Origin of the sequence: Microbacterium sp. CFH 31415, from assembly GCF_022538185.1 — a bacterium.
Taxonomy (GTDB): domain Bacteria; phylum Actinomycetota; class Actinomycetes; order Actinomycetales; family Microbacteriaceae; genus Microbacterium.
In genome coordinates this window covers 457,876-572,689 of record NZ_JAKYXC010000002.1, presented here as the reverse complement: position 1 = coordinate 572,689, position 114,814 = coordinate 457,876, and the positions used below count along the sequence as shown (strand labels likewise).

The following is a 114,814-nucleotide window of genomic DNA, read 5'->3' as shown; positions in this document are numbered from 1 at the left end:
AGCGTCGAGGCGCCGGGCTTGGCGACGACCTCCGACAGCGCCTTCGCCGAGTTGCGGCACAGCTCGACGAAGTTGCTGTGCGTGAGCACGCATCCCTTGGGGCGTCCGGTCGAGCCGGAGGTGTAGATCAGAGTGGCGATGTCGGCGCCGTTGGCGAGGTGACGGCGGCGCTGGATCTCGTCGTCGGTGACGTCCTTGCCGGCGGCGACGAGCTTGTCGAGGTCGCCACGCGCCATCTCCCACGTGGAACGGACGAGCGGGAGCTCGGAGCGCACCTCGTCGAGACGTGCGGCGTGGTCGGGCGACTCGCTGATGCACGCGATGGCACCGGAGTCGGTGAGGATCCACGAGATCTGCGACGGTGAGCTCGTCTCGTACACCGGGACCATGACCGCGCCGGCATAGAACAGCGCGAAGTCGACGAGCGTCCAGTCGTAGGTGGTGCGCGCGATGAAGGCAACCTTGTCGCCCGGCTCGATGCCGGCGGCGACGAACCCCTTCGCCAGGGCGATCACCTGCTTCTCGAAATCGGCGGCGCTGATGTCGCGCCAGCCCTCGCCCTCCGGTACGGCGAACAGGGCGAGCTGCGGGGTCGCCTTGACCCTGTCGGCGAGCAGATCGGTGACGTTCGCCTGTGGGTCGGCGGGGACGATCGCGGGGACTTCGAACTGGACCACGGCAGCTCCTTCGGTACCGGAAACAACAATCTCGGGTGGATCTCATCAGAGTCTAATCGGCTCGAGGCCGCGTACCAGCAGGGGTGTGGACGCTGACTCGCCGATAGACTGCAACGCGCCGTCGCGCCTGCGCCGGCCGGAGAGGGAATGCGGTGCTCAAGGTCGGGATCGACATCGGCGGGACGAAGATCGCGGGAGGCGTCGTCGACCAGGACGGCCGCATCCTCGAGAAGGTCCGCGTGGACACCCCCGCAGACACCCGCGCCCTCGCGGATGCCGTCATCGACATGGCCCGTCATTTCGGCGCCGGGCACGAGGTGGCGGCGGTCGGCGTCGCAGCCGCGGGCTTCATCGACCGCGACCGGGCGACGGTGATCCACGCGCCGAACATCGCGTGGCGCAACGAGCCGCTCAAGGCGACGTTGGAGGCCGGGATCGACGTGCCCATCGCGATCGAGAATGACGCCAATGCCGCCGGCTGGGCCGAGTTCCGCTTCGGTGCGGGCCGTGACGTCGACAACATGGTCATGCTCACGATGGGCACCGGGGTCGGCGGCGCGATCGTCCTCGACGGCGAGCTCTTCCGCGGCGGCCACGGCATCGCCGCCGAGCTCGGCCACACCCGCTTCACTCGCGATGGTCTGCCGTGCGGCTGCGGTCAGAACGGATGCCTCGAGCAGTACGCCTCCGGCCGCGCATTGCAGCGCGAGGCCAACGCGATCGCCGATGCCGGCGGGATCGGCGCGGCGCTGGCTGAGCTGCGCGCAGAGACCGGCACCATCAGCGGTCCCGCCGTCTCGCGACTCGTGCTGGCCGGCGACCCGGGGGCGACGGAGGCGCTGCGGCGCGTCGCGACCGCGCTCGGCGAGGCGTGCGGAGGGTTCCAGGCCGTGCTCGACCCCGAACTCTTCGTGATCGGCGGGGGAGTGGCCCAGCTCGGCGAGGACCTCCTCGCGCCCGTGCGGCTGGCATATGAGACGTCGCTGCCCGGGTACGGCGACCGCCCGGTCGCCGAGTTCGCGATCGCTCAGCTCGTCAATGACGCGGGTCTCATCGGAGCGGCTGATCTGGCGGGCCGGGAGGTCTAGCGATGTTCTACTGGCTGATGAAGTACGTCGTGGTCGGACCGCTCGTCAAGGCGATCTTCCGCCCGTGGATCGTCGGCCGGCGCAACGTCCCCGCCGAGGGCGGCGCGATCCTCGCCAGCAACCACCTGTCGTTCGTCGACTCGGTCATCCTCCCGCTCATGATCGACCGCCGCGTCGCGTTCCTCGCGAAGAGCGACTACTTCACGGGCAAGGGCCTCAAGGGCTGGGCGACCCGGATGTTCTTCAAGGGCACCGGCCAGCTGCCCATCGACCGCTCCGGCGGCAAGGCGTCCGAGGCATCCCTCAACACGGGCCTCCAGGTGCTGGGCGGCGGAGAGCTGCTGGGCATCTACCCGGAGGGCACACGCAGCCCCGACGGCAAGCTCTACCGGGGGCGCACCGGCATCGCCCGCATGGCGCTCGAGGCCCACGTGCCCGTGGTGCCAGTGGTGATGGTCGACACCGACACGATGATGCCGATCGGCCAGCGACTGCCCAATGTCGTGCGCGTCGGAGTCGTCATCGGCGAGCCGCTCGACTTCTCGCGCTTCGCCGGCATGGAGGGCGACCGCTACATCCTGCGGTCGATCACCGACGAGATCATGGTCGCGCTGCAGCGGCTCGGCGAGCAGCAGTACGACGACGTCTACGCGTCGACGGTGAAGGACCGCCTCACCTCCGCGCGCTGAGCGCTCGTCACACGGCGGCGGGCCCCCGTCCGCCGCGGATAGACTCGAGGGATGCTCCAGCAGCTCGACAGCCTCGACCACTGGCGGAACCTGCCCATCAAGCAGCAGCCGCTGTGGCCCGATGCCGATGCCGTCGCCGCGGTATCGGCGGAACTGGCAACCCTGCCGCCGCTCGTGTTCGCCGGCGAGGTCGACAACCTGCGCGAGAAGCTCGGCCGCGCCGCATCGGGGCAGGCGTTCCTGCTCCAGGGCGGCGACTGCGCCGAGACGTTCGCGGGTGCGACGGCGGAGCAGATCCGCAACCGCATCAAGACCGTCCTGCAGATGGCGGTCGTGCTCACGTACGGCGCGTCGATGCCGATCGTGAAGATGGGGCGCATGGCGGGCCAGTTCGCCAAGCCGCGCTCGAGCGACACCGAGACCCGCGGCGACGTGACACTGCCCGCCTACCGCGGAGACATCGTCAACGGCTACGACTTCACCGAGGGCTCGCGTCAGGCTGACCCGCAGCGGCTGCTGAAGGGGTACCACACGGCCGCGTCGACCATCAATCTGATCCGCGCGTTCACACAGGGTGGCTTCGCCGACCTGCGCGAGGTGCACTCCTGGAACAAGGGGTTCGCGCAGAACCCCGCCAACCAGCAGTACGAGCGCCTCGCCACCGAGATCGACCGCGCGATCAAGTTCATGGAGGCCGCCGGCGCCGACTTCGACGAGCTCAAGCGCGTCGAGTTCTACACCGGTCACGAGGGTCTGCTCATGGACTACGAGCGTCCGATGACCCGCATCGACTCGCGCACGAGCCTGCCTTACAACACGTCGGCGCACTTCCTGTGGATCGGCGAGCGCACGCGCGACCTCGATGGCGCGCACGTCGACTACTTCTCGAAGATCCGCAACCCCATCGGCGTGAAGCTCGGCCCGGCGACCTCGCCCGAGACGGCGTTGGCGCTCATCGACAAGCTCGACCCGAACCGCGAGCCGGGGCGCCTCACGTTCATCACACGCATGGGCGCGGGCAAGATCCGCGACGCGCTGCCGCCGCTGCTCGAGGCCGTGCGCGACTCGGGTGCGACCCCGCTGTGGGTCACCGACCCGATGCACGGCAACGGGATCACGACGCCGACCGGCTACAAAACCCGACGCTTCGACGACGTCGTCGACGAGGTGCGCGGCTTCTTCGAGGCTCACCGTGCCGTCGGCACGTTCCCCGGCGGCATCCACGTCGAGCTCACCGGCGACGACGTCACGGAGTGCCTGGGTGGCTCCGAGCACATCGACGAGGCCACCCTCGCGACCCGCTACGAGTCGCTGTGCGATCCGCGACTGAACCACATGCAGAGCCTGGAGCTGGCCTTCCTCGTCGCCGAGGAGCTCGAGAAGCGCTGACGGATGCCGCGGCCCGCGGCAACCCGCTCTGATCGGCGGCTCAGCCGCTGACGGTGATCTCGATGTAGACGCGCGTGCCCTTCGTGAGCATCGATCCCGCGGCGGGATCCGACAGGGTGACCTCGGTGATCTCATCGGGGAACGGCGTCCACAGTGGCGAGTAGTCGACCTGGAATCCGGCGGACTCGAGCTCCTGGATCGCCTGATCGCGGGTCTTGCCCGCGACATCCGGCACCGGGAACAGCGGCGGGCCGGTAGACACGATCAGCGTCATTTCGTCGCCAGGGCGCCACGCGCCTCCGCCCTCGCGCTCACTCACGCCGATCACGAGTCCGGCGGCGATCTCCTCGTCGGGTCGCTCGTCCACGCCTTCGGCGACGACGAGTCCTGCGCCGGTGAGCGCACTGCGCGCATCGCCGACGGACAGTCCGCGCACGGCGGGGAGCTTTCCGAGCGAGATCGAGAGCGTGGCGGTGTCGCCCTCGTGAACCGTGCAGCCTTCGCCGCAGGCGACGGCGTCGCCCCCTGCGCGGGGGTGGATGCGCACGCCGATGACGGTGTCGGGTGCAGCGTCGTTGAACAGCCCGGTCTCGCCGTCGACCGCGATGCGGTGGGAGTCGAGGATGCCGGTCACTTCGATCTTGTCCTTGCCGACCAGAGACTCGACCTGCGCCTCGGCCGGGCCGAGCGAGATCAGCACCGTGACCTCGGATTCCTTCTCGACGCGCGTGCCCCATCGGGGATCGGTGCCGATGGCGAGGCCGGCCTCGACGTCGAGACTCGTCTGGCCCTGCTCGACCGCGACCAGCGAGTCCTCGGCGAGGCGCGACTGCGCGTCGGCGAAGGTCAGACCGGACACATCGGCGACGGCGACCATCGAGCCGGGTCCGGAGCCGAACCACCAGCCGAGCCCGCCGGCGAGTGCGGCCAGCAGGATCACCAGGACGATGAGCCAGCCGCCCTTCGCGCGGCGGCGGCGCGCGGCCGCGCGGAGCGCCGTGGCGTTGTCGACCTCCTCGACGGCGGCCGTCGGCCCAGTACCGGGCGAGGGGAGCACGGCGGTCAGGTCGCCGGACGGCGCGCCGTCCTCACGCATCATGCCGAGGGGCATGGTGCGGGTCACGTTCGGCGTGATCCCGAGCTCGCGCTCGATCTCGCGCAGGCGGTCGAGCATCTCTCGGGCGTCGGACGGCCGGTCATCGGGCGTCTTCTCGGTGGCCCACAGCACGAGCTCGTCGAGGGGCTCGGGCACGCCGGGGTTCTTCACGCTCGGGCGGGGCACGGAGTCGGTGGCGTGCTGGAAGGCGATCTGCATGGGCTGCTCGCCCTTGTACGGCTGCTCACCGGTGAGCATCTCGTAGAGCATGATGCCGAGCGCGTAGATGTCGCTGCGCGCGTCGGCGGTGCCGCGGGTGACCAGCTCGGGCGCGAGGTAGGCGATGGTGCCGAGCAGCTGGGCGCCGGTGGCTGTGTTGGCGGTCGTCGCGCGCGCGAGCCCGAAGTCGCCGATCTTGATGCGCCCGTCCTCGGCGAGGAGCACGTTCTCGGGCTTGACGTCGCGGTGCACGATGCCCGCGCGGTGGGCGGCGGCGAGCCCCGACAGGATGGCGTCGAGGATCGACACCGCCTGGGGGACGGTCAGCCGGCGCTGCTCCCGCAGGAGCTCGCGCAGCGTGATGCCCGGAAGGTACTCCATGACGAGGTACGCCATGTCGCCGTCCTGGCCCTGGTCGAAGACGTTGACCACGTGCGGATCAGCGAGTCGCGCGGCCGCGCGGGCCTCCTGGATGAACCGGCTCTGGAACACGGTGTCGTCGCTCAGGTGACCGTGCATCACCTTCAGCGCGACCCGGCGCTCGAGGCGCAGGTCGGTGGCGACATAGACCGTGGCCATTCCGCCACGGGCGATGCGAGCGCGGACGCGGTACCGGGCGTCGACCAGACGCCCGATCAGCGGGTCCGTCTGCTGGCTCGTGCTCACGGGGAAAGTCTACGGACGCAGACCTGCGAGCCCGCGGAACGCCTCACCCCTGCGGGGGTTCGTTCTCGGCCTAGCCGAGCGCCGCGAGCCAGGCGTACGCAGGCTTCTCCCATCGAGCGTAACGATCGGGATACGCAGAGATCTGCACGGCCTGCGCAGCCTGCGCGAACGTCATGTTCCGCCATCCCGGGATGTCGAGCAGGCCGCGGGTGCGCGAGCCGTTCGGATCGGATGGGCCGCCGTAGAAGGCCTTGATCGACCGCACGCGGTCGCGGATCTGCGCCGCCGTGCCCCAGCCGGTGCTGGGGCGCTGCTGGAAGAGGCCGAGCGAGTCGCGATCGCCCCAGTCCAGGTTGCGGATCCAGGACTCCTGCATCGCCGTGCCGAGGGCGATGGCGATGCCCCGGTCGGGGACGCCGAGCTCACGGCCGATACGGATGATGAGCCGCGCGTTCTCCTGCTGCGCGGCGTCGAGACCGGTGGCTGCCGCCTTCGCCGGGATAGTGAGCTTCTGGCCGGGATAGATGATCGACGACATGCCGAGCTGGTTGGCGGTGAGCACGGAGCCGACAGAGACGCCGTGGCGCGCGGCGATCGCGCTGATGGTCTCGCCCGCCGCGACGACATGACTGCGGGCGGACGACGGGGCGGGTGCCGCGGCAGCCTTCGGAGGTGCCGCTTTCACGGGCGCCGTCGCCGCCGCTCGGACCATGCCGGGGACCGTGAGCTTCTGGCCGGGATAGATGATCGACGACCAGCCCAGCTTGTTGGCAGACAGCATCGCCGCGGTCGAGACCCCGTGCCGCTGTGCGATGGCGCTGATGGTGTCGCCCGGCTTGACCGTGTAGGTGCCGGATGCCGCGGCCTTCGCCTTCTTGGCAGGCGCCGGCTTCGCGGGTGCCGGCTTCGCGCCGGCCGACAGTATGAGGACCTGCCCGGGATAGATCGTCGACTTCCAGGTCAGGCCGTTGAGCGCGAGCACGTCGACGGTGCGCAGGCCGAAGCGCGCGGCGATCGCGCTGACTGTGTCGCCGCGCTTCACCGTGTAGGTCCTGGGGGTCGCGGCCATGACTCGTGTGTCGGCCCGGGCGATGGTCGCAGCCTGCCCCGCTGCGGCGGCCGGCAGCGCGCGGAGGGGCAGAGGGCGCGGCATCCGCTCTTCTGTCGCTCTCTCCTGCGCATGGGCGGGGACGCCTGACAGGACAAGGGCGATCGAGCCGAGGATCGCTGCGGGAACGCCCGCGGAGAGGACCTTCGGCGCGTGGGCACGGTGGGTGCGGGTATCAGGTCGCAAGAGATTTCCCCCCTCTTCGGACTTCCAGAACCGTGTCACGGATGTAAACCAGTGTCAACGGAAGGGAAATGAGAGTTGCATGTGACTGGTGTGACGCACGCGTGGTCGCGCGGGACGTGCGAAGGGCGCCGGAGGAGTGCGATAGTTGCTGGGTGACCGCTGACGACGCCCCGCGCATCGAGACCGAATGGCTCACCCTGCCCGAACTGGTGGAGGTGCTGGGCGAACCGCTCGGCCGCATCCGCCGCTTCCTCGACGAGTCCCAGCTGGTCGGCTCACGACGCGATGGGGCGCTCAAGGTGCCCGCCGTGTTCATCGTCGACGGACACCCGCTCGCGTCGCTGCGTGGCACGGCGATCGTGCTGCACGACGCCGGATTCTCCGACGACGAGGTCATCGACTGGCTCCTCACGCCGGAGGAGTCGATCGGGGTGCCGCCCATCGAGGCGCTGCGGGCCGGACGCAAGGCGGAAGTCCGCCGCGTCGCCCAGACGATGGCCTGACACTCCGCGTCAGGTGACGCGGACTGTCGCGGCCCGTGCGAGGTCGCGCAGCTCGCCCACGGCGGCATTGCCCAGCCGTGCCCCCGAGAGGGAGCGCTCCGCCTCGCGCGCATACGCGGCGATCAGGCTCTCGACGCGTTCGAGCGCGCCCGATTCGACGATGGTGCGCTGCAGTGACGCGATCTGCGCCGCGTCCAGGGCCCGGTCGCCGACGAGCTCGTCGACGATGCGCCGGGCCGGCGGGGCGAGCGACTCGCGTGCGTACGCGATGAGCACTGTGCGCTTCCCCTCGCGGAGATCGTCGCCCGACGGCTTGCCGGTCTCGCGCTCGTCGCCGAACACGCCCAGCACGTCGTCCCGCAGCTGGAACGCCATGCCGAGCGGATGCCCGAACGCGGCGAGAGCGGCGACCTGCGCGGCATCCGCTCCGGCCAGCGCCGCGCCGATCACGAGCGGCTGCTGGATGCTGTAGCGCGCAGACTTGAGCGACGCCACCCGCAGCGCGCGGTCGGCGTGACGGTCGTCGTCCTCGGTGACGAAGGCGGATTCCTCGGCTATGTCGAGGAACTGCCCGATCGTGACCTCGCGGCGCATCGTGGCGTATTCCGCTCGCGCGGCCGACGCCCGTGCCACGAGGGAGATGGCGAGTCCCTCTTCGAAGAGGTCGTCGCTCCAGGCCACGAGCAGATCGCCGAGGAGCACGGCTGCCGAGCGACCGAAGGCCGCGGCATCTCCCGCCCAGCGGGCGTCGCGGTGCGACGCCTCGAGGGCGCGGTGCGCGGCGGGGCGGCCCCGGCGGGTGTCTGAGTTGTCGATCACGTCGTCGTGCACGAGGGCTGCGGCGTGGAACACCTCGAGCGCGGCGGCGGCGGTGACGACCTCGGCGGGCAGAGTGGGGGCGGGGCGCGATGCCTCCTCCACCGCCCTCCACCCGGCGACGCAGAAGCGGCCGCGCAGGCGCTTGCCGCCCTCGACGGTCGCAGCGGCCGCCTCCACGAAGGATGCCGCCTCGGCGCCGAGGTCGGCCGCGTGGAGCCGTTGAGCCGTGACGAAGATGTCCAGACGCTGGGAAATGGCTTCGACAGGATCTGGAGAGGCTGACACGGGCCTAGCCTAGTGATCTACGGCACGCGTAGAATCGGTGCAAGCGAGCTAAAGAGGGGGATGCATGCCACTCTCCGAACAGGAGCAGCGTCTGCTCGACGAGATGGAACGCCATCTGATGCGCAACGACGCAGACGTCGTCAGCGCGCCCAGTGACGGACGCAGCCTCAGCTACCGCAACATCGTCTACGGGACGATCCTCGTGCTCCTCGGCCTCGGCGGACTCATCGTCGGCGTCTCGCAGCAGCTCATCGTGGTCGGGGTGATCGGGTTCGTGGTCATGCTGGCGGGGGTCCTGCTCGCTGTGACTCCCACGCGCGGCGCAGGCCGCGTGCGTGTCCAGCCCGAGAAGCCGGCGACCGCCCGCCAGGGGTCGTCCTTCATGGATCGCATGAACAACCGCTGGGACAGGCGTCAAGAGGGGCGCTGACCCGCCCCGCCCGCTGACGACGGGAGACGAGCACCGACCTTCGGGTCGGTGCTTTTTCTTTGCCCGGAAACCGCGTCATCGCGCGCCGAATGGCGGCGCGGTGGAGTGTCGCGCGATGAACCAGTGACAAAGTGGAGGGAAGTGGAGTAAAGTGGCGTACACCCAGGGGGGCCGGGATGAAGGGGGAGTGATGAGCCGATGCTGTTGGGCACGCACTCTCCCAAGCTCGATGACAAAGGACGCGTCATCCTTCCCGCGAAGTTCCGCGACGACCTCGGTGGAGGCGTCGTGGTGACTCGCGGACAGGACCGCTGCCTGTATGTCTTCAGCACGCAGGAGTTCGAGCGGGTGCACGAGCGCATCCGCGAGGCGCCGCTCGCCAACAAGCAGGCGCGGGACTTCCTGCGCATGTTCCTCTCCGGCGCGAGCGCCGAGAAGCCCGACAGCCAGAACCGCATCACGATCCCCCCTCCGCTGCGCGCCTATGCAGGCCTGGAGCGCGACCTCGTCGTCACCGGCGTGGGCGCCCATGCCGAGATCTGGAACGCCGACGCGTGGAACGCCTACGCCGACGCGAACGAAGAGAGCTATGCCGAGCTGGAGCAGGAGGTGATTCCGGGCCTCTTCTGAGAGCCCTCGGTCCTGACTCCCAGCTGCTCGTGCCCTGACATCACTTCCCCGGTGGCAGGTCGGAGCGGATGGGGATCAGGACCGAGGGGCATGGCCCGCACGATATGAACCTCCGTGACATCCACACCCCGGTCCTTCTCGAGCGCTGCGCCGAGCTGCTCGCCCCCGCGCTCCAGCGCGACGGCGCCGTGTTCGTCGATGCGACGCTCGGCATGGGCGGCCACTCCGAGGCCTTCCTCGAGCGTTTTCCGGGCATCCGTCTCGTCGGCCTCGACCGCGACACCGACGCTCTGCGCATCGCCGGCGAGCGCCTGGCGCGCTTCGGCGACCGCGTCACGCTCGTGCACACGGTCTACGACGGCATCGCCGACGCCGTCGCTTCATCGGGCTACGCCGCGGCAGACGGCATCCTGTTCGACCTCGGCGTCTCGTCGCTGCAGCTCGACGTCGCAGACCGCGGCTTCGCCTACTCGCAGGACGCCCCTCTCGACATGCGCATGGACCAGTCCGCCGGCACGACGGCTGCCGACATCCTCGCGACCTACGGCGAGGGCGACCTGCGACGCATCTTCGAGCGCTACGGCGAAGAGAAGCTCGCCGGTCGCTACGCCCGCGCGATCATCGCCGCGCGCGCCGAAGCGCCGATCGAGCGCTCCGGTCGTCTGGTGGAGATCCTCGTCGCAGCCACGCCGTACGCGGCTCAGCGGACCGGCCACCCGGCCAAGCGGGTGTTCCAGGCCCTGCGCATCGAGGTGAACCGCGAGCTGTCGGTGCTCGAGCGCGCGATCCCGGCGGCCCTGAGCACGCTGCCGGTGGGCGGCCGCATCGTCGTGCTGTCGTACCAGTCGCTCGAGGACCGCCTGGTCAAGCGAGCTCTGGCCGAGGCCTCGGCCTCCACCGCGCCCTCGGGGCTGCCGGTCGAACTGCCCGAGCACGCACCCAAATTCAAGCTCCTCGTCAAGGGTGCCGAACTGGCATCAGACGAAGAACGCGCGGTCAACCCGCGTGCCACCCCCGTGCGCCTGCGCGCGGCCGAGCGGGTGCGGGAGGACGTATGAGCACCGCCACCGCACTGGCCACCGTCGCCGCGACCGCGCCGGCGATCACCCCCGAACGCGGCGGGCGGCCCGATCGCCGGCTGCGCGTCGTCGAGGCACCGGCGCGCCGCCGTCGTCCGAAGCTGCTCTACGGCGTCGTCGCGGTGCTCGGCGCCTTCCTCATCGCCGGTGCGCAGATGGTGCTGTCGATCATGACGACCCAGAGCTCCTACGAGCTGTCCACGCTCACGCAGCAGCAGCGCGACCTGACCTACGAGAAGCAGATCCTCTACGACGACGTCGCGGGTCTCAGCTCGCCGCAGTACCTCGCGGCCAACGCGGCCGCGCTGGGCATGGTGATCGACGAGTCGCCCAGCTACCTCCGGCTCAGCGACGGTGCGCTCCTGGGGGCGGGAGAGATCTCACTCGGATCCTCGTCGGTCGACGCGATCGGCCGTGGTGCGGTGCCGAACGCCCTCATCACCGACACGCCGCTCGTGACGGAGCCGGACGCGACGATCGGCGGAAAGCCGGTGGTTCCGGTCGACGCCGGCACGGGAGCCGGCGACGGCGGAGTCGGCAACACTCCGCCTCCCGTCACCGACGGACTCCCCACGCCGAGCACACACTGATTCCATGACGACACGCAGCACCCGCAGCCCGCGCCGCCGGACCGTCGTCGCACTGGCCGTCGTCCTCGCGGTCCTCGCCGGCTTCATGGTGCGACTCGTCGACATCCAGGTCGTCAACGCCGACGAGCACGTCGCCGACTCGCTGGAGATCGCGCTGCGCGGCTCGCAGACGCTCTACGGCACGCGCGGGCAGATCGTCGACGAGACCGGGCAGACGCTGGCGGGCAGCATCCTGGAGTACGACTGCCAGCTCGACCCGCTGCTCATCACGCAGATCGACGCGCAGGTGCTCGACGAGAAGTCGGACTCCCGGCTCTGGGCCGAGGTGTCGGACGATGTCGCCGAGATCCTCGAGACGACTCCCGACGCCGTGCGCGAGATCGTCGGCGCCGCCCTCGCCGCCGACCCGGGGAGCCGGTACGCCGAGCTGGAGCGCGGGGTGTCGACCGAGCAGTTCCGAGCACTCGCGGACCTGGGCACGCCCTACATCGTGTGCCTCCAGCACCCGGCGCGCGCCTACCCCGACGGAGCGGTCGCGGGCAACCTCGTGGGCTTCGTCGGCACCGACGGCGACGCGCTCGAAGGGCTCGAGAAGTCGTACGACGACTGCCTCACGGCCACCAACGGAAAGCGCGCCTATCAGAAGGGCAAGGACGGCGTCATCATCCCGGGCACGAAGGTGCAGCAGGATGCCGTCGACGGCGGCACGCTCGAGCTGACCATCCACCGCGATCTGCAGTGGTACCTGCAGCAGCTGATCGGCGAGCAGGTGCAGGACATGCGGGCCGAGCGCGGGGCCATCCTCGTCGTCGAGACGTCGACCGGGAAGATCCGCGCCGCGGCCGAGTACCCCACCGCCGACCCCAACGAGCCCGGCGCCGTCGAGGGAGTCCGAGGCAGCAAGATCTTCGAGGGCACGTTCGAGCCCGGCTCGACGTTCAAGGCGCTGACCGCAGCGACAGTCATCGACGCCGGTGGGCAGACGCCGGCCTCGACCGTCGTGGCGTCGAGCCTCGAGAACTTCCCCGGTGGGGCGCGTGTGCGCGACGCGTTCCAGCATCCGGCGTACACGTACACGCTGGCGGGTGTGCTGATCGACTCGTCGAACGCCGGCATCTCGAAGTTCAGCGAGCGGGTGCCGTCCTCGACGCGCTACGAGTACTTCAAGAAGTTCGGCATCGGGTCTGGATCGGCCGTGCAGTTCAGCGGCGAGGAGTCCGGCGACATCCACCCGGTCGAAGAGTGGGGCGCGCAGACGACCTACAACACGTCGTTCGGCCAGGGCCTCACCACGACGATGCCGGAGCTCGCCGGCGCCTACGGCGCGATCGCCAACGGCGGGCTGCGCATGCCGCTGTCGCTGATCGAGTCCTGCACCACGGCGGACGGCACGGTGGTCGAGCCCGAGCTTCCCGAGCCGACCCGCGTGGTCAGCGAGTCGACCTCCGCGCAGGTGCGCGCGATGCTCGAGAACGTGTTCCTGCAGGCACCGTACGCCAAGGCGGTCGAGATCCCCGGCTACCGCATCGGAGGCAAGACCGGAACCGGTGAGAAGTCGGACGGCAAGGGCGGCTACAAGGCGGGCGTCTACTACACGACGATGGTGGGATTCGCGCCCGCCGACGACCCCGAGTACGTCGTCGTCGTCACGCTCGACGAGCCCAAAAAGGTAACATCGTCTGCGGCCAACGCGACCGCGTTCCAGAAGGCGATGACCCAGGTTCTCAAGACCTATCGCGTCATGCCCTCGACGACGGCGCCGAAGCTTTTGCCCAAGTTCGGGTGACGCTTCCGATCCGGCCGGAGACCACATGATCCCCCTCACCATCGCCCAGCTCGCCCGTGCCGTCCGGGGTCAGGCCGTCCTCGCGGACGGGGACTCGTTCGAGACCGTCGTGTCGGGCACCGTCGACACCGACTCCCGCCTGATCGCCCGCGGAGACATCTTCGTCGCCAAACCGGGGGAGGAGACCGACGGGCATCTGTTCGTCGGCGCCGCGGCCGAGGCGGGCGCATCCGTCGCCATCGTGGAGCACCCCGTCGAAGGGGCGACCCTGACGCAGATCGTGGTGCCCTCCGCGGTGGACGCGCTGGCCGACCTGGCCCGGACGGTCGTCGCGCAGGTCCGCGACCGCGGCGCGCTGCGGGCCGTGGGGATCACCGGCTCGAACGGGAAGACGACCACCAAGAACCTCCTCGCCCGCATCCTGGAGGGCGAGGGTGAGACGGTGTCGCCCAAGGCGTCGTTCAACAACGAGGTCGGCGCTCCGCTGACGATGCTGCGCGTGACCGGAGACACGAAGTACCTCGTGAGCGAGTTCGGCGCGAGCGCTCCCGGCGAGATCGCCCGGCTCGCCGGTCTCGTCGAGCCCGACATCGGCATCGTGCTCATGGTCGGCATGGCACACGCAGGCGGATTCGGGGGCATCGAGGCGACCTTCCTGGCGAAGTCCGAGCTCGTGCGCTCCATCCGCCCCGGCGGGCTGGCGGTGCTCAACGCCGACGACGCCCGTGTGGCCGCGATGGCGAAGATCGCCGCCGAGCGCGGCGTCGACGTGCTCTGGTTCGGCCGCGGGCCCGACGCGCAGGTGCGCGCGGACGACGTGGTGGTGACGGCATCCGGAACCTCGTTCCAGGTCACCGCCGGCGGCGTGACCGCGCCCCTGAAGCTGCGTGTGCTCGGTGAGCATCACGTGATGAACGCGCTGGCTGCCATCGCCGCAGCGACGGCGCTGGGCGTCTCGCTGGAGGACTGCGTCACCCGGCTCGAGACCGTCGAGATCGCGGAGCGCTGGCGCATGCAGCCGCTCGGGTCCGACCGCGTGCGCATCATCAACGACGCCTACAACGCCAGCCCCGACTCGATGGCCGCCGCACTGCGGACGCTCGCGCAGATCACCGGCCCCGGCGAGCGCACCGTGGCCGTGCTCGGCGCCATGAGCGAACTCGGCGAGCACGCCGAGGAGGAGCACGACCGCGTCGGCCTGCTCGCGGTGCGCCTGGGGATCAAACGGATCGTCGTGGTCGGCCAGGACGCCCGTCGCATGTACCTCGAAGCCGTCGCGCAGGGATCGTGGGACGCCGAGGCCGTCTTCTTCGAGACCGCCGACGAGGCGTTCGAGTACCTGAAGGGCGAGCTGCGCGACGGCGACCGGGTTCTGGTGAAGTCGTCGAACTCGGCGGGTCTGCGGTTCCTCGGCGATCGTCTGGGAGAATCGTTCTCGTGAGATCACTCCTGACTGCAGCCGCGATCTCGCTGGCATTCACGCTGTTCCTCACCCCGGTCTTCCTGCGGCTCTTCCGCAAGTGGGGCTGGGGACAGGTGATCCGCACGCCGGAAGACATCCGCAACCCCAATCACAAGGCCAAGCGCGGCACACCCACGATGGGCGGAACGATCTTCATCGTCGGCACGATCGTCGGCTACCTCGTCGGCGGGATGGTCGGCAACAACCCGCCCACCGTCTCGGGCCTGCTCGTCATCTGGATGATGGTGGGCCTGGGCGCGGTCGGCTTCATCGACGACTACATGAAGGTGCGACAGCAGCGCTTCATGGGACTCAGCGGCTGGCGCAAGGTCGTCGGCCAGGTGATCGTCACGGTGCCGTTCGGCGTCGTCGCGCTGATGTTCCCGAACGGGTTCGACGAGACCCCGGCATCGCCGTACGTCTCGATCTTCCGCGATGTCCCCGTCCTCGGGTTCATGACCTTCGGGCTCATCGCCGGATGGATTCTGTACCTCGCATGGATCACCTTCATCGGCGTCGCCTTCTCGAACAGCGTCAACGTCACCGACGGGCTCGACGGCATGGCCGCCGGCGCCGGCATCTTCGTCACCGGCGCGTACAGCCTCATCGCGTTCTGGCAGTTCAACCAGGCGTGCTGGGGTGGCGACGGCCTCTCGGAGGCGGCCAAGGCCGCGTGCTACCCGACCCGCGACCCGTTCGACCTCGCGATCATCTCCGCGGCGTTCGTCGGCGCCCTCGTCGGCTTCCTCTGGTGGAACGCGCCGAAGGCGAAGGTCTTCATGGGCGACGTCGGCTCGATGGCGATCGGCGGTGTGATCGCGGCGATGGCGATCCTCACCCGCACCGAGCTGCTCGCCGTGCTCGTCGCCGGAGTCTTCATCATCGGCCCCGGCTCGGTGATCCTGCAGCGCCTGTACTTCAAGGTCACGCGCGGCAAGCGACTCTTCCTCATGAGCCCGTTCCACCACCACCTCGAGCTGCGGGGATGGTCCGAGGTCACCATCGTGGTGCGCATGTGGATCATCGCCGGTCTGCTCGCCGTGTCGGGCGTCGGCTTCTTCTACGTCGAATGGCTTTCGCGCACATGACTCCACAGCGTCTCGACACGCTCACCAGCTGGTACGCAGACTGGAAGGGGCTGCGGGTCGCCGTGCTCGGCCTCTCGGTGACCGGCTTCTCCGTCGCCGACACCCTCGCCGAGCTGGGCGCAGAGGTGCTCGTCGTGAGCGAGAAGGCCGACGAGGAGTACGCGAGGCTGGTGCCGGTGATCGGCGCCCGGCTCTGGACCGGCGCGCTCGACGCCGTGCCGCAGGAGCTCGCGGACTTCGCGCCCGAGGTCGTCGTCGCCTCGCCCGGCTTCGCGCCGGGGCATCCGCTCATCTCGTGGGCCCGCGACGCGGGCGTCGCGCTGTGGGGCGACATCGAGCTCGCATGGCGCGTGCGCGACAAGGTCACGCGGCCGGACGGCACGCCCGCCGAGTGGGTGCTGGTCACCGGCACGAACGGCAAGACCACCACCGCGCGGCTGACCGCGTCGATGCTCGTCGCCGGCGGACTGCGCGCCGCGCCGGTGGGCAACATCGGCACCCCGGTGCTCGACGCGGTGCGCGATCCGAACGGCTTCGACGCCCTCGTCGTCGAGCTGTCGAGCCACCAGCTCTGGTACCTCGGCCTGCAGGACGGGCCTGCACCGCTCTCGCCGTACGCCGCCGTGTGCCTCAACCTCGCTAACGACCACCTCGAGTGGCACGGCTCGTTCGAGGCGTACCGCGACGCGAAGGCGCACGTGTACGACAACACGCGGGTCGCATGTGTGTACAACAAAGCGGATGCCGCGACCCGCGCCATGGTCGAAGACGCCGAGGTGGTCGAGGGCGCACGCGCCATCGGCTTCGACCTCGGCGTGCCCGGGCCGAGCGACCTCGGCGTCGTCGACGGGATCCTCGTCGACCGCGCGTTCCTCGAGGACCGCCGCACCAGCGCGCTGGAGCTCACGACGGTGTCCGAGCTCGCCGAGCTCGGCCTCGCCGCGCCGCACGTCGCGGCGAACATCCTCGCCGCAGCGGCTCTCGCCCGCTCGCTCGACGTGGCCCCTGCCGACATCCGCGACGCCCTGCGCGGCTTCCGCCTCGATCCCCACCGGATCGAGGTCGTCGCACAGCACGCCGGCGTGACATGGGTCGACGACTCGAAGGCGACCAACCCGCACGCGGCGGCATCGTCGCTGACGGCCTACCCGGGGGCCGTGTGGATCGTGGGCGGTCTGCTGAAGGGCGTCGACATCGCGGCACTGGTCTCGGAGCGGGGCGCGACCGCCAAGGCCGCGATCGTGATCGGCACGGATCGCACGGCCATCGTCGCCGCGTTCGAGCGACACGCCCCCGCGGTGCCCGTCTGGGAGGTGGACGACGCAGAGACTGAAGAGGTCATGACGCGGGTCGTCGAACTGGCGGCCGGGATCGCGCGTGACGGGGACGTCGTTCTGCTCGCCCCCGCCGCGGCATCCTTCGACCAGTTCGCGTCCTACGCGGACCGAGGCCGCCGCTTCGCGGCGGCGGTGAGGGAACGGATCGGAACGGGGGCCGGCGATGAGCACGACGCAGTCGCGGACCCGTCAGACCCCGACGACGCCGCCTGACGCCTCGTTCCGCGGCGGCGGCCTCGCCGCGCGGGTGTCGCTGGGGCGCGTGTTCGCCCCGGTGCCCAGCGAGTTCCTGCTGATCTCGTCGACTGCGCTGCTGCTGACGTTCTTCGGGCTGGTGATGATCCTGTCGGCCACGTCCGCCGTGGCGACCGCCGCCGGGCTGCCTCCGTATGAAGCCGTGCTCAAGCAGGCGATCTTCGCCATGATCGGCGTGCCGCTGATGTTCATCGCGAGCCGCGTGCCGGTGTCGTTCTGGAAGCGCATCGCCTGGCCCGCGCTGATCGTCGCGACGGCGTTCCAGCTGCTGGTGTTCACGCCGCTGGGCGTCGACAACGACGGCAATCGCAACTGGATCAACATCGCCGGCATGCAGGCCCAGCCGTCGGAGTTCCTCAAGCTCGCACTCGCGCTGTGGCTGGGATTCATCCTCTTCCGCAAGCAGACGCTGCTGAGCAAGTGGCAGCACGTCTTCATTCCGATCGTGCCGGTGTCGGTCGCGGTGTTCGCGACGGTGCTCGCCGGTCACGACCTGGGCACCGTGATCGTGCTCGTGCTGATCCTGCTCGGCGCGCTCTTCTTCTCGAACGTGAAGCTGCGACTCTTCGTGATCCCGCTCATCCTCGCGATCGTGGGCATGGCGGTGTTCGCCGTGACGAGCCCCAACCGCATGCGGCGCATCATGAGCTTCCTCGACCAGAACTGCATCGCGGACTACCTCGACTCGTGTTACCAGCCGCTCCACGGAATCTGGGGGCTCGCGAACGGCGGCGTCTTCGGCCTGGGTCTCGGCAACTCGCGCGAGAAGTACGACTGGCTGCCCGCCGCCGCGAACGACTACATCTTCGCGATCGTCGGCGAAGAGGTCGGCCTCATCGGCTGCGCCGTCGTGCTCGCCCTCTTCGCGCTCTACGCCGTCGGCGCGTTCCACGTGATCCGCAAGACCGATGACCCCTTCGTGCGCATCGTCGCGGGCGCCATCACCGTGTGGATCGTCGGCCAGGCGCTCATCAACATCGGCGTCGTGCTCCGCGTCTTCCCGGTGCTCGGCGTGCCGCTCCCGTTCATGTCACAGGGCGGCACGTCGCTCGTCTCGGTGCTCGTCGCGTCGGGCGTGCTGCTGTCGTTCGCCCGCACCCTGCCCGCGGCGGTGGCCAAGCGCCAAGCCGCGATCGAGGCGGCACGCGCCTCACGGGCCGCCCGCGCAGCCCGCTGACGCTGCGGCCGCCACGCACCGACGGCCGTCGGGGCACGAGCGTATCCACGCCCGACCGGGCGGCTTCGGGCGCCCGACCGGGCGGCTTCGGGCGCCCGACCGGGCGACTAGGCTCGTCGGGTGACGACGTATCTGCTCGCCGGCGGCGGCACCGCCGGACACGTCAATCCTCTTCTCGCCGTGGCCGATGCGCTGCGGGCGCAGGATCCCGGCGCCGAGGTGCTCGTGCTCGGCACCCGCGAAGGCCTCGAGGCCCGGCTCGTGCCCGAGCGCGGCTACGAGCTGCTCTTCGTCGACAAGGTGCCCTTCCCGCGTCGTCCCGACTCGGCGGCCGCCGCCTTCCCGGTGCGGTTCCCGCGGGCGGTGAACCAGGTGCGCTCGCACATCGTCACGCGCGGCGTCGACGTGGTCGTCGGCTTCGGCGGCTACGCGTCGGCGCCCGCCTACGTCGCCGCCCGCCGCGCGCGCGTGCCGTTCGTCGTGCACGAGGCGAATGCGCGGCCGGGTCTCGCCAACGTGCTCGGCGCGCGCACCGCGGCCGCCGTCGGCGTCGCCTTCGACGGCACGCCTCTCAAGCGCTCCCGCGTGGTCGGGATGCCGCTGCGTCGCGAGATCGTCGAGCTCGACCGCGCCGCCCGCAGGGCCGAGGCGGCGGCGTACTTCGGGCTCGACGCCGACCGCCCCGTCCTGCTGGTCTTCGGCGGTTCGCTCGGCGCTCAGCGCCTCAACGAGGCGTTCGGCGAGGGCCACGGCGCCGCCTGGCGCGATGTGCTCGCCTCAGGCTGGCAGCTGCTGCACGTGACGGGGGAGCGGTCGACGCTCACCGACCCGGGCGAGCCCGGCTACGCCGTGCGCCGCTATGTCGACCGGATGGACCTCGCGTTCGCCCTCGCCGACCTCATCGTGTCGCGCGCCGGCGCCGCGACGGTGAGTGAGATCAGCGCGCTCGGGATCCCCGCCGTCTACGTTCCGTACGCCGTCGGCAACGGCGAGCAGGCGCTCAACGCCTCGTCCGCCGTCCGCGCCGGCGCGGCCATCCTCATCGCGGACGCCGACTTCACGGGCGACCGGGTGCGCAGCGACATCGTGCCGCTGCTGGCGGACGAGAGCAGTCGCGCAGCCATGGCGGCGGCCGCGGCATCCGTCGGCACTCGAAGCGGCACCGAGAACGTGATCGCGCTCATCGACATGGCCCTCGGGCGCTGACCGGGGTCAGACGCCCTCCGGACGACCGCCGCGCAGCGCTGCGGCGACGAGAGCGAGCGCTTCGTCGTGGTCGATGCGCAGACTGCGGATCTGCTCGGCGAACATCGTCGCCGCCTGCTGTGCGGCCTGGTGCGCGGGATCGCCGCTGAACGACACGAACGTTCCGTTGCGTCCGCGGGTCTCGATCACACCGGATGCCTCGAGCTCGCGGTACGCACGCGCGACGGTCCCGGCTGCCAGGCCGAGGTCTTCGGCGAGTCGTCGCACCGTGGGCAGGCGCTGCCCCGCCGCGAGCTCGCCGGACGAGATCGCGTCGACCAATCCGCCGCGCAGCTGCTCGAACGGCGGCACGGGCGACGCGGAGTCGATGGTGATCATGCGGGACCTCCTGCAGGTGGTGCTCGTGTGGCCCACGGTAGCGCGGCCATGGCACGAGACGATCGTCGGGGGAAGGCTCCGCGCATGCTCGATCGCGAAGGGCGACGGGCGCGCCGGGGCCACGGCATCCCGACCCCAACTTAGGATTGACGGGTCATGATCAGACCTGACCTCACCCTGCCCATCCCCGAGAACATCGAGGCCGCCCACTTCATCGGCATCGGCGGCTCCGGCATGTCGGGCCTTGCCCGCATGTTCCTCGCGCGCGGCATCCGCGTCTCGGGCTCGGACCGGGCGGACAGCGCGGGCCTCCGGGAACTGGCGGCGCTGGGCGCCACGGTGCACGTGGGGCATGACGCCGCGAACCTGGGCGACGACGTCGACACCGTCGTGCACACCGGGGCCATCTGGCCGGAGAACCCCGAGTTCGTGCTGGCCAAGAAGCGCGGGCTGCACGTCATCCACCGGTCGCAGGCGCTCTACTGGCTTATCGGCGGCCGCCGGCTCGTCTCGGTCGCGGGTGCCCATGGCAAGACGACGTCGACGGGCATGATCGTCACCGCGCTGCGGACGCTCGGCACCGATCCCACGTTCGTCAACGGCGGCGTCATCGCCCAGCTCGGGGTGTCGAGCGGCAGCGGCACCGATGACCTCTTCGTCATCGAGGCCGACGAGTCCGACGGCACGTTCCTCCTCTACGACACGTCGGTCGCGCTCATCACCAACGTCGACCCCGACCACCTCGACCACTGGGGCTCCGCCGACGCGTTCTACGACGCCTTCGCCCGTTTCGGCAACGAGGCCCGCGAGGCCGTCGTCATCTCGTCCGACGATGCGGGTGCGCGCCTCGTCACCGAGAGGCTCACGCACGAGCGCGTGGTGACCTTCGGCGAGGCATCCGACGCCGCGGTCCGCGTGGCCGACATCCGCACGGAGGGGCCGGTGTCGTTCACCATCAGCCACGACGGCGTCACGGCCGAGGGCCGGCTCCCCGTACCCGGTGCGCACAATGCGATCAACGCCACCGGCGCCGTCGCGGTGCTCCTGAGCCTCGGCTTCGAGCTCGAGCCCGCCGTCCGCGCGGTCGAGGAGTTCGCCGGCACGGTGCGCCGCTTCGAGCTGCACGGCACGAAGCGCGGCGTCAGCGTGTACGACGACTACGCCCATCACCCGACCGAGGTCGCCGCGGCGCTGGCGGCCGCGCGCACGGTCGTCGGGGAGGGCCGGATCATCGCGATCCAGCAGCCGCATACGTACTCGCGCACGCAGGAGATGTACCGCGAGTTCGCGGAGGTGCTCGAGACGCACGCCGACCACACCGTGATGCTCGACGTCTACGGCGCCCGCGAGGATCCGGTGCCCGGTGTGACCGGCGAGCTCGTCAGCGGCGCCTTCGCCGACCCTGCTCACGTGCACTACGTGCCGGACTGGCAGGAAGCGGCCGACTACGCCGCGTCGGTCGCCCGTGACGGCGACTACGTCATCACCCTGGGCTGCGGCAACGTCAACCTCATCATCCCGCAGGTGCTCGACGCCCTCGAGCGCTCCCCGTCTCTCGACAACCCGGGGGAGTAGCACCGGATGCGCCGGCCCTCGCCGCTCCCGCCGCCCGTCAGCGGCGAGACACGGCGTGCCGCCCCTGCGGGCGACACGGCGTCAGCCGTCGAGGACACCGAACGAGCGGTCGAGGAAGGCGGCGACGCGGCGGTCATCCCGATCGACCCTGCTGAAGCGAGCGGCGGCGCCGGCCGCGTCGCCCCCGTCCCGCTCCCGCCCTCGGCGGGCGACACGAACGGTTCGGACGCCTCCTTCGCCGACGACGCGGTGGGGATCCGTGAGGTGTGGCGTGCCGCGCGCGCCCGTCGCAAGGCCCTGCGTGCCGAGGTTCGGCGATTCACGGCCCGGCAGCGACGACGACGTGCGGTCTGGATCGGCGTGACGGCTTCCCTCCTCATCCTCGCCCTTGCGACGATCGGCGCGGCCTACAGTCCGCTGTTCGCCGTCGAGACCATCACCGTCGAGGGCGTGCAGCAGCTCGACGAAGCCGACGTGCGGGCTGCGCTCGGCGACCAGCTCGGCACGCCTCTGCCGCTCGTCGATGAGAGCGAGGTGAAGGCGGCGCTCGTCACCTTCCCGCTCGTGCAGTCGTACACGCTCGAGGCGAGGCCGCCGCACGAGCTCGTCGTGCGCATCGTTGAGCGTCTGCCGATCGGCCTGATCAAGTCTCCTGCCGGCTACACGCTGGTCGATGCTGCGGGTGTCGCGCTGTCCACCACGCAGACCCCGATGACCGGCGTGCCGCTCCTCGACATCCGCGGCGGCGTCTCGTCCGATGCGTTCACCGCGGCCGGGCGGATCATGCACGCGCTGCCTGAGGAGATCCGCTCGCAGGTCACGGGCGTCACGGCCTCGACCCCCGACGACGTGAGCCTGCGTCTCGGGGGCACGAGGACGACCGTGGTGTGGGGGAGCGCCGACGACTCTCCGATGAAGGCGCTGACCCTCGGCAAGGCGATGGTGTCGCGTCCGCCCGCCGGCGTGAGCGTCTACGACGTGTCGTCCCCCACGGCGATCGTCATCCGCTGACCTTCACGACACCGTTATCGGACGGGATGTCGCGACACGCCCACCCCGGTCCCGGCCGGGTGGCGGCATCCGCTTACCTTCAATTCAGGAATTGCATACCGGGCAATTCTTTATACCTCTACTAGAGGTTGAAGGTTTCGACAGGTCCAGGGCTACGGAGGCCGGCATGAGCCAGAACCAGAACTACCTCGCCGTCATCAAGGTGGTCGGGGTCGGCGGAGGCGGCGTCAACGCCGTCAACCGCATGATCGAGCTCGGCCTGCGCGGCGTCGAGTTCATCGCCATCAACACCGACGCCCAGGCGCTGCTGATGAGCGACGCAGACGTCAAGCTCGACGTCGGCCGCGAGCTCACCCGCGGCCTCGGCGCCGGCGCCGACCCCGAGGTCGGGCGACGTGCGGCAGAGGATCACGCCGAAGAGATCGAAGAGGCGCTGCGCGGCGCCGACATGGTCTTCGTGACCGCGGGCGAAGGTGGTGGCACGGGCACGGGCGGCGCGCCGGTCGTGGCCAAGATCGCCAAGTCGATCGGCGCCCTCACCATCGGTGTCGTCACCAAGCCGTTCTCGTTCGAAGGACGCCGGCGCCAGCAGCAGGCCGAGACCGGTGTCGGCAAGCTGAAGGAAGAGGTCGACACCCTCATCGTCGTGCCCAACGACCGCCTCCTCGAGATCAGCGACCGCGGCATCTCGATGATCGAGGCGTTCGCGACCGCCGACCAGGTGCTCCTCGCCGGTGTGCAGGGCATCACCGATCTCATCACCACGCCGGGCCTGATCAACCTCGACTTCGCCGACGTGAAGTCGGTCATGCAGGGAGCGGGCTCGGCCCTCATGGGCATCGGCTCGGCGAGGGGGGCGGACCGCGCGATCAAGGCGGCCGAGCTCGCCGTCGAATCGCCGCTGCTCGAGGCCTCGATCGAGGGCGCGCACGGCGTGCTGCTGTCGATCCAGGGCGGTTCGAACCTCGGCATCTTCGAGATCAACGACGCCGCGCAGCTGGTGAAGGAAGCGGCGCACCCCGAGGCGAACATCATCTTCGGAACGGTGATCGACGACACCCTCGGCGATGAGGTGCGCGTCACGGTCATCGCCGCAGGCTTCGACGGCGGCGAGCCGCAGCAGCGGATCGAGCCGATCACCGCTTCGCGGATCGTGACGACGCCCGCCGTGCCGGCGCTGCCCGCAGACGAAGCGGCCGCGCAGGAGCGCGAGGCCGAGCCGGTGTCTGTCGGCGCCGCCCTTCCCGAGTCGTCGTTCGACTCGGCGTTCGGCGACGACGACCTCGACATCCCCGACTTCCTCAAGTAATCCGTCGACGAGCTCAGAGACCGACACACCGTGCCAGACACCCCTGAGCTCGCTGGTCGTCTCGCAGACGTCGACGAGCGGATAGCGGATGCCGCGCGCGCGGCCGGGCGAGACCCGGCCGCGCTCACGCGCATCGTCGTGACGAAGTTCCACCCCGTCTCGCTCGTGCGCGAGCTGTACGCGCTCGGCGTGCGCGACGTGGGGGAGAACCGTCAGCAGGAGTTCTCGGCAAAGGTCGCCGAGGCCGGCGACCTGACCGACCTGCACTGGCACTTCATCGGGCAGGCGCAGACCAAGAAGGCGCGGGCGATCCGGGCCGCGGCATCTGCTGTCCACTCCGTCGATCGCGCGAAGCTCGCCGACGCCCTGCATGCGGCCGCCGGGCCGGACACGCCGGTGCTCGACGTGCTCCTTCAGGTCAACCTGACCGACGACCCCGGCCGCGGCGGCGTGGCTCCGGTCGACCTCGAGCGTCTCGCCACCCACACCGCCGCGCTGCCCAGCCTGCGCGTGCGGGGCATCATGGCGGTCGCACCGCTCGATGTCGCGCCGGAGGCCGCCTTCGTGCAGCTGCCGGGCCTCGCCGACACCGTCCGGGCCGTCGTGTCGGACGCCGACTGGATCTCCGCCGGCATGACGGCGGACTTCGCCGAAGCGATCGCCGCAGGCGCGACACACCTGCGGATCGGCTCGGCAATCACGGGCCCACGGCCCCTGCACGGTTAACCTCGGAACAGATGAGCACTACGGAGGATGCGATGTCGAACCCGCTCAAGAAGACCATGGTGTACCTGGGCCTCGCCGACGAGGAAGAGGTCTACGACGAGCCCGCGCCGCAGCCGCGCAGCCGCAAGCCCGAAGCGGTCGTCGAGAAGGCCGCCCCGGTCACCCCGCTGCACCGCCCCGCCGTCGTGCGTCAGCCGGCGCCGACCGCGATCAGCGAGATCCTCACGGTGCACCCCAAGCAGTATCGCGACGCCCAGGTGATCGCCGAGAACTTCCGAGACGGGATCCCGGTCATCATCAACCTGTCGCAGATGAGCGACGCCGACGCGCGCCGCCTGATCGACTTCGCGAGTGGGCTCTCGCTCGGCCTCTACGGCCGCATCGAGCGTGTGACCAGCAAGGTCTTCCTGCTCTCGCCCGAGAACGTCGCGGTGTCCGGTGACGGAGCGGTCGCACAGGCCGATCCGGAGTCCGTTCCCTTCGCACAGCCGTAGTCTGGATCCGTGGCCGTCGTCCAACTCATCGCCTCGATCCTGAATCTGGCACTGCTCCTCTACGTCTTCCTGTTGCTCGCCCGGCTGATCATCGACTGGATCCCGTTCTTCAACCGTGAATGGCGCCCGAAGGGCGCGGGACTGGTCGCCGCCGAGATCGTCTACACCGTCACCGATCCGCCCATCAAGCTGTTCCGCAGGTTCATCCCTCCGCTGCGGGTCGGCGCGATCGCGATCGATTTCGGATTCGCCCTGACGATGCTCCTGTGCTTCATCGTGCTGAGCGTCACGCGCGCCATCGCGAGCTGACGAATCGACTGCGGGAACGCCGTCGTACTTCGACACTCTCGGGGACCCGCGGCTATGCTTGCCTGATACGACCGGCCGCCGGCGGGTCGGCCCCGACATCGGCCAGCGACCTGAGCGCTCGAAAGAGGAATCACCATGGCATTGACCCCCGATGACGTCGTCACCAAGCAGTTCCAGCACGTCCGCTTCAAGGAGGGGTTCGACCCCGATGAGGTCGACGACTTCCTCGACGAGATCGTCGTCGAGTGGCGCAAGGCGCTCGCCGAGAACGAGGAGCTGAAGGCCAAGCTGGCTGCCTACGAGTCGGGTGCCGCTCCCGCTCCCGCCCGCGCCGCCGAGCCGGTTCCCGCTCCGGCGCCCGCGCCCGCCGCCCCTGCTGCCGCCGAGACGGCGCCGAGCGGTGCCGCCAGCGCCGGCATCATCGAGCTCGCTCAGCGCCTCCACGACGAGCACGTCGCCGAGGGCCGCGCACAGCGCGACCAGCTCATCGCCGACGCCAAGGCCCAGGCCGCTCAGATCGTCTCCGAGGCCGAGTCGCGCGGCCGCGACGAGGTCGCCAAGCTCGACCGTGAGCGCGCTCAGCTCGAGTCGCGCATCTCGGAGCTGCGCAACTTCGAGCGCGACTACCGTGCGCAGCTGCGCAGCTACATCGAGGGCCAGCTGCGCGACCTCGAGACCACGTCCACGTCTTCGGGCTCGACGCCGGTCTCGGCCATCGGCCTCTAGGCCTGCCCTTTGGCAGACCGGCCCCCCCTTCGCAAGGCGGCGGCCGGCGCCATCATCGCGCTCCTCGCGGTGGTGGTGCTGGCCGCCGATCAGTTCACCAAGCAGCTCGCCCTCGAGAACCTGCCGTACGAGCAGCCGGTTCCCGTCATCGGCGACTTCCTGATCTTCTATCTCGTCCGCAACCCCGGCGCCGCGTTCTCGCTCGGCGAGGGCGTCACCTGGATCTTCACCATCGCGCTGGCCGCCGTCGCCGTGGCGATCGTGTGGCTCGCCGCCACCCGCGTGAGGTCGCGGCTATGGGCGGTCGCGCTCGGATTGCTCCTGGGCGGCGTGCTCGGCAACCTGGCCGACCGCATGTTCCGCGAGCCGGGCTTCCCGGTCGGCCACGTGATCGACTTCATCAACACCCCGTGGATGATGCCGGCCATCTACAACATCGCCGACATCTTCATCGTCTCGATGATGATCGGCGTCGCGCTCCTGGTGCTCGTCGGCCTGCACCTCGACGGCACGCGCGAGGCGCGCAGAGCGGCCGCGACCGACGGCGGGAGCGGTGCCGGTGCGAGCGCGGGCGGCGCAGGCGGCGACGGAGAACCGGATGCCGCGGCATCCGATTCCGCGAAGGACTGACGTGGAGTCGCGCACTCTTCCCGTCCCCGACGGCCTCGATGGCACCCGGGTCGACGCGGCCCTCGCCAAGATGCTGGGGTTCTCGCGCACGTTCGCGGCCGACGTCGCCGACGCCGGCGGCGTCACGATGGACGGACGCACTCTCGCGAAGTCCGACAAGCTGCGGGGCGGCGCGTGGCTCGACATCTCGTGGACGCCCAAGGAGGAGCCGCGCATCGTCCCCGTCGAGGTGCCGGACCTCGGCATCGTGTACGACGACGACGACATCGTCGTGGTCGACAAGCCCTCCGGCGTCGCGGCGCACCCCTCGCTCGGCTGGGAAGGACCCACGGTGCTCGGCGCCCTGGCCGCGGGCGGCTACCGCATCGCGACCACCGGCGCCGCCGAGCGCCAGGGTGTGGTGCATCGCCTCGACGTCGGCACGAGCGGTCTGATGGTCGTCGCGAAGACCGAGCACGCGTACACCGTGCTCAAGCGCGCGTTCAAGGAGCGCGAGGTGGACAAGATCTACCATGCCGTCGTGCAGGGGCACCCCGATCCGCTCGCCGGCACGATCGACGCACCCATCGGCCGTCACCCCCACCATTCGTGGAAGTTCGCGGTGACCCCCGACGGCAAGGACTCGGTCACGCACTACGAGACGCTCGAGGCCTTCCCCCGGGCATCCCTCCTCGAGATCCACCTCGAGACCGGTCGCACGCACCAGATCCGCGTGCACATGGCCGCGCACCGGCACCCGTGCGTCGGCGATCCGCTGTACGGAAGCGACCCCACGCTCGCCGCGCGCCTCGGGCTGACGCGGCAGTGGCTGCACGCGCACAAGCTGTCGTTCGCGCACCCGTCGTCGGGTGAGTGGGTCACGTTGGAATCGCCCTACCCTCCCGATCTCGCCCACGCGCTCGAGGTGCTCCGCGGCGACTGAGCCGCACGTCTGATGCGGGTGTCGGATGCCGGTGCCAGGCTGAGACCGTGACGTCATCGATCAGGGTCCTTCCCGCCACGAAGTTCGCCGATCTGCGCACGATGGTCGGTCCGAAGCGGCCCGACGCCGACGTCTGCTGGTGCTTGAGCTACCGCGTGCCCAGCAAGGAGAACGTCTCGCTGCACCACGAGGCCCGCGGTGAGCGGGTGCGCGAGCTCATGAAGGAGGGTCCGCCGGGCGTGCTGGCCTACGACGGCGACGAGGTCGTCGGCTGGGCCGCGGTCCATCCGCGCGCAGACACCGCGTTCGCGACGAACCGCAAGATCCCGCACGTCGACGACCTCGACGTGTGGAGCGTGTGGTGTCTCCGCGTGCGGCCGGGGCATCGCGGCCTCGGCATCTCGCATGCGCTCCTGGCGGGTGCCGTCGCCTTCGCCGAAGACAATGGAGCGCCCGCGATCGAGGGCTATCCCGTCGACAACCGCGGCCAGAAGGTCGACCTCACGATGGCCTACGTCGGCACCAAGAAGCTGTTCTTGAAGGCCGGCTTCCGGAAGGCGGCAGACACCGACTCGGTCATCAACGGCTTCCCTCGTGTGCTCATGCGGCTCGACCTCCGCTGACGCGGTCCTCTGTACTCCGAGTCACTTCGGCCGCTGTCGGCCTGCCGCCCGACCAGCCCTTCTCGTCCCGTAAGACCACCGCCGTGACCCCCGCGAAAGGGAGCGGAGCGGTGCCGATCCGGTCACCCCATGTGAACCGGATGCGGCGAATCGGACAATACCTAGTGTGACCACCGACGCCGACATCATCCGGCTCTCCCTCGAGCGCCCGGCGGAGTTCGCCGAGATCTTCGTGCGACACGCGAAGCCGGTCGGTGCGTTCGCGGCACGACGTGTCGGGGTCGCCGCGGCTCAGGACGTTCTCAGCGAGACCTTCCTCATCGCCTTCCGCCGGCGGGACTCCTTTGACACGGCGTGGGCGTCGGCGCGTCCGTGGCTGCTCGGCATCGCGTCGCGTGTGGCGGGCAAGCATCGCCGAGACGAGGCAGCCCAGTGGCGGGCCTTCGCAGCCGAGTCGAGCAGCCGTGCGCTGTCGTCGGACGATGCGGTCGAAGCAGCAGGAGAGCGATTGGATGCCGCGGCCTCCACCCGCTCGCTGGCCCCGCTGATCGCGGGCCTGGCGCGGCGCGACCGCGACACGCTCCTGCTCTACGCCTGGGGAGACCTCAGCTACGAGCAGATCGGCCAGGCGCTGGGGGTGCCGACGGGGACGGTGCGCTCTCGACTCAACCGGGTGCGGAGGAAGCTGAGCGCCGGTACCGAAGCACCCGAGACCGCAGCAGACAGGAACGGAGGTGGGATCGATGGACGTGTGGGATCTCGTGCGTGACCTCGGCGACGACGCCGAGCTCGACGACGACGCGCTCCGTGCCGCGGAGCGGACGCTCCGGTACGCGATCGACGGAGAGACGGCCCGCAAGCGACGGCTCCGCTGGGCGCTCGGCGGCGGGATCGGCGCCGCCGTGCTGACGGGTGCCGCCGCGACGGCCGTCGCCCTCTCCATGACGAACTCGACAGCGCCAGTCGTGCAGCCGGACCCGGACGCCGGTGTGGTGGAGACGCCCGTCGTCACCGTCGAGCCCGCTCCCGATCCCACGCCCACACCGGCCGCGCCGACCGCGCCGACCGCGCAGGAGGTGCTCGAGGGCGCAGCCGCGCTGGCGGTGGAATCGGCGGGGTCGGTGATGGCCGAAGGCCGCTACCTGCGCATCGAGCACACGATCGCGCAGCTCGTGCTGTACGCGCCGGATGCGCCGGCGAGTCCGTACAACGCGAACCGGGAGTCTGCGACAGCCGCGTGGGTCTCGACGGGCACGTGGGTGCAGTACATCCCGTCCGAGCGGTCGGGCGAGTGGGTGCGCGTGTTCGAGCCGGAGCACGAGATCGCGGCCCGGTTCGGCGCGGCCACCGACCAGCTGATCGCCGAATGGGATCAGAAGAGCGGGGTGGACGAGCAGATCGTGCAGCGGGTGCAGGGCGGGATCGTCGAGTCCTATGAAGGGGAGCCGACCCTGGGGTCGGACGCCTATTACGCCCAGATGCCGCAGGACCCCGCAGCACTCCTGGAGTGGAACCGGCAGAGGGTGGGCGCGTCCGAGGGAACAGCTGTCGACGCCGCCGTCGTCATCGTGCTGATCCAGGACCTCGAGCTGAACGCCGCGCCCCCGGCGCTGCGTGCGGCGATGTTCCGCGCCCTCGCTCTCGTGCCGGGCGCGGAGATCGTCGCCGCCGACCAGGCGACGTCGACCATCGCGTACACCTACCCCGGCGACCGTCGCGAGATGCTGACGATCGACACGGCCACGGGACTCGTGACGTCGCGCTCGACCACCCTCGGGGCCGGGGTCGGCGTGGTTCCCGGCTCCGTGCCCGACTTCACCTACCGGACGACGATCAGCGTGGTGGACGAGGCGCCCTGACCCCCTCGAGCCGGGCTCAGGCTTCACCTTCGACTCGAGGGTGAAGCGACCTAGCCCGGTCGATCGGCCCCATCCCGGCGCGCGGCACCGAGGTGTCTGTGGGGCTGGTTAGGCTCGATCCGTGGCATCCGACTCCTTCGTTCATCTGCATGTCCACAGCGAGTACTCCATGCTCGACGGCGCCGCGCGCATCGGCCCGATGGTGCAGGAGGCTTCCCGCCTCGAGATGCCCGCCATCGCGGTCACAGACCACGGCAACACGTTCGCGGCGTACGAGTTCTACAAGACCGCGAAAGATGCCGGGATCAAGCCGATCATCGGCATCGAGGCCTACGTCACGCCAGGCACGCACCGCTCCGACAAGGCCCGCGTACGGTGGGGCACCCCAGAGCAGAACGACGACGACGTGTCGGGCTCGGGCGCGTACACCCACATGACGCTGCTCTCCGAGACCACCGAGGGCATGCACAACCTGTTCCGCCTGTCGTCTCTGGCGAGCATCGAGGGCTACTACTTCAAACCTCGCATGGATCGCGATCTGCTGCAGAAGTACGGCAAGGGCCTGATCGCGACGACCGGCTGCCCGTCGGGCGAGGTCCAGACACGCCTGCGCCTGGGCCAATACGACGCGGCACGCGCGGCGGCGGCCGAGTTCCAGGACCTGTTCGGCAAAGAGAACTACTTCGCCGAGATCATGGACCACGGACTCTCGATCGAGCGGCGTGTGATGACCGATCTGCTGAAGATCGCGAAAGACCTCGACATCCCGCTCGTCGCGACGAACGACCTCCACTACACGCACCAGCACGATGCGTCGAGCCATGCTGCTCTTCTGTGCGTGCAGTCGGGCTCGACGCTCGACGACCCGAAGCGCTTCAAGTTCGACGGCGACGGCTACTACGTCAAGACCCCGGCCGAGATGCGCCAGGTGTTCCGCGACCACCCCGAAGCCTGCGACAACACGCTGCTGATCGCCGAGCGCTGCAACGTCGAGTTCAACACCAGCGCCAACTACATGCCCCGGTTCCCCGTGCCCCCGGGTGAGACCGAAGAGTCATGGTTCGTCAAGGAGGTCGAGAACGGACTCCGCGACCGGTACCCGGGTGGTATCCCGGACGAGGTGCGCTCGCAGGCCGAGTACGAGACCAGCGTCATCGTTCAGATGGGCTTCCCGGGCTACTTCCTGGTCGTCGCCGACTTCATCAACTGGGCCAAGCGCAACGGCATCCGCGTCGGTCCCGGCCGTGGCTCCGGTGCGGGCTCCATGGCCGCGTACGCCATGAAGATCACCGACCTCGATCCGCTGCAGCACGGCCTGATCTTCGAGCGGTTCCTCAACCCCGACCGCGTCTCGATGCCCGACTTCGACGTCGACTTCGACGACCGTCGTCGTGGCGAGGTCATCCAGTACGTCACCGAGAAGTACGGCGACGAGCGCGTAGCGCAGATCGTGACCTACGGCACGATCAAGGCGAAGCAGGCGCTGAAAGACGCCGGGCGCGTGCTGGGCTTCCCGTTCAGCATGGGGGAGAAGCTCACTAAGGCGATGCCGCCCGCCGTCATGGGCAAAGACATGCCGCTCGAGGGCATGTTCGACAAGAGCCACCCGCGCTTCAAAGAGGCCTCCGAGTTCCGCGCGCTGATCGAGACCGATGCCGAGGCCAAGACGGTCTTCGACACCGCCGTCGGGCTCGAGAACCTGAAGCGCCAGTGGGGCGTCCACGCCGCCGGCGTCATCATGTCGTCCGAGCCACTGATCGACATCATCCCGATCATGAAGCGCGAGCAGGACGGCCAGATCGTCACGCAGTTCGACTATCCCGCGTGCGAGTCGCTCGGCCTGATCAAGATGGACTTCCTGGGGCTGCGCAACCTCACGATCATCAACGACGCGCTCGACAACATCGAGGCCAACCGCGGCCACCCGCTCGTGCTCGAAGACCTCACCCTCGATGACACCGAGTCGTACGAGCTGCTCTCGCGCGGCGACACCCTGGGCGTCTTCCAGCTCGACGGCGGGCCGATGCGATCGCTCCTGCGGCTCATGAAGCCCGACAACTTCGAGGACATCTCGGCCGTCATCGCGCTGTACCGCCCAGGCCCCATGGGTGCGAACTCGCACATCAACTACGCCCTGCGAAAGAACGGCCAGCAGGAGATCACGCCGATCCACGAGGAGTTCCGCGAGTCCCTGGCCGACATCCTCGACACCAGCTACGGCCTGATCATCTACCAGGAGCAGGTCATGGCGATCGCGCAGCGCGTTGCCGGCTTCAGCCTCGGTCAGGCCGACATCCTGCGCCGCGCGATGGGCAAGAAGAAGAAGTCCGAGCTCGACAAGCAGTTCGAGGGCTTCCAGGCGGGCATGCACGCGAACGGGTACTCCGACGAGGCGGTCCAGAAACTGTGGGAGATCCTCCTCCCGTTCTCGGACTACGCCTTCAACAAAGCGCACTCGGCCGCGTACGGACTCGTGTCGTACTGGACGGCGTACCTCAAGGCCCACTATCCGGCCGAGTACATGGCCGCGCTGCTCACGAGCGTCGGCGACTCGAAGGACAAGATGGCGGTGTACCTCAACGAGTGCCGCCGCATGGGCATCAAGGTGCTGCCGCCCGATGTCGGGCAGTCGATCCGCTACTTCGCGGCCGTCGGCGAAGACATCCGCTTCGGCCTGGGCGCCGTCCGCAACGTCGGCGCCAACGTGGTCGACGGCATCGTCGCGGCGCGTGCCGACGACGGGTACGCGAGCTTCCACGACTTCCTGACGAAGGTGCCGATCCACGTCGCGAACAAGCGGACGGTCGAGTCGCTCATCAAGGCGGGCGCCTTCGATTCGCTCGGCTCGACCCGCCGGGCGCTCATGGAGATCCACGAGGACGCCACCGAGGCCGCGGTCGAGACCAAGCGCAAGGCGGCGACCGGCGCGATCGGATTCGACTTCGACAGCCTCTACGACGAGGCCGAGGAGGTCGTCCCGGCCAAGGTGCCCGAGCGGCCCGAGTGGACGAAGAAGGACAAGCTCGCGTTCGAGCGCGAGATGCTCGGTCTCTATGTCTCGGACCACCCCCTGGCCGGACTCGAGATCCCGCTCGCCAAGCACGCGTCGACCAGCATCCACGACCTGCTCTCGTCCGAAGACGTCAACGACGGCGACCAGGTGACCATCGCGGGGCTGGTGACGAGCGTGCAGCACCGCGTGGCCAAGGCCAGCGGCAACCCGTACGGCATGATCACCGTCGAAGACTTCAACGGCGAGGTCACCGTGATGTTCATGGGCAAGACCTACACCGAGTTCAGCTCGATGCTGGTGGCCGACTCGATCCTGGTGGTGCGCGGTCGCGTGTCGCGGCGCGACGACGGACTCAACCTGCACGCGCAGTCGGCATTCGCACCCGATCTGGGGGCGATGGATGCCTCGGGGCCGCTCGTGCTCCTGCTGCCCGAGCGCCGTGCGAGCGAGGCGACGATCGGCGAACTCGCCCGGATGCTCGAGCGTCACCAGGGCGAGACCGAGGTGACGATCAAGCTGCACAGCGGGTCGGCGGCCAAGGTGTTCGAGATCCCGCACCAGGTGCGGCTCACCGCCGATCTCTACGGCGAGCTCAAGGGTCTGCTCGGCCCGCAGTGCCTCGGCTGAGCGGCATCCCATCTCATTTCCGTCTCATGAGGCGTGAGTAGCATGAAAACGACGTATGCCGCCGTGCGCGGCCGGAAGGGAACATCGTGACCGACGATCAGCGTGCTGAGGAATTCGACGTCGCCGCAGGGCAGAACCACCAAGAAGAACCGCCTCAGTACGGGGTCGGGCCGTTCTCGATCCGTGAGGTCGCCCTCGTCGGGGTGTGGCTGGTCGCGTTCGTCGTCTCGTTCTTCTCGATCGACGAAGGACGCTTCAACTCGGTGTGGACCGCGAGCATCCTCTGGATCCTCTCCATCGGCGTGCCGACCGTCGCCGTGTTCCTCATCGTCCTCCGTCGGCTCTCGCCGACCGGTATCCGCCGGGTGGGCTCGCTGGGCATCGACCAGTTCGCATCGGTGGCGTTCTCGGTGGCGGCGATCGTCTGGCTGCAGCTCGTGTGGGAGACGGTCGCGTTCGGGATCGACAGCGGGCGCTGGGTGCGCACGTGGGTGATCTGGGTCGAGCTCGCCCTCATGCTCATCGGCGTCGTGCTCACGGTGTTCGCGCCGCTTCTGCCGACGCTCGGCCAGGACTTCCGCGGTCGCGCCGAGGTGCCGGCACACCCCAACGCCCGGCCGATCCGCCCCGTCTCGCCCCGCCCCGCCGCGCCGCGCGCGGAGGAGCCCGCGGGCGCCGATTTCGCCGAGTACGCGCCGCCGGCGACCGAGGCCACCGCGGCGTACGACACCACGACCGCGTACGACACCGGCTCCGCCTACGGGACCCAGCGCGCCGAGGCCGCTCCGGCGGCCGAGGCGGCATCGGGCACCGAGGCCGCACCTCTTCCCGAAACCACGTCGTCCGCCGAGGCCCGCGCCGAGCAGGAGCCTGCCGCCGCCACGACGGCGTTCGAGCCTGCGCACACCCGCGACACCTACGAGGCTGTCGAGACGCCGAGCAGCACCGCCGAGCCGGCGGCCGAATCGTCTCAGCGTCACCAGGCCTTCTGGGCGCTTGTCCCCGAGGAGCGCGACGTCGTCGACGAGATCGGCATCCCGGTGTTCCGCATCGGTCCGACCGCGTGGGCGCTCGTGATCGAGGACCGCGTCGACGTGTTCGTGGTGCGCCACGAGGACGGCCGGATCGGCTACCTGCACGACGTCTCGGGCGTCACGCGCGGCTGATCTCGATACACGTCCGCGCTTCGCGGGGTCGCACTCGATCCGGCGGACGGCGACGAGGGACGCGATACCGTAGAAGGATGCTCCGGACGATCGATCTGCGGGGACGCACGCTGTCTCCGGCCGAACTCCTCGCCACCGTGCCGCGGGCGACCGCTGCGCGCGAAGAGGCGCTCTCAACGGCGGCGCGCATCGTCGCCGACGTCGCCTCGCACGGCGAGACGGCACTGCGCGATCAGGCGGAGAAGTTCGACGGCGTGACGGGCCACGACATCCGGGTTCCGGCGGCGCACCTCGACGATGCGCTCGCGTCTCTCGATCCCGCCGTGCGCGACGCGCTCGAGCAGGCCATCGAGCGCGTGCGCGAGGCGTCCGCCGCACAGGTGCCGGCACCGGTCACCACGCAGCTCGCGCCGGGCGCGCGGGTCATGCAGCGGTGGCAGCCGGTGCGGCGCGTGGGGCTGTACGTTCCGGGCGGCAAGGCTGTCTACCCGTCGAGCGTCGTGATGAACGTCGTTCCGGCGCAGGTCGCGGGTGTGTCCGAGATCGCGGTCGCCTCTCCGCCGCAGCGCGACCAGGGCGGTCGCGTGCACCCCGTGATCCTCGGAGCCGCGAAGCTGCTCGGGGTGGACGAGGTCTACGCGATGGGCGGTGCCGGCGCGATCGGCGCGCTCGCCCACGGGGTCGGCGGGCTGGGCCTCGACCCGGTCGACGTCGTCACCGGTCCTGGCAACAACTTCGTCGCGGCCGCGAAGCGGGCCGTGGCGGGATTGGTGGGGACGGATGCCGAGGCCGGCGCCACCGAGATCGTCATCGTCGCCGACGACAGCGCCGACGCGCGACTCGTCGCGGTCGATCTGATCAGTCAGGCCGAGCACGACGAGCAGGCATCCGCCGTGCTCGTGACGGATTCCGAGAGCCTCGCCGAGGCCGTCGCGGCGGAGGTGGCGACCCGCGCCGCAGCGACCCGACACGCCGAGCGCGTCGCGGCGGCACTCGCCGGTCCGCAGTCGGCGATCGTCCTGGTCGACGACCTCGACGCGGCGACCGCCTTCAGCAACGCCTACGCGCCCGAGCACCTGGAGCTCCACCTGCGTGATCCGAAGCCCGAACGGTTCGTGCACGCGGGCGCGGTCTTCGTCGGTGCCGACTCGCCGGTGAGCCTCGGCGACTACCTCGCGGGCAGCAACCATGTGCTGCCGACCGGTGGGCAGGCCCGCTACTCGGCGGGGCTGTCGGCGTCGACCTTCCTGCGCCCGCAGCAGGTCATCGAATACGACCACACCGCACTCGAGGCCGTGCGCGACGCGATCGTGGTCCTCGCCGAGGCCGAGGCCCTGCCCGCCCATGGTGAAGCCGTCGTGGCCCGCTTCGAGACGCCGGTCGGCTGACGCGGGCGTAGGCTGTCTCTGCCATGCACTGTCCGTTCTGCCGCCACTCCGACTCGCGCGTCATCGACTCCCGTACCAGCGACGACGGTCTCAGCATCCGCCGCCGTCGGCAGTGCCCCGAGTGCGGAGGCCGCTTCACGACCATCGAGACCGCCAGCCTCAACGTGATCAAGCGCTCGGGCGTCATCGAGCCGTTCAGCCGCGAGAAGGTCATGTCGGGGGTGCGCAAGGCGTGCCAGGGGCGACCGGTGACGGAGGCCGACCTCGCTGTGCTCGCGCAGACCGTCGAGGAGACCGTTCGTCAGACCGGCGCCTCGCAGCTCGACACGAATGAGATCGGACTCGCGATCCTCGGCCCGCTGCGCGAGCTCGACGAAGTGGCCTATCTGCGGTTCGCGAGCGTCTACCAGGCGTTCGATTCGCTGGAGGACTTCGAATCGGCGATCGACCAGCTGCGAGCCGATCACCAGGACCGTCCCGTCCGCGCCGTCGCCGATTAGGCCCGGTCGGGTCGCGCCCGCCGACCGGATAGCCTGGACGGGATGTATCCCCTCCTGTTCCGGACCGTTCTGTCGCGCATGGACCCCGAGACCGCGCACCACGCGGCGATGATGGTCATCCGGACGCTCGGCGTTCCGCCCTTCTCGTGGGCGGCCCGCGCCCTGACCCGCCCCGACCCACGGCTCGCGACGTCGGCGCTGGGCCTCTCGTTCGACTCACCGTTCGGCGTGGCCGCAGGCTTCGACAAGGACGTCACGGGCGCGGCCGGGCTGTTCGCGCTCGGCTTCGGCCATGTCGAGGTGGGCACGCTCACGGCCATCCCGCAGGAGGGCAATCCGCGGCCCCGGCTGTTCCGGCTGATCCCCGACCGTGCCGTGATCAACCGCATGGGCTTCAACAACCACGGCGCCGAGGCGGCTGCGCGGCGGCTCGAGAAGCTGCGCCGACGCGCGCGCCGCGGCGTCATCGGCGTCAACATCGGCAAGAGCCGCGTGGTCGACGTCGACGACGCCACCGCGGACTACGTCCGCAGCGCGACGCTCCTCGCGCCGCTCGCCGACTACCTCGTCGTCAACGTGTCGTCGCCCAACACGCCCGGCCTCCGCGGCCTGCAGGCGGTCGAGACGCTCCGCCCGCTGCTGGAAGCCGTGCACGCGGCGGCCGGTGCGACGCCGCTGCTCGTGAAGATCGCCCCTGACCTGCCCGACGACGAGGTCGTCGCCGTCGCGCAGCTGGCTGTCGACCTCGGCCTGGACGGACTCATCGCGACGAACACCACGATCTCCCGCGAGGGCCTCGTGACCGACCCCGCCGTGGTCGCCAAGGCCGGGGCGGGCGGACTATCGGGGGCTCCGCTCAAGGCGCGCGCCCTCGACGTCCTGCGCCTGGTGCGCAGCGCGGTGCCTGCGGAATTCTGCGTCATCTCCGTCGGCGGCGTCGAGACCGCCGACGACGTGAAGGGACGATTGGATGCCGGAGCCACCCTGGTGCAGGGCTATACGGCGTTCCTCTATCGCGGTCCGCTGTGGGCGCGGCAGATCAACCGCGGACTCGTGCGCGGGCGCTGAGCCGCGGCATCCCGCATCATCTTCTCCGCGTGGGTGATGACCCGGCTCAGACCGGACGCTGGCCGCGCTTCACCCGCGGCTTGGGCAGGCGCAGGAACCGCATCTGCACGGTGCGCATCGCCGCGTACCAGCCGAGGCCCTTCTCGATCTTGTCGGCGCCGAACTTGGCCTTCACGGCGCGCTTGGCGTTGATCGACGTGAGGACCATGTCGCCGACGACGAAGAGGATGAAGATCCACAGCGCGACGAACGAGTAGTACTGCACCTCGGGCACAGGGATGAACGTCGCGAGGATCACGACCACCATCGCAGGCATGACGGCCTCGCCGAGGTGCCATCCGGCGTCGACGTAGTCGCGCACGAACTTGCGCTGGGCACCCTGATCGCGCGCCGGGAGATAGCGGGGGTCGCCCGCGGCCATGCCGACGCGGGCCTTGTCGCGCTGCGCCTGAAGCTCAGCGCGGGCGCGGGCCTTGGCCTCTTTGGTGTCGGGGACCAGGGGGCGTTTGCGTGCCGCCTCCTGCTCCGCTCGGCTGGGAGTGGCGCGCCCCTTGCCGGTCACCGGCACGCCGTTGAGGACCGTTCCGTCGGAAGGAGCGTCGTTCGACGCGGGTGCTGCGGAGTTCTTGGCCACGATGATCCTCGGAAGTGCGGGTGCGGGGGTGCACTTAAGATTACCCGCATGACCACTGAGCTCTCCCGACAGGATGCTGTGCGTGACGCCGCGGCTTCCGGGATCCCCTCCGCCCTCGCCGACCTCGGTGCGCTCGTGCGCATCCCGTCGGTCGCGTTCCCCGGCTTCGACGCCGCTCCGGTGCAGCGCAGCGCCGAGGCGGTCGCCGACCTCGTGCGGGGGACCGGGCTGTTCGAGACCGTCGAGATCCGCCGCGCCGCGATCCCGGGCGCCGACGAACAAGGTCAGCCGGCCGTTCTTGCGACGCGTGCCGCCCGCAACGGGCGGCCGACGATCCTGCTGTACGCGCACCACGACGTGCAGCCCGTCGGCGACGAAGCGCTCTGGGAGTCGGCCCCGTTCGAGCCGACCGTCCGAGGAGGGCGTCTGTACGGTCGCGGCGCCGCCGACGACAAGGCCGGCATCATGGCGCACATCGCGGCCCTCCGCGCTGTGAAGGAGGCCGTCGGCGAGGACTTCGACCTCGGTGTGGCGCTGTTCTTCGAGGGCGAGGAAGAAGCGGGCTCGCGCTCCTTCGCGCAGTTCCTGTCCGACAACGCCGACGCGCTGCGCGCCGACGTCATCGTCGTCGCCGACTCGGGCAACTGGGACGACAAGACTCCCGCGCTCACGGTGTCGCTGCGCGGCAACACGCGCTTCACGATGCGCGTGAAGACGCTCGACCACGCGTCGCACTCCGGAATGTTCGGCGGAGCGGTGCCCGACGCGATGATGGCCACAGTGAAGCTGCTCGCCACGCTGTGGGACGCCGACGGCGCAGTCGCGGTCGCGGGCTTGACCGAGAGGGATGCCGCGACCCCGGAGTACAGCGAGGCGACACTGCGCGACGAGGCCGGCCTGCCCGACGGCGTCTCGCCGATCGGTCGCGGCACGATCCTGAGCCGGATCTGGAACAAGCCATCGATCACGGTCACCGGCATCGACGCGCCCAGCGTCGCCAACGCCTCCAACACGCTGAGCCCGGAGATCTCCGTCGTCCTCAGCGCCCGCATCGCGCCCGGGCAGCCGGCGCGCGACGCCTATGCCGCGATCGAGGCGCACCTGCGGGCGAACGCCCCGTTCGGGGCGGAGCTCACGTTCACCGATCAGGACTACGGCGACGCCTTCCTGGTCGACACCTCGGGCTGGGCGGTCGAGGCTGCCCGTCAGGCGCTCCACGAGGGATACGGGGTCGAGTCCGTCGACATCGGCGTGGGCGGGTCGATCCCGTTCATCGCTGACCTCGTGCGGGAGTTCCCCGGCGCGCAGATCCTCGTGACCGGCGTCGAAGACCCGCACGCCCGCGCGCACAGCCCCAACGAATCACTTCACCTCGAGACGTTCCGCAACGCCGTGCTGTCGGAGGCGCTGCTGCTCGAGAAGCTGGATGCGCGCGGCGACCGCGGCTGACACACCCTGCTCGGAGCCGGTTCTCGGACTACGGGCGTAGAATCACAGCATCCCGCCGCCCCGGTGCCGATCACCGGATCAGGCGGCCCGTCCGGAGGAGTGCCATGACCGACACTGCGCTGTCGACCGACCAGTCCGTTCGCGAACACGGCGTCGCACTGACCGAAGCCGCCTCGCTCAAGGTGAAGAGCCTCCTGTCGCAGGAGGGCCGCGACGACCTGCGTCTGCGCGTCGCCGTGCAGCCCGGCGGCTGCAGCGGGCTGATCTACCAGTTGTATTTCGACGAGCGCTATCTCGACGGCGACAAGACGGTCGACTTCGACGGCGTCGAGGTCATCGTCGACGACATGAGTGTCCCGTACCTCGACGGCGCGACCATCGACTTCAAGGACACGATCTCGGAGCAGGGGTTCACGATCGACAACCCCAACGCCGCCGGCAGCTGCGCCTGCGGAGACAGCTTCCACTGATCCAGCCCGATTTCCGCAGGCCCGGAGCGCTCCATGGAGTGCTCCGGGCCTGCGGTTTTCCACCCTCGCGACACAGGTCAAGCTGGGCGGATGGCCTGAATACCCTGGATGCTTGCCCTAGACTGAGGAGAGTCCTGTTCGCGACCCGGAAAGGTGCACCGTGCCCTCGAAACGCCGTATCCGCTGGGCCGTTCTCCCGCTCGGGATCGCAACGGCCGCAGTACTCGCCGGATGCACCCCGACCGAGCTCCACGGCTTCCTGCCGGGCTTCGTCGAGAGCGGCCAGCCGGCCACCGACCGCACCGACATGGTCGCCGGTCTGTGGGTCAACTCCTGGATCGTGCTGCTGGCCGTCGGCGTCATCACGTGGGGCCTCATGGGCTGGGCCGCGATCGCCTACCGCCGGCGCCGCGGTCAGGTCGGCCTCCCCGTGCAGCTGCGCTACAACATGCCGATCGAGATCTTCTACACGGTCGTGCCGCTGATCCTCGTGATCGGCTTCTTCGCGTTCACAGCCCGCGACCAGACGATCCTCGAGACGCAGACGGAAGACCCCGACGTCTCGATCGTCGCGATCGGCAAGCAGTGGTCCTGGGATTTCCAGTACGACGGCGAGACCGACGACGACACGGTGTGGACCATGGGCGTCCAGGCGCAGACCGACGCGCAGGGCAACGTCACCAGCGAGCTGCCCAAGCTCGTCCTCCCGGTCGACAAGACGGTCAAGATCAAGCTTCAGTCCCGCGACGTGATCCACTCGTTCTGGATCATCGACTTCCTGTACAAGAAGGACATGTACATCGGGAGGGACAACTACTGGTCGTTCACGCCCACCCGCGAGGGGGAGTACGCCGGCAAGTGCGCCGAGCTCTGCGGCGAGTACCACTCGATGATGCTCTTCAATGTCGAGGTCGTCAGCGAAGCCGAGTACGAGGATTACCTCGATACCCTTCGCGAGGCCGGCCAGACCGGTGACATCAACGACGAGTACGACCGACTTCAGAATCTGCCCGGAACGGGTGCGAGCTCCGAGGGAGACGACTGATCATGGCGACGACGGTTCCGCTTCAGGGGACGACTCAGGGTCGCCCGACCACTCTGCCGCCTCGCCAGGCCGCACTGCTCAGCGCTTCGCGCGTCGAGCAGAAGGGCAACATCATCGTCAAGTGGATCACCTCCACCGACCACAAGACGATCGGCTACCTCTACCTCATCTCGTCGGTGCTGTTCTTCCTCCTCGGCGGAGTGATGGCGCTGATCATCCGTGCTGAGCTCTTCGAGCCCGGGATGCAGATCATCCCGACGAAGGAGCAGTACAACCAGCTGTTCACGATGCACGGCACGATCATGCTGCTCATGTTCGCGACGCCGCTGTTCGCCGGGTTCGCGAACGCGATCCTGCCGCTGCAGATCGGTGCGCCCGACGTCGCCTTCCCGCGTCTGAATGCGTTCGCGTTCTGGCTGTTCCTCTTCGGCTCGACCATCGCCGTCGCCGGCTTCCTCACCCCGCAGGGCGCGGCGTCGTTCGGCTGGTTCGCCTACCAGCCGCTCGCAAACGCCAGCTTCTCCCCGGGTGCCGGAGGAAACCTCTGGATGCTCGGCCTCGGCATGAGCGGTTTCGGAACGATCCTCGGCGCGGTGAACTTCATCACGACGATCATCACGATGCGCGCGCCGGGCATGACCATGTGGCGCATGCCGATCTTCTCGTGGAACACGCTGATCACGAGCATCCTGATCCTGATGGCGTTCCCGGTGCTCGCCGCCGCCATCCTGGCCGCCGCGGCCGACCGTGTGCTCGGCGCCCATATCTACGACCCGGCCAACGGCGGCGTCCTGCTATGGCAGCACCTGTTCTGGTTCTTCGGACACCCAGAGGTGTACATCATCGCCCTGCCGTTCTTCGGCATCGTCTCGGAGATCTTCCCGGTCTTCAGCCGCAAGCCGATCTTCGGGTACAAGACGCTCGTCTACGCGACGATCGCGATCGCCGCCCTCTCCGTGGCGGTGTGGGCTCACCACATGTACGTCACCGGCGCGGTGCTGCTGCCGTTCTTCGCCCTGATGACCATGCTCATCGCGGTGCCGACCGGTGTGAAGATCTTCAACTGGATCGGAACGCTCTGGCGAGGCTCGGTGACGTTCGAGACCCCGATGGTCTTCGCCCTCGGCTTCCTCGTGTCGTTCGTCTTCGGTGGCCTCACCGGCGTCATCCTCGCGTCGCCGCCGCTGGACTTCCACCTCTCCGACTCGTACTTCGTCGTCGCGCACTTCCACTACGTCGTGTTCGGGACCGTCGTCTTCGCGATGTTCGCCGGCTTCTACTTCTGGTGGCCGAAGTGGACCGGAAAGATGCTCAACGAGCGTCTCGGCATGGTGCACTTCTGGCTGCTGTTCATCGGCTTCCACATGACCTTCCTCATCCAGCACTGGCTGGGCGTGGACGGCATGGTGCGCCGCTACGCGGACTACTCGGCGGCCGATGGGTGGACGTGGCAGAACCAGGTCTCGACGGTCGGCGCGATCATCCTCGGCGCCTCGATGATCCCGTTCCTGTTCAACGTGTGGATCACCGCCCGCAAGGCGCCGCGCGTGACCGTGAACGACCCATGGGGCTACGGCGCCTCGCTCGAGTGGGCCACGTCGTGCCCGCCGCCGCGGCACAACTTCACGTCGATCCCGCGTATCCGCAGCGAGCGGCCGGCGTTCGACCTCAACCACCCCGAGGCCGGGATCCCCGTCGGCGTCGGACCTGCGAAGGACGCGCCCGAAGCCCCGGTTGTCGACGCCGCCGACGGAGAGGTGAAGTAAGTGCGCACCAATACCGGACTCTGGTGGCTCCTCACCGTGTTCTTCGCCCTCGTGGGCATGGTCTACATCGTGTGGAACATCGTCGCGCACCCCGACCTGCCGTGGTACCGCGCGATCGAGTGGGTCGGCGCCGTGGCGCTGATCTTCACCTCGCTGATGGGTGCGCTGATCGCGTTCTACATCAGCCGTGTGCACAATGCGCAGGGTGGCGAGCTTCCCGAAGACGTCCTGACGTCCGACATCGACGACGGCGATCCTGAGCTGGGCGAGTTCAGCCCGTGGTCGTGGTGGCCGATCGTCCTCGCCTTCTCGGCTGCTCTCGCGATGATCGGCCTGGCCGTCGGCGCGTGGATGGTGCCGATCGGCGTCGGCGTCTTCGTCATCGCCATTGTCGGCTGGGTCTACGAGTACTACCGCGGGTACTTCGCGCGCTGATCGTGCCGTTGCGGCCTTCCCGCGTGCGGCTCCGTGCCGCCGCCGTCTCCGACACCGGAGCCTACCGATCCGTCAACCAGGACGCCGCCTTCACGGCACCCTGGGGCGGAGCGGTGGCTGACGGTGTGGGCGGCGGTCCGGCCGGCGATCTCGCCTCGGCCGCGTTCGTGCATCGTCTGGCGGCCGGCAGAGTCGGCACTGTCGATGCCGCTGCGCTGGCTGTCAGCGTGAGAGCGGCCAATTGGGATCTGCGGGCCCACGTCGAGCGCAATCCCGCGCTGTCGGGCATGGCGACGACCTTCACCGGCGTCTTCGTGTCGGAGGACGACACGCTCCTGCTCGCTCACACCGGCGACTCTCGCGCGTATCTGCTGCGTGACGGCGTCATGACGCAGCAGACGCGTGACGATTCGTACGTGCAGGTGCTCGTCGAGCGAGGGCTGGTGGCGGAAGCGGATGCCGCGACCCATCCGCGACGCAACCTCATCACCGCCTCGCTGAGCGGTGGAGAGCGCGATCGTGTCGTCGTGGCGGAGCACGATGCGCGGCAGGGCGATCGCTGGCTGCTGTGCAGCGACGGCTTGACCGACTACGTGCCGGCGAGCGACATCGCGGCGGTGGTTGCGCGGTGCGGCGACGCTGTCGAGGCCGCGGGTGCCGCAGTCGCCCTCGGGCTGACGGCCGGCACACGCGACAATGTCACGGTCGTGATCTGCGACGTGGAGCTCGGCCCGGCGGAGCCGTTCGGGCTGAGCAGCAGGACATCGTTCTACGGGGCGGCCGCGGCCCGATTCACCGAAGGCCTGAACGAGGGCCTGGAGTCGGCCTGAGCGGCGCCCTGAATCGTTCTCAGGGTGCAAGGCGCGAGCGCACGACCATGACCTGCGCATCGAACACCCGGGGGAGCGGGCCCTTGTCGTTCTCGATGGGCTGACCCTCGCGGATCCAGTACTCGTAGCCGCCGATCATCTCGCGCACCTCGAAGCCGAGCTTCGCGAACTGCAGGGCGCCTTTCGCGCCGCCGTTGCAGCCCGGGCTCCAGCAGTAGACGACGACGGGCACGCCTTTGTCGAGCTCGGCCGCGGCGCGCTGTGCGATCTCGTGGTGTGGCATGTGGACTGCCCCGGCGATCCGTCCCTGTGCCCATGCCTCATCGCTGCGCACGTCGACGAGGACGAACGTCTCTCCGGCCTTCTGCGCTGCGTAGACATCCGAGGCGTCCGTCTCGAGAGAGAGCTTGGCCGAGAAGTAGTCGAGAGCTGTGGTCATGCGTCCACGTTACGGGAGGGGGCCTCGCGCTCCGTGCCGTCGGGCTGTCAGGGGTCGCCGGATTTCTGCCGACCGGCCGCGCGACGCGCGGGGTTCGCGCGGGGGAGCGGTAATGCAGAACGCCCCGGCTGCGAACCCGTGAAGGGTCGTGCCGGGGCGTTCTGACGCGGAAGACGACGTCAGCGGTCGGCGTCCTTCTCTCGGTTGCGCGGCTTCTTCTGGCCGTCCTCGGGAACGATGACGTTCGTCGGACGGACCGCAGTCTCGCTGTTGCGACCGTCGTCGAGGGGTACGTGAGGAGCATCCGGCACCCCGGCGCGCTCGTGCGCGGCCTGGATCTCGGCGTCCTCTTCCTCAGCGATGTGGTCGAGAGTGTGGTGCTGGTGCGAGAGGGCCTCGTCGAGCTCGGTCTGGGTGACCGGGGTGAGGCGGTCCTCGAAGAACCAGCGCGAGATGACCGCGCGGAGGTTCTCGTGCCACGGGATGCGGCCCTTTGCGTTCGGCCGCACGACGAGCGGCTCGTACGTCACGAAGTCGACCAGCTTGTAGCGCTCGTACTCGTCGACGGGCTGGTGCACCTCGATGTACTCGCCACCGGGGAGGCGGACGATGCGCCCGGACTCGTAGCCGTGCAGGGCGATCTCGCGGTCCTTCTTCTGGAGCGCGATCGCGATGCGCTTCGAGACGAAGTACGCAACGATCGGGCCGATGAAGAGCAGCGCCTGGAGGGTGTGGATGACGCCCTCCATCGTGAGCCAGAAGTGGGTCGCGATGATGTCGGACGCCGCCGCTGCCCAGAGGACGGCGTAGAACGTGACACCGGCGGCACCGATGGCGGTGCGGGTCGGGGCGTTGCGCGGACGCTCGGCGATGTGGTGCTCGCGCTTGTCTCCGGTCACCCACGCCTCGATGAAGGGGTAGATGAGCACGAGGACGATGAACAGACCGAGCGCCACGAGCGGAACGATGATGTTGAACGACCAGGTGCGGTCCAGGAAGACGAACTCCCAGCCCGGGGGCACGAGGCGCAGGGCACCGTCGGCGAAGCCGATGTACCAGTCGGGCTGCGTGCCGGCGGAGACGGGCGACGGGTCGTACGGGCCGTAGTTCCAGATCGGGTTGATCGTGAACAGCGCCGCGATGAGCGCGATCACGCCGAACGTGATGAACAGGAAGCCGCCCATCTTCGACATGTAGACCGGCATCATCGGGTAGCCGACGACATTGCTGTTGGCACGGCCGGGGCCGCCGAACTGGGTGTGCTTGTTGATCACCATCAGCATGAGGTGGAGCACGAGCAGGCCGACGAGGATCGCGGGCAGCAGCAGGATGTGCAGCGAGTACAGGCGGCCGACGATCGCCGTGCCGGGGAACTCGCCGCCGAACAGCAGGAACGAGGTCCACGTGCCGATGAGCGGGATGCCCTTGACCATGCCGTCGATGATGCGGAGGCCGTTGCCCGACAGGACGTCGTCGGGGAGCGAGTAGCCGGTGAAGCCCTCGCCCATCGCGAGGATGAAGAGGATGAACCCGATGACCCAGTTCAGCTCTCGCGGCTTGCGGAACGCACCGGTGAAGAACACGCGGAGCATGTGCACGCCGATGCCGGCGACGAACACGAGCGCGGACCAGTGGTGCATCTGACGCACCAGAAGCCCGCCGCGGAGATCGAACGAGATCTCGAGGGTGGACGCCATCGCCGCAGACATCTCGATGCCGCGCATCGGGAGGTAGGCGCCGGTGTAGTGCGTCTCGACCATCGACGCCTGGAAGAAGAACGTCAGGAACGTGCCGGTGAGCAGCACGACGACGAAGCTCCACAGGGCGATCTCGCCGAGCATGAACGACCAGTGGTCGGGGAAGACCTTGCGGCCCAGCTCCTTGACGAAGCCCGACAGGCTCGTGCGCTCGTCGATGTAGTTCGACGCGGCGCCGATGAAGCGTCCGCCCAGCGGCTTGTCACGGGGCGTCGTGGCAGGAGGCGCCTCGACGAGGTCCTCGGTTGCGGTTGCGGTACTCAATGACGCTCCCAGAAGCTCGGGCCGACGGGTTCGGTGAAGTCGCTGCGGGCGACCAGGTAGCCCTCGGCGTCGACCGTGATCGGCAGCTGGGGCAGGGGACGAGCGGCCGGCCCGAAGATGACCTTCGCGGCGTCGGTCACGTCGAACTGCGACTGGTGGCACGGGCACAGCAGGTGGTGGGTCTGCTGCTCGTAGAGGGCGACCGGGCAGCCGACGTGCGTGCAGACCTTGGAGTAGGCGACGATCCCGTCGTACGACCAGTCCGCGCGCTCCGGGCTCTCGATCAGCTGGTCGGGCAGCAGGCGCATGAGGAGGACGATGGCCTTCGCCTTCTCCTCGAGATAGCCGTCGCTGTGCGAGAGCTCGGCGAGCTCCTCCGGGATGACGTGCACGGCCGAGCCGAGAGTGACGTCCGCGGCGCGGATCGGCTCACCGCTCGGGTCGTGGGCCAGGCGCATCCCCTCCTTCCACATGGTGTGGCTGAGGAGGAAGACCGGGTTGCCGCCCTCGGGGTGCTCGGGCGAGTCCTGCGGGGCGAGGCCGCGGAACAGCACGATCGCGGGCGCCACCGAGGCGACGAGCGCGGCGATCATCGAGTTGCGGATCATCGTGCGGCGACCGAAGCCGGAGTCTTCGTTGGCGTCGGCGAACGCCTGGATGGCGGCCTCACGCGTCGAATCACGCCCGCGGGTCGCGTGCCGCGGCTCGACGAACTCGCGGTCGGACATGACCGCCTTCGACCAGTGGATGGCTGCCACGCCGATGGCGAGCAGGGCGAAGGCGATGCCGAGACCGATGAAGAGGTTGTTGTTGCGGATGTCGGTCATCCGCCCGCTCTCGATCGGGAAGAGCATGTAGGCCGCGATCGCCCAGATGCTGCCGGCGATCGACAGGTAGAACAGCGTGTAGACCGTGCGGACGGCGGCCTTCATGGCCTTCGGGTCCTTGTCGGTCATCCGCTCGCGATGCGGAGGGAACTCCGGGGCGCGCACCGGGTCGTTGACCGCGACGGCGAGCCCGGTGGAGGGCTTCCAGGAAGCCCTCTCGTGCTCGAGCGGGTCGTCCTCGTGTGCCATGCTGCTCCTCGTCAGGTCTTGCGTGTCAGTACGTTCAGTTGGACTTCGCCGTGATCCACACGGTGATGGCGATCAGCGAGCCGATGCCGAAGATCCAGATGAAGAGGCCCTCGGAGACGGGGCCGAGCGATCCGAGCGTGAACCCGCCGGGCGACTGGGTGTCCTGCAGGAACAGCAGGTAGGAGATGATGTCGCGCTTCTCCTCGGTCGTCAGCGTCATGTCGTTGAAGACCGGCATGTTCTGCGGACCGGTGACCATCGCCGCGTACATGTTGAGCGGGGTGGTGTTGTAGAGCGCCGGGGCGTACTTGCCCTCGGTCAGCGCTCCGCCCGCGCCGGCCACGTTGTGGCACATCGCGCAGTTGATGCGGAACAGCTCGCCGCCCTCGGCGGCGTTGCCCTCGCCGTCGAGCACTTCCTCCGACGGGAAGCTAGGACCGGGGGCGATGCTCTGGATGTAGGCGCCGACCGCGGCGATCTGATCGTCGGTGAACTGGACGGGCTTCTGCGGAGCCTGGGGTCCCTGCATCTGCAGGGGCATGCGGCCGGTGCTCATCTGGAAGTGCACCGCGAGCTCGCCCACGCCGTACAGCGACGGGCCGTCGGGCGTGCCCTGCACGTCGAGACCGTGGCAGGTGGCGCAGTTCGCCTGGAACAGCAGCTTGCCGTCCTCCACCGTGGTCGCAGTGGCGACCGTGGTCTCGGTCGTGGCGGCCACGGCCGCGGACGCGCCGGCGTACACGCCGCCGGTGATCAGAAGTCCGATGCCGATGAGCGCGGCAGCAGCCCAGGGGCTGCGGCGGCCTTTCGAGCGGCGCGGGGTGTCTCGTGCCATGTCGGGAATCAGCTCCGCTCTTATTTCAGGAAGTAGATGACGAGGAACAGGGCGATCCAGACGACGTCGACGAAGTGCCAGTAGTACGACACGACGATCGAGGACGTCATCTCTTTGCGCCCGAAGTTCTTGACGGCGTAGGCGCGGCCGATCACCAGGAGGAAGGCGATGAGGCCGCCTGTGACGTGGAGCGCGTGGAACCCGGTGGTGAGGTAGAACGCCGACGCGTACGAGTTCGCGGTGATCGGCATCCCCTCGGCGACGAGCTGCGCGTACTCCCACACCTGACCCGACACGAAGATGGCGCCGAGGGCGAAGGTCAGCCAGAACCATTCGACCATGCCCCAGCCGAGCCAGCCGCGCTTGCGCGTCGAGTAGGGCTGGAATCGCTCAGCGGCGAAGACGCCCATCTGGCAGGTGACCGACGAGAGCACGAGGATGATCGTGTTCACGGTTGCGTAGGGGATGTTGAGCAGCTGCGTCTCTTCCGCCCACAGATCGGGGGAGGCGTTGCGCAGGGTGAAGTAGATCGCGAAGAGACCCGCGAAGAACATCACCTCGCTGCCGAGCCACACGATCGTTCCGACGGCGACCGGATCGGGCCGCTTGACGGACCGCATGGCCTGGGCGTAGGTCGCTGAGGAGGTCGTCACGCTCCCCATTATGGCCGATCCTGGGACACGATATTCGCATCACGGGCGATGCAATTGCCACGGACGGAACTTAGGACGACCTAAGAGGTGCCCGCGAGTATGCCGTGAACACGAGATGAAGACGCAGAACCGGCCGCGGCGGGACGCCGTGTCACGAAACGGTTCCGATCCCGCCGCACGGCTAGGCTCGTGGTCATGGCGGAGCTGTACACGTGGCCGAACGTCCTCACCACGCTGCTGGAACGGCGCGACCTCAGCGTCTCGGAGTCGACGTGGGCGATGCGGCAGATCATGAACGGCTCGGCGACCCCGTCGCAGCTGGCGGGATTCCTCCTGGCACTGCGCGCCAAGGGCGAGACGGTCGACGAGATCGTCGGGTTCCGCGACGCGATCCTCGAGGCGGCGGTGCCGCTGCGCGTCGACCCCGCCGTCCTCGACATCGTCGGCACGGGTGGCGACCGCTTCGGCACGGTCAACGTCTCCACCATGGCCGCGCTCGTGGCCGCGGCATCCGGAGTCCCTGTCGTCAAGCACGGCAATCGCGCGGCCAGCTCGGCCTCGGGTTCATCCGACGTGCTGGGCGCTCTCGGCGTCGACCTCTCGCTCCCGCCCGAGGCCGTGGCCGAGGCACTGCCGCGGGCCGGCATCACCTTCGCATGGGCCGCTGCCTTCCACCCGGGTTTCAAGCACGCGGGGCCCACGCGCAGCGAGCTGGGCGTGCCCACGGTCTTCAACTTCCTGGGTCCGCTGTGCAACCCCGCCCGCGCCGAGGCGAACGCCGTCGGTGTGGCGCAGCTCGACCGAGTGCCGCTCATCACCGGTGTGTTCCGCACCCGCGGCGCGACCGCCCTGGTGTTCCGCGGCGACGACGGGCTCGACGAGCTGACGACCACGGGCCACAGCCGCCTCTGGGAGGTCAGCCGCGGCGACATCCACGAGCACGACCTCGATCCGCGCGACCTCGGCATCCCGCTCGCCGACATCGACGACCTGCTCGGCGGCGACCCCGCCCACAATGCGGCCGTCGTGCGGCGCGTGCTCGGCGGTGAGGAGGGTCCGGTGCGCGACATCGTGCTGCTCAATGCCGCCGCCGGAATCGTGGCCTACCGCCTGTTCCAGGATGCGGCGCAGGTGCAGCGGCCGATCCTGGAGCGCCTCGCCGAGGCGCGGGATGCATCCGCCGAGGCGATCGACAGCGGCGCGGCACTCGCGACTCTCGACCGGTGGGTCGCGGTCACTCGGGCGCTCGCCTCCTGACGCGACGCCTTTTGCACGGCTCGCGCTCTTCCCTCGTGGTCGGGCGCGCCGATAGCGTGGCCCCACGATCACCGATCAGGAGGACGCCATGAGCCAGGACCTTCCCACGACGACCGCAGACGCCGTCGAGCCGCCGGCGAAGAAGGTCGGCCTCGTCAAGGCGGTCGGCGTGCTGGGCATCATCGGCGGCGTCCTGCTGATCGTCGTCGCGATCATCGCGTGGATCGCGGTGACGATGCAGCTGACCGCGGAGAACATCACGATTCCGGACGACGCCGTGGCGTTCCAGGGTCAGCAGGTCACAGGTCCCGTGACGGCCTACGTCCAGGCCGACATCATCAACCACCACGCGCTGCAGGCGTCGGGCGGCAAGACCTACGCCGAGCTCGACCAGGACGACCCGATCCGGGCGACGATGATGCAGGCGTCGTTCCTGCGCGCGTCGCTGTTCACCTCGGTCGTCGCGTACGGCGTCGCACTGTTCGCGGCAGGCATGGGCGTGCTCGCGATCCTGTTCGGATGGGCTATCCACCGGCTCGCGGACGTCCCCGTCGTCGTGAAGCGATCGGCTCTGGCCGTCGAATGACCCGTTGCCCGTCGCCGGGCGCGCGATGAATCCCCACGACGCGCTCACCGAGATCGCGACGCTGCTCGAGCGCGAGCGGTCGTCGCGGTACAAGTCGAAGGCGTTCCGCGCGGCGGCCGACGCGATCGCGGGCCTGACAGACGAGCAGCTGCGGGATGCCGCATCCCTCCGCCGTCGCAAGGGCATCGGCGACTCGACCTTCGCCGTCATCCAGGAAGCGCTCGGCGGGAGCGTGCCGGCCTACCTCGCCGATCTCCGCGAGCGCGCGGGGGTGGTGGTGGCGTCTCGGCTGCGGGGGCTCCTGCGCGGCGACCTGCACGCGCACAGCGACTGGTCGGACGGCCTCACCTCGATCGACCTCATGGTCGACGCGGCGCGCGCGCTCGGCCACGAGTACCTTGCGCTCACCGACCACTCGCCGAGGCTTCGCGTCGCGAACGGGCTCTCGCCCGAGCGCCTGCGCGCCCAGCTCGAGGTCGTCGCCGGCATGAGCGGGGACGGGTTCACCCTGCTGTCGGGCATCGAGGTCGACATCCTCGACGACGGCGCCCTCGACCAGGAGGCCGGCCTGCTCGAGGAGCTCGACATCGTCGTGGCCTCGGCGCACTCGAAGCTGCGGATGGAGCGGGCGCCGATGACGCGACGGCTCGTCGCAGCCGCGTCCAACCGGCACGTCGACGTGCTCGGTCACGTCACGGGACGCCTGGTCGAAGGCGCGCGCGGCACCCGGCCGCAGTCGACGTTCGACCCGGAAGCGGTCTTCGAGGCGTGCGCGTCGCACGGCGTCGCGGTCGAGATCAACTCCCGCCCGGAGCGGCAGGACCCGCCCGACGAGCTCATCGCGCTCGGGTTGGAGATCGGATGCCTCTTCTCGATCGACTCCGACGCCCATGCGCCCGGGCAGCTGTCGCTGATCGACCACGGCGCGGAGCGCGCGGAACGGATGGGGGTCCCGGCGGACCGGATCGTCACCACCTGGCCGCTCGATCGCCTGCGCGAGTGGACCGCACGCGATCGGTGACCTCGGCGGGCTTCCCGGCTACGGTGGCGTCGTGGACTATACGCACGCAGAGCTCATCGCCCGCAACGACGCCGAGTTCGCCGCGCTCTTCGCGCTGATCGAAGGGCTGCCGGAGGATCGCCTGACCGAGCAGTTCGCCGGCGAGGGACGAGACCGCACCGTGCGCGACGTGATCGCCCACCTGCATGCCTGGCACATCCTGCTGGAGCGGTGGTACTCCGACGGAGAGGCCGGTGGCTCTCCCGCGATCCCCGCGGAGGGATACACCTGGCGCGAGCTCGCACAGCTGAACGAGGACCTGCGACAGCAGTGGCAGGGCACCGGGCTCGGCGAACTGCTGGCACTCGTACGGGCCTCGCACGAGGCGCTGCAGGCCATGGTCGCGCTCCGCACGGACGCCGAGCTCACCGCACCCGACGCCTTCGCGTGGACGCAGGGATCGCCTCTCGGCGAGTTCGCGTGGGAGTGCGGCGGGAACCACTACATCTGGGCGCGCGGCGTGATCGCCGCGGGGCTCGGCCTCTCCCCGACGACCTGACCCCTGCCATCGCCTCCTCACCTGTCACGAAGCGCCGGGCGCCCCGGCACGGCGTGACAGGTGAGCGGGCGGGGGCGCGGTCAGGCGTCGACGCGCTCGAGGGCGTCGGTGATGCGCGCCATCGAGGAACCCAGCGCCCAGCGCTCGGCGAGGGCCTCAGCCGCCGCCTTCCGCTCGGCGTCGAGCGGGCGGAGGCGCGCGTCGACCTCGGGCAGGGGAAGGTCGCGCACCACGGCGACCACCTTCGGGGCGACCGCCAGGTAGGGCGCGCCGGCCTCGAGCTTCGCGCGCACGCCGGCCGACATGCCCTCGCCTGATTCGGCGGCGGCGAGGATGCCGGGCAGGTCGCCGTGGGCGGCCAGGAGTCCGGCGGCGATCTTCTCTCCGATGCCCGCGACGCCGGGCAGCCCGTCGGAGGAGTCGCCGCGGAGGGTGGCGAAGTCGGCGTACTGGCTGGGCAGCACGCCGTACTTGGCGACCACGCTCGCGTCGGTCAGCACCTCGAGGTTGCTCATGCCCCGAGCCGTGTAGACGACGCGCACGTCGCGGGCGTCGTCTACGAGCTGGAACAGGTCGCGGTCGCCGGTCACGACGTCGACCGGAATGGTGGCGCGCGTCGCCAGCGTGCCGATGACGTCGTCGGCCTCGTGCTCGGCAGCGCCGACGATGCGGATGCCGAGGGCGTCGAGGGTCTCGCGGATGACCGGCACCTGCGCCTCGAGCGGGTCGGGGACGACCTCGATGTCGGGACCGACCGCGACCACCTCGGCGACGCGATGGGTCTTGTAGGTCGGGATGAGGTCGACGCGCCACTGCGGACGCCAGTCGTCGTCCCAGCAGGCCACGAGATGCGTCGGCTGGTAGGTCGTGACCAGCCGGGTGATGATGTCGAGGAAGCCGCGCACCGCGTTCACCGGCGTGCCGTCGGGTGCGCGCACCGTGTCGGGGACGCCGTAGTACGCGCGGAAGTAGAGCGAAGCCGAGTCGAGGAGCATGAGGCGGTCGGTCACGCGCTTCATCCTGGCATGGCGCTCGGACGTGCGGGGAGGAGGCTCAGCAGCCCGGACCCGACGGGTTCTCGCGGCAGGTCTCGTCGACAAGCGCGGTGCGCACCTCGACGACGCGCACGTCGTAGTCGCCGCTCGCCGCCGTCACGAAGCCGTCGACGGGCAGCCAGAGGCCGGTGCCGAAGTCGACGGATGCCGCGTACCGCACGGTCACCGACACCGGATACGTGCCGCGCTCGCCGTACACGTGGCTCGTCGCCGTCGGGGTGAACTGCGCCTGTGCGAGGCGGGCCCAGCTCGCGCCGCCGGTGGTCGTGGTCGCCGATGTGCCGTCGCCGTGTGAGAAGACGAATTCGGCCGGAACGAAGCGGACGGTCACGTCCCAGCCGAGCAGGGTTCCCGAGAGACGCTGCTCGGATGCCGCGCCCACCAGGTTCGTCGGCATGCCCACGACACCGAACCCGGCCGGCTCGCCGGTGAGCTGCGGTGTGGCCGGCCGGAACGACGCCAGGTCGGCGAGCGTCACCTCGGGGAGCCCTGCCACTTCATAGTTGCCGCGGCAGCCGAGCGGCCCGCACTCTTCGACCTCGTCGGGCGCCTCTGGCGCGGGGTCGTCGGGGTGAGACGGGCGGTCGGAGTTGCCCGGGATGTCTGGCTGGGAGCCAGGGCGGGATAGGCCGGCGGAGATGTCGACCTGGTCGCCTGAGTTGGTCGCATTGCAGGCGCTATGCCAGCCGCTGAAGTCACAACCATCGTCCCCGTGTGCTGTCTGAGGTGCTGCGAGCAACGCAAGCGCGATCGCCGTCGCCGTCAGGGTAATTCTCAATCGCATGCCGGCGCCCCCTCGCGGCCGCTGAACTCACTGATAGCCCAGCCGGTGGGGGTGCTCGGAGATCGCTCAAGGGTCACGAGCATGCTCTGCACGTCCGGGCGATCGGTGCCAACGACCGACGTTCCGGTCGCATCCGTCAGCGTCACGTCACTCACGTCCAGGCATATCGCGACCTCGGCTCGATCGGACCGATCACCCTCAATCGCTCGCGGGCTCACCACGGTCGGTGTGCTGGTACCACCTACAGCCCAGCCGTCCGCATGCATCTGCGTGAAGCCTTCGCGTGCCTCCACGTTCGCCTCCCCGGTCGTCCACGCGTAGACGTCCTCGAAGGTCGCAGGATCGCTGAGGTCCACGGCATTCAGCGCATCGACGTAGGCGCGGTACGTCTCTTCGGCCGCGGCGAAAGCCTCGGCCTCGTCGGCGAACGCGCCCGTCGAGGTGGGCTCCGGCTCGGAGGCGGGCGCGCAGCCGGCCAGAATGGCGGCGAGCGCGAACGCCACGAGGATCATCGGGGCCGGTCGCGAAGTCACGCCCCCAACGTACCCACGACGGGTTCGTGCCCGACGGACTTATCCACACCGCCGGTACGGCGACGAAGAATGCGTCCTGGGGAGGAGCCGGCGATCTCGTGGGGGGCCGTGACCGCCGGCTCTGGGCGACTCGCAGAGGCCGCCCCTCGTGCCCCTGGGGGTGGGCACGAGGCGGGGCCCCGCCGAGCGTCGGCGCCGTCTGATCCCATACCGTCTGCCGGGCCCGAATCGGGCGCCGCGCGATGCCATGGGGACACCTCAAGAATCCCACTCCCACCTGGGAGTCGACTGGTGCCCGTTCGTGTTCGCGGCACCGGTGCGACCGCGGCGCGTAGGCTCGGAGACGATGTCCGCGCGCTCCGCTTCCGCCCCGTCCGACGACGCAGCTGCGAGCCGCGAGGGCGACGCAGACCTCGAAGCGCTGCGGTCGGCTGCCGCCGCGCGGCTGACGGGCCTCGAGAGTTCTATCGCGCAGCTGCGCTCCGACCGGGGCAGCGACAACGCCGACGATGAGCACGATCCCGAAGGCGTCACCCTGTCGAGCGAGTGGGCGCGCCTCGAGGGTCTGCGCGGCGCCGCGCTGCGCGAGCTCGCCGAGATCGACGACGTCCTCGCGCGACGCCGGTCGGGGAGCGACGGCATCTGCATCGACTGCGGCCGCGGCATCCCGCCGGAGAGACTCGCCGTACGACCCACCGCGACCCGCTGCGTGGCCTGCGCCGAGCGGGCGGGGTTCTGACATGTCGTTCGGTGCGGCCGCCTCGTCCGCCCGCGACGACAGGTTTCGCCGCCCCGCCGCAGAGCGGCCGTGCCCCTGCGGGAGCGGAGACCGGTTCGACGGATGCTGCGGACCGCTGCTCGCCGGAGGGGCAGTCGCCCCGACCGCCGAGCGCCTGATGCGCTCGCGCTACACCGGGTTCGTCACCGGTGACGAACGGTATCTCTCCGATACCTGGCATCCCGGAACCCGCCCCGAGTCACTCGACCTCGATCCCGCCCAGCGCTGGACGGGACTCGAGATCCTCGCGACGGAGGAGGGCGGCGAGGAGGACGCACGGGGATTCGTCGAGTTCCGGGCGTCGTGGTCGTCCGTGCGCGAGCGCGGCACCCTGCACGAGCGGAGCAGGTTCGTTCGCGGCGGCGGACGGTGGTGGTACCTCGACGGCGTGGTGTCGTAGCCGAAGCCGAGCCGCCCCGTGCCGTCACCGCACGATCCCGTTAGCGTGGGGGCATGAGCACCCAGGTCGACAGAGCCCAGTCCCTCGCCCGTCTCCACGCCGCCCCGGAGATCCTCCGGCTCGTGAACGTGTGGGACGCGGTGTCCGCGAAGACGATCGCGGCGCTGCCCGAGACGCGGGCGATCGCGACGGCGGGGCACTCGATCGCCGCTTCCTATGGGTACGGCGACGGCCAGATCCCGCTCGACCTCATGCTCGAGATGGTCGGCCGCATCGTCGAGGCGGTCGGCGACCTGCCGGTGACAGCCGACCTGGACGCCGGTCACGGCAACCCGGGCGAGACGGTGCGCCGTGCGATCGGCAAGGGCATCGTCGGCGCGAACGTCGAGGATCGGCTCCAGCCGCTCGCGGACTCGGTCGCCGCGGTCGAGGCGATCGTCGCCGCGGGCGAGGCGGAGGGCGTCCCGTTCGTGCTCAACGCCCGCACCGACGCGTTCGTGCGCGCGGGTGGACGGCCGCTCGACGACTCCATCGCCGACGCGATCGAGCGCGGCCGCGCGTACCTGGCCGCCGGCGCCGACCTCGTGTTCGTGCCCGGCATCCTCGACGCCGACGTCACGCGCCGGCTCGTCGAAGGCATCGGCGAGCGCAAGGTCAGCGTGATCGGCCTGCCCGGCGCGCTCACCGCACACGAGTACGAGGAGCTCGGCGTCGCGCGCATCTCCTTCGGCCCGGCCCCGCAGCGCGTCGCTCTGACGGCGCTGCAGGACGTCGCCGCAGACCTCTACGCGGACGGGGTCATCCCGGCGAGCACCCGCGCGCTGAACTGACGCGTCAGGTGTCGTGCTCGATGGGCGCGACATCCTCGCGGTGGTCGTCCACCGCGCCCGGCGGGTACTCCGCGGGGTCGGGCCGAGACCGCAGGTACAGCGCGCTGGCGACGAGTCCGCCCCAGACGAGGATGACCGACAGGATCAGGAACGTGACGGCGACTCCTGTCATCACGACACCTCCTTCGCGGATGCCTCCGCCGGGGTCCGCGGTGGCGACGAGTACGGCGGCCAGGCGGTGAACGCGTCGGGGGACGACCGCCAGGGGATGAGCGCCATCACGATCGCGGCGATGACGATGAATGCGATGGTGCCCCACCCGACGACCAGCAGGTACCAGGGCGGCATCCCTCCGTATCCTTCGATCACGAGCGTGACGATTCGCTGGATCAGCATGTAGCCGAGCACGATCGGTGCGAGAACACCCACGAGCAGCACCCAGATGCGGCCGACCTTGAACGTCGAGACGGCGTTGAGGTGGAAGCGCAGCTCGGGTCCGCGGCGGAGCACCCAGATCACGACGATCGTCATGAGCACCGCGGAGGCGACGATGCCGACGTTGTTGGCCCACTGGTCGGCGACGTCGAGGGCGAGCAGCCCGGTCGTCGTCGAGAAGAGCAGGATCGACAGCACGGCCGAGATCGCTCCCACGCTGACCGCCGCGGTGCGTCGGGTGATGCCGAACTTCTCCTGGACCGCCGCCGACACCACCTGGATCACGGAGATCAGTGACGTGAAGCCGGCCATCACCAGAGAGCCGAAGAAGAGGACTCCGAAGATCGGGCCGCCGGGCATCTGGGACACGATGGCGGGGAAGGTGATGAAGCTCAGCCCGACGCCCGTGAGCCCCTCGAGCTCCGATACCGCGACGCCCTGCTCGAACGCGAAGAACCCGAGGGTAGCGAAGACTCCGATGCCGGCGAGGATCTCGAACGACGAGTTCGCGAACGCGACGACGAGACCGGGGCCCGTGAGGTTCGACCGCCGGCGCCGATACGAGGCGTAGGTGATCATGATGCCGAAGGCGATGGACAGCGAGAAGAAGATCTGGCTGTAGGCCGCGATCCACACGTTGGGGTTCGCCAGCGCCTCCCAGTTCGGCGTGAACAGGGCGTTCAGACCCTCGACGGCGCCGTCGAGGAAGAGCGCCCGCACGACGAGGATGAGGAAGGCGACGACGAGGAGCGGGAGGAAGATCACGTTCACCCGCTGGAGTCCCTTGGCGACGCCCGCCCACAGCACGGCGATGGTGGCAATCCACACGAGGGTCAGCGGGATCAGCACCCCGGGGACGAACTCGAGGCTGAAGCCGGGCTCGCCGACCTGCAGGTAGTCGCCCGTGAGGAATCCGGCCGGGTCGTCACCCCACCGCAGGTCGAACGAGAAGATGAAGTAGCTCAGCGCCCACGCGATGACGGCCGTGTAGTACAGCCCGATCACGAAAGCGATCGACACCTGGAACCACCCGAGGGACTCGACTGCGCGCTTGCCCCTGCCGGCAAGCCGACGGAACGACGTCGGCGCGGCGCCGCGGTAGCGGTGCCCGATCGCGTAATCGAGGAAGAGGATCGGGATGCCGGCCGTGATCAGCGCCACGAGGTAGGGGATGAGGAATGCGCCTCCGCCGTTCTCGTAGGCGACGCCGGGGAACCGCCAGATGTTGCCCAGCCCCACAGCGGAGCCGATCGCCGCGAGGATGAAGCCGACTTGGCCGGTCCACTGCTCGCGTGGCCGCGCTGCCTCGGCGCGGGCTCCTGCATCGTCGCGGACATTCGTCACGTCATCGTCTCCTTCGTCGATGGCATCTCCGCTTCCGGACGCTACCAGTGGGGTGGGAAGGCGGAAAGGGCGGCGCGCACGCAGGCGGACTGGGACAGGGAATCCGACGGCGCCGCGCGCTGTTGGTGCCGAGTATGGAGCCCGCAGCCGTCGACGTCGCCGTGATCGGCGCCGGCCAGGCGGGGCTCTCGGCCGCCTACCACCTGCGTCGTCGCGGGTTCGAGACGGTCGGGCGGGCACAGCGCGGCGACGAGACGTTCGTGGTGCTCGACGCCGATGCGCAGCCGGGCGGTGCGTGGCAGCATCGCTGGGCTTCACTGCGCATGGCGACGGTGAACGGCATCCACGAGCTGCCCGGCTTCCCCGTCCCGCCGGCGGATCCCGCGGCCTCCAGCCGCGACATCCTCCCCGCGTACTTCGCCGAGTACGAGGAGCGGTACGCCCTGGACGTGCAGCGGCCGGTCGCGGTGCGCGCGGTGCGGCGACAGGACGACGACCCGGACGGGCGCCTGCTCGTCGAGACGGATCACGGTGCCTGGACTGCGCGCTACGTGATCAACGCCACCGGCACGTGGTCCCGCCCGTTCTGGCCGCATTATCCCGGCCAGGAACGCTTCCTCGGCCGTCAGCTGCACGTGGCGGACTACGTGTCGCGCGAGGAGTTCGCCGGCAAGAGGGTCGTGATCGTGGGGGCGGGCGTCTCGGCGGTGCAGCTGCTCGACGAGATCTCGCACGTCGCCGAGACGTTCTGGGTCACGCGCCGGGAACCCGAGTGGGTCGAGGAGGACTTCGACATCCCGGCCCGGGTGGCCGCGATCGCGGGGGTGGAGGACCGCGTGCGACGCGGCTTACCGCCCGGGAGCGTCATCTCGGTGACGGGCATGCACTGGACGCCGTGGGCACGCGCCGCCGATGCGCGAGGCGTGCTGGTGCGGCATCCGATGTTCACGTCCCTGGAGGAGGGCGGTGTCAGGATGCCAGACGGCACGTTCGTGGCCGCCGACGTCATCCTTTGGGCGACGGGCTTCCGCGCGGCGGTCGATCACCTCGCGCCCTTGCGCCTGCGCACGCCGGAGGGTGGCATCCGCGTCGCCGATGGGCGCTCCATCGATGAGCCGCGGGTGTTCCTCATCGGGTACGGGCCGTCGCAGTCCACGGTCGGGGCGAACCGCGCCGGGCGCGACGCCGTGCGCGCGATCGTCGGGGAGCGCACCGCCGCAGCGGCGTAACCGGGTTCAGCCCGAGAGAGCGTCGGAGTACGCCTTGATGACGCCCCATGCGCCTTCGGAGCTGTTCGCCACGATGGTCACCGTGGTGCGTGTCTCGGGATCGAAGCGCGACCGGATCGACACGCCCGCGTCGTACCCCTCGAGCACGATTCCCGGCCCCTCGAGGTCGCGCCAGAAGCCGAGGCCGTAGCGCAGCCCTTCGGACTCGTCGGTATGGCGCGGCCGCCAGAGCTCGGCGACCGATGACGCGGACAGCACTGCGCCGTCGGCGAGCGCGCGCCAGAACCGGCTGAGGTCGGGGGCCGTGGTGAAGGCGCCGCCGTCGCCGTTCCCGCGGACCGGCAGATGCAGCACGTTCGAGCGCAACGAGTCGGGTTCCTCGTACACGTACCCGATCGCGGCGTCGCCGGGCAGCTCGTCGAGCCGGAGGTAGCCGCTGCGCTCCATGCCGGCCGGCGCGAGCACGCGCTCGCCGACGAGCTCGTGGAACCCCAGCGCGGACACCCGCTCCGCGACGATCGCCAGCACGATGTAACCGCCGTTGTTGTAGGCGAAGCGCTCGCCGGGTGCGGACTTCTGCGGCTGGCCGTCCACGGCGCGCACGAACGCCTCGGTCTGCGCGAGCTCGTGGACGGGGACCGTGAGCACGTAGTCGTCGACTTCCCAGTCGGCCTCCTCGTCGAGGTAGTCGCCGATCCCTGACGTGTGCGAGAGGAGGTGCTCGACGGTGACGCCGTCGTCGATCGTGCGAAGATCGCGACCCAGAATGCTGCGCACCGGCGTGTCGAGCTGCAGCGCGCCGTCCTCGACCAGCGCCATCACGGCGAGCGCGGTGAACGCCTTGCTCGCGCTCGCCGTACCGAAGCGCGTGTCGACGGTGTTCGGCACGACGTGCGCGCGGTCGGCCAGTCCGTACGCCTGCGCGAAGACAGGCGTGCCGTCGACGTCGATCGACACGACGCCGTTCATCGCGTCCGCGCGAGCGCGCTGGTCGAGGACGGTGGCGACGGCGTCGAGCTCGGGCTGCGGCATCCTGCCACGCTACGGCCTGGGTGCGCGGCGCACCAGGCGAGTAGCGTGGGGACGGTTTCCTGACCACCGCCCTATCTGCGCCCCGGAAAGGTCGTCGCATGAGCGCCGCGCGCGAGCTGTTCAGACGCAAGCCGGTGACGGCCCCGGTCGCCTCTCCCGGTGGCCTGACCCGCGGCCTCGGCACGTTTCAACTCGCGATGCTCGGCGTGGGCGCCACGATCGGGACCGGCGTGTTCTTCGTGATGCACGAGGCGGTTCCGCTGGCCGGCCCGGCGGTCGTCCTGGCCTTCGTCGTCGCCGCGATCGCGGCGGGACTGGCGGCGGTCTGCTACGCCGAGATGGCGTCGGCGGTGCCGGTGTCGGGTTCGACCTACTCGTACGCGTACGCCACCCTCGGCGAGATCGTGGCGATGGCGGTCGCGGCCTGCGTCACGCTCGAGTACGGGGTCTCGACGGCCGCCGTGGCGTCGGGCTGGAGCGGCTACCTCGACCGGCTGGTGGGCGACCTGTTCGGGTGGAGCATTCCGGTCGCCCTGACCGTCGGTCCGCTCGAGGGCGGAATCGTCAACCTTCCGGCGGTCGTGCTGGTCGGCCTGTGCGCACTGCTGCTCATCCGGGGCACGCGCGAGTCGGCGGCGGTGAACACGGTCATGGTGCTCATCAAGATCGGGGTGCTGCTGATGTTCGCGGCGATCGCCGTCACCGCCTTCAACGCCGATCACTTCGCCGACTTCGCCCCGCACGGCGCTGCGGGCGTCACCGCTGCGGCAGGGACCATCTTCTTCACCTTCATCGGCCTCGACGCCGTCTCGACCGCGGGCGACGAGGTGCGCGATCCCCAGCGCTCGCTTCCGCGCGCCATCATGATCGCGCTCGCCGTCGTCGTCGCGGTCTACCTCTTCGTCGCGATCGCGGCGGTCGGCGCCCAACCGGCGCAGGACTTCTCGGACCCCGAGCAGCAGAGCGCCGGGCTCGCGGTCATCCTGGGCGATGTGCTCGGTGCGTCGTGGCCGGCGACGCTGCTCGCTGCGGGTGCCGTGGTGTCGATCTTCTCCGTCACGCTCGTCACGCTGTTCGGACAGACCCGCATCCTGTACGCGATCGGCCGCGACGGCCTGCTTCCGTCGGCGTTCGCGCGAGTCGACCCGCGCACCCACACACCGGTGTTCTCGACGGTCGTTGTGGCGATCGCGGTGTCGCTGCTGGCCGGCCTCATCCCGCTGTCGAGTCTGTGGGACCTGGTCTCGATGGGCACCCTGGTCGCATTCATCGTCGTGTCGCTGGGCGTGATCGTGCTGCGCCGGACGCGTCCCGACCTCCCCCGAGCGTTCCGTGTGCCGGGGTACCCGGTTACGCCGATTCTCGCGATCGCCGCGTGCCTGTACCTCATCGTGGGGCTTGGCTGGTCGACCTACGTCTGGTTCGCCGTGTGGGTCCTCGCAGTGCTCGCGTTCTATCTGCTGTGGGGGCGCCGTCACAGCCTGCTTGCGCAGGAATCGCAGGGAGCGGATGCCGCAGCCGGCGGCGCGGCGGAGGGTCCGGCGCGCGATGGATCCTGAGTGGTTCCGCCCGGTGGGTGACGTCGCGGCGTAGCGTGGGGGAGACCCGACGAGAGGAGGGCCCATGGCCCGCGTCCTGATCTTCGGCGGCCACGGCAAGGTCGCGCTGCTGCTCGAGCCCCTGCTGGCCGAGCGCGGCCATACGGTCACCGCCGTGATCCGCAACCCCGCGCACGAGGCGGAGGTGGCCGCGGCCGGCGCTGTGCCGCTCATCGCCGACGTCGAGAGGTTCGACCTCGATCAGCTCACGAACCTCGTCTCCGGCAACGACGTCGTCGTCTGGTCGGCCGGGGCCGGCGGCGGCGACCCGGATCGCACGTACGCCGTGGACCGCGATGCCGCCATCAGATCGATGGATGCTGCGGCCGCCGCCGGCGTGCGCCGCTACATCATGGTGTCGTGGATCGGCTCGCGCTCCGACCACGGCGTCTCGCCCGAGAGCTCCTTCTTCCCGTACGCCGACGCCAAGTGGGCCGCCGATGCGCATCTGCAGGCCTCGGAGCTCGACTGGACGATCCTCGGGCCGGGCACGCTGACGCTCGATCCGCCCACCGGACGCATCCAGGTCGACCCCACCGGGCGTGGTGAGGTGAGCAGGGCGGACGTCGCGGCCGTCGTGGCCGCGGTCGTGGACGATCCGGCGACCGCGGGGCGCAGCATCCGCTTCGGGAACGGCGATCAGCCCATCGCCGACGCTCTCCGCGGCTGAGACGGACGAACAGCGGGGCGCGACCGGCCGGAAGTTCAGCCGCTCCGGGTGAAGCGGGGGCCGCGGTGGCCGTCGTGCTCGACCTGCTCCTCCCACATCGACGCGGGGCGCACCCAGAGTCCGCGCTCGCCGTAGAGCGCACGATAGACGACGTGCTCCTCCTCGGTCTCGCTGTGCCGGGCGACCCCGATCACCTCGTACTCGGCGCCCCTGAAGTGGCGGTAGGTCCCCGGCTCGATCGGCATTCCCTCAGCGTAGAGCGGCCTCGGTGGCGAGCGGCCCGTCATAGAGTCGTCGCATGCGCGCCACCGTCATCCATACTGCCCGTGACATCCGCGTCGAGGACGTCCCCGATCCCGTGCTCTCCACCGGAGCCGACGCCATCGTCCGCGTCGTCGCCGCGTGCGTGTGCGGCTCGGACCTCTGGCCGTACCGAGGCGTGACGCCCACCGACGAGCCTCACCGCATCGGACACGAGTTCGTCGGCATCGTCGAGGCCGTCGGCGTCGACGTGCGCAGGGTGACGCCCGGCGACTTCGTGATCGCACCGTTCTACGTGTGCGACGGCACGTGCGCCAACTGCCTCAACGGCGTGAGCACGTCATGCCTCGCCGGCGGCTGGTGGGGGAGCGACGACCGTTTCGGCGGGTTCGCCGACGGCGGCCAGGGCGAGTACGTGCGGGTTCCGCTCGCCGACGGCACGCTCGCGGTCGTGCCGGGTCCGGTGGCCGACGACGAGGTCGCGGGTCTGCTCACGCTCAGCGACGTCATGGGCACCGGGCACCACGCGGCCGTCTCGGCAGGCGTCGGTCCCGGCGACTCGGTCGCGGTCGTCGGGGACGGCGCGGTTGGGCTGTGCGCGATCATCGCGGCCACGCGCCTCGGCGCCTCCACGATCATCGCGATGTCGCGGCACCCCGAGCGCCAGGGGCTCGCGCGTGAGTTCGGCGCGACCCACATCGTCGAAGAGCGCGGCGACGAGGGCGTCGCGGCGGTGCGCGAGCTCACCGGCGGGATCGGCGCCGACCGCGTGCTCGAGTGCGTCGGCACCAAGGAGTCGATGGACCAGGCGCTGCGCTCGGCGCGACCCGGCGGCAGGGTCGGCTACGTCGGTGCGCCGAACGGCGGACCCGAGCTGCCGATCCGCCAGATGTTCGGCCGCAACGTGGGCGTCAACGGCGGCGTCGCCCCGGTGCGCGGCTACATCGAGGAGCTGCTGCCCGACGTGCGGTCCGGCAAGATCCAGCCTGGCCGAGTGTTCGACCTGGTGCTCCCCCTGACCGAGGCGGCCGAGGCCTATGCGGCGATGGATGAGCGTCGCGCGATCAAGGTGATGCTGCGCCCCTGATCCGCGCCGGCTTCACGGATACGGCCCCACCGCTATTCGACAGATGTAGAATAGTGCTGGGCGTCGACGACACCTGCCGGCGCCACCGGGTCACGAGCCCGGGTCTCGATACAGAGGAGGGTGCCGCCATGGCACGCGTTGCAGGAAAGGTCGCTCTGATCAGCGGTGGAGCACGAGGCATGGGGGCGTCTCACGCCCGCCTGCTCGTCGATGAGGGTGCGAAGGTCGTCATCGGCGACCTGCTCGACGCCGAAGGGGAGGCGCTGGCCGCTGAGCTCGGCGACGCGGTGCGCTACGTCCACCTCGACGTCACCCGCTACGACGACTGGCAGAACGCCGTCGAGGTCGCGCTGAAGGAGTTCGGTCGACTCGACGTGCTCGTCAACAACGCCGGCATCGCCAACTTCGGCCCCATCGAGGAGTACACCCTCGATCAGTGGGACACCATCATCGCCATCAACCTCACCGGAGTCTTCTACGGCATCAAGGCCGCGATCGAGCCGCTGAAGAAGAGCGGCAAGGGCTCGATCATCAACATCTCGTCCACCGCAGGCATCCAGGGCTACGAGGCGCTTCCCGGCTACAACGCCGCCAAGTTCGGCGTTCGCGGACTGACGAAGAACGCCGCGCTCGACCTCGGGCGCTACAACATCCGGGTCAACTCCGTCCACCCCGGCGTGATCCGCACCCCGATGACCGACAGCCTCGAGACCCCGCAGAACCACGTGGCGCTGCACCGGGTCGGAGAGCCCATCGAGCTGTCGCAGCTCATCCTCTTCCTGGCGAGCGACGAGTCGAGCTTCTCGACCGGCGCGGAGTTCATCGCCGACGGCGGTGAGACGGCCGGACTGGCCCACTACGAGTCATGATGAGAAGAGCGGATGCCTCGAGCCGAGGCCACCCCGCCACGCGGACGGTGGGGGATGGGTGAGGTCCCACCGCACCCCCCCGGCCGCCCCCCCCCCCCCCCGCCCCATTCCCCCCCCGGGGGCCCCCCCCCCCGCCCCCCCCCCCTCCTCTCGATCGGAGTGTCATGGGTGAGGACCCTCGGCAAGCGAGGACGCGCGAGGCGCTCGGCGCCGCGCTGGTCCGGCTGCTCGAGTCCGTGCCGCTCGAAGAAGTGAGCGTCGCGCGGCTCTGCCGCGAGGCGGGCGTGCACCGCACGACCTTCTACGGGCACGCCGACAGCGTGGACGCCTTCGCGGTCGCCTGGTTCACGCGCGACCTCGACCAGCTCAGCGCGGTGGACGCCTCGTCGGAGTCCTCGCGCGGCATCGCGGGGGAGTACCTCGATGCCCTGCGTGCTCTGCTCTCCCACGTCGCGGACGAGCGCCCGGTCTTCCGCGCGATGTTCGCGTCGTCCTCGCGCGGCGCGTTCCGTGCGGCGCTCGAGGAGCGGCTGCGCTCCCGCGCCGCGACGGCGCTGATCGCGTTCGACGAGCACGGGACGACGAGCGTTCCCCAGGGCGCGCGCGCCCGTGAGGAGGCGGCGGCGTTCATCGCGGGCGCCCTCGTGGGGGTCGTCGAGGTGTGGGCACGCGACGGCGACGACGACGTCCGGGCGGCGAGCGGGCGCATCCTCGCGCTCATGCCGCCGTGGTGGCCGCTTCACTGACGGCGCGAATCCGGCCCGCGACGCCCGTGACGGGAACATCGCAGCGGGCGCCCGCGTTCTGATACCCTGGACTGTCACTCTTGTGGCTATATCGCCACGCCCCGGTGTCGGCCTCGCGCCGGCTCCGATGTGACATCGCACCAACACAATCCGCTTCGCCTCGGCCCGAGGCATCCGCTCGTCATCATGCGATCGGGAGCCGCGAATCGAGCCCAGGCCCGACACCCCCAACCCAACAAGGACAACCCACTACATGACTATCGCAACGACCGCCCCGGCCACCAAGCAGGTCGCCATCAACGACATCGGATCTGCTGAGGACTTCCTGGCCGCGGTCGAACTGACCATCAAGTCCTTCAACGACGGCGACCTCATCGAAGGCACCGTCGTGAAGGTCGACCGCGACGAGGTCCTCCTCGACGTCGGCTTCAAGACCGAGGGCGTCATCCCCTCGCGCGAGCTCTCGATCAAGCACGACGTCGACCCCAACGAGGTCGTCAAGGTCGGCGACGCCGTCGAGGCACTGGTTCTCCAGAAGGAGGACAAGGAAGGCCGCCTCATCCTGTCGAAGAAGCGCGCGCAGTACGAGCGTGCGTGGGGCGACGTCGAGAAGATCAAGGAGAACGACGGTGTCGTCACCGGCTCCGTGATCGAGGTCGTCAAGGGTGGCCTCATCGTCGACATCGGCCTCCGTGGCTTCCTCCCGGCTTCGCTCATCGAGCTGCGTCGCGTCCGCGACCTCACGCCGTACCTCGGCCAGGAGATCGAGGCGAAGATCCTCGAGCTCGACAAGAACCGCAACAACGTCGTGCTCTCGCGCCGCGCGCTCCTCGAGCAGACGCAGTCCGAGTCGCGCACCACGTTCCTCAACAACCTGCACAAGGGCCAGGTCCGCAAGGGCGTCGTCTCGTCGATCGTCAACTTCGGTGCGTTCGTCGACCTGGGCGGCGTGGACGGCCTCGTGCACGTCTCCGAGCTGTCGTGGAAGCACATCGAGCACGCCTCCGAGGTCGTCGAGGTCGGCCAGGAGGTCACCGTCGAGATCCTCGAGGTCGACCTGGACCGCGAGCGCGTGTCGCTCTCGCTCAAGGCGACCCAGGAGGATCCGTGGCAGGTCTTCGCCCGCACCCACGCCATCGGCCAGGTCGCGCCGGGCAAGGTCACCAAGCTCGTTCCGTTCGGTGCGTTCGTCCGCGTCGCCGACGGCATCGAGGGCCTCGTGCACATCTCGGAGCTGTCGGGCAAGCACGTCGAGCTCGCCGAGCAGGTCGTGTCGGTCGGCGAAGAGGTCTTCGTCAAGATCATCGACATCGACCTCGAGCGTCGCCGCATCTCGCTCTCGCTGAAGCAGGCGAACGAGTCGGTCGACCCCAACGGCACCGAGTTCGACCCGGCCCTCTACGGCATGCTCACCGAGTACGACGAGAACGGCGAGTACAAGTACCCCGAGGGCTTCGACTCCGTCAACGGCGTCTGGCTCGATGGCTTCGACGCTCAGCGCGAGAAGTGGGAGCAGGAGTACGCCGCTGCCCAGGGTCGCTGGGAGGCGCACAAGGCCGCCGTCGCGAAGGCGCTCGAGGCCGAGGCAAACGCCCCCGCCGACACCGGCTCGTCGAGCTTCTCCTCGGAGAGCACGTCGGGCGGCACGCTCGCCGACGACGAGGCTCTCGCCGCACTGCGCGAGAAGCTGTCGGGCCGCTGATCTGATCAGCAGCTGAACCGTCTGGTTCGAAAGGGCCGGGACCTTCGGGTTCCGGCCCTTTCGCTGTGCCTGGGAGATGTCGGCGGTCGCCCGTACACTCGCGGTCGTGCCCCGCAGTTGCCTCATGATGAGCGGATGCCGCGGCCCTGTGCCGGGCGATGCCCCGGTGCCGCTCTGCGAATGGCATCTCTCCGTCGCCTCCGAGTGGGAGCAGCGTCGCCACGGCGTCACCGACGTCCTTCCCTCGCCGTGTGCGCTGTGCGGCTCTCGGCTGGGGGTGCGCTACCCGTCGGGCTGGCTGTGCGCGGTGTGCGAGTGGCGGCACGGCGAGATCGTCGACCACGAGCTGCCTCCGCCCCGCGTCGACGTCGTCTACTACGTCCGATATGACGACCGCATCAAGATCGGCACGTCGGCGAGCCCCAGGCAGCGGTTGACGGCCATCTGGCACGACGAGCTGCTCGCGTTCGAGCGAGGCGATCGCACCGTGGAACGCCGGCGTCACGATCAGTTCGCGGTCGACCGCTATCCGCGCACCGAGTGGTTCCGTCGGTCGTCCGCCCTCGAGGCGCACATCGCCGAGCTCGCCGCCGGCGTCGACGACCCGTGGGCACTGCACGCGCGCTGGCTGAGCGAAGCGGCGGCCCGCGTGGGCTGAGGCGGCGCGGCGGGCCTCGCCGGCGGGGCTCGACGAGGAGATCGCGGGCGTCGGTTCGCGCCTGCGTCGCGAGCCCCGCTCACGCCGGGGCGCGGCATCCGTTAGTTTCACCGTATGGACGCCGCGACAGGTGACGGAGCTCATCGCGCGTCGCATCCGCCGGCGGCCCACGTCGGGAGAGCGCGGGCGGCATGGCTGCGCGCGGATTTCTCCGACCGTACGACGGACCGCGCCGCGACGCTGAACCAGCTGCTGCTGTCCTCGGTGGTGTTCGTCCTCGCCGTGCTCGTCGCCTTCACGCCGCCGCCGCACGTCGATCTCGCGCTGTTCTTCCTGGGCGTCGTGGTCGTGTTCGTGGTGACCGGTGCGACGCTCGTCGTGCCCTGGAACCGCCTGAGGTTCGGGTGGGTCGCCGTCGTCCCCGCCATCGACATCGTCGCGATCACCTTCATGGTGCTCGCCGCACCCGACACCGCCATGGGGCTGCTCTGGATCTTCCCGACGATGTGGCTGGCGGCGGGCTTCGGCATGCTCGGGCTGTTCGCGGTGATCGTAGCTGTGGCCGCCATCATCGGCGTGCTGACGGCGCTCACGACCCGCGAGCTCACCTTCACCTCGCTGCTGCTCCCGCTCGTGCTGGTCGCCGTAGCCGCTACCAGCCACCTGACCGCGCGGCGGTCCGACGCCCAGCGCACGCTTCTCGCGAAGCAGTCGCAGCTGCTGCGCCGCGTGCTGGAGCAGTCGCGCCGGCAGGAGCAGGTCGTCACGGAAGTGCTCGACGCCGTCGACTTCGGCGTGATCCGCATCGACTCGGACGGCAGGATCGCCGTGACCAACGAAGCGAACTCGCGCCTGCAGCAGACGATCCAGGGCGACGCGGCGGCCGTGACGCCGGTGTTCCGCGACGACGGCGAGACGCGGCTTCCCGCCGACGAGCTGCCGGTCGAGCGCGCACTGCGGGGCGAGGCTTTCGACGGCCAGGTGGTGTGGTTCGGCGAGGAGCCCGGGCCGCGCCAGGCGCTGAGCATCAGCGCGCGGCGCTTGATCGACCCGAGCGGGGAGGACACCGGTGCCGTCGTCATCTCGCGCGACGTCACGTCCGAGCTCGAAGCGCTGAGGGCCCGCGACGAACTTGTGGCCTCGGTGTCGCACGAGCTGCGCACGCCGCTCACCTCGATCCTCGGATACCTCGACCTCGCGATCGAAGAGCCCGGCCTGCCCGACCACGTGCGGTCCAACCTCGACATCGCCGAGCGCAACGCCGAGCGCCTCCTGCGCATCGTGGCCGACATCCTGGCAGCGTCGAGCTCGTCGCCGGCGTCGGTCGAGGCATCCCTCTCCGCACAGCTGCTGGACGTGCGCGACACCGTGCGCGCCGCCGGAGAGGCCCTGACACCGCGAGCGGCGGGGCGCGCCATCACGATCGACGCCTCGGGCCTCGAGCCGGCCCGCGCGTGGGCCGACCCGATGCGCCTGCGCCAGGTCGTGGACAACCTGGTCTCGAACGCGATCGCCTACAACAAGGACGGCGGGACGGTGTTCCTCGGCACGACCACCGACGGCACGTCGACCTGGATCCTGGTGCGCGACACCGGGGTCGGCATCACCGAGGCCGACCGCGCGCGGCTGTTCCAGCGCTTCTACAAGGCCGGCGCCGAGCGCCGAAGCGGGACGGGGCTGGGCCTCGCCATCACCCGCGACATCGTGCGTGCCCACGGCGGCGAGCTCGGGCTGCACAGCTCGCCCGGCGTCGGCTCGACGTTCATCGTCAAGCTTCCCGCCACGGCTCCGGAAGGAACCCCGCAATGACCCTGCAACTGGCCAGCGTCGTGATCATGACGGCGCTCGTCGTCAATGTGAGCGGCATCCTCTTCATCGTCGAGACCCTGCTGCGCCGGGACGAGGGGGCCGGCCGCATCTGGGCGCTCGGCTTCCTCGCGGCGATGCTCACGACCCTCGCCTACACGGTGTGGGCGCAGGGCGTGGGCGGGTGGTGGGCGATCGCCGTCGGCAACGCCGCCTTCGTCGCCGGCACCGGCTGCATGTGGCTCGGATGCCGCCGCTTCAACGGGCGGCGCATGACGTGGTCGTCATGGCTCGTCGCCGTCGGGGTCGTCGGGGCGGGCGCGACGGTGGTGATCCAGGGCCCCGACGGCGGTGACTGGGCGGGCGCCGTGTGGATGTTCGTGGCCTTGCTGCTCTTCGCCGGCGCGGGAGCGACCGAGTGCGTGCGCGGCGCGCTGCTCGAGTCGCGCACCGCATGGGTGCTGGCGATCGTGCTCGGCCTCCAGTCGCTCTACTACGTCTCGCGCACCACTGCGTTCCTCGCCGCCGGTCCCGACAGCGCGCTCTTCGAGAGCGCCTTCGGCACGGTCCCGACGAGCTTCCTCACCATCGTGCTCACGATCGTCGCGGTGGTCGTGACGTCGGTCCTCCGCGCGACCCGTGCACCGATGCGCGGCCATCTGCGCCCGGGCATGCTCGTCTCGGCGCAGGGCGGCATCCTGTCGCGCGATCTGTTCGACGCCGCGCTGGTCGGCCTGTGCGAGCGGGCCGCCGCGCGCTCGGAGCTCGTCGGCGTGATCGCCGTGCGGGTCGACGACCTCGACCAGATCTCGACGGCGTTCGGAAGCGAAGTCGCGCTGGCCGTCACCCAGACCTGGCGCACCGGCGTGCGCCGCCATGCTCCCTCGAACGCGCTCGTCGGCGAAGACGGTGCGACAGGACTCGTGGTCGGCGTGCTCGTCGACACCGACCTCGACGCGCGTCGTCAAGCCGGCGCGATCTACCGCGGCCTGTTCGACGACCTCGGCAAGGTCGGCGGGGGAGTGATCCCCGTCGTCGGCGTCGGCGTCGCGCTGAGCGACGTCACCGGTCACGACGCGCACGCGCTCCTCCGTGTCGCCCGCGAGGCGGCGAGCCGGGCGGCCGCCAGTGTCGAGTCGTCGGTACTCGTCGGACAGGCCGACTAGCGGCGTCCGCTCCGGGTCACGGCGCTCGGCGTGGTGGACTCGGCGTCACGGACAGGTCAGCTCACGATGCGGTCAGGCGGTAGCCGACGCCCCGCACGGTCTCGATCCACCGCGGGTTCGTCGGCGACTCGCCCAGCTTGCGCCGCAGGTTGGCCACGTGCACCTCGATCGCCCGGGCGTCGCTGTCGCTGACGAACTCGACGCCGGTGAACTGCTCGCCGCGCAGCATGAGCGCGAGGTCGGACTTGCCGCGCACCCGCCGTCCGGCGGCGAGGAGGTCGGCCAGGATGTCGAACTCGCTGCGCGTGAGCTCGAGGTCGTCGCCGTCGACCATGACGATGCGCATATCGGGGTTGAGCCGGAGTCCCTGGTGCTCGAGCCAGGCCCGGGAGTTGTCGGATGCCTCGACCGCAGGCGTGGCAGCGGCGACATGGTGCCTCGGCCGCCGCAGCATCGCGTCGATGCGGGCTCGCAGCTCGCGAGGGCGGAACGGCTTCGCGACGTAGTCGTCAGCACCGGCCTCGAGGCCCTGGAGGGCGTCGATCTCCTCGGTGCGGGCGCTGAGCATCACGATGTACGTCGTGCTGATCGAGCGGATTCTCTTCGCGGTCTCGAAGCCGTCCATTCCCGGCATGTTCACGTCGAGAGTGGTCACGAGGGGCTGGTGCTCGACGACGAGCTCGAGCCCGTCCTGGCCGTTGCCGGCTCCGTGCACCTCGAAACCGGCCTGTGCGAGCACCGCGGACAAGAGCGAGCGGATGTCCTCCTCGTCCTCGATGACGACGGCCACGCGCTGATCTTCCACCGATTCATCCTCCGGCGTCAGCGAGACGAGCGCCGTCTCGCGGACGTCGGTCAGGATATCCCAGAACGCGTGCTGGAACAGGCGCGGCGCGTGGGCGGTCATGATCTGCACCGTGTTCTCGCCCGCGCAGCCCGGATGGGGGTGGCGATCGCCCCCACGATCGCCACCCCACCGCACCGAGTCCCGGCCCCGTCGCTCCGTCTCGTTCCGGAGACGGACAGGTGGGTGGCTGGGCATCGAGCCTGCGTCGCAATGCTGCGTCGGTAGGCCACGTCCCAACCTCCCCAGAGACCCCCACGAAGCCGGTCTTCTTTCGGGTTGCCCCGACGCTACTCGCATGCGCTCAGGCCACCCTCAGTGCGACCTCAGGAGCGCCCAAGGTTCACGCGCACATGGCATCCTCGTTGCATGCCCCTCATTGCCCTCACCGGCGGTATCGCGTCGGGGAAGTCCACCATCGCGCGACGTCTCGCTGAACTCGGTGCCGTCGTCGTGGACGCCGATCAGATCGTCCGCGACGTCCAGCAGCCGGGTTCGCCGGTGCTCGAGGCGATCGCGGAGGAGTTCGGTGAAGGGATGCTCCAGCCCGACGGCGCGCTGGATCGGGCGGCGCTCGCCGGCAGGGTGTTCGGCGACAGCGCGGCCGTGACGCGGTTGAACGCGATCGTGCATCCCGCGGTGCGCGCCGAGTCCGCGCGCCGTTTCGCCGAGGCGCGGGACGCCGATCCGTCGGCGGTCGTCGTCTACGACGTTCCGCTGCTGGTCGAGGCGAGGGTCGACGACCCGTGGGAGCTCATCGTGGTCGCCGACGCCCCGGACGGAGTCCGGCGGCAGCGGCTCGTCGAGCTGCGCGGCATGAGCGAGGCCGACGCCGCCGCCCGCATCGCCGCGCAGGTGCCCGACGCGGCGCGCCTGGCGATCGCCGACGCGGTGATCGACACCACCGGCTCACTCGACGACACCGTCCGCCAGGTGGACGAGCTGTGGGCGACGCTGCCCGCGCGGCTCGCTGCGCGCGCGGCCGCGCGATCGCCGGGTTAGGGCCGACGGCGAGGGCGGCGTACCCTGACACCACACGCGGAGGTGGCTCATGGGCATGCTCTCGAGATTCCGGCGCAAGCGGCGCTACGCGGCGCTGACCGACGAGGAGCGGATGGGCAGGTACGTCTACCTGCTCAACACGCTGCCGGCGTCCGTCATCGAGAAAGCCCACGCGGCCGCGTTCCGTGATGTTCCCGCCGACCAACGGCGCGCGATGTTCGAGCAGCTGCGCCCCTTCCTGTCGGATGCGGAGCGGGATGCCGCGACCGACGACCCGACGGTGCTCGCGAGGCTGTTCCGCCGCGCGGAGGAGCGCCGCGCCCAGCGCACTCAGGACGCGGGGTCCGTCGCAGAACGCGACGCCCGCGACGACGTCGATCCGCGCGCGCTGCTGACGAGCAGTGGCGTGGCGGCGGTCGTCTCGCAGAACTTCCTGCTGTCGGCCGTCGTGGTGACCTACTTCTCGTCGGGGGCGGGATCGCTGGCGATCGCATCGGAGCCGGCGTGGGTCGGCGACACATACGACCCAGGAGCGGCGTCGGCCCTCGACGGCGGGGGCTTCTCGGGCGATCACGGCGGCGGGGGGTTCGACGGCGGGGGATTCGGGGGAGGGTTCGACGGCGGGGGCTTCGGCGGCGGCGACGGAGGCGGAGGGTTCTGAGTCGGTCCGCCCGGCGCGAACGCCGGCCCGGGTGTCGGAGGGGCCGCCTACGCTTGAACGGTGCAAGCCACACGTTCCGTGCGCCCCTTCGAGGTCATCAGCGAGTATGAGCCGTCCGGCGACCAGCCGCAGGCGATCGCCGACCTCGCCGCCCGCATCAACGCCGGCGAGACCGACGTCGTGCTGCTCGGCGCGACCGGCACCGGCAAGTCCGCGACGACAGCCTGGCTGATCGAGCAGGTGCAGCGCCCCACACTCGTGCTCGCGCACAACAAGACGCTGGCCGCGCAGCTGGCCAACGAGTTCCGCGAGCTCATGCCGAACAACGCGGTCGAGTACTTCGTCAGCTACTACGACTACTACCAGCCCGAGGCCTACGTCCCGCAGACAGACACCTTCATCGAGAAGGACTCGTCGATCAACGCCGAGGTCGAGCGTCTGCGGCACTCGACGACGAACTCGCTGCTGAGCCGCCGCGACGTGGTCGTGGTCAGCACCGTGTCGTGCATCTACGGACTCGGCTCGCCCGAGGAGTATCTGCGGGCGATGGTGGCGCTGCAGGTGGGTGAGCGCTATGACCGCGACGCGCTCATCCGCAAGTTCATCGCGATGCAGTACAACCGCAACGACGTCGACTTCTCGCGCGGCAACTTCCGGGTCCGCGGCGACACGATCGAGATCATCCCGGTCTACGAGGAGTTCGCCGTGCGCATCGAGCTGTTCGGCGATGAGATCGAGGCGATCTACATGCTGCACCCGCTCACGGGCGACGTCATCCAGCGCCTCGACGCGGTGCCGATCTTTCCGGCGACCCACTACGCGGCGGGCACCGAGACGGTGCAGCGTGCGATCGGGACGATCGAGCACGAGCTCGAGCAGCGTCTGAAGGAGCTCGAGTCTCAGAACAAGCTGCTCGAAGCCCAGCGCCTGCGCATGCGCACCACGTTCGACCTCGAGATGCTGCAGCAGCTCGGGTTCTGCTCGGGAATCGAGAACTACTCGCGGCACCTCGACGGGCGCATGCCGGGCGAGCCGCCGCACACGCTGCTCGACTTCTTTCCCGACGACTTCCTCATGGTGATCGACGAGTCGCACGTGACGGTGCCGCAGATCGGGGCGATGTACGAGGGGGATGCCTCGCGCAAGCGCACGCTCGTCGAGCACGGGTTCCGGCTTCCCAGCGCGCTGGACAACCGGCCGCTGCGGTTCGACGAGTTCAAGGAGCGCGTCGGCCAGACGGTGTACCTCTCCGCCACACCCGGCCGCTACGAGATGGGGATCGCCGACGGTGTCGTCGAGCAGATCATCCGCCCGACCGGCCTCGTCGACCCTCACATCGTGGTCAAGCCGTCGAAGGGGCAGATCGACGATCTGCTCGAAGAGATCCGGCTGCGGGCATCGCGCGACGAGCGCGTCCTGGTCACGACGCTGACCAAGAAGATGGCTGAAGAGCTCACCGACTTCCTCGGCGAGCACGGCGTCCGCGTGCGCTATCTGCACTCCGACGTCGACACGCTGCGCCGGGTCGAGCTGCTCAGCGAGCTTCGGGCGGGCGTGTACGACGTGCTCGTGGGCATCAACCTCCTGCGTGAGGGACTCGATCTTCCCGAGGTGTCGCTGGTGTCGATCCTCGACGCCGACAAGGAGGGATTCCTGCGCAGCGGCACGTCGCTCATCCAGACGATCGGCCGTGCGGCGCGCAACGTCTCGGGCGAGGTGCACATGTACGCCGATACGGTGACAGATTCGATGCGCAACGCCATCGAAGAGACCGATCGCCGGCGCGAGAAGCAGATCGCGTACAACACCGCGAACGGCATCGATCCGCAGCCGCTGCGCAAGCGGATCGCCGACATCACCGATGCGCTCGCGCGCGAGGCATCCGACACCGATGCGATGCTGTCGCGCAAGACGTCAGCGAAGCTCAAGTCGGGCAAGGGCAAGGCCCCGACGCCTCAGCTGCGGCGCGAGGGCATCGCGGCCGAGGGAGCCGAGCAGCTCGAGGCGACCATCGCCGACCTCAGCGGTCAGATGCTGGCGGCGGCGGGTGAGCTCAAGTTCGAGCTCGCCGCGCGGCTGCGCGACGAGGTGCAAGACCTGAAGAAGGAACTCCGGGCGATGGAGCGCGCAGGGCACGCGTAGCCGGCGGCAGCCACGGCGGTCGCGTCACCGCCGTCAGGGGCAGTGCATGAGCGGCTTGGGTCCGCTGCGGTCGAAGGTGTGCTGCGTGATCGGCGCGCCGCACAGCGGGCACGCCCGCTCGGCGCGCTCGGCGGCGGACGGCGGGGGAGCGGTCTCGTACGGACCGACGGCAGCCGGACCCGCCAGCCGGATCAGCCTCGTGTTGAGGAAGGAGTACCAGCCGCCTGCCTCGCGCACGCGGTCCCGCAGCGGACGTCGTTCGGCCGAGGCATCCGTATCGCTCATATGATTAGTGTACTAACGATCAGACCGTGGAGGATCCGGCCGTGAGCGAGACTGCGTGGAGCGCCGACGAGCTGCTCAAGCTCGACAACCAGGTGTGCTTCGCTCTGGTGACGGCGGCGCGCAATGTGGTGGCGATCTATCGGCCGATCCTCGAGCCGCTGGGGCTCACGCATCCGCAGTACCTCGTGATGCTGGCGCTGTGGGAGCGGTCACCGCGGTCGCTGCGCGACCTCGCGGACGAACTCGCGCTCGAGCCGGCGACCCTCTCGCCGCTGGTGAAGCGTCTCGAGTCGCAGGGCATGGTGTCGAGGGCGCGGCGCGGCGGCGACGAGCGGGTGCTCGACGTCCGGCTGACCGCTGAGGGGATCGCGTTGCGCGAACGCGCGCTGGAGGTGCCCGCCAAGGTCATGGAGAAGGTGGGAACGGATGCCGCGTCCCTGCTGTCGCTGCGTGACGCCCTCGCGCCGTTCTCGGGCTCGCGGAACCGCCAGATCACGGGTGGGTGAAATCTTCTCGCCCCTCTGGTCGTCCGGCCGATCGGAACTTAGGCTCAGGAGCGGCGTCCCGACCGCGGTGAACCTGCGTACCGGATGCCGGAAACACCGTTGTTCCGATCCAGCACAGAGGAAGCCACCCATGCGCACAAGGTCCCACCAAGACCGTTCCGTCCCGCGGCGCCGTCGTCTCGCCGCAACCGCCGCCCTCGGCGTCGTCGCCCTCGGAGCGGGCGTCCTCGTCGCCGCTCCCGCCGCCCAGGCCGCCGACCCGGTCTCGATCAACCTCGTGACCGTGAACGACTTCCACGGACGAATCGAGCAGGTGGCCCCCGCAGGCGGAGTCGCCGCGCTCGCGCAGGCCGTGAACCAAGTGCGCGCGTCCAATCCCAACACCGTGTTCGCCGCTGCCGGCGACCTGATCGGCGCCTCGACCTTCACCTCGTTCATCCAGAACGACGTTCCCACGATCGAGACCCTCAACGAGGCCGGGCTCGAGGTGAGCGCGGCGGGCAACCACGAATTCGACAAGGGCTGGGACGATCTCAAGGGTCGCGTGCAGGATCTCGCCGACTGGGAGTACATCGCCGCCAACGTGTACGAGAAGTCGACCGGTCTCCCCGGCCTCGCGGAATCGTGGGTCAAGGAGATGGACGGGATCAACGTCGGCTTCATCGGTGCCGTGACGGAGGAGCTTCCGTCGCTCGTCGCTCCCGCCGGCATCCAGGACGTCGAGGTGCGCGACATCGTCGACAGTGTCAACGCGGTCGCAGACGAGCTGACCGACGGCGATGACGCCAACGGTGAGGCCGACGTGCTGATCCTCCTCATCCACGAAGGCGCAGGCGGCACCTCGTACGCCGCCGCGACGGACCCCGCATCGCCATTCGGGGCGATCGTCAACGGCGTGACGCCCAAGGTCAACGCGATCGTGTCCGGGCACACGCACCTCGCGTACAACCACCAGGTGCCCTACGGAGGCGACACCGGCCTCCGCCCGGTCATCTCGTCGGGCCAGTACGGCGAGAAGTTCAGCAACATGGAGATCCAGGTCGACCCGGACTCCGGCGAGGTGCTGTCGATGACGAACACCGTCGTCGACATGTACTGGGATCACGACAACAACCCGGCCACGCCGACGGTTCCTCGCTACACCGTTCCGGCTGACGACCCGATCAAGCTCCTGGTCGACGACGCCGTCAAGGCGGCTGACGGGCCCGGCTCGGTCAAGCTCGGCAGCATCACCGCCGACTTCAACCGTGCCAAGCTGGCCGGCGGCGCCGAGAACCGCGGTGGCGAGTCCACCCTGGGCAACTTCGTCGCCGACGCGCAGCTCTGGTCGGCCAAGCGCACCGATCCGGCCACGCAGATCGCGTTCATGAACCCGGGCGGCCTGCGGGCAGACATGACCTTCGCGCCGGACGGCGTCCTGACCTACCGCGAGGCGGCCACGGTCCAGTCGTTCGCGAACACGCTCGTCACACTGTCGCTGACCGGAGACCAGATCCGGCAGGCGCTCGAGCAGCAGTGGCAGCCCGCCGGAGCGGCGCGTCCGTTCCTCAAGCTCGGAATCTCGAAGGGCTTCGAATACGCCTACGACCCGGCGGCCCCGGCGGGGTCGCGCATCGTGCGCATGACCCTCGACGGGGTGGACATCGACCCCGCGGCGTCGTACCGAGTCGTGGCGAACTCGTTCCTCGCGTCGGGCGGAGACAACTTCTCCGCCATCGGCCAGGGCGCGGCCAAGCGCGACACCGGACAGGTCGACCTCGAGTCGATGGTCGCGTACATGGCCGAGATCGGGACCGCGACGCCGGACTACGTGCAGCGTTCGGTCGGCGTCACGCTCCCTTCGGCAGGTGAGCGCGGACACGAAGTGGGCACGACGTTCGACCTTCCGCTGGCCTCGCTGGACTTCAGCACGACCGAGCCACGCGTCGAGACCGTCGACGTGGCGATCGGCGGAAAGCCTGCGGGCTCGGGTGCTGTCACTCTCGCACTGCCGAGCACGCACGGTGAGGGCAGCGGCTCCGCGACCGTATCGGTCACCGTCCCCGAGGGCATCACGGGGAAGGCGCCGTTCGGCACGCCTGTCGAGGTTCCGCTCACCATCAGCACGGCGACCGGCACGAGCATCGATGTGCCGATCACGGTGTTCGAGCGCGCCGACAGCGCCACCATCGGCCTGCCGAACAAGCTCATCGCCAAGAAGGGCTCCGCTGTGCAGTTCACGACCCTCGTCGTGGCCGAGAAGCGCACTGCGGTGACCGGCGAGGTGACGATCTACGACGGCAAGACGGCGATCGCTACTGCGACGCTCACCGCCGGCGACGGCGGTCGTGTCAAGGTCAAGCTCCCCACGCTCAGCCGTGGCGTGCACAAGCTGTCGGTGTCGTACAGCGGCAGCGACAACGTGAAGCCGTCCGAGAGCCCGACGATTCCGCTGCTCGTCTGGTAGTAGCCAGTGAAGGCGGGGTCTCCGAGTCCGATGTCGGAGGCCCCGCCTAAACTTGTCTGGTGCCCATCGTTCCTGTCGCCGTGCCCGGAAACACCAGCGGAAAGCTCAGCGTCCGCGGTGCCCGCGTCCACAATCTCAAGAACGTCGACCTCGACATTCCGCGCGACTCTCTCGTCGTGTTCACGGGCCTCTCCGGCTCCGGCAAGTCCAGCCTCGCGTTCGACACCATCTTCGCCGAGGGGCAGCGTCGCTACGTCGAGTCGCTGAGCGCGTACGCCCGCCAGTTCCTCGGCCAGGTCGACCGCCCCGACGTCGACTTCATCGAGGGACTCAGCCCCGCCGTCTCCATCGACCAGAAGTCGACCAACCGCAACCCGCGCTCGACGGTCGGCACGATCACCGAGATCCACGACTACATGCGTCTGCTGTGGGCGCGCATCGGCGTGCCCCACTGTCCCGAGTGCGGTGAGGTCATCCAGCGCCAGACGGTGCAGCAGATCGCCGACCAGTTGATGGAGCTGGCCGAGCGCACGCGGTACCAGATCGTCGCCCCGGTCGTCACTCAGAAGAAGGGCGAGTTCGTCGACCTCTTCAAAGAGCTGTCGGCCAAGGGCTACGCCCGCGCCGTCGTCGACGGCGAGCTGATCCAGCTGGCCGAGCCGCCTGCGCTCAAGAAGAGCTACAAGCACGACATCGCGGTGGTCGTCGACCGCCTCGTGGCGAGCCCCGACATCCTCAGCCGCGTCACCGACTCGGTCGAGACCGCGCTCGGGCTCGCCGGCGGCGTGATGCAGGTCAATTTCGTCGACGCCGAAGGCGACGACGCGTGGCAGTCGTTCTCCGAGAAGCTCGCGTGCCCGAACGGGCACCCGCTGCAGCTCACCGAGATCGAGCCGCGCACGTTCTCGTTCAACGCGCCGTTCGGCGCCTGCCCGGCCTGCTCTGGGCTCGGCACCCGCATGTCGGTCGATGTCGACCTCATGGTCGGCGACGAAGACCTGTCCATCCGCGAGGGCGTGCTGATCCCGTGGACCACCCAGGGCAAGGGTCTCTTCCAGTACTACGAGCGCCTGCTCGAAGGGTTGGCGAACGATCTCGACTTCTCACTCGACACCCCGTGGCGGATGCTGCGCGCCGAGGTGCGTGAGGCGGTGCTGCGCGGCGAGAACTACAAGGTCACCGTGCGGTGGAAGAACCGCTACGGCCGCGAGATGCGCTACTCCTCGGGCTTCGAAGGCGTGGTGCCCTACATCGAGCGCCAGTACCTCCAGGCCGAGACCGACACGCAGCGCCAGCGGTGGGCCGAGTTCCTGCGGGAGGTGCCGTGCCCCGTCTGCGATGGCGCGCGCCTGAAGCCCGAGGTGCTGTCGGTGCTCGTGCACGGACACTCGATCGCGGATGCCTCGCGCCTGAGCCTGGCCGACGCGCAGGCCTTCTTCGCCGGGCTGGAGCTCACCGATCGCGAGGCGAAGATCGGTGCGCAGGTGCTGCGCGAGATCCGTGTGCGTCTCGACTTCCTCATCCAGGTCGGACTCACCTACCTCAACCTCAGCCGCTCGGCGGGGTCCCTCTCGGGCGGCGAGGCGCAGCGCATCCGGCTCGCCACGCAGATCGGCTCGGGCCTCACCGGTGTCCTGTACGTGCTCGACGAGCCGTCGATCGGCCTCCACCAGCGAGACAACCGGCGCCTCATCGAGACTCTCGTCACGCTCCGCGATCTGGGCAACACGCTGATCGTCGTCGAGCACGACGAAGAGACCATCCACGCCGCCGATTGGATCGTCGACATCGGCCCGCGCGCCGGCGTCGATGGCGGCGACGTCGTGCACTCCGGTCCGCTCGAGCAGCTGCTCAACGAGAGCGACTCGATCACCGGCGACTACCTCGCGGGCCGTCGCGAGATCCCCACGCCGAAGAAGCGTCGCAAGGTCGACAAGAGCCGCAAGGTGACGGTCGTCGGCGCGCGCGAGAACAACCTGAAGAACGTGACCGTCGACTTCCCGCTCGGGGTGCTGACCGCGGTGACCGGAGTCAGCGGTTCGGGCAAGTCATCGCTGGTGAACGACATCCTCTACGAGGTGCTCGCCACCCGCCTCAACGGTGCACGCCGGGTGGCGGGCAAGCACACGCGCGTGACCGGAACCGACGACCTCGACAAGGTCGTGCACGTCGACCAGGGGCCGATCGGGCGCACGCCGCGCTCGAACCCTGCCACCTACACCGGCGTGTTCGACCGGATCCGCACACTCTTCAGCGAGACCCCCGAGGCGAAGGCGCGCGGCTACCAGCCCGGACGCTTCAGCTTCAACGTCAAGGGCGGTCGCTGCGAGGCGTGCTCGGGTGACGGCACGATCAAGATCGAGATGAACTTCCTGCCCGACGTGTACGTCGACTGCGAGGTGTGCCACGGGAAGCGGTACAACCGCGACACGCTCGCCGTGCACTACAAGGGCAAGAACATCGCCGAGGTGCTCGAGATGCCGATCGCCGAGGCGGCCGAGTTCTTCGAGCCGATCCAGGCGATCCACCGCTACCTCCGCACCCTGGTCGACGTGGGCCTCGGCTACGTGCGCCTCGGCCAGTCGGCGACCACCCTGTCGGGCGGAGAGGCGCAGCGTGTCAAGCTCGCGACCGAGCTGCAGCGGCGGTCGAACGGGCGCTCCATCTACGTGCTCGACGAGCCGACCACGGGTCTGCACTTCGAAGACGTGCGCCGTCTGCTCGAGGTGCTCGGCGGGCTCGTCGACAAGGGCAACAGCGTCATCGTGATCGAGCACAACCTCGACGTCATCAAGAGCGCCGACTGGATCATCGATCTAGGACCCGAGGGCGGCTCCGGGGGCGGCGAGATCGTCGCCACGGGCACGCCTGAGCAGGTCGCCCGCGTCGAGGGCAGCCACACCGGTGCGTTCCTCGCCGAGGTCCTGGGCGGGGCGCAGGCGGTCCGCAAGGCCGGCTGACCTTGATGGCACGATCCGCACCCACGGTCGCGTACAAGCCCAAGCCGGGTGAGATCCCGACCAATCCCGGCGTGTACCGCTTCCGCGACGCCGACGGGCGCGTGCTGTACGTGGGCAAGGCCAAGAACCTGCGCGCCCGCCTGTCGAACTACTTCGCCCCGTTGCGCACGCTCCACGAGCGCACCCGGCGGATGGTGACCACGGCGGCGTCGGTCGAGTGGACGGTCGTCGCCAGCGACGTCGACTCGCTGCAGCTCGAGTACATGTGGATCAAGGAGTTCGACCCGCCGTTCAACGTGCGCTACCGCGACGACAAGTCGTATCCGTTCATGGCGATCACTCTCGGTGATGAGGCGCCACGGGTCATCGTGACGCGCAACCGCCGCATCCCCGGCGCGAAGTACTTCGGCCCGTACCCGAAGGTGTGGGCCGTCCACGACACGATCGACCTGATGATCAAGGTCTTCCCCATCCGCACGTGCAGCGACTCGTCGTACAAGAAGGCGATGGCTTCCGGGCGGCCCTGCTTCCCGGGGCAGATCGGCCGCTGCGGGGGGCCGTGCTCGATGAAGGTGACGATCGAGGAGCACCGCGCGATCGTCGAGGACTTCGTGGCGTTCATGGCGGGCGGCGACCAGCGCTTCCGCAAAGAGCTCACCGCCCGCATGAAGGAGGCGTCCGCGGCGATGGACTACGAGGCGGCCGCCGTCTACCGCGACCGCCTCCAGGCGATCGATGCGGTGCTGAACAAGAGCGCCCTGGTGCTCGCCGCCGACACCGACGCGGATCTGTTCGGCATCGCGGAGGACGAGCTGGCCGCGACCGTGCAGCACTTCGTCATCCGGGGCGGACGCGTGCGCGGCGTGCGGGCCACGACCATCGAGAAGGAGCTCGACATCACCGGCGGCGACCTCGTCGACCAGGTGCTGCAGCGCACGTACGGCAACGCCGACGGGGCCGACATCCCACGCCAGGTGCTCGTGCCTGCGATGCCCGACGACGCCGACGACCTCGAGCAGTGGCTGCGCGAGCGTCGCGGCAAGTCGGTGACGATCCAGGTCGCCCAGCGCGGACGCAAGGCGGAGCTGATGAAGACGGCGACGCTGAACGCCCAGCAGGCGCTCATGCTGCATAAGACCCGCCGCACGAGTGACTACGTCGCCCGCACGCAGGCGCTGACCGACCTGCAGGAGGCTCTCGACCTGGCGGAGGCCCCGCTGCGCATCGAGTGCTTCGACGTCTCGCACCTCGGCGGCACGAACGTCGTGGCGTCGATGGTCGTCTTCGAAGACGGCCTGCCGCGCAAAGACCAGTACCGCTCGTTCAAGGTCGAGGACACGACGGACGACACCGACTCGCTGTACCAGGTGCTGCGGCGCCGTCTCGTCTACCTCGATCGTCCCGACGAGGATGACGACGTCCCACCGCCCGTCGATGCCACGGCCGACGGCGAGGTCGTCACCGAGCGCCGACGCGCCCGCTTCGCCTATCGACCCCAGCTGCTCGTCGTCGACGGCGGCAAGCCGCAGGTCGAAGCCGCGGCACGCGCGCTGCGAGACGCCGGTCACGAGGAGATCGCGCTGTGCGGCATCGCGAAGCGGCTCGAAGAGGTGTGGCTGCCGGGGGAGGAGTACCCCGTGATCCTGCCCCGCACGTCCGAGTCGCTCTACCTCCTGCAGCGGCTGCGAGACGAGGCGCACCGCTTCGCCATCACACACCAGCGCCGCCGGCGTCGCCGTGACATCCAGAGCGTGCTCGCCGAGGTGCCCGGGCTAGGCGACGCCCGCATCAAGGCGCTCCTCCGACACTTCGGCTCGGTCGCTGCGCTGAAGGAGGCGACTCCCGAGCAGATCGCCGAGCTCCCCGGCGTCGGCCCGAAGCTGGCGGCGTCGATCCATGCCCACCTCTCCGCTCGATAGGCTGGGGTGGACGACGGGGGTGTCATGACCGAGGCAGCGCGCCAGGCCGGTGAGGTGCTGATCGTGACCGGCATGTCCGGCGCCGGTCGGTCGACCGCCGCCAACGCCCTCGAAGACCTCGGCTGGTATGTCGTCGACAACCTCCCGCCGCAGATGCTCCGACCGCTGCTCGATCTGACCGAGCTGGCCGCCGGCGTTCTCCCGAAGGTCGCCGTGGTCGTCGACGTCCGCGGTCGAGACCTGTTCTCCGATCTGCCCGATGCGATGCGCGCGCTGCGCGAGCGGCGTCAGATCCGTCTCCTGTTCCTGGACGCCGCCGACGATGTGCTCGTGCGGCGGTTCGAGGCCGTCCGCCGGCCGCACCCGCTGCAGGGCGAAGGCACGATCCTCGACGGCATCCGGCTCGAGCGTGAGCGCCTGATGGGCGTGCGCGCGAGCGCGGACGTGATCATCGACACCTCGTCGTACAACATCCACCAGCTCGCGACCCAGGTCAACGACCTCTTCACCGATGCCGGTGCCGCCCGCCACATCCTCACGATCCTGAGCTTCGGCTTCAAGTACGGTCTCCCGCCCGACGCCGACCTCGTCGCCGACATGCGCTTCCTGCCGAACCCGTTCTGGAATGAGACGATGCGCCCGCTCACCGGCGAAGACGACGAGGTGCGCGAGTTCGTGCTCGCGCAGACGGGCGCCGAGGAGTTCATCGATGCGTACGCGACGGCACTGAAGCCTGTATTGGCCGGCTATCAGCGCGAGAACAAGCGCCACTCCGTGGTCGCGGTGGGCTGCACCGGCGGCAAGCATCGCTCGGTTGTCATGGCCCGCGAACTCGCCGACCGCCTTGCCGAGGTGCCCGGAGTCGCGGTGCGCGTGAAGCATCGCGACCTCGGTCGAGAGTAAGACCCCACCAACGGTCCGGCGCGCGGGTAGGCTGGACCGTCGTTCCCCCCACCCCGCGAAGAGGAGTCCCGTGTCGCTGACCGCTGACGTGAAGGCCGAGCTGATCACCGTGCGCGACCCGCGCCCCACGGCCCGGGTGGCCGAGCTCACCTCCCTGCTGCGGTTCTCGGGCGGACTGCACTCGATCGCGAATCGGGTCGCGGTCGAGGCGGAACTCGACTCCGACACCCTCGCCCGCCGAACGGCGCGCGACCTGATGGAGCTCTACGGCGTGCGACCGGAGCTCGTCTACGTGCAGGGATCGGGCGCGCGCGGCGGCAGCCACTACGCCGTCCGGGTCATCGAGGGCGGCGAGACGCTCGCACGACAGACCGGACTCCTCGACCAGCGCCGCCGCCCCGTCCGCGGCCTGCCCAACAAGCTCACCACCGGCTCGCGCGGCGACCTCGCAGCCATCTGGCGCGGCGCGTTCCTCGCGGCGGGCTCGCTGTCCGAGCCCGGCCGCTCGGCAGCCCTCGAGATCACGTGCCCGTCTCCCGAGGCGGCGATGGCCCTCGTGGGCGCGGCCCACCGGCTCGGCATCGCCGGCAAAGCCCGCGAGGTGCGCGGCGTCCCGCGCGTCGTCGTGCGCGAGGGAGAGGCGATCCGTGCCGCACTGGCGGCGATGGGCGCCGAGAAGGCGGCCGCCGAGTGGGATCAGCTGCGACAGCGCCGCGAGGTGCGCGCAGGGGTCAACCGCCTCGTCAATTTCGACGACGCCAACCTCCGGCGCTCCGCCCAGGCGGCGGTCGCCGCGTGCGCCCGCGTGGAGCGTGCGCTCGAGATCCTCGGCGACGAGGTGCCCGACCATCTCCGCGAGGCCGGTGCGCTCCGGCTCGCGCACCGCGATGCCAGCCTCGACGAGCTCGGCCACCACGCCGACCCGCCCCTCACGAAGGACGCCGTCGCCGGCCGCATCCGACGGCTGCTCGCGATGGCCGACAAGAAGGCCGACGCCGAGGGTCTCCCCGGCACCGAGTCCGCAGTGCCCGCGGGCATCGAGGACTGACGCGCCTCAGCCGATCGGCACCGCCGTGCCCGACACGGTGATGCCGCCCGATTCCGGGATGTCCACGGTCAGCAGGCTGGGCCGTCCGACGTGCCGGCCCTGCTCGATGAGCACGCGTGCCGGCGGTGTCACGGCGCCGATCGCGCGCAGGTAGCCGCCGGTCGCGGCCGCGCCGGCGCCGGTCGCGGGGTCCTCGGCGATGACTCCGACCGGGAAGATGTTGCGCGCCTCCCATCGCCCTGCGCCGTGCTCGTACAGCACGATGATCGTCGCCGGCCAGCCCTCGGCATCCATCAGCGTGCGCGCCTCGCCGGGATCGAACACCAGGGAGTCGAAGGCGCCCAGACCGGCGAGCACGAGGAGCGGATGCCGGTTGCCGGCGAACGCGAGACGTGGCGGATGCCGCGGGTCGAGGTCGCCCCGACCGAGGCCGATCAGTGCGAGCAGGGCGTCGAGCGTGGCATCCGGCATCTCTTCTATCCACGGCTCGACGCTCGTGAACGCCGCCGTGCGGACGCCGGCATCCGTGTGCGTCTCGATGTCGACGCGCCCGACGGGAGTGTCGAAGGCGAAACCACCGTCGCCGAGCTCGCCGGCCAGCGCGATCGCCGACGCCACAGTGGCGTGGCCGCAGAAGGGCACCTCCGCGACGGGGGAGAAGTAGCGGATGCCGCGCTCCCGGCCCGACCCCATGACGAACGCCGTCTCGGCGTAGCCGACGTCGGCGGCGATCCGCTGCATGCCGGCCTCGTCGAGGTCGTCGGCACCGAGGACGACGCCGGCGGGGTTGCCGCCGCCGGGATCGTCGGAGAAGGCCGCCCATCGCTGCACCGTCGCTCGCGTCATCCCGTGATCGTATCGGCGACGTTCGCCGTAGTCCGCGTCATGAAGGGAAGCAACCCCCTCTCCGCGGCGTTGGCCCTCAGTAGGATGAACCCGTCACCCTCGCTGCGCCGGGGAGCCTCGGCGCGCGCCGACAGGAAGAAGAGAACATGGCGAAGTACACCTTGCCCGACCTCCCCTACGACTACGCCGCGCTGGAGCCGCACATCAGCGGCAAGATCATGGAGCTGCACCACAGCAAGCACCACCAGGCGTACGTCACCGGGGCGAACACCGCGCTCGATCAGCTGGCCGAGGCCCGCGAGACGGGCAACCTGGCTAACGTGAACAAGCTCGAGAAGGACCTCGCGTTCAACCTCGGCGGACACGTCAACCACTCGATCTTCTGGACCAACCTCTCGCCCGAGGGCGGCGGCGAGCCCGACGGCGAGCTCCGTGCGGCGATCGACGAGTTCTTCGGCGGGTTCGACAAGTTCCAGGCCCACTTCACGGCCGCGGCCACCGGCATCCAGGGCTCCGGCTGGGCGGTGCTGAGCTGGGACCCGATCGGCGAGCAGCTCATCGTCCAGCAGCTGTTCGACCAGCAGAGCAACACCGCGCAGGGCACGATCCCGGTCTTCCAGCTCGACATGTGGGAGCACGCCTTCTACCTCGACTACCTCAACGTGAAGGCCGACTACGTCAAGGCGGCGTGGAACATCGTCAACTGGCAGAACGTCGCGCAGCGCCTCGACGCCGCCCGGCAGAAGACCTCGGGCCTGCTGGTACTGTCATAGCAGGCGCGGCGTCCCGTCGGGACCGCCCGCCGGGACGCCGTTGTCCTCTGTCTGCATCTCGCACCAACTGCGCACTCGCGCACGACACCTCAGGAGAAACTCCGTGACTGTCAAGATCGGCATCAACGGCTTCGGCCGCATCGGGCGCAATTACCTCCGCGCGGCTCTCGCGCAGGGCGCGGACCTCGAAATCGTGGCGGTGAACGACCTCACCGACAACAAGACGCTCGCGCACCTGCTCAAGTACGACTCGGTGGGCGGCGTGCTGTCCGAGGACGTCTCGTACACCGCGGACTCGATCACCGTGGGCGACAAGACCATCAAGGTCTTCGAAGAGCGCGACCCCGCCAACCTCCCGTGGGGTGACCTGGGCGTCGACATCGTCATCGAGTCGACCGGCCGCTTCACCAAGGCCGAAGACGCCAAGAAGCACATCGCCGGCGGCGCGAAGAAGGTCCTCATCTCGGCCCCGGCCACCGGTGACGACGTGACCGTGGTCATGGGTGTCAACGAAGGCGACTACGACCCCGAGAACCACGTCATCATCTCGAACGCCTCGTGCACCACCAACTGCCTCGCGCCCCTCGCGCAGGTCTTCAACGACGCCTTCGGCATCGAGCGCGGCTTCATGATGACCGCTCACGCGTACACCGCCGACCAGAACCTCCAGGACGGTCCGCACAGCGACCTGCGCCGCGCGCGCGGCGCCGCGATCAACATCGTGCCCGCGTCGACCGGTGCCGCGAAGGCCATCGGCCGCGTGCTCCCCGAGCTCAACGGCAAGCTGAGCGGTTCGTCGTACCGCGTGCCCGTTCCCACCGGGTCGATCGTCGACCTCACGATCGTCACGCCCACCGAGGGCCTCACGGCCGAGAAGGTGAACGAGGCGTACAAGGCCGCTGCTGCCGACGGCCGTCTGGCCGGCTACCTGCAGTACACCGAGGACCCGATCGTCTCGAGCGACATCCAGGGCAACCCGCACTCGTCGATCTTCGACGCGGAGCTGACCAACGTCAGCGGCAACCTGGTCAAGGTCTCGGCCTGGTACGACAACGAGTGGGGCTACTCGAACCGCCTCGTCGACCTCACCGAGTACGTCGCCGAGAGCCTCTGACACACGATCATGGCTCTGCGCACCCTCGACACCCTGGGTTCGCTGGCCGGCAAGCGCGTCATCGTCCGTGCTGACCTCAACGTCCCCCTCAAGGACGCGGTCATCACGGACGATGGCCGTGTGCGGGCCACGCTTCCCACGCTCAACGCCCTCATCAACGCCGGCGCCCGCGTCGTCGTCTGCTCGCACCTGGGTCGCCCCGACGGCGCGCCCGACGCGAAGTACAGTCTCGCCCCGGTCGCCCAGCGGCTGTCCGAGCTGCTCGGCAAGCCGGTCGCGTTCGCGCGCGACACTGTCGGCGAGTCCGCCCACGAGGCCGTCGCGGCTCTCGAGGACGGCGACGTCGCGGTGATCGAGAACCTCCGCTTCAACCCCGGCGAGACCTCCAAAGACGAAGCGGAGCGCCGCGAGTTCGCCGGTCGGCTCGCAGAGCTCGGCGACGCGCTGGTGTCGGACGGCTTCGGCGTGGTGCACCGCAAGCAGGCGTCCGTGTACGAGCTCGCGCAGCTCCTGCCCTCGGCTGCCGGACTGCTGATCGCCGCCGAGCTGGATGTGCTCGACCGGCTCACCGAGAATCCCGAGCGGCCGTACACGGTCGTCCTCGGCGGCTCGAAGGTCAGCGACAAGCTCGGCGTCATCTCGCACCTGCTGCCGCGCGTCGATCGTCTGCTCATCGGCGGCGGCATGCTGTTCACGTTCCTCGCCGCCCAGGGCCACAAGGTGGGCTCGAGCCTGCTCGAGGCCGACCAGCTCGACACCGTCCGCGACTATATGCGCCGGGCCGAGGAGTCGGGCGTCGAGCTCGTGCTGCCCACCGACGTCGTCGTCGCCTCGAAGTTCGGAGCCGACGCGGAGTACGTGGTCACGAGCGCCGCGACCATCGAGGACACCGACTTCGGAGCATCCGGACTCGGTCTCGACATCGGCCCCGAGACGGCGGCGCGCTTCGCCGACCTCGTGCGCGACTCGAAGACGGTGTTCTGGAACGGCCCGATGGGCGTGTTCGAGCTCGCACCGTTCGCCGCCGGCACGAAAGCAGTCGCGCAGGCACTCACCGAAGTCGACGGCCTGTCGGTCGTCGGAGGCGGCGACTCCGCTGCCGCCGTGCGTCAGCTCGGTTTCGCAGACGACCGCTTCGGTCACATCTCGACGGGCGGAGGCGCCAGCCTCGAGTTCCTCGAGGGCAAGAAGCTCCCCGGACTGGAGGTCCTCGGATGGCAGTGACACCCCGCACCCCGCTCATCGCTGGCAACTGGAAGATGAACCTCGACCACCTTCAGGCGGTCGCGTTCGTCCAGAAGCTGCACTGGACGCTCAAGGACGCCAAGCACGAGCACGAGTCGGTCGAGGTGGCCGTCTTCCCGCCGTTCACCGATCTGCGCACCGTGCAGACGCTCCTCGATGCCGACAAGATACCGTTCGCCCTCGGCGCGCAGGACATCTCGACGCATGACTCCGGTGCCTACACCGGCGAGGTGTCGGGTGCTTTCCTGGCGAAGCTCGACAACCGGTACGTCATCATCGGCCACTCCGAGCGCCGCGAGTACCACCACGAGGGCGACGAGATCGTCGCCGCCAAGGTGCAGGCCGCGCTCAAGCACGGCCTCGTGCCGGTGATCTGCGTCGGTGAGACCGCCGAAGACCTCGAGAAGTTCGGAGCGAGCGCCGTGCCCGTCGGCCAGCTGAAGGCCGCCCTCGAGGGTGTGAAGGCCGACGCCGACATCGTCGTCGCCTACGAGCCCGTGTGGGCGATCGGGTCCGGCCAGGCGGCCACGCCCGAGCAGGCGCAGGACGTCTGCGCCAAGCTGCGCGCCGTCATCGCGGAGAAGCTGGGGGAGGACGCCGCGGCACGCACGCGTGTGCTCTACGGCGGATCGGTCAAGGCCGCGAACATCGCGAGCTTCATGCGCGAGCCCGATGTCGACGGTGCACTGGTCGGCGGCGCGAGCCTCGTCGTCGACGAGTTCGCTGCGATCATCCGGTACCAGAAGCACGTCGGCGTCTGACCGGTATACTCGACCCTTGTGCGATCGGCGACTGATCGCGGCGAAAGGCTTCAACGACTGTGCAGATCCTCGAGTTCGTCCTGCAGGTGCTCCTCGGTATCACGAGCCTCCTGCTGACCCTCCTCATCCTGCTCCACAAGGGGCGCGGCGGCGGCCTGTCCGACATGTTCGGCGGCGGCATGACGTCCGCGCTCGGCTCCTCCGGACTCGCTGAGCGCAACCTCAACCGCTTCACGGTGATCCTGGCCCTGGTGTGGTTCGTGGCCATCGTGGCGCTCGGCCTGATCACGAAGTTCCAGGCGCTCTGATGGCGACCGGAGGCAACGCGATCCGCGGCACCCGCGTCGGTGCCGGGCCGATGGGCGAGCAGGACCACGGATTCCACGCGGATCGAGTGGCGGTGTCCTACTGGGACGCCCTCGGCAACGAGACCGTCCGGTACTTCGCCGCCGGGATCCCCGACGAGGAGATCCCCGACACGATCGACTCTCCGCACTCCGGCCTGCCGGCCGGTCGCGATAAGGCCAACCCGCCCGCGGTCGCCAAGACCGAGCCGTACAAGACGCACCTCGCGTACGTGAAGGAGCGCCGCACCGAGGAAGAGGCCGACGCCCTCCTCGACGACGCGCTCAAGCAGCTGCGCGAGCGTCGCGGCCAGGACTGACCACGACGGAATCAACAGAAGAGCGGATGCCTCGGCATCCGCTCTTCTGTTGGTCGTGGGGTGATCCCGCCCTGCTCCGTGCTCCGGGTCAGTACTCGCGGTCGATGAGCTCGGGCGGCACGTTGGCCGCAGCCGCCTGGTCGACGAAGAACACCGTGCGCTTGCGGCCCTTGGCGCCCGCGGCCGGCACGCTCGCGTAGCTGGCACCCGCGAGGGCGAGGCCGAGAGCCGAGGCCTTGTCGGCGCCGGCGATGACCATCCAGACGCGCTTCGAGCTGTTGATGACCGGCCGCGTCATCGTGAGACGCTCGGGCGGGGGCTTGGGGGAGTCCCGCACGCCGAGCACCGCGCGGTCGGTGACGAGGATCTCGGGCCGGTCGGGGAACAGCGAGGCGATGTGGCCGTCCGGCCCGACGCCGAGGAAGCAGACGTCGAACGACGGCCACGGTCCCTCCGATCCGGCGAAGCGCGCGAGTTCCTCGGCGTGGACGTCTGCCGCGGCGTCGAGGTCGAGGCCGTCGTCGCTCGCCGGGGCGACGTGGAGGTTGCCGGCGGGGATGTCGAGCGCGTCGAGGAGTGCGGCGCGCGACTGCTGCTCGTTGCGGTCGTCGTGGCCCTTCGGCACCCAGCGCTCGTCGCTCCACCAGAAGTGCACGCCGGACCAGTCGATCGTCTCGACGCGAGGGCTTCGTGCGGCTGCGGCCAGCACGGCCGAGCCCATCGATCCGCCCGTCAGCGCGATGTGGGCGAGCTTGCCCTCATCGACCCGCTTCGCGACGCGGCCCAGGAAGCGTGCGGCGACCGCTTCGGCGAGCGTCGGAGGATCGGGGGAGATGACCACCCGCTTCTCGGCCCAGGCTTCAACCATCGTGGTCACTCGCCACACGACTCATGCGTCCTGCGTCTCCTTCGCCGCCGGAGGGTCGAGCAGCTCCCAGCCCTCGGTGATCACTCGACCATACAGGACGTCGGGATCGAGGCGACGGAGTTCCTCGGCCAGGCACTCGCGCAGCGTGCGGCGCGGGAACGCCAGCTCATGACTGGGCTGACCGGGCTGCGTGAGAATGGCGGAGTGCTCGTTCGGGCGCTCCAGCAGCACCTCGCCGCTCGCGCGGACGAGCGCGACCGACTTGATGCCGTGCGGCCATTCGTCGGGCTGGAGATACTCCCAGTCGACCGGCACGTCGAGCGCCAGCCGCAGCCAGGCCGCGAGGAGGGCGGTGGAGGGCGAGTCGCTCGCGCCTCGCACCTTCACAGCGGTGACCGGCTCGTACGGCGGCTGGTCGAGGATCGCGGCCAGCTGCTCCCGCCAGCGGGTGAGCCGCGTCCACGCGAGATCGGTGTCGCCCGGCGCGTACTGCCCGCCCAGTCCGGCGACGAAGGCCGATGGGTCCGACTTGGTCGCGGCATCCGTGATGCGGCGCTGCGCGATGCGGCCGATCGACGTCTTGGAGATGTTCTGGGGAGTGCGGTTGGGCCACCACACGACCACCGGGGCATCGGGCAGGAGCAGGCCGGTCACCAGCGACTCGAGGTTCGAGCGTCCGGCTTCGCCGGCGACGCGCAGGGTCACCACTTCGCTCGCACCGGCGTCGCCGCCGACCCGTATCTGCGCGTCTAGACGCGAGTCGGAGTCGTCGGCGTTGCCGATGAGGAGCACGATCACGCGCATCGGATGCTCGCGCGATGCGTCGTTGGCGGCTTCGATGACCTCCTCCATGGCGCCTTCGCGCGTGAGGATGATGAGCGTCAGCACGCGGCCGAGGGCGACGGCGCCGCCCTCCTCCCGGACGCTCACGAGCGCGCGGGAGATCTTGCTGACGGTGGTGTCGGGCAGATCGACGATCACGGGCGCCTCCAGGTACGGCCGTCGCGCGCGAGCATCTCGTGCGCGGACGCCGGGCCCCACGACCCGGGCGAATACTGCTCGAGGGGTCCGCCCTGCTCGGTCCAGAACTTCTCGATGGGGTCGAGGATCTTCCAGGAGAGCTCGACCTCTTCGTGACGCGGGAACAGGGGCGGGTCGCCCAGGAGCACGTCGAGGATGAGGCGCTCGTAGGCCTCGGGGCTCGCCTCGGTGAAGGCGTGGCCGTAGCCGAAGTCCATGGTGACGTCGCGCACCTGGGCGCCGGCGCCCGGCACCTTCGACCCGAACCGGATCGTGACGCCTTCGTCGGGCTGCACGCGGATCACGAGGGCGTTCTGCCCCTGACCCGACGTCTGGTTGCGTGAGAAGAGCAGCTCGGGTGCGCGCTTGAACACCACGGCGATCTCGGTCACGCGGCGGCCGAGGCGCTTGCCGGTGCGGAGGTAGAACGGCACGCCGGCCCAGCGGCGCGTGTTCACCTCGAGTGTGATGGCCGCGTAGGTCTCGGTCGTGGACTGCGGGTCCATGCCTTCCTCTTCGAGGAAGCCGAGCACCTTCTCGCCGCCCTGCCAGCCACCGGCGTACTGGCCGCGTGCGGTCGAGCGGGAGAGATCATCGGGCAGCGTGACCGCCGCCAGCACTTTCTCCTTCTCGGCTCGCAGCTCCTTCGCGTCGAACGAGATGGGCTCTTCCATCGCGGTGAGCGCCATCAGCTGCAGCAGGTGGTTCTGGATGACGTCGCGCGCCGCGCCGATGCCGTCGTAGTATCCCGCGCGACCGCCGACGCCGATGTCCTCGGCCATGGTGATCTGCACGTGGTCGACGTAGTTGCGGTTCCAGATCGGCTCGTACAGCTCGTTCGCGAAGCGCAGGGCCAGGATGTTCTGGACCGTCTCCTTGCCGAGATAGTGGTCGATGCGGAAGATCGAGTCGGTCGGGAAGGTCGAGCGCAGCGCGTCGTTGAGCGCCTGTGCCGACTCGAGGTCGTGCCCGAACGGCTTCTCGATGACGACGCGGCGCCACCGGTCGGGCTGGTCGGCGGTGTCGTCGACGAGGCCCGAGGCGCGCAGCTGCTCGGCCACCAGCGCGAAGTCCTTCGGCGGGATCGACAGGTAGTACGCGTGGTTGCCCATCGTGCCGCGCTCGGTGTCGAGGTTCTCGACCGTTTCGCGCAGCCGCCGGAACGCGTCGGGATCGCCGAACTCGCCCGACACGAACCGGATGCCCTGCAGCAGCTGCTGCCATGTCTCATCGCGGAACTCAGTGCGGGCGTGCTGCCGCACCGCCTCGTAGACGACCTGCGCGAAGTCCTGGTCTTCCCAATCGCGGCGTGCGAAGCCGACGAGGGCGAACCCCGGGGGAAGCAAGCCGCGGTTGGCGAGGTCGTACACGGCGGGCATGAGCTTCTTGCGGGAGAGGTCCCCCGTGACCCCGAAGATCACGAGCGCGCTCGGACCGGCGATCCGGTTGAGGCGACGGTCGTCCGGGTCGCGCAGCGGATTGCCGCCGCGTGAGATCTCGACTGTCATGTGGGAGCGGGTCTCCTACTGGGCCGCCTCGAAGAGCGAGAGCACTTCGATCCGGGGGTCGGTGAGCGTGAGCGTGACGACCGGGCGCCCGTGGCCGTCCGCGAGCACGCTCGCGTCGCCTGCCGCCTGTGCCTGGATGAGCTGCCCGAACGTGAAGGGACGGTCGGGGATCTCGAGGTCGGTGTCGGTGCGCTCGAGGATCTGCAGGAAGACGCCGTTCGCCGGGCCGCCCTTGTGGAACTGACCCGTCGAGTGCAGGAACCTGGGGCCCCAGCCGAACGTCGTCGGGCGTCCGGAGTCGGCGGCGACGAGCTCGCGCAGTCCGGTGAGCTGGTCGAGCTCGAGCCGGTTGACGTAGGCCTGGATCGAGACGTAGCCGTCGGCGGGCAGACGCGACCAGAGCGCGTCGAGCACGCCGGCGACGGTGCCCGAGACCGCGAGCTCGGGGTCGGACACGCGCACTTCGACGCCCTCGGCGGTGAATGCCGGCTCGGTCGGCTCGGGTCGTGCGTCGAGCAGGCCGCGGGCCGCGATCTTGGCGGACTCCACGTCGGGCTGATCGAACGGGTTGATGCCGAGCATCTTGCCGGCGATCGCCGTGGCGTACTCCCACACGACGAACTGCGCCCCGAGCGAGCCGCTGACGAGGACCTCGCCGTTGTGGTGCTCGAAGAGGTGGAACTTCTTCGCCTCGTCGACCAGGCGCACGATCTGAAGATCGGAAGGGACGCTCTCGACCTCGGGTGAGACCGGGAGCAGGACCACGGGCAGGATGCCGGTGCCCTGCTTGCCCGTCGACTCGGCGACGAGCTGCTCGATCCAGTCCGGAAGGCCGACGATGTGCGTGCCGTCGGTGACCAGGCCGAGCTTGTCGCGACGGGGCTCGCCGCCGGCGATGGCCGCGGCGAGCACGAGCGCGGGGTTGTCGGGGCTGTCGATCGCGACCTCGAGCAGGGTCGCCTCCGCCTCGTCGAGGATCTCTGCGATGTCGACGCCGGCCAGACCGGCCGGAACCAGCCCGAACGCGGTGAGCGCCGAGTAGCGGCCACCCACCGTGGGATCGGCGTTGAAGACGGTGTAGCCGTCGGCGCGAGCCGCCTGGTCGAGCGGGGAACCCGGGTCGGTGACGACGACGATGCGCTCGGCGGGGTCGATGCCGAGGTCGCGGAAGGCGGCCTCGAAGGCGCGCTTGGCCGAGTCGGTCTCGACGGTCGAGCCCGACTTGGACGACACGACGAGCACGGTCTTGCTGAGGTCGCCCTGCTGGGCGTCGCCGTCGATGGCGGCCAGAACCTGGCCCGGGGCGGTGGAGTCGAGGATCACGAGCGGCACGCCGGCCGTCTGCGCGATGACCTCGGGAGCGAGCGACGAGCCGCCCATGCCTGCGAGGACGACACGCGTGACGCCCTTCGCGGCGAGCTGCCGGCGGAGCGCCTCGATCTGCGGCACGAGGGGACGCGAGACGGTGACCGCCTGCACCCAGCCGAGGCGCTTGGATGCCTCTTCCTCTGCCTCCGGGCCCCACAGCGATCCGTCGCCCGCGGTGATGCCCGACGCGACGAGGCTGGCGACGAGACCGGGGAGAGTCTCGTCGACGACCGACTTGACGTGGCCGCTGAGGTGGATCTCGAAGCTCATCGTGCGGCCTCGGGCGCGTTCTCGAGCGCGGTCTTGACCGTGCCCTGGAGGTCGTGCCACGAGGCGATGAACTTCGACACGCCCTCGTCTTCCAGCACCTGGGTGACGTCGGCGAAGTCGACGCCCACAGCCGCGAGGTCGGCGAACACCTTGTGCGCGGCCGCGTAGGTGCCGGTGACGGCGTCGCCGGCGATCTGGCCGTGGTCGAATGTCGCCTCCAGAGTCTTCTCGGGCATCGTGTTGACGGTGCCGGGGGCGACGAGTTCGGTCACGTACAGCGTGTCGGGCAGCGAGGGGTCTTTGACGCCCGTAGACGCCCACAGCGGGCGCTGCGCGTTCGCGCCGGCCTCGAGCACGGCCCTGGCACGGTCCGTGGCGAACGCCTGCTCGTACAGCTCGTACGCCAGCCGCGCGTTGGCCACGCCGGCGAGCGACTTCAGGGCTTCGGCCTCGTCCGTGCCGATTGCCTCGAGGCGCTTGTCGACCTCGGTGTCGACGCGCGACACGAAGAACGAGGCGACCGAATGGATCTGCGACACGTCGTGCCCGGCATCCTTCGCCTTCTCGATTCCGGCGAGGTACGCCTCGATGACGTCGGCGTAGCGCTCCAGGCTGAAGATGAGCGTCACGTTCACCGAGATGCCCTCGGCGAGCACGGCGGTGATGGCGGGCAGGCCGGCCTTCGTCGCGGGGATCTTGATGTGCACGTTCGGCCGGTCGACGGTCGCCCACAGCTCCTTGGCCTGCGCGACGGTGGCGTCGGTGTCGTGCGCGAGGTCGGGGGAGACTTCGATCGACACGCGGCCGTCCACGCCCTTCGTGGCGTCGTACACCGGCCGGAAGATGTCGGCCGCGTCGCGGACGTCGTCGGTGGTCGCGGCGAAGATCGCCTCGTCGACCGACGCGCCCTTGGCCGCAAGCTGCGCGATCTGGTCGGCGTACGCGTGACCGCCGCCGCCGATGGCGCCCTGGAAGATCGTCGGGTTCGTGGTGACGCCCGTGACGTTGCGCGTCGAGATGAGCTCGGTGAGGTTGCCCGAGGTGATGCGCTCGCGCGACAGGTCGTCCAGCCAGATGCTCACGCCGGCGGCGGAGAGCTTTTCGGTGGGGGTGCTCATGCTGCGTTCTCCTTAAGGGATTCGCGTGCCGCCTCGACGACGGCGTCGGCGGTGATGCCGAACTTCTGGAAGAGGGTCTTGTAGTCGGCGGAGGCGCCGAAGTGGTCGATGGCGACCGAGCGGCCCTTGTCGCCGACGATGCCGCGCCAGGTGAGCGCGGAGCCGGCCTCGACCGACACGCGAGCGGTGATCGACCCGGGCAGCACGGACTCGCGGTAGGCGTCGTCCTGCTCGGCGAACCACTCCAGCGAGGGAGCGGAGACGACACGGGCGTTCACGCCCTCGGCGGCGAGCGTCTCGCGCGCCGCGACGGCGAGCTGCACCTCGGAGCCGGTGGCGATGAGGATCACGTCGGGCGTGCCGCCGGGCGCTTCGGCCAGGACGTACGCACCCTTCGCGGCCAGCTCGGCCGATGCGAACGTGTCACCGGATGCCTCGCCCTCGCCGCGCGGGAACACCGGGATGTTCTGGCGGGTGAGCGCGATGCCGGCGGGTCCGGCGTTGCGGCGCAGCAGCTCGAGCCATGCGACGGCGGTCTCGTTCGCGTCGGCGGGGCGCACGACGGCGAAGTTCGGGATCGCACGCAGCGTCGCGAGCTGCTCGACGGGCTGATGCGTCGGGCCGTCCTCGCCGAGGGCGACGGAGTCGTGCGTCCAGACGAAGATCGACGGGATGTCCATCAGGGCGGCCAGGCGCACCGAGGGGCGCATGTAGTCGCTGAAGATGAGGAAGGTGCCGCCGAACGCGCGGGTCGGGCCGTGCAGCACGATGCCGTTGACGATCGCGCCCATCGCGTGCTCGCGGATGCCGAAGTGCAGCACGCGCCCGTACGGGTCGCCCGACCACTCGTGGGTCGACCACTCGGTGGGGATGAAGCTCTTGCCGTCCTTGATGGTGGTCAGGTTCGACTCGGCCAGGTCGGCCGATCCGCCCCACAGCTCAGGGAGCTCCGCGGCGAGTGCGTTGATGACGACGCCCGACGCGGCACGCGTCGAGACGTCCTTGCCCGCCTCGAAGGAGGGCAGTGCCCCTGCGATGCCCTCCGGCAGCTCGCGGGCCTGCACTCGGTCGAACAGGGCCTTGCGCTCGGGGTGGGCGGCGGCCCAGGCGTCGAAGGACTCCTGCCAGGCGGCGCGGGCCTCGGCGGCGCGCTCGGCGAGCGAGCGCGTGTGTGCGAGCACGTCGTCGGCGACCACGAAGGACTGCTCAGGGTCGAAGCCGAGCACCTTCTTCGTCGCGGCGAGCTCATCGGCGCCGAGCGCCGAACCGTGGATCTTCCCGGTGTTCTGCTTGCCGGGCGAGGGCCAGCCGATGATGGTGCGCAGGATGATCAGCGACGGCTTGGCGGTCTCGCCCTTCGCCGCCTCGATCGCGGCGTACAGCTCGGCGACGTCTTCGACGTACTCGCCGGACTTCTTCCAGTCCACGACCTGCACCTGCCAGCCGTAGGACTCGTACCGCTTCGCGACGTCCTCGGTGAAGGCGACGTTCGTGTCGTCCTCGATCGAGATCTGGTTCGAGTCGTAGATCGCGATGAGGTTGCCCAGCTGCTGGTGGCCGGCCAGGCTCGACGCCTCGGACGTCACGCCCTCCTGCAGGTCGCCGTCGCCGGCGATGACGTAGATGTGGTGGTCGAAGGGCGACTCGCCCGCCGGGGTCTCGGGGTCGAACAGGCCGCGCTCGTAGCGGGCCGCGTAGGCGAAGCCGACCGACGAGGCGAGGCCCTGGCCGAGCGGGCCGGTGGTGATCTCCACACCTGCCGTGTGCCCGAACTCCGGGTGCCCGGGAGTCTTGGAGCCCCACGTGCGCAGCGACTTGAGGTCGTCCAGCTCGAGGCCGAACCCGCCCAGGTACAGCTGGACGTACTGCGTCAGCGAGGAGTGCCCGGCCGACAGGATGAACCTGTCGCGTCCCACCCAGTGCGTGTCGGCCGGGTCGTGGCGCAGCACCCGCTGGTACAGCAGGTATGCGGCAGGTGCCAGGCTCATCGCGGTGCCGGGGTGGCCGTTGCCGACCTTCTCCACGGCGTCCGCAGCCAGCACACGAGCGGTGTCCACCGCGCGCCGATCGATCTCATCCCAACGCAGCTCCGACACGGGACCGCCTCTCTAATGAAGGTGCGCCCGACAGGGGCCGAACCACAGCCTTGTCCCGGGAGTGGGCGAAGGCGGATCGACGCGGGCGCGCGTGTGGTCTCAGCATAGCGAAGGGGCATGCCGCCCCGGCGATGTGAGCCGCTGTGTGACAGAGTCTTGCGGACCGGCGCGTGGTGTGCATGTCGTCGTCGTGTCGCACGCGTGACGTTTCGCTCACGCGCCTGCGCCGCCGAATGTGAGCGCTAGCCACCGGCAGGGGATCTTCACCGCCATGGCATAGACTTGAGTGATTTCTGCGGGCGGCGATTGCGGGGGAGATGGACACCACGACGACAGCGGGTGCCGAGGCATCCGCTCACTCTCCTCGCGAGTCCCGCCAGCCGCTCGGCCGCACCGTCCGCGCCTACATCGCACTGATGAAGCCGCGCGTGCTCGAGCTGCTGCTCGTCACGACCGTTCCGGTGATGATCCTGGCTCAGGGCGGGCTTCCCGACCTCTGGCTCGTGGTCGCGACGGTCGTCGGCGGCACGGCCAGCGCAGGGTCGGCGGCGGCGTTCAACATGTACCTCGACCGCGACATCGACGCCCACATGCAGCGCACGGTCAACCGGCCGCTCGTCACCGGCGAGGTCTCGCCCCGCGGCGCCCTGATCTTCGCGTGGACGCTCGCGGTGTTCTCGACCGTGTGGCTGCTGTTCACGACCAACTGGCTCGCGGCCACGCTGTCGGCCGCTGCCATCTTCTTCTACGTCGTGATCTACACGATGATCCTCAAGCGCCGCACCGAGCAGAACATCGTGTGGGGCGGGATCGCGGGCTGCTTCCCGGTGCTGATCGGGTGGACGGCCGTCACCGGCTCGCTGGCCTGGCCGCCCGTCATCCTGTTCGTGCTCGTCTTCCTCTGGACGCCGCCGCACTACTGGCCGCTGTCGATGAAGTACAAGGACCAGTACGAAGAGGTCGACGTGCCCATGCTGGGCGCGACCCGCAACGGCTCGCAGGTCGGCCTGCAGGTCATCCTCTACGCGTGGGCCACCGTCGCGTGCTCGCTCCTGCTCATCCCGGTCGCCGGGATGGGGCTGGTCTACACCGTCTCGTCGCTCGTGTTCGGCGGCTGGTTCATCTACGAGTCGCACCGCCTCTACAACCGTGCGGTTCGTGGCACCGAGCCGCGTCCGATGCGGGTCTTCCACGCCTCGATCACCTACCTGACGCTGATCTTCGTCGCGATCGCGGTCGATCCGCTGCTCCCGTTCTGATCGTCGCTCCGCATCCGCTCCGCGCGCAGTCCGCCGCGCGCCTAGGCTGACCCCCGTGAGAGCACGTCATCGCGCGGCCGGCGCCGGCACAGCGATCGTCGCGGTGCTCGTGCTCGGCACCGCGAGCGGATCGTGGGCGGATGACGCGGCCACCCCGTCTGCGACGGCGGCGACGCCGTCGGCGACGGGATCCGTCGTGGTCGAACCTGCGCCCGCGGACGACCTCGCCGCCGCCGCCGCGCGGCGGGTAGAGGCGATGTCGACGCGCGAGCAGGCCGCCTCGGTGGTGATGGGACACATCCCGACGACCGACCCCGGGGCGCTGAAGGCCTACATGCAGACGACCGGGATCGGCGGCTTCATCCTGATGGGGGCCAACGTCCCCGGCGACGAGGCGACGCTCCGCGCCGTGACGGCCGCTCTGACGACGGATGCCGCCTTCCCGCCGGTGCTCGCGATCGACCAGGAGGGCGGCGACGTCTCGCGACTGCCGTGGGACGACTTCCGCTCCTCGGTCGACCTCAAGAACGAGGCACCGGCCGCAGCCGAGATCGCGTTCGCCGGCCGGGCCGCGCTGGTCGGGCGTGCCGGGATCGGCGTGAACTTCGGGATCGTGGCCGACGAGACCGACGATCCCTCGTCGTTCATCTTCCGCCGCGCGCTCGGCACGACCCCTGCGGCATCGGCCGACCGGGTCGCCGCCGCCGTGAGAGGCGAGAGCAGTGCGGCGCTGTCGACGCTCAAGCACTTCCCGGGCCACGGGGCCGCCCCCGGCGACTCGCACCGCGGCATCCCGTCCACGGACATGAGCAAGGACCAGTGGCTCAGCGGTCCGGCGCAGCCCTTCCGGTCCGGGATCGACGCCGGGGCGCCGCTGCTGATGTTCGGCCACCTCGCGTACACGGCGGTGGATGCGCGACCGGCGACCCTCTCGGCCGAGTGGCACCGCATCGCGCGCGAGGAACTCGGCTTCGACGGGGTGGCGGTCACCGACGATCTCGGCATGCTCGAGGCATCCGGGATCCCGTCCTACTCAGACCCCGTCGCCAACGCGGTGGCGGCACTGGCCGCCGGGAACGACCTGCTGCTGTCGGTGATGTTCACGTCGGCCGACAGTGCACCGCGCATCGTCGACGGCATCGTCGCGGCGGTCGACGCGGGGACGCTCCCGCCCGAACGCCTGCGCGAGGCGGCGACGCGGGTGGCGCAGCTGCGACTGCAGCTCGCGGCGGACGGCCGCGGACTGCTGCCCTGCGGCGACTGCCGGCCGGTCGGCTGACTCAGGGGACGTCGACGGCGTCGACGGTGTCGAGAAGTCGTTCGCGCAGCACCTGGCCGCGCTCGGCGAAGCCGCGCTGGGCGCGCACGTACTCCGCCTTGCCCTCGACCGTCTCGATCCGCACGGGCGCGTAGCCCCAGTCGGCGAGATCGTACGGCGAGGCCTGCATGTCGAGCGTGCGGATCTCGCGGGCCAGGGCGAAGGCGTCGAGCAGGAGGTCGCCCGGAACGAGCGGCCCGAGCTTGACCGCCCACTTGTAGAGGTCCATGCCCGCGTGGAGGCATCCGGGCTGCTCGAGGTCGGCCTGGCGCTCGCGCGTCGGCTCGTCGCGGTTGAGGCGGACGGCCTCCGGAGTGAAGAAGCGGAACGCGTCGAAGTGCGTGCACCTCAGGTCGTGGGCCTCGACGACGGCGTCCGTCGCCTCCTGTCCGAGACGCAGCGGCACCTCGTGGCGGTGGTCGCGCTCACGGTAGACCATCGCCCATTCGTGCAGTCCGAAGCATCCGAAGCTGCCGGCTCGTCCGGCGGTGGAGCGCAGGATGCGACCGATGTTCGCGATGAGCGCGCCGCGCTCGGTGCGCAGACGGGCCGTGTCGAGGGCCACCGATCCCGGGGTTTCGCCGGACGTGTACCAGCGCCAGCCTGCCCGCTCGGTGCCGGCGGCGCCGGCGAGCTCGATGCCCGCGCCCGGGTGCCAGCGCCGCAGCAGCGACGGCTTGTACGAGTAGTACGTGAAGAGGAAGTCGTCGACGGGATGCTTCTCACCGCGCGCCGCTCGTCGCCGGTGCGCCGCCGTCAGCTCGTCGGCTCGCGCGATGTGAGCGGCCTCACGTGCGCGCCAGTCCGCCGCGCGGAGCACGGGGCGCTGGGGCGGGGCGATCGGCACCGTTCGAGGATACGCAGGACCACCAGGGCATCCGCCGGGAGTCGATCACGGCGCGGACGATCCGGCTCAGTCGGCGACGGGCTCGATCAGCTCGGGGGAGTTGTTGCGCACGTTGCCCACGGCCTTCGACACGACGTGGTCGTCGAGCGTCTCGGCCAGGGCCGGCGCAGCGTCGATGGCGGCGTCGAGCACGTCACGCACGTTGTCGGTCGTCGGATCGAGCCACGCATCGGCGTGGTCGGCGTCGAGGAAGAGCGGCATGCGGTCGTGGATGGACCCCAGGCGTCCGATCGAGTCGCGCGTGAGGATCGTGAAGCTCAGCAGCCAGCGGGAGGGATCGTCGTCGGCCTTCGCCTTGTCGCGCCACCACTCGTAGAGACCGGCCATGAACAGAGGCGAACCGTCGGCGGGGTGGATGTAGTGCGGCGTCTTCACGCCGTCTTCGGTCTTCCACTCGTAGTAGCCCGAGGTCGGCACCACGGCGCGCCGCTTCTCGAGGGCGCTGCGGAACATCGGCTTGGTCTCGAGCTCTTCGGACCGTGCATTGAAGGCCCGCGCGCCGATCTTGGGATCCTTCGCCCACCCCGGCACGAGGCCCCAGCGCGCGCTCTCGAGCCGTCGCGTGGGCAGCTCCTCCTTCAGCGAATCGAGCACGATCGCCACCTGGGCGGTCGGCGCGACGTTGTACGACGGCGCGGGCAGGTCGTCGCCCTCGACGTCGACGCGCAGCACGCCGACGAGGTCGGAACCGGCACTGGCCACCACGAAGCGTCCGCACATGCCGTCAGCCTACGCGCGGGGTCCGACGTCGGAGCGGGCTCAGTGCGGGACGACGCCGGCCGCTTCGAGCCGCTCCAGCAGCCCGGCGCCGTCGGAGTCGGTCACCCACGGCACCGCGGCGGCCGAGTGGTCGTTGACCGCCGTGCGGCCGCCCGCGAGCACCGCCTCGGCGGGGGACAGGCGACGGATCGCCACGCCGACGACGTTCTGCGGATGCTCGGCGGTGAAGGTCGTGTACAGCTCGTCGTCGTGCTGGCCGTCGTCGCCGATCAGCAGCCAACGCACGTGAGGGAACTCCTCGGCCAGACGGCGGAGGTTCGAGAGCTTGTGGGCCTGACCGCTGCGGAACCAGCGGTCGTGCGTGGGTCCCCAGTCGGTCAGCAGCAGCGCGCCGGGAGGGAAGAGGTGACGCGTGAGGAAGCGCATGAGCGTCGGCGCGATGTTCCACGCGCCCGTCGACAGGTAGATGACCGGAGCGCCGGGATGCTCGCGCACCACGCGCTCCATCAGGACCGCCATGCCGGGCACCGGCTGGCGTGCGTGCTCGTCGACGACGAACGAGTTCCAGGCGGCGAGCAGCGGGCGGGGGAGCGCCGTGACCATGACGGTGTCGTCCACGTCCGACACGACGCCGAACGTCACGTCCGGTCCGACGACGAACACGCGGGTCTCGACGGGCTCGCCGTCCTCGACCGACATCGTGAAGGTCTGCCAGCCGGCTTCGAGCGTCGCGGGGAGCCGGACGTCGATGACACCGCCGCGATCGGCGACCACGTCATGGCGCACGCCGGCGATCGTGACGGTCACCTGCGCATAGCCGATCGGCACGGCCACGAAGCTGCGCCAGCCGCGCACGCTCGCGTACTCGCCGGACTCGGTCTTCTTGACCGGCGGCACGATCATAACCCTGCCGAGCACGCGCACCCACTCGGTTCCGGCGTATCCGGGGAAGGGTGTCACGGTCGGAGCCTGGCCGCGGCGCCGGGCGCGCCGCTCACGCCAGGAGTGGAAGCGGTACTCGAGCCGTGCGAGCCACAGCACCTTGGTGCGAGGGGTCGTCGCTTTCTCGGGCATCCCCTCAGTCTTCCACGTCCTCCTCCACACGACCTGCACGGGCGGGGGAGTGACCGTGGTCGAGGTGCTTGCGCTCGATCCGCTCGATGACCTTCTTGCTGAGGTAGATGAGCACCAGGAACAGCACGATGACGCCGACGAAGATGTAGCCCGCGTAGTGCAGCCGATCCGCGAGCTGGCGGTACGTGCCCGCGGCCACCGAGGCGACCGAGATGTACAGCCCGGCCCAGATCACGCACGCCGGCAGCGTCCAGGCGAGGAACCGGCGGTACGGGTAGCCGCTCATGCCGACGGTGAGCGGCACGAGCGAGTGGAGCACCGGCAGGAAGCGAGAGATGAAGATGGCGGGACCACCGCGGCGCAGCAGGTACCGCTCCGACCTCGCCCAGTTCTCGTGGCCGATCTTGCGCCCGAGCCAGGAGTGCTCGATCTTCGGGCCGAGGAAGCGGCCGAGCCAGAAGCCGATGCTCTCGCCGATGAGGGCGCCGACCACGACGGCGACGCCGAGCAGCACGCCTTCGAGGGGCGAGGCGACCGCCGTCGCCGCGACGATGACGATCGTGTCGCCAGGGACGACGAGTCCGATCAGCACGCTCGTCTCGAGCATGATCGCGAGGCCTGCCAGCACCGTCCTGAGAACCGGATCGACGCTCTGCACCGCGTCGAGCAGCCACGACAGGAACTCGTTCACCCCACGAGCCTAGGACCACGACCCGCCCTCTAGCCTGGGAACATGTCGGACTCCCTCGTTGCGGTCGAGCTGCAGGACTGGGTGGATCCGGCATCGGTCTTCTCGGGCCTCCACTCCCGCGACGCGCACGCCTTCTGGCTCGATGCCGGCCCGGACGTCTCCGACGGCTGGAGCTGGGTCGGTGCGGGCGTGCCCGAGCCCGACCCCTCGGCTGTTCGGGCGGTGCCGTGCGCGACGTCGGCCACCGAGCCGTGGGACGCGGGCCGGTTCCGCGGTGGCTGGGTCGGCTGGCTCGGCTACGACGACGCCGCCGAGCGCGCCGGCGCCCCGGCGCGATTCGACGACGGGATGCCGCGGCAGCAGTGGCTCAGGGTCGAGCGGTTCCTCGCGTTCGACCACGCGACCCGGCGCGTGTGGGCCGTGGCGCAGGGCGCCGAGGCGGACGCCCTTGCCGCGGTGGTCACGCAGCTGAACACCACGCCGCCCGTCCCGGCTCCTGCGCCGATGGCGGCGACGGCCCGCTCCCGGCACAGCGCCGCGGAGTACGCCGGGCTGATCGGGCGCTGCCGCGACGCGATCCGCGAGGGCGACGCCTATCAGCTGTGCCTCACGACGCGCTTCGACGTCGACGCGATGGTCGACCCGCTCGAGACCTACCTGCGCCTGCGGGCGGCGACACCCGCTCACCACGGCGGACTGGTGCGGTCCGGCGCAGTCGCCCTCGCGAGCGCCAGCCCGGAGCGGTTCCTCGAGGTCGAGGACGGCATCGTCCGCACGCGCCCGATCAAGGGGACGCGGCCGCGCAGCGACGATCCGGCGACCGACGCCGCGCTGGCCGACGACCTGCGCACCGACGTGAAGGAGCGCGCCGAGAACGTCATGATCGTCGACCTCATGCGCAACGACCTCTCACGGGTGTGCGCCGCGGGCTCGGTGGGCGTCGACGGCCTCCTTCAGGTCGAGTCGTACCCGCACGTGCACCAGCTCGTCAGCACCGTCTCGGGAGCGCTGACGCCGGGCGTCACGGTCGGCGGGCTGCTGGATGCCGCGTTCCCCGCCGGCAGCATGACCGGGGCGCCGAAGCTCTCGGCGATGACGATCCTGCACCGCTTGGAGAACGGTCCTCGCGGTGTCTTCGCGGGGTGCTTCGGCTGGGTGGGGACCAACGGCGCGCTGGATCTCGCGATGGTGATCCGCTCGATCGTCGTGCACGACGGCGGCGCGTACATCGGCGCCGGCGGAGGGATCACATGGCGATCGGATGCCGCGGCCGAGGTCGCCGAGGTGGGGATCAAGGCGAGGGGGCCGCTCGCCGCCCTCGGCGCCTCCCTGCCGCCCGGCTGGTGAGGGCGCCGTTCCGGTAACCTGGAGTTTCGCGCTGCGCGCGCGTCTCCGGCATCCGTTCGATTGGTTCCCTCGTGTCACAGACCCTCCCGCCCGACACCACCGCGCCCTCCGAGGGCGGCGGCTACGACGCGTACGCCATCCAGCAGAAGTGGCAGCAGCGCTGGGCGGAGGCCGACCCGTTCCGCGCGGGCGGTGACGACGACACGCGCCCGCGCAAGTACGTGCTCGGGATGTTCCCCTACCCGTCGGGCGACCTGCACATGGGCCACGCCGAGAATTATGCCTACGTCGACGTCGTCGCGCGCTTCTGGCGCCACCGCGGCTACAACGTCCTGAACCCGATCGGGTGGGACTCGTTCGGCCTCCCGGCCGAGAACGCGGCGATCCAGCGCGGTGCAGACCCGCGCGAGTGGACCTACGCCAACATCGAGCAGCACAAGAAGAGCTTCCGCGAGTACGGCTCGTCGTACGACTGGTCGCGCATCCTGCACACCAGCGACCCCGAGTACTACCGCTGGAACCAGTGGCTGTTCCAGCGCCTGTACGAGCGCGGCCTGGCCTACCGCAAGGAGAGCCCGGTCAACTGGTGCCCCAACGACCAGACCGTGCTGGCCAACGAGCAGGTCATCGACGGCCACTGCGAGCGCTGCGGCTACGAGGTCATCAAGAAGAAGCTCACGCAGTGGTACTTCAAGATCACCGATTACGCCGACCGCCTGCTCGACGACCTCAACCAGCTCGAGGGGTTCTGGCCGCAGAAGGTCATCCGCATGCAGCGGAACTGGATCGGCCGTTCGATCGGTGCTGACATCGAGTTCGAGATCGAGGGCCGCGACGAACGCGTCACCGTCTTCTCGACGCGGCCCGACACGCTGCACGGCGCCACGTTCTTCGTCGTCGCACCCGACAGCGACCTCGCCGCCGAGCTGGCGGCGGGCGCGTCGCCTGAGGTGCGCGTGCGCTTCCAGGATTACCTGGAGCGGGTCCAGCGCGAGACCGACATCGAGCGCCAGAGCACCGACCGTCCGAAGACCGGCGTGTTCCTCGACCGCTACGCGATCAACCCGGTCAACGGCGAGCGGCTGCCCATCTGGGCCGCCGACTACGTGCTGGCCGACTACGGTCACGGCGCCGTCATGGCCGTGCCCGCCCACGACCAGCGCGACCTCGACTTCGCACGCGCCTTCGACCTCCCGGTCAAGGTGGTCGTCGACACGACCGCGCCCATCACCGGCGCGATCCCGGTCATCGAGCTCGACGATGACGGCGTTCCGATCGATCCCGGTGCGGACGAGGCATCCCTCGACGATCTCGACCCTGCCAAGACGGGCGTCGCGCTTACCGGCGAGGGCCGGATGATCAACTCCGGCGCGCTCGACGGCCTGTCCAAGCGCAACGCGATCGCCCGCATCATCGAGCAGCTCGAAGCAGCGGGTGTGGGCCGGGCGGCGAAGTCGTACCGCCTGCGCGACTGGCTCATCTCGCGTCAGCGCTTCTGGGGCACGCCGATTCCCATGATCCACACCGCCGACGGACGCATCGTGCCGGTGCCCGACGACCAGCTGCCGCTGCAGCTGCCCGACGCGCACGGCCTCGACCTGGCGCCCAAGGGCACGTCGCCGCTCGGCGGCGCGTCAGAGTGGATGCAGACGGTCGACCCCGAGACCGGCGAACCCGCCCTGCGCGACGCCGACACGATGGACACGTTCGTCGACAGCTCGTGGTACTTCCTGCGCTTCCTCGCCTCGAACGACCCGACGCAGGCGTTCCCGACGCGCGAGGCCGACCGCTGGGCGCCCGTCGACTCGTACATCGGCGGCGTCGAGCACGCGATCCTGCACCTGCTCTACGCGCGCTTCATCACGAAGGTCCTGTACGACATGGGCCTGATCGACTTCACCGAGCCCTTCACGAGCCTGATCAACCAGGGCATGGTGCTGCTCGGCGGCTCCAAGATGTCGAAGAGCAAGGGGAACCTGGTCGAGTTCGCGTCGAGCATGGTCGACCCCGGCGCCGACGCGGTGCGCACCGCGATCGCATTCGCCGGTCCGGTCGAGGACGACATCAACTGGGAGGACGTCTCCACGACCGGCGCCCAGAAGTTCCTCGCCCGCGCGTGGCGCGTGGCGAAGGACGTCACGAGCGACCCCGACGTGATCTGGGCCGAGGGTGACCCGGCGCTGCGCCGCGTCACCCACCGCCTGCTCGCCGATGCCCCGGGTCTCGTCGAGCACAACAAGTTCAACGTCGTGGTCGCCCGCCTGATGGAACTGGTCAATGCGACCCGCAAGGCGATCGACACCGGCGCCGGACCCGCCGACCCGGCGGTGCGCGAGGCCGCCGAGGTCACTGCGATGATCCTCGACCTCTTCGCGCCGCACACGGCGGAGGAGATGTGGGAGATCCTCGGGTACGACGGGTTCGTCGGGCTCGCCCCGTGGCGCTCGGCAGACCCGACGCTGCTGGTCGAGGAGTCCGTGACCTCGGTCGTGCAGATCGACGGCAAGGTGCGCGCGACGCTGCAGGTTCCCGCGCGGATCGACGCCGCCGAGCTCGAGCGGCTCGCTCGCGCCGATGAGCGCGTCGTGCGTTCGCTGGCGGGCCGGGAGATCACGCGTGCCGTCGTGCGTCCGCCGAAGGTCGTCAGCTTCAGCACGCACTAGCGACAGGATCCTCGGGCACGAGTCGCCGGCGCTCGCGCGTCGGCCGCTCGAAGCGCAGTGAGGCCCACACGCGGTCCGGCGTCGGCGGGTGGCCCGAGGAGAGATGCCTCTCGCCTCCCGCTCCTCTCGGAGCAGCGCGCCGATGCGACCGCGCCGCAGGAGCGAGCTCTGTGACGTGAGATCTGGTCATGCACAGTGCAGCCGCGCAGACTCGCAGGGGTCGCCCGGAGCGCTCGAATACGGCACCTCGCGTGAGCAAAGCAGCGGCCAGGCTAACCGTGCGCATGAGGTCCGCGTACCTGAGGTGCCTCGCAGACCCAGCGGCCGCGGCGGATGATCTCCCGCGAAATGAGCAGATGAGGACCCTGTTCGCCCCAGCCTGTGGTCGGCGAGCCTGGTGTGGAATGATGACGCCATGACCTCCGATTCCGCGAAGAAGCGAGAGCCATTCTGGACGCGCACGCGTCACGCGATCTTCGGCAAGCCGATCACTCACGAGCAGATGCGTGCGATGACGTCATCCGAGGTTGCCACGCAGCGCGTCGACCCCGCCGCGCGCGCCAGCCAGACGTCGCACACCAACTCGGGTTATCTGGGCGGGTTCTGACCCGCGCCGTGCATGGCGTCAAGTCAGCGAATTCCTGGCTCCCCGAGCTCGTAGTCGCCGCCGGCGTGGCAGACACCAACGAAAACCGGCTTGACGCCTTCTAGGGGCGCGGTCGGGGACCCGGATGGGCCGGTGTCCGGGCCCCTGGGGTATTCTCACATCATGCGTACGCTGGCACCCGCGGAAGCCGAGCGAATGAGCAGCCATGAGGTTGTTCGGTGGCTGAACGACGTTCTGGGACCAACGATTGTCCAGGCGCTGGTCGGCGAGGGATCTAGGGAAGCGGTTGTCGCTTGGCAGGACGAGTACGGCCCCGAGCCCGCTTCAGAGCAGCTTGATGGACTGAAGGTAGCTCTTCAGGCGATGTTGGAGATCGCGCAGGCCGAGGACCCCCGCGTCGCCAGGGCCTGGTTCATGGGCGCAAACCCTCGCTTCGCTCCGTATACGCCGACGACGGCCATTCGCGAAGGACGGTTCGACGAGGTCCTCGCAGCGTCGAGGGCCATCGTCGAAGACCAGCCGATCTCCTAACGACGATGGCGGCAGGTCGTCAGTGTCAGCGAACCGGTGTCTGGCTGCTTCATACGGGGGATGCGCCCGGCGTTCGCGTGGCCAAACGCGTATACGGGCCGATTAGCGCTCCAAGCCGAACCGCCGGCACGAGCCCGCTGAGCTGGAATCGGTACGACTCTCCGGGCCGGACTACGTATATCGCGGCTGACGAGGTCACGGCATTCACGGAGGTGCTCGGAGCGTACTCGCGCCCGGTGGGCGCGGTTGACTCACAGCTCGAATGGGATGCCGTGGCGGTGGGGATGACTCTCAGCGAGTACCGACGCTCCCTCGCGATGGACGAGAACGAACAACCCCTACTCGCATCGGGGTATCTTCCGGAGCGCTGGAGGGAGATCCGGTCGATCCACTCCATAGTTTTCCCATCCGACGCGTGGCTGATCGACATCGAGCATGCATGGACACTCCGGCACATTCGCACCGAGTGTGCAGACGATCTAGTTCGACTGGACTACTCGGACCTCACGAATGCGGCACTCCGGGGAGAAGACCGCCAGCTCACGACCACTGTGGCCACCTATCTTCGCGATCTTGAACTGGACACAGGGATCCCAGCAGCGGGACTGCAGTACGGATCAAAGCGGACCGGCGCGTGGTCGCGGGCGATCTGGCTCGGCGACGGGTCTGACGACGGGCAATACCTTCAAGCGACCGGGGGCGAAGAGATCCACCCGACACGACCAGGGTTTCAGGAAGCCTTGAACCTGCTCGAGATCAACCCGTTCTAGCAACGCATGGAGCCAACGGCGTAATGCCAATTGCGCGCTGGCCGTCCCTCTTGCGGGCAGTGCCCGCGGATCGAGCCGCGGGTCGATAGCTCGAAAACCTGCGATCATCGCCTCATGACTGATCGTCGACAGTTGCAGTCGAAGTGGGTGCCTTACGTCGACAAACGGATCCCCGTCGGCGCTCACCGGTTCCTGCCGCGCGGCCCGTACGCTGCGCTCACCGCCGGTCGCGTGGATGACTTCGTTCGGGTTACAGCAACCGATCGGGACATTCGCCTGCACGTCCTCGCGGTCCTGCGGATGCACAGCTCCAACGGCGCCGAGGTCGCGCTTGGACTTGCGGCGATATTGCTGGCCGGACTGGCGATAGTTGTCAGCGTATTCGTCGCGATCACCGGTTGGGGCACGTCGATAGCTGTGGTGTACGCGGGATCCGCGCTGGTGATCTGCGGGGTACTCACCAAGCCGGCGATAGCGGCTCACGCGAGAAAGATGACCGCGCTGGTCTGGCTTGGCGCCTATGAAGACGGGATCCGGGATAACGCCACTCGCGTCAGCGCGACTCCGGATCAACGACAAGAGCTCTGACGCGGGCGGTAAACGTATTGATCTTGAAGGGTTCCGAAGCAGCCGCTGGACAAGGTCGACGCGCGGTATCTACGAGACGACATCCAAGTTGCTTACGTCCTAGCTGACTCTGACCGCCGCCGTGCGGGCTGCGATGAACGCCCCGCGCCCGGATACAACTGCGGGCCGAGCGTAGAGCCCCGCGAGGCTCGACGCTCGCGCACCGACTCACGGATCGGGCTTAGGCCTTGGATCTTCACTCCTTGACGCGCGGCCGCCACGGACCATCAGACCGAATGCCCGCCGGCGGTGCTGCTCTCGTTCATTGCGCGGTAGTGGATGGATTTCAGATTCACGCGGAGTAGGCGATCACCGTCATTCCGCTAGTTGCGATGCATGTAGTCCAGACAGCATCCGTCGTTGTTCACGGGCCCAGCGGGGATCGATACTCTCCGACGCGGGTATTCGACCAGTTGCCCAGCACTGTCTTGAGGCGCTGGTACGCATCCCACGGGAAGGGGATCTCATCCGAGTCAATGCCGGCGTACCCGCCGGCTCTCTCCAGTTCGTCATCCGAGACGTGATGCACGGCATAGTTGAATCGGTCCCATAGCGGCGTGTCGTTGTCGATGAACCAGAAGTACTGGAATCTCTCCCGGGCGTGGTTGATAGCGACTCGGAGCTCGGACGTTCCTGGATCGGAGATGTACCTCGGCGGTGCCGTTTCCAGCATGTTCGCAATCTCGTCGAGAAGATGCGTCGTCAGCCAGATTGCGTACAGAAGCGCCAGCAACACGGATCGGCGGTCATACGGCTGAGCGAAGCCGACTCGGGCGCGCCCACTCCGAGTGTTGTCGGGATCATGAAGGCTTTGGGCGGCGCCAGTGGTGGGGTGCAGGAACTGACCCAAGTATGTGTAGTGCGCCTCGACGCGGTCATGCTCGCGCTTTGAGAGCAGTCCGTTGTACTCGAGGTTCAAGAGCAGTGCTGACCAGGAGAGGTAGGAGTTGTACTGATCGCGCGCTTGGGCTCGGAACCGTTCTCTTGATTTGCGAAGCTGCTTGATCCGAGCGTCACCCTTCGGCAAGTACATCGCGAGGCCTTGGGCTTGGTTCAGTCGGTGAACGTTGGGCCGGAATTCCTTGAACAGGAAGTAGTGAATGGACACGTAGAAGTCGGGCTCATCCTCGTTCTTCAGCCCCTCACGGATCCAGACGAGGCGCCGTGGTCCCCCTCGGGGGTATTGTTCGACGTCCAGGAAGTCCCCCGCTTCGCCGCGAGCACGGGCGTCGGCGAGTTTCCTTTTCTCCTCTTCGAGATGGCGGCGGAAGTCGGAGCCGGTACCCGGCACGGGCGGTCCGACGTTCAGATACCGTCGGCCGCGCGCCATCAGACGCAGGAGCAGGAGATGCTCCAACAGTGAGCGACACAGGCCGAGCCCATCGGCAACGCGCTCGCTCTCTGCCAGGAGCGCGACCGATGTGGCAGTTTCGATCCGCAGGTTGGTGAAGTGGACCAGGTCGTCGTACATCGCCTGTTGGATGTCTCCGATTCGGGTGGATTCGCCCAACTGTTCGTACGCCCGGATCAGGTCCTCAAAGCATGCTCGTGCCGCGTCGACCTCGGCCTCCAACGTCGGCCATTGGTTGTGCAGCACCATGACGCGAGAGTAGTACGAGGGCGCGGAAGGCAGAGGGGCCCATCGAGCAACCCTGCTCTTAACCGACTGTACGAAAGCCCATTCAAACCCGACCCGAATACGGATCGAATTCGCGCGCCCTCAAGCCTCGCCCGCGACGAGCCTCATTCGCGCACTGCCCGCTTACCGATCCAGCGGACGACTCAGCGCGAGCGGACTCACCGACG

Annotated in this window: 110 protein-coding genes (2 of these 110 running past the window's edge); 77 read left to right on the top strand and 33 right to left on the bottom strand. The window is 69.6% G+C overall.

Translation table 11 applies throughout. The features are described from left to right. Nucleotides 1–677, bottom strand: the 5' portion of a protein-coding gene (locus MK786_RS03650; protein WP_241110860.1) for a long-chain fatty acid--CoA ligase. The gene continues 1,150 nt to the left of window position 1, outside the view; only the first 677 of its 1,827 coding nucleotides appear in the window; it begins with the start codon at nt 675–677; the stop codon falls past the left edge of the window. 152 nt (nt 678–829) lie between these two features. On the opposite strand from MK786_RS03650, the gene MK786_RS03645 reads away from it, so the two are divergent. From MK786_RS03645 to MK786_RS03635, 3 genes are read left to right on the top strand one after another with little or no spacing between them, the layout of a single operon-like run. Further along, on the top strand, nt 830–1,765 hold the full coding sequence (locus tag MK786_RS03645; protein ID WP_241110859.1) for an ROK family glucokinase: 936 nt from the start codon (nt 830–832) through the stop codon (nt 1,763–1,765). Nucleotides 1,766–1,767: 2 nt separating this feature from the next. After that, the gene (locus MK786_RS03640) at nt 1,768–2,454 is read left to right on the top strand and encodes a 1-acyl-sn-glycerol-3-phosphate acyltransferase (RefSeq protein ID WP_241110858.1); all 687 of its coding nucleotides are present in this window, start codon (nt 1,768–1,770) and stop codon (nt 2,452–2,454) included. A 51-nt stretch (nt 2,455–2,505) separates the two neighbouring features. Further along, complete coding sequence (locus MK786_RS03635) at nt 2,506–3,843, top strand: class II 3-deoxy-7-phosphoheptulonate synthase (RefSeq protein WP_241110857.1); 1,338 nt, start codon at nt 2,506–2,508, stop codon at nt 3,841–3,843. A 40-nt stretch (nt 3,844–3,883) separates the two neighbouring features. Here the strand turns inward: MK786_RS03635 and pknB are convergent, their stop codons facing one another. Then, a complete protein-coding gene (pknB, locus tag MK786_RS03630; protein ID WP_241110856.1) occupies nt 3,884–5,824 on the bottom strand; it encodes a Stk1 family PASTA domain-containing Ser/Thr kinase in 1,941 nt (646 codons plus the stop codon). A gap of 70 nt (nt 5,825–5,894) precedes the next feature. Then, a complete protein-coding gene (locus MK786_RS03625) occupies nt 5,895–6,893 on the bottom strand; it encodes a LysM peptidoglycan-binding domain-containing protein (protein WP_241110855.1) in 999 nt (332 codons plus the stop codon). 377 nt (nt 6,894–7,270) lie between these two features. On the opposite strand from MK786_RS03625, the gene MK786_RS03620 reads away from it, so the two are divergent. Continuing rightward, nucleotides 7,271–7,621: an Rv2175c family DNA-binding protein gene (locus tag MK786_RS03620; RefSeq protein ID WP_241110854.1), complete on the top strand. Its 351-nt coding sequence runs from the start codon at nt 7,271–7,273 to the stop codon at nt 7,619–7,621. A 9-nt stretch (nt 7,622–7,630) separates the two neighbouring features. Here the strand turns inward: MK786_RS03620 and MK786_RS03615 are convergent, their stop codons facing one another. Further along, entirely contained in the window at nt 7,631–8,725 is a 1,095-nt protein-coding gene (locus MK786_RS03615) for a polyprenyl synthetase family protein (RefSeq protein ID WP_241110853.1), read from the bottom strand. A 64-nt stretch (nt 8,726–8,789) separates the two neighbouring features. On the opposite strand from MK786_RS03615, the gene MK786_RS03610 reads away from it, so the two are divergent. The 10 genes from MK786_RS03610 (at nt 8,790) to MK786_RS03565 (ending at nt 19,765) form a co-directional block, all read left to right on the top strand. Continuing rightward, the gene (locus MK786_RS03610) at nt 8,790–9,155 is read left to right on the top strand and encodes a DUF3040 domain-containing protein (protein ID WP_241110852.1); all 366 of its coding nucleotides are present in this window, start codon (nt 8,790–8,792) and stop codon (nt 9,153–9,155) included. A gap of 198 nt (nt 9,156–9,353) precedes the next feature. Beyond that, nucleotides 9,354–9,785: a division/cell wall cluster transcriptional repressor MraZ gene (mraZ, locus tag MK786_RS03605; RefSeq protein WP_241110851.1), complete on the top strand. Its 432-nt coding sequence runs from the start codon at nt 9,354–9,356 to the stop codon at nt 9,783–9,785. A 104-nt stretch (nt 9,786–9,889) separates the two neighbouring features. Further along, nucleotides 9,890–10,843 (top strand): 16S rRNA (cytosine(1402)-N(4))-methyltransferase RsmH, encoded by a 954-nt coding sequence (gene rsmH, locus MK786_RS03600; protein WP_241110850.1) that lies wholly within the window; start codon nt 9,890–9,892, stop codon nt 10,841–10,843. After that, a complete protein-coding gene (locus tag MK786_RS03595) occupies nt 10,840–11,454 on the top strand; it encodes a hypothetical protein (protein ID WP_241110849.1) in 615 nt (204 codons plus the stop codon). Before rsmH ends, MK786_RS03595 begins: the two co-directional genes overlap by 4 nt. 4 nt (nt 11,455–11,458) lie before the next feature. Further along, a complete protein-coding gene (locus tag MK786_RS03590; protein ID WP_241110848.1) occupies nt 11,459–13,240 on the top strand; it encodes a penicillin-binding protein 2 in 1,782 nt (593 codons plus the stop codon). Nucleotides 13,241–13,265: 25 nt separating this feature from the next. Then, nucleotides 13,266–14,681: a UDP-N-acetylmuramoyl-tripeptide--D-alanyl-D-alanine ligase gene (gene murF / locus MK786_RS03585; protein ID WP_241110847.1), complete on the top strand. Its 1,416-nt coding sequence runs from the start codon at nt 13,266–13,268 to the stop codon at nt 14,679–14,681. Continuing rightward, on the top strand, nt 14,678–15,790 hold the full coding sequence (gene mraY / locus MK786_RS03580; RefSeq protein WP_241110846.1) for a phospho-N-acetylmuramoyl-pentapeptide-transferase: 1,113 nt from the start codon (nt 14,678–14,680) through the stop codon (nt 15,788–15,790). The genes murF and mraY overlap by 4 nt, the downstream gene beginning before the upstream one ends. Further along, on the top strand, nt 15,787–17,340 hold the full coding sequence (murD, locus tag MK786_RS03575) for a UDP-N-acetylmuramoyl-L-alanine--D-glutamate ligase (protein WP_241110845.1): 1,554 nt from the start codon (nt 15,787–15,789) through the stop codon (nt 17,338–17,340). Before mraY ends, murD begins: the two co-directional genes overlap by 4 nt. Continuing rightward, nucleotides 17,291–18,559, top strand: a complete 1,269-nt coding sequence (ftsW, locus tag MK786_RS03570) for a putative lipid II flippase FtsW (protein ID WP_241110844.1) — start codon at nt 17,291–17,293, stop codon at nt 18,557–18,559. Before murD ends, ftsW begins: the two co-directional genes overlap by 50 nt. 120 nt (nt 18,560–18,679) lie before the next feature. Then, complete coding sequence (locus tag MK786_RS03565) at nt 18,680–19,765, top strand: glycosyltransferase (protein ID WP_241110843.1); 1,086 nt, start codon at nt 18,680–18,682, stop codon at nt 19,763–19,765. Between the two features lie 6 nt (nt 19,766–19,771). Here the strand turns inward: MK786_RS03565 and MK786_RS03560 are convergent, their stop codons facing one another. After that, nucleotides 19,772–20,143, bottom strand: a complete 372-nt coding sequence (locus tag MK786_RS03560) for a GntR family transcriptional regulator (RefSeq protein ID WP_241110842.1) — start codon at nt 20,141–20,143, stop codon at nt 19,772–19,774. A gap of 156 nt (nt 20,144–20,299) precedes the next feature. On the opposite strand from MK786_RS03560, the gene murC reads away from it, so the two are divergent. The 17 genes from murC to MK786_RS03475 all read left to right on the top strand — a co-directional run bounded on the left by murC (nt 20,300) and on the right by MK786_RS03475 (nt 38,089). Beyond that, a complete protein-coding gene (murC, locus tag MK786_RS03555; protein WP_241110841.1) occupies nt 20,300–21,718 on the top strand; it encodes a UDP-N-acetylmuramate--L-alanine ligase in 1,419 nt (472 codons plus the stop codon). Between the two features lie 6 nt (nt 21,719–21,724). Then, a complete protein-coding gene (locus MK786_RS03550; protein ID WP_241110840.1) occupies nt 21,725–22,729 on the top strand; it encodes an FtsQ-type POTRA domain-containing protein in 1,005 nt (334 codons plus the stop codon). A gap of 166 nt (nt 22,730–22,895) precedes the next feature. Further along, the gene (ftsZ, locus tag MK786_RS03545) at nt 22,896–24,038 is read left to right on the top strand and encodes a cell division protein FtsZ (RefSeq protein WP_191766252.1); all 1,143 of its coding nucleotides are present in this window, start codon (nt 22,896–22,898) and stop codon (nt 24,036–24,038) included. A gap of 30 nt (nt 24,039–24,068) precedes the next feature. Next, the gene (locus MK786_RS03540; RefSeq protein WP_241110839.1) at nt 24,069–24,764 is read left to right on the top strand and encodes a YggS family pyridoxal phosphate-dependent enzyme; all 696 of its coding nucleotides are present in this window, start codon (nt 24,069–24,071) and stop codon (nt 24,762–24,764) included. A gap of 32 nt (nt 24,765–24,796) precedes the next feature. Beyond that, entirely contained in the window at nt 24,797–25,258 is a 462-nt protein-coding gene (locus MK786_RS03535) for a cell division protein SepF (RefSeq protein WP_191766594.1), read from the top strand. 9 nt (nt 25,259–25,267) lie between these two features. After that, nucleotides 25,268–25,567, top strand: a complete 300-nt coding sequence (locus MK786_RS03530; RefSeq protein ID WP_241110838.1) for a YggT family protein — start codon at nt 25,268–25,270, stop codon at nt 25,565–25,567. A gap of 135 nt (nt 25,568–25,702) precedes the next feature. Beyond that, the gene (locus tag MK786_RS03525; RefSeq protein ID WP_241110837.1) at nt 25,703–26,293 is read left to right on the top strand and encodes a DivIVA domain-containing protein; all 591 of its coding nucleotides are present in this window, start codon (nt 25,703–25,705) and stop codon (nt 26,291–26,293) included. A gap of 9 nt (nt 26,294–26,302) precedes the next feature. Beyond that, nucleotides 26,303–26,923 (top strand): signal peptidase II, encoded by a 621-nt coding sequence (gene lspA / locus MK786_RS03520; protein ID WP_241110836.1) that lies wholly within the window; start codon nt 26,303–26,305, stop codon nt 26,921–26,923. Between the two features lies 1 nt (nt 26,924). Further along, nucleotides 26,925–27,845, top strand: a complete 921-nt coding sequence (locus MK786_RS03515) for an RluA family pseudouridine synthase (RefSeq protein ID WP_241110835.1) — start codon at nt 26,925–26,927, stop codon at nt 27,843–27,845. A gap of 101 nt (nt 27,846–27,946) precedes the next feature. After that, complete coding sequence (locus tag MK786_RS03510; RefSeq protein WP_241110955.1) at nt 27,947–28,468, top strand: GNAT family N-acetyltransferase; 522 nt, start codon at nt 27,947–27,949, stop codon at nt 28,466–28,468. Between the two features lie 166 nt (nt 28,469–28,634). Then, nucleotides 28,635–29,237: an RNA polymerase sigma factor gene (locus MK786_RS03505; RefSeq protein WP_241110834.1), complete on the top strand. Its 603-nt coding sequence runs from the start codon at nt 28,635–28,637 to the stop codon at nt 29,235–29,237. After that, entirely contained in the window at nt 29,212–30,327 is a 1,116-nt protein-coding gene (locus tag MK786_RS03500; protein ID WP_241110833.1) for a hypothetical protein, read from the top strand. The genes MK786_RS03505 and MK786_RS03500 overlap by 26 nt, the downstream gene beginning before the upstream one ends. Before the next feature lie 121 nt (nt 30,328–30,448). Next, the gene (gene dnaE / locus MK786_RS03495; RefSeq protein WP_308220017.1) at nt 30,449–33,967 is read left to right on the top strand and encodes a DNA polymerase III subunit alpha; all 3,519 of its coding nucleotides are present in this window, start codon (nt 30,449–30,451) and stop codon (nt 33,965–33,967) included. 86 nt (nt 33,968–34,053) lie between these two features. Then, the gene (locus tag MK786_RS03490; RefSeq protein ID WP_241110832.1) at nt 34,054–35,133 is read left to right on the top strand and encodes a hypothetical protein; all 1,080 of its coding nucleotides are present in this window, start codon (nt 34,054–34,056) and stop codon (nt 35,131–35,133) included. Between the two features lie 77 nt (nt 35,134–35,210). Continuing rightward, complete coding sequence (gene hisD, locus MK786_RS03485) at nt 35,211–36,521, top strand: histidinol dehydrogenase (protein WP_241110831.1); 1,311 nt, start codon at nt 35,211–35,213, stop codon at nt 36,519–36,521. Between the two features lie 23 nt (nt 36,522–36,544). Beyond that, the gene (nrdR, locus tag MK786_RS03480) at nt 36,545–37,021 is read left to right on the top strand and encodes a transcriptional regulator NrdR (protein WP_191766262.1); all 477 of its coding nucleotides are present in this window, start codon (nt 36,545–36,547) and stop codon (nt 37,019–37,021) included. A 42-nt stretch (nt 37,022–37,063) separates the two neighbouring features. Beyond that, a complete protein-coding gene (locus MK786_RS03475; RefSeq protein ID WP_241110830.1) occupies nt 37,064–38,089 on the top strand; it encodes a quinone-dependent dihydroorotate dehydrogenase in 1,026 nt (341 codons plus the stop codon). Between the two features lie 46 nt (nt 38,090–38,135). Here the strand turns inward: MK786_RS03475 and MK786_RS03470 are convergent, their stop codons facing one another. Further along, nucleotides 38,136–38,723 carry a DUF3043 domain-containing protein gene (locus MK786_RS03470; RefSeq protein ID WP_241110829.1) on the bottom strand — a complete coding sequence of 196 codons (588 nt, stop codon included), beginning with the start codon at nt 38,721–38,723 and terminating at the stop codon, nt 38,136–38,138. A gap of 48 nt (nt 38,724–38,771) precedes the next feature. Here MK786_RS03470 and MK786_RS03465 point away from each other — a divergent pair, with 48 nt between their 5' ends. The 6 genes from MK786_RS03465 to MK786_RS03440 all read left to right on the top strand — a co-directional run bounded on the left by MK786_RS03465 (nt 38,772) and on the right by MK786_RS03440 (nt 44,718). Then, nucleotides 38,772–40,172, top strand: coding sequence for a dipeptidase (locus MK786_RS03465; RefSeq protein WP_241110828.1), 1,401 nt, complete (start codon nt 38,772–38,774; stop codon nt 40,170–40,172). Between the two features lie 104 nt (nt 40,173–40,276). Continuing rightward, nucleotides 40,277–40,642, top strand: coding sequence for an iron-sulfur cluster assembly accessory protein (locus MK786_RS03460; protein WP_191766266.1), 366 nt, complete (start codon nt 40,277–40,279; stop codon nt 40,640–40,642). 160 nt (nt 40,643–40,802) lie between these two features. Continuing rightward, complete coding sequence (gene coxB, locus MK786_RS03455; RefSeq protein ID WP_241110827.1) at nt 40,803–41,687, top strand: cytochrome c oxidase subunit II; 885 nt, start codon at nt 40,803–40,805, stop codon at nt 41,685–41,687. Between the two features lie 2 nt (nt 41,688–41,689). Next, nucleotides 41,690–43,453: a cytochrome c oxidase subunit I gene (gene ctaD / locus MK786_RS03450; protein ID WP_191766268.1), complete on the top strand. Its 1,764-nt coding sequence runs from the start codon at nt 41,690–41,692 to the stop codon at nt 43,451–43,453. Further along, complete coding sequence (locus tag MK786_RS03445; protein ID WP_241110826.1) at nt 43,454–43,888, top strand: cytochrome c oxidase subunit 4; 435 nt, start codon at nt 43,454–43,456, stop codon at nt 43,886–43,888. A 23-nt stretch (nt 43,889–43,911) separates the two neighbouring features. Further along, nucleotides 43,912–44,718, top strand: coding sequence for a PP2C family serine/threonine-protein phosphatase (locus tag MK786_RS03440; protein WP_241110825.1), 807 nt, complete (start codon nt 43,912–43,914; stop codon nt 44,716–44,718). Nucleotides 44,719–44,737: 19 nt separating this feature from the next. On the opposite strand, the gene MK786_RS03435 is transcribed toward MK786_RS03440, so the two are convergent. The 5 genes from MK786_RS03435 to MK786_RS03415 all read right to left on the bottom strand — a co-directional run bounded on the left by MK786_RS03435 (nt 44,738) and on the right by MK786_RS03415 (nt 49,751). Then, the gene (locus MK786_RS03435) at nt 44,738–45,157 is read right to left on the bottom strand and encodes a rhodanese-like domain-containing protein (RefSeq protein ID WP_241110824.1); all 420 of its coding nucleotides are present in this window, start codon (nt 45,155–45,157) and stop codon (nt 44,738–44,740) included. Between the two features lie 179 nt (nt 45,158–45,336). After that, complete coding sequence (locus tag MK786_RS03430) at nt 45,337–47,178, bottom strand: ubiquinol-cytochrome c reductase cytochrome b subunit (RefSeq protein ID WP_241110823.1); 1,842 nt, start codon at nt 47,176–47,178, stop codon at nt 45,337–45,339. Continuing rightward, nucleotides 47,175–48,254: a ubiquinol-cytochrome c reductase iron-sulfur subunit gene (locus MK786_RS03425; RefSeq protein WP_241110822.1), complete on the bottom strand. Its 1,080-nt coding sequence runs from the start codon at nt 48,252–48,254 to the stop codon at nt 47,175–47,177. Before MK786_RS03425 ends, MK786_RS03430 begins: the two co-directional genes overlap by 4 nt. A 34-nt stretch (nt 48,255–48,288) precedes the next feature. After that, on the bottom strand, nt 48,289–49,089 hold the full coding sequence (locus MK786_RS03420; RefSeq protein WP_241110821.1) for a c-type cytochrome: 801 nt from the start codon (nt 49,087–49,089) through the stop codon (nt 48,289–48,291). A 20-nt stretch (nt 49,090–49,109) separates the two neighbouring features. After that, on the bottom strand, nt 49,110–49,751 hold the full coding sequence (locus MK786_RS03415; protein WP_191766275.1) for a heme-copper oxidase subunit III: 642 nt from the start codon (nt 49,749–49,751) through the stop codon (nt 49,110–49,112). Nucleotides 49,752–49,937: 186 nt separating this feature from the next. On the opposite strand from MK786_RS03415, the gene trpD reads away from it, so the two are divergent. From trpD to MK786_RS03395, 4 genes are all read left to right on the top strand, one after another. Continuing rightward, nucleotides 49,938–50,999 carry an anthranilate phosphoribosyltransferase gene (gene trpD / locus MK786_RS03410; protein WP_241110820.1) on the top strand — a complete coding sequence of 354 codons (1,062 nt, stop codon included), beginning with the start codon at nt 49,938–49,940 and terminating at the stop codon, nt 50,997–50,999. A gap of 88 nt (nt 51,000–51,087) precedes the next feature. Next, nucleotides 51,088–51,585: an aromatic ring-opening dioxygenase LigA gene (locus MK786_RS03405; protein WP_241110819.1), complete on the top strand. Its 498-nt coding sequence runs from the start codon at nt 51,088–51,090 to the stop codon at nt 51,583–51,585. A gap of 25 nt (nt 51,586–51,610) precedes the next feature. Next, the gene (locus MK786_RS03400; protein WP_241110953.1) at nt 51,611–52,606 is read left to right on the top strand and encodes a PHP domain-containing protein; all 996 of its coding nucleotides are present in this window, start codon (nt 51,611–51,613) and stop codon (nt 52,604–52,606) included. Nucleotides 52,607–52,637: 31 nt separating this feature from the next. After that, on the top strand, nt 52,638–53,144 hold the full coding sequence (locus MK786_RS03395; protein WP_241110818.1) for a ClbS/DfsB family four-helix bundle protein: 507 nt from the start codon (nt 52,638–52,640) through the stop codon (nt 53,142–53,144). Between the two features lie 80 nt (nt 53,145–53,224). On the opposite strand, the gene MK786_RS03390 is transcribed toward MK786_RS03395, so the two are convergent. From MK786_RS03390 to MK786_RS03380, 3 genes are all read right to left on the bottom strand, one after another. Then, a complete protein-coding gene (locus tag MK786_RS03390; RefSeq protein WP_241110817.1) occupies nt 53,225–54,154 on the bottom strand; it encodes a 5'-3' exonuclease in 930 nt (309 codons plus the stop codon). A gap of 43 nt (nt 54,155–54,197) precedes the next feature. Beyond that, nucleotides 54,198–54,695, bottom strand: coding sequence for a hypothetical protein (locus MK786_RS03385; RefSeq protein WP_241110816.1), 498 nt, complete (start codon nt 54,693–54,695; stop codon nt 54,198–54,200). A gap of 278 nt (nt 54,696–54,973) precedes the next feature. Beyond that, entirely contained in the window at nt 54,974–55,486 is a 513-nt protein-coding gene (locus tag MK786_RS03380; protein ID WP_374200409.1) for a hypothetical protein, read from the bottom strand. A 376-nt stretch (nt 55,487–55,862) separates the two neighbouring features. On the opposite strand from MK786_RS03380, the gene MK786_RS03375 reads away from it, so the two are divergent. The 3 genes from MK786_RS03375 to MK786_RS03365 are packed head-to-tail and all read left to right on the top strand — an operon-like array spanning nt 55,863 to nt 57,524. Beyond that, the gene (locus tag MK786_RS03375; RefSeq protein ID WP_241110814.1) at nt 55,863–56,255 is read left to right on the top strand and encodes a TraR/DksA C4-type zinc finger protein; all 393 of its coding nucleotides are present in this window, start codon (nt 55,863–55,865) and stop codon (nt 56,253–56,255) included. 1 nt (nt 56,256) lies between these two features. Next, nucleotides 56,257–56,694, top strand: coding sequence for a YchJ family protein (locus MK786_RS03370; RefSeq protein WP_241110813.1), 438 nt, complete (start codon nt 56,257–56,259; stop codon nt 56,692–56,694). A 53-nt stretch (nt 56,695–56,747) separates the two neighbouring features. Beyond that, nucleotides 56,748–57,524, top strand: coding sequence for an isocitrate lyase/phosphoenolpyruvate mutase family protein (locus tag MK786_RS03365; protein WP_241110812.1), 777 nt, complete (start codon nt 56,748–56,750; stop codon nt 57,522–57,524). A 4-nt stretch (nt 57,525–57,528) separates the two neighbouring features. On the opposite strand, the gene MK786_RS03360 is transcribed toward MK786_RS03365, so the two are convergent. Both MK786_RS03360 and MK786_RS03355 read right to left on the bottom strand, forming a co-directional pair. Further along, nucleotides 57,529–57,696 (bottom strand): methionine/alanine import family NSS transporter small subunit, encoded by a 168-nt coding sequence (locus tag MK786_RS03360; RefSeq protein ID WP_241110952.1) that lies wholly within the window; start codon nt 57,694–57,696, stop codon nt 57,529–57,531. After that, nucleotides 57,696–59,303, bottom strand: a complete 1,608-nt coding sequence (locus MK786_RS03355; RefSeq protein ID WP_241110811.1) for a sodium-dependent transporter — start codon at nt 59,301–59,303, stop codon at nt 57,696–57,698. Before MK786_RS03355 ends, MK786_RS03360 begins: the two co-directional genes overlap by 1 nt. 134 nt (nt 59,304–59,437) lie before the next feature. On the opposite strand from MK786_RS03355, the gene MK786_RS03350 reads away from it, so the two are divergent. After that, nucleotides 59,438–60,532: an FAD-dependent oxidoreductase gene (locus MK786_RS03350; protein ID WP_241110810.1), complete on the top strand. Its 1,095-nt coding sequence runs from the start codon at nt 59,438–59,440 to the stop codon at nt 60,530–60,532. A 6-nt stretch (nt 60,533–60,538) separates the two neighbouring features. Here MK786_RS03350 and MK786_RS03345 read toward each other — a convergent pair whose 3' ends face one another. Beyond that, entirely contained in the window at nt 60,539–61,564 is a 1,026-nt protein-coding gene (locus tag MK786_RS03345) for a beta-lactamase family protein (RefSeq protein WP_241110809.1), read from the bottom strand. 98 nt (nt 61,565–61,662) lie between these two features. On the opposite strand from MK786_RS03345, the gene MK786_RS03340 reads away from it, so the two are divergent. Then, complete coding sequence (locus MK786_RS03340; protein ID WP_241110808.1) at nt 61,663–63,123, top strand: APC family permease; 1,461 nt, start codon at nt 61,663–61,665, stop codon at nt 63,121–63,123. A 64-nt stretch (nt 63,124–63,187) separates the two neighbouring features. Beyond that, nucleotides 63,188–63,832 (top strand): SDR family oxidoreductase, encoded by a 645-nt coding sequence (locus MK786_RS03335; protein WP_241110807.1) that lies wholly within the window; start codon nt 63,188–63,190, stop codon nt 63,830–63,832. Between the two features lie 35 nt (nt 63,833–63,867). On the opposite strand, the gene MK786_RS03330 is transcribed toward MK786_RS03335, so the two are convergent. Continuing rightward, nucleotides 63,868–64,077, bottom strand: a complete 210-nt coding sequence (locus MK786_RS03330) for a DUF1653 domain-containing protein (protein ID WP_241110806.1) — start codon at nt 64,075–64,077, stop codon at nt 63,868–63,870. A gap of 53 nt (nt 64,078–64,130) precedes the next feature. On the opposite strand from MK786_RS03330, the gene MK786_RS03325 reads away from it, so the two are divergent. From MK786_RS03325 to MK786_RS03295, 7 genes are all read left to right on the top strand, one after another. Then, nucleotides 64,131–65,180: a zinc-dependent alcohol dehydrogenase family protein gene (locus MK786_RS03325; protein WP_241110805.1), complete on the top strand. Its 1,050-nt coding sequence runs from the start codon at nt 64,131–64,133 to the stop codon at nt 65,178–65,180. A gap of 128 nt (nt 65,181–65,308) precedes the next feature. Then, complete coding sequence (locus MK786_RS03320; protein WP_241110804.1) at nt 65,309–66,049, top strand: glucose 1-dehydrogenase; 741 nt, start codon at nt 65,309–65,311, stop codon at nt 66,047–66,049. A gap of 164 nt (nt 66,050–66,213) precedes the next feature. Then, nucleotides 66,214–66,795 carry a TetR/AcrR family transcriptional regulator gene (locus tag MK786_RS03315; RefSeq protein WP_241110803.1) on the top strand — a complete coding sequence of 194 codons (582 nt, stop codon included), beginning with the start codon at nt 66,214–66,216 and terminating at the stop codon, nt 66,793–66,795. Nucleotides 66,796–67,048: 253 nt separating this feature from the next. Next, nucleotides 67,049–68,497 (top strand): 30S ribosomal protein S1, encoded by a 1,449-nt coding sequence (gene rpsA, locus MK786_RS03310; protein ID WP_241110802.1) that lies wholly within the window; start codon nt 67,049–67,051, stop codon nt 68,495–68,497. A gap of 124 nt (nt 68,498–68,621) precedes the next feature. Then, nucleotides 68,622–69,155 (top strand): GIY-YIG nuclease family protein, encoded by a 534-nt coding sequence (locus MK786_RS03305; protein WP_241110951.1) that lies wholly within the window; start codon nt 68,622–68,624, stop codon nt 69,153–69,155. A 114-nt stretch (nt 69,156–69,269) separates the two neighbouring features. Beyond that, nucleotides 69,270–70,964, top strand: coding sequence for a cell wall metabolism sensor histidine kinase WalK (locus tag MK786_RS03300; protein ID WP_241110801.1), 1,695 nt, complete (start codon nt 69,270–69,272; stop codon nt 70,962–70,964). Then, nucleotides 70,961–72,127: a hypothetical protein gene (locus tag MK786_RS03295; RefSeq protein ID WP_241110800.1), complete on the top strand. Its 1,167-nt coding sequence runs from the start codon at nt 70,961–70,963 to the stop codon at nt 72,125–72,127. The genes MK786_RS03300 and MK786_RS03295 overlap by 4 nt, the downstream gene beginning before the upstream one ends. Before the next feature lie 61 nt (nt 72,128–72,188). On the opposite strand, the gene MK786_RS03290 is transcribed toward MK786_RS03295, so the two are convergent. Next, a complete protein-coding gene (locus MK786_RS03290; protein ID WP_241110799.1) occupies nt 72,189–73,034 on the bottom strand; it encodes a response regulator transcription factor in 846 nt (281 codons plus the stop codon). 306 nt (nt 73,035–73,340) lie between these two features. Here MK786_RS03290 and coaE point away from each other — a divergent pair, with 306 nt between their 5' ends. Genes coaE through uvrB form a run of 3 tightly spaced genes read left to right on the top strand, consistent with a single transcriptional unit; the run spans nt 73,341 to nt 76,776 of the window. Beyond that, complete coding sequence (gene coaE / locus MK786_RS03285; RefSeq protein ID WP_241110798.1) at nt 73,341–73,973, top strand: dephospho-CoA kinase; 633 nt, start codon at nt 73,341–73,343, stop codon at nt 73,971–73,973. A 55-nt stretch (nt 73,974–74,028) separates the two neighbouring features. After that, the gene (locus MK786_RS03280; RefSeq protein WP_241110797.1) at nt 74,029–74,634 is read left to right on the top strand and encodes a hypothetical protein; all 606 of its coding nucleotides are present in this window, start codon (nt 74,029–74,031) and stop codon (nt 74,632–74,634) included. 60 nt (nt 74,635–74,694) lie between these two features. Further along, a complete protein-coding gene (gene uvrB / locus MK786_RS03275) occupies nt 74,695–76,776 on the top strand; it encodes an excinuclease ABC subunit UvrB (protein WP_241110796.1) in 2,082 nt (693 codons plus the stop codon). Between the two features lie 33 nt (nt 76,777–76,809). Here the strand turns inward: uvrB and MK786_RS03270 are convergent, their stop codons facing one another. Next, on the bottom strand, nt 76,810–77,061 hold the full coding sequence (locus MK786_RS03270) for a hypothetical protein (RefSeq protein WP_191766306.1): 252 nt from the start codon (nt 77,059–77,061) through the stop codon (nt 76,810–76,812). Nucleotides 77,062–77,102: 41 nt separating this feature from the next. Between MK786_RS03270 and MK786_RS03265 the strand changes: the two genes are divergently transcribed. The 6 genes from MK786_RS03265 to whiA all read left to right on the top strand — a co-directional run bounded on the left by MK786_RS03265 (nt 77,103) and on the right by whiA (nt 86,843). Then, nucleotides 77,103–77,567: a MarR family winged helix-turn-helix transcriptional regulator gene (locus MK786_RS03265; protein WP_241110795.1), complete on the top strand. Its 465-nt coding sequence runs from the start codon at nt 77,103–77,105 to the stop codon at nt 77,565–77,567. Between the two features lie 130 nt (nt 77,568–77,697). Next, on the top strand, nt 77,698–80,013 hold the full coding sequence (locus MK786_RS03260) for a 5'-nucleotidase C-terminal domain-containing protein (protein ID WP_241110794.1): 2,316 nt from the start codon (nt 77,698–77,700) through the stop codon (nt 80,011–80,013). 59 nt (nt 80,014–80,072) lie between these two features. Continuing rightward, nucleotides 80,073–82,973, top strand: a complete 2,901-nt coding sequence (gene uvrA / locus MK786_RS03255; RefSeq protein WP_241110793.1) for an excinuclease ABC subunit UvrA — start codon at nt 80,073–80,075, stop codon at nt 82,971–82,973. Between the two features lie 5 nt (nt 82,974–82,978). Next, nucleotides 82,979–84,892, top strand: coding sequence for an excinuclease ABC subunit UvrC (gene uvrC / locus MK786_RS03250; protein ID WP_241110792.1), 1,914 nt, complete (start codon nt 82,979–82,981; stop codon nt 84,890–84,892). A 24-nt stretch (nt 84,893–84,916) separates the two neighbouring features. Further along, the gene (gene rapZ, locus MK786_RS03245; RefSeq protein WP_241110791.1) at nt 84,917–85,795 is read left to right on the top strand and encodes an RNase adapter RapZ; all 879 of its coding nucleotides are present in this window, start codon (nt 84,917–84,919) and stop codon (nt 85,793–85,795) included. A gap of 70 nt (nt 85,796–85,865) precedes the next feature. After that, complete coding sequence (gene whiA, locus MK786_RS03240) at nt 85,866–86,843, top strand: DNA-binding protein WhiA (RefSeq protein ID WP_241110790.1); 978 nt, start codon at nt 85,866–85,868, stop codon at nt 86,841–86,843. 6 nt (nt 86,844–86,849) lie between these two features. Here whiA and MK786_RS03235 read toward each other — a convergent pair whose 3' ends face one another. Next, a complete protein-coding gene (locus MK786_RS03235) occupies nt 86,850–87,689 on the bottom strand; it encodes a PhzF family phenazine biosynthesis protein (RefSeq protein WP_241110789.1) in 840 nt (279 codons plus the stop codon). Between the two features lie 146 nt (nt 87,690–87,835). On the opposite strand from MK786_RS03235, the gene MK786_RS03230 reads away from it, so the two are divergent. From MK786_RS03230 to MK786_RS03205, 6 genes are all read left to right on the top strand, one after another. Beyond that, entirely contained in the window at nt 87,836–88,462 is a 627-nt protein-coding gene (locus MK786_RS03230; protein ID WP_241110788.1) for a superoxide dismutase, read from the top strand. 103 nt (nt 88,463–88,565) lie between these two features. Continuing rightward, nucleotides 88,566–89,576 carry a type I glyceraldehyde-3-phosphate dehydrogenase gene (gap, locus tag MK786_RS03225; RefSeq protein ID WP_191766314.1) on the top strand — a complete coding sequence of 337 codons (1,011 nt, stop codon included), beginning with the start codon at nt 88,566–88,568 and terminating at the stop codon, nt 89,574–89,576. Nucleotides 89,577–89,585: 9 nt separating this feature from the next. Next, nucleotides 89,586–90,800, top strand: a complete 1,215-nt coding sequence (gene pgk / locus MK786_RS03220; RefSeq protein WP_241110787.1) for a phosphoglycerate kinase — start codon at nt 89,586–89,588, stop codon at nt 90,798–90,800. Then, nucleotides 90,791–91,582, top strand: a complete 792-nt coding sequence (tpiA, locus tag MK786_RS03215; RefSeq protein WP_241110786.1) for a triose-phosphate isomerase — start codon at nt 90,791–90,793, stop codon at nt 91,580–91,582. Before pgk ends, tpiA begins: the two co-directional genes overlap by 10 nt. 59 nt (nt 91,583–91,641) lie before the next feature. Continuing rightward, entirely contained in the window at nt 91,642–91,890 is a 249-nt protein-coding gene (gene secG / locus MK786_RS03210; RefSeq protein WP_191766317.1) for a preprotein translocase subunit SecG, read from the top strand. Then, nucleotides 91,890–92,246: an RNA polymerase-binding protein RbpA gene (locus MK786_RS03205; protein ID WP_191766318.1), complete on the top strand. Its 357-nt coding sequence runs from the start codon at nt 91,890–91,892 to the stop codon at nt 92,244–92,246. Before secG ends, MK786_RS03205 begins: the two co-directional genes overlap by 1 nt. Nucleotides 92,247–92,334: 88 nt before the next feature. On the opposite strand, the gene pgl is transcribed toward MK786_RS03205, so the two are convergent. From pgl to tkt, 6 genes are read right to left on the bottom strand one after another with little or no spacing between them, the layout of a single operon-like run. Beyond that, entirely contained in the window at nt 92,335–93,114 is a 780-nt protein-coding gene (pgl, locus tag MK786_RS03200; RefSeq protein WP_241110785.1) for a 6-phosphogluconolactonase, read from the bottom strand. A gap of 21 nt (nt 93,115–93,135) precedes the next feature. Further along, a complete protein-coding gene (locus MK786_RS03195) occupies nt 93,136–94,095 on the bottom strand; it encodes a glucose-6-phosphate dehydrogenase assembly protein OpcA (protein WP_241110784.1) in 960 nt (319 codons plus the stop codon). Continuing rightward, nucleotides 94,092–95,642 (bottom strand): glucose-6-phosphate dehydrogenase, encoded by a 1,551-nt coding sequence (gene zwf, locus MK786_RS03190; protein ID WP_241110783.1) that lies wholly within the window; start codon nt 95,640–95,642, stop codon nt 94,092–94,094. Before zwf ends, MK786_RS03195 begins: the two co-directional genes overlap by 4 nt. A 15-nt stretch (nt 95,643–95,657) precedes the next feature. Next, complete coding sequence (locus tag MK786_RS03185; RefSeq protein WP_241110782.1) at nt 95,658–97,280, bottom strand: glucose-6-phosphate isomerase; 1,623 nt, start codon at nt 97,278–97,280, stop codon at nt 95,658–95,660. Beyond that, nucleotides 97,277–98,398, bottom strand: coding sequence for a transaldolase (gene tal, locus MK786_RS03180; RefSeq protein WP_241110781.1), 1,122 nt, complete (start codon nt 98,396–98,398; stop codon nt 97,277–97,279). Before tal ends, MK786_RS03185 begins: the two co-directional genes overlap by 4 nt. Next, the gene (tkt, locus tag MK786_RS03175) at nt 98,395–100,494 is read right to left on the bottom strand and encodes a transketolase (protein ID WP_241110780.1); all 2,100 of its coding nucleotides are present in this window, start codon (nt 100,492–100,494) and stop codon (nt 98,395–98,397) included. The genes tal and tkt overlap by 4 nt, the downstream gene beginning before the upstream one ends. A gap of 317 nt (nt 100,495–100,811) precedes the next feature. On the opposite strand from tkt, the gene MK786_RS03170 reads away from it, so the two are divergent. Next, on the top strand, nt 100,812–101,753 hold the full coding sequence (locus MK786_RS03170) for a heme o synthase (protein ID WP_241110779.1): 942 nt from the start codon (nt 100,812–100,814) through the stop codon (nt 101,751–101,753). 55 nt (nt 101,754–101,808) lie between these two features. Next, complete coding sequence (locus tag MK786_RS03165; RefSeq protein ID WP_241110778.1) at nt 101,809–103,032, top strand: glycoside hydrolase family 3 N-terminal domain-containing protein; 1,224 nt, start codon at nt 101,809–101,811, stop codon at nt 103,030–103,032. 1 nt (nt 103,033) lies between these two features. Here MK786_RS03165 and MK786_RS03160 read toward each other — a convergent pair whose 3' ends face one another. From MK786_RS03160 to MK786_RS03145, 4 genes are all read right to left on the bottom strand, one after another. Continuing rightward, nucleotides 103,034–103,918 carry a 3-methyladenine DNA glycosylase gene (locus MK786_RS03160; RefSeq protein WP_374200406.1) on the bottom strand — a complete coding sequence of 295 codons (885 nt, stop codon included), beginning with the start codon at nt 103,916–103,918 and terminating at the stop codon, nt 103,034–103,036. A gap of 66 nt (nt 103,919–103,984) precedes the next feature. Continuing rightward, entirely contained in the window at nt 103,985–104,698 is a 714-nt protein-coding gene (locus MK786_RS03155) for an SOS response-associated peptidase (RefSeq protein ID WP_241110777.1), read from the bottom strand. Nucleotides 104,699–104,737: 39 nt separating this feature from the next. Next, nucleotides 104,738–105,772, bottom strand: a complete 1,035-nt coding sequence (locus MK786_RS03150; protein ID WP_241110776.1) for an App1 family protein — start codon at nt 105,770–105,772, stop codon at nt 104,738–104,740. A 4-nt stretch (nt 105,773–105,776) separates the two neighbouring features. Further along, on the bottom strand, nt 105,777–106,463 hold the full coding sequence (locus MK786_RS03145; RefSeq protein WP_241110775.1) for a DedA family protein: 687 nt from the start codon (nt 106,461–106,463) through the stop codon (nt 105,777–105,779). 42 nt (nt 106,464–106,505) lie between these two features. On the opposite strand from MK786_RS03145, the gene pabB reads away from it, so the two are divergent. From pabB to MK786_RS03115, 6 genes are all read left to right on the top strand, one after another. Then, the gene (pabB, locus tag MK786_RS03140) at nt 106,506–107,810 is read left to right on the top strand and encodes an aminodeoxychorismate synthase component I (protein ID WP_241110774.1); all 1,305 of its coding nucleotides are present in this window, start codon (nt 106,506–106,508) and stop codon (nt 107,808–107,810) included. A gap of 71 nt (nt 107,811–107,881) precedes the next feature. Then, nucleotides 107,882–110,473 carry a leucine--tRNA ligase gene (gene leuS, locus MK786_RS03135; RefSeq protein WP_241110773.1) on the top strand — a complete coding sequence of 864 codons (2,592 nt, stop codon included), beginning with the start codon at nt 107,882–107,884 and terminating at the stop codon, nt 110,471–110,473. Between the two features lie 415 nt (nt 110,474–110,888). Beyond that, on the top strand, nt 110,889–111,080 hold the full coding sequence (locus tag MK786_RS03130) for a hypothetical protein (RefSeq protein WP_241110772.1): 192 nt from the start codon (nt 110,889–110,891) through the stop codon (nt 111,078–111,080). 162 nt (nt 111,081–111,242) lie between these two features. Further along, complete coding sequence (locus MK786_RS03125) at nt 111,243–111,611, top strand: hypothetical protein (protein WP_241110771.1); 369 nt, start codon at nt 111,243–111,245, stop codon at nt 111,609–111,611. A gap of 317 nt (nt 111,612–111,928) precedes the next feature. Continuing rightward, the gene (locus MK786_RS03120) at nt 111,929–112,381 is read left to right on the top strand and encodes a hypothetical protein (protein WP_241110770.1); all 453 of its coding nucleotides are present in this window, start codon (nt 111,929–111,931) and stop codon (nt 112,379–112,381) included. 114 nt (nt 112,382–112,495) lie between these two features. Then, nucleotides 112,496–112,969: a hypothetical protein gene (locus tag MK786_RS03115; RefSeq protein ID WP_241110769.1), complete on the top strand. Its 474-nt coding sequence runs from the start codon at nt 112,496–112,498 to the stop codon at nt 112,967–112,969. Nucleotides 112,970–113,372: 403 nt separating this feature from the next. Here MK786_RS03115 and MK786_RS03110 read toward each other — a convergent pair whose 3' ends face one another. Beyond that, nucleotides 113,373–114,608, bottom strand: a complete 1,236-nt coding sequence (locus MK786_RS03110; protein ID WP_241110768.1) for a hypothetical protein — start codon at nt 114,606–114,608, stop codon at nt 113,373–113,375. A gap of 197 nt (nt 114,609–114,805) precedes the next feature. Next, nucleotides 114,806–114,814, bottom strand: partial view of a hypothetical protein gene (locus MK786_RS03105; RefSeq protein ID WP_241110767.1) — the final stretch only. It continues 972 nt past the right edge of the window; the window shows 9 of its 981 coding nt (coding positions 973–981); the start codon falls outside the window, past its right edge; the stop codon is at nt 114,806–114,808.

Excerpts from the sequence above, each read along its gene's own strand:
- MK786_RS03350 (WP_241110810.1), top strand. The coding sequence starts at position 59,438 with ATGGAGCCCGCAGCCGTCGACGTCGCCGTGATCGGCGCCGGCCAGGCG.
- MK786_RS03340 (WP_241110808.1), top strand. The coding sequence starts at position 61,663 with ATGAGCGCCGCGCGCGAGCTGTTCAGACGCAAGCCGGTGACGGCCCCG.
- MK786_RS03335 (WP_241110807.1), top strand. The coding sequence starts at position 63,188 with ATGGCCCGCGTCCTGATCTTCGGCGGCCACGGCAAGGTCGCGCTGCTG.
- MK786_RS03625 (WP_241110855.1), bottom strand. The coding sequence starts at position 6,893 with ATGGCCGCGACCCCCAGGACCTACACGGTGAAGCGCGGCGACACAGTC.
- MK786_RS03360 (WP_241110952.1), bottom strand. The coding sequence starts at position 57,696 with ATGACAGGAGTCGCCGTCACGTTCCTGATCCTGTCGGTCATCCTCGTC.
- MK786_RS03120 (WP_241110770.1), top strand. The coding sequence starts at position 111,929 with ATGGACGAGAACGAACAACCCCTACTCGCATCGGGGTATCTTCCGGAG.
- MK786_RS03460 (WP_191766266.1), top strand. The coding sequence starts at position 40,277 with ATGACCGACACTGCGCTGTCGACCGACCAGTCCGTTCGCGAACACGGC.
- tpiA (WP_241110786.1), top strand. The coding sequence starts at position 90,791 with ATGGCAGTGACACCCCGCACCCCGCTCATCGCTGGCAACTGGAAGATG.
- pgk (WP_241110787.1), top strand. The coding sequence starts at position 89,586 with ATGGCTCTGCGCACCCTCGACACCCTGGGTTCGCTGGCCGGCAAGCGC.
- pabB (WP_241110774.1), top strand. The coding sequence starts at position 106,506 with ATGTCGGACTCCCTCGTTGCGGTCGAGCTGCAGGACTGGGTGGATCCG.
- MK786_RS03110 (WP_241110768.1), bottom strand. The coding sequence starts at position 114,608 with ATGGTGCTGCACAACCAATGGCCGACGTTGGAGGCCGAGGTCGACGCG.
- MK786_RS03205 (WP_191766318.1), top strand. The coding sequence starts at position 91,890 with ATGGCGACCGGAGGCAACGCGATCCGCGGCACCCGCGTCGGTGCCGGG.
- MK786_RS03115 (WP_241110769.1), top strand. The coding sequence starts at position 112,496 with ATGACTGATCGTCGACAGTTGCAGTCGAAGTGGGTGCCTTACGTCGAC.
- MK786_RS03525 (WP_241110837.1), top strand. The coding sequence starts at position 25,703 with ATGGCATTGACCCCCGATGACGTCGTCACCAAGCAGTTCCAGCACGTC.
- MK786_RS03305 (WP_241110951.1), top strand. The coding sequence starts at position 68,622 with ATGATGAGCGGATGCCGCGGCCCTGTGCCGGGCGATGCCCCGGTGCCG.
- uvrC (WP_241110792.1), top strand. The coding sequence starts at position 82,979 with ATGGCACGATCCGCACCCACGGTCGCGTACAAGCCCAAGCCGGGTGAG.
- MK786_RS03155 (WP_241110777.1), bottom strand. The coding sequence starts at position 104,698 with ATGTGCGGACGCTTCGTGGTGGCCAGTGCCGGTTCCGACCTCGTCGGC.
- MK786_RS03130 (WP_241110772.1), top strand. The coding sequence starts at position 110,889 with ATGACCTCCGATTCCGCGAAGAAGCGAGAGCCATTCTGGACGCGCACG.
- MK786_RS03315 (WP_241110803.1), top strand. The coding sequence starts at position 66,214 with ATGGGTGAGGACCCTCGGCAAGCGAGGACGCGCGAGGCGCTCGGCGCC.
- MK786_RS03300 (WP_241110801.1), top strand. The coding sequence starts at position 69,270 with ATGGACGCCGCGACAGGTGACGGAGCTCATCGCGCGTCGCATCCGCCG.
- rsmH (WP_241110850.1), top strand. The coding sequence starts at position 9,890 with ATGAACCTCCGTGACATCCACACCCCGGTCCTTCTCGAGCGCTGCGCC.
- murF (WP_241110847.1), top strand. The coding sequence starts at position 13,266 with ATGATCCCCCTCACCATCGCCCAGCTCGCCCGTGCCGTCCGGGGTCAG.
- MK786_RS03375 (WP_241110814.1), top strand. The coding sequence starts at position 55,863 with ATGTCCGCGCGCTCCGCTTCCGCCCCGTCCGACGACGCAGCTGCGAGC.
- MK786_RS03280 (WP_241110797.1), top strand. The coding sequence starts at position 74,029 with ATGCTCTCGAGATTCCGGCGCAAGCGGCGCTACGCGGCGCTGACCGAC.
- MK786_RS03415 (WP_191766275.1), bottom strand. The coding sequence starts at position 49,751 with ATGGGGAGCGTGACGACCTCCTCAGCGACCTACGCCCAGGCCATGCGG.
- murC (WP_241110841.1), top strand. The coding sequence starts at position 20,300 with ATGATCAGACCTGACCTCACCCTGCCCATCCCCGAGAACATCGAGGCC.
- MK786_RS03365 (WP_241110812.1), top strand. The coding sequence starts at position 56,748 with ATGAGCACCCAGGTCGACAGAGCCCAGTCCCTCGCCCGTCTCCACGCC.
- pgl (WP_241110785.1), bottom strand. The coding sequence starts at position 93,114 with ATGGTTGAAGCCTGGGCCGAGAAGCGGGTGGTCATCTCCCCCGATCCT.
- MK786_RS03150 (WP_241110776.1), bottom strand. The coding sequence starts at position 105,772 with ATGCCCGAGAAAGCGACGACCCCTCGCACCAAGGTGCTGTGGCTCGCA.
- MK786_RS03290 (WP_241110799.1), bottom strand. The coding sequence starts at position 73,034 with ATGACCGCCCACGCGCCGCGCCTGTTCCAGCACGCGTTCTGGGATATC.
- MK786_RS03475 (WP_241110830.1), top strand. The coding sequence starts at position 37,064 with ATGTATCCCCTCCTGTTCCGGACCGTTCTGTCGCGCATGGACCCCGAG.
- MK786_RS03425 (WP_241110822.1), bottom strand. The coding sequence starts at position 48,254 with ATGGCACACGAGGACGACCCGCTCGAGCACGAGAGGGCTTCCTGGAAG.
- ftsW (WP_241110844.1), top strand. The coding sequence starts at position 17,291 with ATGAGCACGACGCAGTCGCGGACCCGTCAGACCCCGACGACGCCGCCT.
- rpsA (WP_241110802.1), top strand. The coding sequence starts at position 67,049 with ATGACTATCGCAACGACCGCCCCGGCCACCAAGCAGGTCGCCATCAAC.
- MK786_RS03535 (WP_191766594.1), top strand. The coding sequence starts at position 24,797 with ATGTCGAACCCGCTCAAGAAGACCATGGTGTACCTGGGCCTCGCCGAC.
- MK786_RS03370 (WP_241110813.1), top strand. The coding sequence starts at position 56,257 with ATGTCGTTCGGTGCGGCCGCCTCGTCCGCCCGCGACGACAGGTTTCGC.
- MK786_RS03320 (WP_241110804.1), top strand. The coding sequence starts at position 65,309 with ATGGCACGCGTTGCAGGAAAGGTCGCTCTGATCAGCGGTGGAGCACGA.
- MK786_RS03330 (WP_241110806.1), bottom strand. The coding sequence starts at position 64,077 with ATGCCGATCGAGCCGGGGACCTACCGCCACTTCAGGGGCGCCGAGTAC.
- MK786_RS03270 (WP_191766306.1), bottom strand. The coding sequence starts at position 77,061 with ATGAGCGATACGGATGCCTCGGCCGAACGACGTCCGCTGCGGGACCGC.
- MK786_RS03405 (WP_241110819.1), top strand. The coding sequence starts at position 51,088 with ATGAGCCAGGACCTTCCCACGACGACCGCAGACGCCGTCGAGCCGCCG.
- tal (WP_241110781.1), bottom strand. The coding sequence starts at position 98,398 with ATGAGCACCCCCACCGAAAAGCTCTCCGCCGCCGGCGTGAGCATCTGG.
- MK786_RS03435 (WP_241110824.1), bottom strand. The coding sequence starts at position 45,157 with ATGACCACAGCTCTCGACTACTTCTCGGCCAAGCTCTCTCTCGAGACG.
- MK786_RS03325 (WP_241110805.1), top strand. The coding sequence starts at position 64,131 with ATGCGCGCCACCGTCATCCATACTGCCCGTGACATCCGCGTCGAGGAC.
- coaE (WP_241110798.1), top strand. The coding sequence starts at position 73,341 with ATGCCCCTCATTGCCCTCACCGGCGGTATCGCGTCGGGGAAGTCCACC.
- MK786_RS03170 (WP_241110779.1), top strand. The coding sequence starts at position 100,812 with ATGGACACCACGACGACAGCGGGTGCCGAGGCATCCGCTCACTCTCCT.
- MK786_RS03295 (WP_241110800.1), top strand. The coding sequence starts at position 70,961 with ATGACCCTGCAACTGGCCAGCGTCGTGATCATGACGGCGCTCGTCGTC.
- mraZ (WP_241110851.1), top strand. The coding sequence starts at position 9,354 with ATGCTGTTGGGCACGCACTCTCCCAAGCTCGATGACAAAGGACGCGTC.
- rapZ (WP_241110791.1), top strand. The coding sequence starts at position 84,917 with ATGACCGAGGCAGCGCGCCAGGCCGGTGAGGTGCTGATCGTGACCGGC.
- MK786_RS03550 (WP_241110840.1), top strand. The coding sequence starts at position 21,725 with ATGCGCCGGCCCTCGCCGCTCCCGCCGCCCGTCAGCGGCGAGACACGG.
- MK786_RS03400 (WP_241110953.1), top strand. The coding sequence starts at position 51,611 with ATGAATCCCCACGACGCGCTCACCGAGATCGCGACGCTGCTCGAGCGC.
- MK786_RS03235 (WP_241110789.1), bottom strand. The coding sequence starts at position 87,689 with ATGACGCGAGCGACGGTGCAGCGATGGGCGGCCTTCTCCGACGATCCC.
- hisD (WP_241110831.1), top strand. The coding sequence starts at position 35,211 with ATGCTCCGGACGATCGATCTGCGGGGACGCACGCTGTCTCCGGCCGAA.
- trpD (WP_241110820.1), top strand. The coding sequence starts at position 49,938 with ATGGCGGAGCTGTACACGTGGCCGAACGTCCTCACCACGCTGCTGGAA.
- MK786_RS03465 (WP_241110828.1), top strand. The coding sequence starts at position 38,772 with ATGACCACTGAGCTCTCCCGACAGGATGCTGTGCGTGACGCCGCGGCT.
- MK786_RS03420 (WP_241110821.1), bottom strand. The coding sequence starts at position 49,089 with ATGGCACGAGACACCCCGCGCCGCTCGAAAGGCCGCCGCAGCCCCTGG.
- MK786_RS03590 (WP_241110848.1), top strand. The coding sequence starts at position 11,459 with ATGACGACACGCAGCACCCGCAGCCCGCGCCGCCGGACCGTCGTCGCA.
- MK786_RS03345 (WP_241110809.1), bottom strand. The coding sequence starts at position 61,564 with ATGCCGCAGCCCGAGCTCGACGCCGTCGCCACCGTCCTCGACCAGCGC.
- MK786_RS03640 (WP_241110858.1), top strand. The coding sequence starts at position 1,768 with ATGTTCTACTGGCTGATGAAGTACGTCGTGGTCGGACCGCTCGTCAAG.
- MK786_RS03230 (WP_241110788.1), top strand. The coding sequence starts at position 87,836 with ATGGCGAAGTACACCTTGCCCGACCTCCCCTACGACTACGCCGCGCTG.
- MK786_RS03510 (WP_241110955.1), top strand. The coding sequence starts at position 27,947 with ATGGTCGGTCCGAAGCGGCCCGACGCCGACGTCTGCTGGTGCTTGAGC.
- MK786_RS03185 (WP_241110782.1), bottom strand. The coding sequence starts at position 97,280 with ATGAGCTTCGAGATCCACCTCAGCGGCCACGTCAAGTCGGTCGTCGAC.
- MK786_RS03635 (WP_241110857.1), top strand. The coding sequence starts at position 2,506 with ATGCTCCAGCAGCTCGACAGCCTCGACCACTGGCGGAACCTGCCCATC.
- murD (WP_241110845.1), top strand. The coding sequence starts at position 15,787 with ATGACTCCACAGCGTCTCGACACGCTCACCAGCTGGTACGCAGACTGG.
- MK786_RS03125 (WP_241110771.1), top strand. The coding sequence starts at position 111,243 with ATGCGTACGCTGGCACCCGCGGAAGCCGAGCGAATGAGCAGCCATGAG.
- zwf (WP_241110783.1), bottom strand. The coding sequence starts at position 95,642 with ATGACAGTCGAGATCTCACGCGGCGGCAATCCGCTGCGCGACCCGGAC.
- MK786_RS03595 (WP_241110849.1), top strand. The coding sequence starts at position 10,840 with ATGAGCACCGCCACCGCACTGGCCACCGTCGCCGCGACCGCGCCGGCG.
- ftsZ (WP_191766252.1), top strand. The coding sequence starts at position 22,896 with ATGAGCCAGAACCAGAACTACCTCGCCGTCATCAAGGTGGTCGGGGTC.
- MK786_RS03610 (WP_241110852.1), top strand. The coding sequence starts at position 8,790 with ATGCCACTCTCCGAACAGGAGCAGCGTCTGCTCGACGAGATGGAACGC.
- nrdR (WP_191766262.1), top strand. The coding sequence starts at position 36,545 with ATGCACTGTCCGTTCTGCCGCCACTCCGACTCGCGCGTCATCGACTCC.
- MK786_RS03260 (WP_241110794.1), top strand. The coding sequence starts at position 77,698 with ATGCGCACAAGGTCCCACCAAGACCGTTCCGTCCCGCGGCGCCGTCGT.
- MK786_RS03500 (WP_241110833.1), top strand. The coding sequence starts at position 29,212 with ATGGACGTGTGGGATCTCGTGCGTGACCTCGGCGACGACGCCGAGCTC.
- ctaD (WP_191766268.1), top strand. The coding sequence starts at position 41,690 with ATGGCGACGACGGTTCCGCTTCAGGGGACGACTCAGGGTCGCCCGACC.
- MK786_RS03560 (WP_241110842.1), bottom strand. The coding sequence starts at position 20,143 with ATGATCACCATCGACTCCGCGTCGCCCGTGCCGCCGTTCGAGCAGCTG.